The organism is Arthrobacter sp. 05T410 (assembly GCF_056396505.1).
Genome location: NZ_JBFTLP010000008.1, coordinates 1 through 113,369, shown reverse-complemented (window position 1 = coordinate 113,369; position 113,369 = coordinate 1). Strand labels below are relative to the sequence as shown.

The following is a 113,369-nucleotide window of genomic DNA, read 5'->3' as shown; positions in this document are numbered from 1 at the left end:
CTCCACCACCCACTCCTGGGACGTTTCGTCGAAGCGGGCGTTGGTGCACTCGGTCTTGGACCAGTAGTTCAGTTCCATGATCCGTGTGTAGTTTTCCAGCCAGTCGCCGATCTTGTCCTTGGCCGCGAAAACCGGCCAGTCGTCGGGGAACTTCATGTAGGGCAGGTGGTCGTACCAGACCGGATCGTGCAGGTGGAGGGACTTGTAGCGGTTACGCCAGGAGTCACCCGCGCGCTCATTCTTTTCGATGATGATGGTGGGCACTCCGAGCCTCCGCAGCCGCGCGCCCAGCCCGATCCCGCCCTGGCCGCCGCCGATGATGACGGTGTAGGGCTGGTCTTCGTAGCCGAGTCTCGCCTCCTGCTCCTCCTTCAGTTCCAGCCAGGATTTGCGTCCTTTGGTGATCTCGTGGGCGACCCCCTTGTCCCGGTTGGGGCCCTTCTTTTCCTCAAAGCCCTTCAGTTCCTGCATGGTGGTGAGCAGGGTCCAGCATTTGCCGTTCCGGAGGCGCAGATGGGCGTAGCCCCGGGCCTGGGCGGTCTCGAAGTTTACCCAGGCCTCGGCATTGGCGGCGTCCCCGGTGGCGTCCTCGGCGAGGGTCCAGTTGCTGGGCTGCACGTCGCCCAGGGTCGCCTCGAGCATGCGCCGGATGTCCTCTTTGCCCTCCAGCGTCTTGAGGTTCCAGGTGAAGGAGACGAAATCGCGCCAGTACGAGTCGTCGTCAAAAAGTTCCAGTGCGGCGTCCGTGTTGTGGCTGCGCAGTGCCTCATCGAACTGCGCCAGCCACGCCCCGACGACGCCGTTTGGTGTCTCAGGCATGTTTCCTCTTTCCATTGCTGACAGGGGGCCGCTCCCGTTGCGTGGCGCATAGACCACGCAGTGACCCGCATCACAAGTAAAAGTCGTAGGGGGTTACAATCGGGTTACACGGAGCTCTCAAGCTGCCGGCGGGCGCGCAGGCTGGCCGACGGCGGCAGGGACCCAGCCGGGTGCGACGATTCGAGGGCGAGTTGAGGGAATGAGCATGCGGCAGGGCAACGGCCCCATCACGCATCCCTCGGACCTCAGGTTTTCTGCACCGGCGGAGTACGCCCGAATTCTCCGGGCGGCGCACGAGACCACGATTTCTGGCACTCCGGATCCGCACCTCTCGCCGTCGCTTATCAAGTCCTGGCAGCGCTCCCTGGCTCTGGGCATCAATCCGGACCAGCACCGGCCCCTGCACCGGCATGAAGTCTCCGAGGCGCGATCCCTCAGCGCCGGCCATCGGTTGGCTGCGGTGATGCCGGCGCTGTCACAGCTTCTAGCCGATGAGACCGTGACCGGACGCCATCTGCTGATCGTCACCGACCACGAGGGCGAAGTGCTGTGGCGCGTCGGCAGCAAGCAGGCCTTGCGGCTCGCGGACTCGCTGGAGTTCGTGGAGGGCGCCGACTGGTCCGAATCAGGGGTGGGCACGAACGCCATTAGCGAGGCCTTGGTGACGGGTGCGCCGGCGCAACTTTTCTCGGCCGAGCACCTCGTGCGGACCCACCATGACTGGGCTTGCACCGCATCCCCCATTCGCGACCCTTTGACCGGCGACATCGTCGGCGTCCTGGACGTCTCTGGCCCGTTCGAATCGGTCACGCCGGACAGCCTGCGGCTGGTGCGTTGCGGAGTGCGGCTCGCAGAGGAGCTGCTGAAGTCGGCCCCGTTTCCCGACGGCGGCGTCGGGCGCTCGGGGCAGCGGTCCCCGGGTGGCGAGCGGGCAGTGCGCGACGGCGGCGCCCGACCCCAGCTCGTGCTGCGGCTCTTGGGGGACGCGCCATCCGCGGCGGTCGACGGCGGCATCAGCCGTCCGCTGACTGTGCGCCGCGCCGAGATCCTGGCCCTGCTGGCCTCGCGTGATCAGGGCTGGAGTGCCGAAGAATTGGCGTACGAGATCCATGGCGATGCGGGCACCGGTGCGGCGATCCGGACCGAGATGCACCGGATCCGCGCCATTCTGGGCGATGTCTTGGAAGCGAACCCCTACCGATTCTCTTCAACCCTCAACGTCGTGACCGACGTTTCCGTTGTGGCCGGTCATCTGCGGGACGGTCGGGTTGCCGAGGCGTTCGCGGCGTACCCTTCAAAACTGCTCACCCGTTCGGTCAATCTGGCGATCGGGTTCATGCGCGACGAGCTCAACACGGCCGTGGGAGCTTCCATCCGGTCAAGCGGTGATGCCCGGCTGATGCTGCAGTGGTGCACGAGCGACATGGGGTCCTTCGATACGGCGACTGCGGCTGCCGTGGCTGCTCTTATGGGGCCGGACGACCCGCGTTGCCAGCTCGTGAATGCCCGGATGGAACGGGTGGACCGGGAATTGCGAGCCTAGCCACGGACTAGGGCGGCGGCGGGGCGACCCCCGGGCAGCCTTGGCCTCGGGGATTCTGCAGGCACGTGTCTGCGTAGTTCCTGGTGATAGTCCGCCAGACACTGACGGTCTGTGGCGGCGAGCTGAATTGCCCTTGGCCGGGGATGGGCAGCGGCGGTCCGCCATTGACGGAGTAGGTTCCCTGGAAATGCGTCGTCAAAACCACCGGGAAGTCGCCGGTCTGGGTGTACACGTGACTCGTCAGGGTCTTCTCGCCCCAGCGATCCTGTGGAAGCGGTCCGCCGGCCACCGCTTGCGGGCCGAGCGAGGTGCCGTCGCCATAGCTCCAGGAGTACTGCACGGGCTTAGCGGTGACGTGGACGGCCTGGGCCAGGATTGTGATGTCGAACTGCTGATCTGCGGCGCTGGCGAAGAAATTGGTCTCGGCGCCCCGGAGCGTGTTGGGGCTGGGTTGGGCCGTAGACAGTCCCGCAGTTATCGGAAGCCGCTGGAACTCCCTCTGGATCATTGCGGCAATTCTGGGCAGCAAATCCGCCGGCCGGGGGTCGAAGAGGCAGGTCGGGCCCGAGTGAAATGACCATGTCGGGTTTGGTACGCCCGCCGGCGCTTTCAGCCAAATAACGGGAATGCCGGCCTTTCCGTCTGGGCCGTTCGAACAGTCCACCGCGGCGGCGAGACAGCCGGCGTCAAAGTCGCCTCCGCCCAAATGGCACTGGAGCTCGTATTTGTACTGGAAGGGGTCGGCGAATGTAGCACCCGGCTGGAGGGCCACAAATTTGCCCGTGGCTGGATCCAGTCTCCAACCGCCAACATCTACCCCTTGGTTTCCGAATCCTGAATCAATGCCTCCCTCTTCACCCATCGCAACAAGGGGTAGCGATAGGGAGCCCGCACAGACTAGTCCGCCGACGAGCAACCTAAAAATTCTATGCCTGGTTGGAAACACTGACGCGCTCACCGGAGCGGATGGAGAGCGGTAATTTGCCACGCGCCATTCTTGAACGCCGCCAGCATTACGTTGCCTGTATCTGATGGCGGCGTCGGTTTCCGGAATTCCGATCCGCCAGGGTCGAAATACGTGATCTTCGCCTGCTGAACCTGGACAGCAATCTGATACTGGCCGTCGGCCTGGGATTCAAAGGTCGTGCTAAGTGAAGGCGTCTCAATATGGCCACCGACCAGCCATCGGCCCTCCGCATAATTTGTCTTCAATGAACGCGTGATGTTTGAGCAGAACTCGCACCCAGCGGAGGTCACGGATTCCAACCCTGACGATGTGCCAGTCTCGTACGCGAAATTTAGTTCTTTGAACCAGTACCGCGCAAACGCCTCCAGCCCTTCCTTCGTCTCCACCTTCGCAGCTTCCGGCAACTCGGGTACTGGCACGTTCTGCGCCTTGCCGGTCGCGTCGGCGGGCTTGTAGCTGGCAGTAGGTGTTGGAGTTGCGCTCGGGGTGGCTGGCCCTGAGGGACTCTGCGAAGCAGCCGGTGGAGGTCCGGGAGGCGGCGTTCCGCCCCCGCTGCACGCTGTGGCCGACATCAGGGAGATCGACACCCAAGCGACCGCACAGGCTCGCCAGGGACCGGAAAGCGAAGTGCGAGATGTCATGGTCAGCTACTCCCCCGATAGAAAATCAAGACGATCGAAGCCAATTTGTGGCTTAAGGGTAACCGAGATCACATTTTGCCGGTCAAAATTATCCACAGGCAGCATGTGCCCGCACCTCGGACCGGCAAAACACTCCGGTAGTCCCTTGCCAGTCCTTTAGCCCCTAGCCAGCGACGGCCTGATTCAGAACAATGAACCCATGATGTTCGAACACGAAGACGGCAATCCGATCCTCACACTTGACGACGACCAAGCCTGGACATTGATTGAGGGCACAAAGCACGGCAGGCTCGTGGTCACCGTGGCCGGAGAACCCGACATTTTCCCGGTGAACTACGCGGCCAGCGGCCGGAAACTGTTCCTCCGCACCGCCCCGGGAAACAAACTGGCCGAGCTCACCATCAACTCGAAGGTGCTCTTCGAAACCGACGGGATCCTGTCCGACGAAGCATGGTCAGTAGTCCTGCGCGGCACTGCGCGCGTGCTCGACCAATCGGCGGATATCGCCGACGCCGAGGCCCTCGGGCTGAAACCGTGGGTTCCAACGTTGAAGGACTTCTACGTCGAAATTACGCCGACGTCGCTCAGCGGACGCCACTTCCAGTTCGGCGAACACCCGGAGCGGGAAATCTAACGCCCGACGGCGGCTGCCGCCCGACGGCTGTTGCCCGGCGCCAAGACTTGGCACCCGCCTAGACTTAAACAATGGCGGACAAGCTGACTCCGGAGCGGCGCAGCTGGAATATGTCCAGGATCCGGGGCAAGAACACCAAGCCGGAAATGCTGGTCCGCAGGCTGCTGCACGCGAAGGGATACCGCTACCGCCTGCACGGCACCGCGGGCGGCGGCAAACTTCCGGGCAACCCCGATCTCGTCTTCGCCGGCCGCCGCAAAGTCATCTTCGTCAACGGCTGTTTCTGGCATTTCCACGACTGCCGGGTGGGCCAGCACGCACCCCAGGCAAACGCCGAGTTCTGGGAAACCAAGCGCACGCGCACCCGGAACCGCGACGCCGCCCAGCGGCTTCAGCTCGAACTCGATGGCTGGGAAGTCCTCACCGTGTGGGAGTGCGAACTGAAGGACCGATCGGCGTTGGAGCTCCGCCTCGATGCCTTCCTCCAGGGCCCTCCCCTCCACAGTCCTTTCCTGCACAGCCCGGCCCGGGACGAGCCCTCCTGAGGATCTTCGCTGAGCAGCAACGCCCCGCGTGTCGCGCGGCCCACCTCCAGTGCAGGCTGAACGACCTCAGCTAATATTCGACTCCGGGGGCGATAGGCATTATTCGGTCAGTACCAACGCGTACTGCAAACACGGGAGAGCGCACGATGCCGCACTTGCTGATGTCCAACGACCAGCCCGAAACGGCTGCTGCGCCAACAGATTCCAGTCCCACAGATTCCAGCCCCACGGATTCAGACCCCACAGTTCTGCCGTTCCGTCGCCTCGGCCACACGAGGCTCCACGGCTTCCGGCCCCGCCCGCTCCGCGGAGCGAACCCGGATCTGGAGCCGCTGCGCCGGCAGGCGGCCTCGATCATTGATGAGGTTCTGGCTGGCACCAACCCGGAAGAAGCTGACGTACGGGAGAAACTCCAGTGGCACGTCGCCAACAACCCGGGCCAGCCGGAAAAGGCGCTCCTGGAACATTTGCGGACAGTGGCCGACCAGCAGGAATCCGCCTAGCCGGCGGACCTGTCGATACTGGCCTGCCGGAGCACTTCGCCCCACGACTGCTGGGCAAGATCTGCCACGGCGGCCAGGATTTCCGACGGCGGTAGCGACAGATCCAGCGGGAACTCAACAATGTCGATGTCGGTATTGAGAATTCGGCGCAGCTTGATTTCCCCGGCTCCCGGGTAAACGATCCACGCCGTCGGCACCCGCAAGGATGTGCAGTAGGCCAGCATCCGGTAATGGTCGCCCGAAAGGGACGCGCCGACGTCGGCCGCGGCCTTGTACTTGGCGTCGTACACCATCACGGGCCGGCCGCCGAGGAAGTGGACGGCACCGGGCTGCACCACAATGCGGTCCGAGTCGCGGACGGCCTCGTTCAGCAGGGCGTTGTAGCGCAACCGCATTTCTCCGGGGTAGGCGGCCATGGCTTCGCGCAGGGCTGTTCCCACGAAGTCCTCGAACACCTTTGCCATGTCCACCACGAACGACGCCGACTGCTGCTTGCCGTCGCCGGCCTCCGCCGACGCGTTCCGCAGGATCAGTTCGGCGAGCCGAAGAGCGGCGTGGTAGCGGGTGTTCATCCGGCTGGGCCGCCACTGCGGCAGCGGCGCGCCGGACTGAAGGCGCGTCACGGCGTCGAGCTTTCCCTTGAGCTGGCGCAGGCGGCTCAGGACTTCCGGCCGAACCCGCGGCACCTGGGACATCCGTTCCAGTGCGGCGCGCAGAATCCGGTTCTCCGCGATGTCCTCGGTGAACTCGTCGTAGGAGACTTCCAGCGGAACCAGCATGCCGGGCCGGCGGGAAATCTGGTCCGACATCCGGATCCGGCCCTTGACGGTCCGGAGGGATTCTTCCACCATGAGATACCCCTGCAGCACGCCGCGGCTCAGCGCCCGGTCAGCGAGCTGCGCCAGGGATTCGGCCAGGGCGCTCCAAAGGTCGGCATGCTCCACCGCGGCGACAGAGTCGTCCCGGAACCCCTGGTCCCCCGCGTAGCCGAGCAGGAACAGCAAACGGCTCAGACCGAGCCGACCTTTCGGTCGCACCTCCAGCTGAACGGCGGGAGTGCGCACCGAGCCGACGGTCCCCACCGGTTCGACCCGGTACAGGCCCATGCCCATCGGCGAGGCCTTCGCCAGGCCGCTGGCGTTGACGTAGGCGGCAGTGTCCGGATCAAGCCGCTCCACGACGCCGACGGAGAGTTCGTCGAGGACAATGTGCCGGCAGGCCTCCGCCGCGCCGCGTCCGGATGAACCGCGACCTGATGAACCGCGCCCGGCCGGACCGGCTCCGGATGAACCCCGGTGGTCCGAGGCCTCGCGGTCCGACGAACTGCGGTCCAGTGCTATGGCGTCTCCGGCCAGCCTAGGCATGCGCCAGGCGGCCCAGGAGTTGTTCCAGTCCGAACCGTTCCTCGAGCTGGGCGCGGTTGAGTTGCCCGTGATAGTGCTCCTCCAGCAGCGGCATGAGCTCGTATTTCCAAATTCTGCGCAGGCCCTTAGGCGTCTGCGCGGACTTCTTCATGAAGTACGAGGGACCGATCATGAGGTCGCGGTCCCACTCGTCGATCGCGTCGTTTAAAGCGTCAAGCAGCAGGGCCGGGGTCGTGTCCAGGTCACGGGCCTGGAGGAAGCGCAGCAGCGAGCCCTTCACCGGTTCCGTCTTCGGGTGCAGCTCGATGAAGGAGAAGCGCCGCCGGATGGCCGCGTCCATCATCGCGATGGAACGGTCCGCGGTGTTCATGGTGCCGATGATGTAAAGATTGTCCGGCAGGGTGAACGGCTCGTTGGGGCTGTACTGAAGGTAAATCCGGTCGTCACGGTATTCAAGCAGGAAGTACAGCTCGCCGAACACCTTTGCCAGGTTGGCCCGGTTCATCTCGTCGATGATCAGGAAGTACGGTTTGCTCTCGTTCCCGGGCTTGGCCGCTTCCTCGGCGAGCCGGCGCAGAGGTCCCGCCACGAGCTTGAAGGACACCTGTCCCTCGTCCGTCTTGTCCGGGCGGAAGCCCTCGAAGAAATCCTCATAGGCGTACGACGGGTGGAACTGGACCAGCTTGACCCGCTCGTCCGTGGTGTCGCCGGCGAGCTCGGCGGCGAGGTGTTTGGCGAGGTACGTCTTGCCGGTTCCCGGCGGACCGTAGAGCACCAGCTGCCGGTTCTCCTCGAGGAGTTCGGCGATTTCCTGCAGCGGCTCCAGGTCCATGTGCAAGGACGCGGCGAATTCCGGCGTCAGCGGCCGGAACCCCTCACAGGCCGGTTCGACGGCGGCATCCGGCGCGGCGCCGTCGCCGTCCTCGGCTTCCGCTTCAGCCGGCAGCAGCGCCTCGAGCGCCTGGATCACGCGGGTGATGTCCACGATGTTGCCGGAGGTGGTCAGCTGGCGCTGCACGTGGCGGGGCAGGCCGGTGGCGTCGTGTTCCTCATCGAACCAGCGGACCTTGCGGCGGAGCTGGCGGTTGTCTTTGGCATGCTCCGGTTCGCCGAGGACCACGCCGATCCGGACCTTGCCCGAGCTCTGGTAGAGCGCAAGGTCACCCGGCTTCATGACGGTCAGGAAGGCGAAGACTGCGGTCTTGGTGTCCTCACGCTCCACGTAGCCGAGGTGCTTGTAGTCCTCGTCCACGGCATTCTGGACCAGCCCCGCGGAGACGCCGGGGTCCAGCAGGCGGAGGTGTTCGACGTCGAGCGTCACCGCTTCCTCGTCCCGCCACTCCCCCAGCAGCTCGGCGTTGTCGTGGTGGGTGCGCAGGAGCCAGGCGCGGCGGCCGGGGTCGCCGACCTTCCGCCACTGGCTCACCAGCTGGCGTGAGTACCAGTCGATCCGCTGCCCGGCCTGCTGGTCCAGGTGCAGGCGGATCCGGTGGATGTCCGCCGAAATGTCCTCGTCGCTGTCCCCCTTGGCCCCACCCACGAGGGAAGCGAAAGCGTCACGGATCTCCTGCCGTTCGACATCGGCCACCACGGGTTCGAAATAGCTGGGCCAGACCAGGAACTCAATGCTGCGGCGGATGGCCGGCTGGTCATCCGGGGTGCCGGCGACCAGCCGGTGGAAGGCCAGCGGATCCTTGACCGCGGCCTGGACGACGTGGGCCGGCCGCTGTGCGACATGCTGCACGAAGCGGCAGAGCCATTTCAGGTGGTCCCAGATGGTCCAGTTGAATTCCGCGGTGCGGTCCCGGATCACGCCGTGGTCCGTCATGCCCGCGTAGAGCTCGTCGGGGAGCTCCAGGGCAGGCTCCAGCCAGGATGCCGCCTCGGCGACGCGGGCCCGCTTGACCTTCAGCGACTTGACCTCGTGGGCCAGCGGCAGGGACTGGAGGAAGAGTAGCTCCACGGCCAGTTGCTTCGCCCCGCGGGTGGCGTCTTCCAGGTTCTGGCGCAGGTTAGTCATCATCGGCGCCTTGGGATCCGGAACGCCCCGTTCGAGGCGTTCCAGCAACTCCGCGGCAGCCTGGACGGACCACGTTTTGGTGCGGCCGTCCAGGGGGGACGCCTTGCCGAGCAACCCCGGGCCCAGCACAAACCACGCCGCGTCTTCAATCTCCTTGGAGATACCGAGGGCGCGGTGCAGGGCAGGCTTCTTGGTTGGGGTCATACGTTCAATTTACAGGCTTAAACTGAACGCGCCCATTTAACGCAGCCCCTAAACTACCGGCCAGTAGATTATGGACGGGCGGGCAGCAGACCCGGTTTCGCGCCGGGCCGGCGCTTCACGCCGAAGGTGAAATACGTGGCCGGACCGATGAAATTCACCAGCGTGGCGAGCCGCCACATGGCCTTGCTGCCGCGGATCTGCGCAGCCGGGCGTCGGCTGATGTCCGTCTGGGCTGCGACCAGCAGCGAGAGTTGGACGATGCCAGCCGAGATGGTTCCGAACCGTGCCATCGGCGAGAGTTCGTTCCACTTCTTCTTGCGGGTGTGCTGCTTGTGGATGTTCTGGTGCAAGGTGTTGCCTAGGTTGTGATGCATGTTCTTGTGCATGTCTTTGCCCATGTTCACGGCGACCACGCCTCCTTATGCGTCGGGATTGTTCATTCTAGGAGCCGCGCCGGGAACCGGAACAGAGGCTATGGGACCGGGTGGGCGCGGGTGTGGGGAGCCAGCCGATCCTTCTGCTCCGGCGTCAGCCGCAACACCCGGCCGGTTGCCTCGTCCACAAAGGCAAGATGGCTCGTGGCCCGGACACAGTCCTCCCGCGTGACAGGATCCTGCACCAGGTAGTGGATGTCGAAGCTGGCGCCCTTAACCGCCCCGATCCACAACTGGACGACGGCGGGCACGTTCCGGTACTCAAGGGTCCTGACGTACCTGATCTTGTGCTCGACGACGAGCGCCAGCGTCCCTTCCGGAATTTCATTGAAGAGCGGCACCAGCGGTTCGGTTCCCGGCAGCCCGGGACCCCGGGGCGGGCCGAAAGCCGCGATCCGTGCTTCTTCGAGGATCCGGACAATCTGGACGTTGTTGATGTGCCCGTAGGCATCCATATCGCTCCAGCGCATCGGCACCTCCACCTCGAGGCGCCAGGGCTCCGTGGATGTGTTCTCCCCAGCGGCTGTACCCTTCCCGGCGGGGCCCGCGGCTGTGCCTGCGCTCTCCCTGCCGGGCCCGTTCCCGCCGGCTGCGCCCTTCCCGGCGGGGCCTGCGGCGCTCAGCTGTGCACCGCCGTCGCGTCCTCCGCGGAATCCGCCACGGCAGAGTCTGCGTCCTCACCGGCGAACTGGGACATGTACAGCCGGTAGTACGCGCCCTGCAGGGCCAGCAGTTCGGCGTGCCGGCCCTGCTCGACGATCTGCCCGTCCTCCATGACAAGGATGGTGTCCGCGTCCCGGATGGTGGAAAGGCGGTGGGCGATGACGAAACTGGTGCGCTCCGTCCGCAGCGCCGCCATGGCCTTCTGGACCAGGGCTTCGGTGCGGGTGTCCACGGAACTCGTGGCCTCGTCCAGGATCAGCAGCGACGGGTTCGCCACAAAGGCCCGGGCGATGGTGATCAGCTGCTTTTCGCCGGCACTGACGTTGTTGCCCTCTTCGTCGATCACCGTGTTGTAGCCGTCCGGCAACGCCCGGACGAAGCGGTCCACGAACGTGGCCTTGGCCGCCGCCATGATCTGTTCTTCGGTGGCGTCCAGCTTGCCGTAGCGGATGTTCTCGTAGATGGTTCCGCCGAACAGCCAGGCGTCCTGCAGCACCATACCGACCTTGGCGCGCAGCTCCGAACGGCTCAGCCGGGTGATGTCCACACCGTCCAGGGTGATGCTGCCGGAGTTGAGCTCGTAGAAGCGCATCACGAGGTTGACGAGGGTGGTCTTGCCCGCCCCGGTCGGTCCCACGATCGCCACCGTGTGGCCGGGCTCGGCAGTGAAGGACAGGTCCTCGATCAGCGGCTTGTCCGGCGTGTAGCTGAAGGTCACGTGCTTGAACTCGACGTGCCCGTCGGTCTTCGCCGGGAGGTGCTCGGTGGCGGTCTCGGCGTCCTGTTCGTCGGCGTCGAGGAATTCAAAAACCCGCTCGGCGGAGGCGACACCGGACTGCAGCATGTTGGCCATGCCGGCCATCTGGCCCAGCGGCTGGGTGAATTCGCGCGAGTACTGGATGAACGCCGTGGCGTCGCCCAGGCTCATGCTGCCCGAGGCCACGCGCAGCCCGCCGACGACGGCGATCCCGACATAGCTGAGGTAGGAGACAAACTGCATGACCGGCATGATCATGCCGGAGACGAACTGGGCTCCGAAGCTGGCCTTGTAGAGTTCCTCGTTGCGCTCGTCGAAGCGGGCCAGCATGTCGGCGTCGCGGCCGAACACGCGGACGAGGTCGTGGCCGGAGAACGATTCCTCGATCTGGCCGTTGAGCTCACCGGTGTTCTTCCACTGGGCGGCGAAGAGTTTCTGGCTGCGGGCGCCGATGATGCCGGCGGCCACGCCGGAGAGCGGCAGGGCGACGAGGGCGATCAGGGCCAGCTGCCAGGACACGATGAACATCATGATCACGATCCCGATGACCGTCAGGGCCGAGTTCACGAGCTGGGCGAAGGCCTGCTGGAGCGCCTGCTGGATGTTGTCGACGTCGTTCGTGACACGGGAAAGGATGTCGCCGCGCTGGCGGGTATCGAAGTAGTTCAGCGGCAGCTTGTTGAGTTTCTTCTCGGTGTCATCGCGCAGCGTGCGCACCACGCGCATGACCAGCACGTTGAGGACATAGCCCTGGAGCCACAGAAAGATGTTGGCGACGAAATACATCACCAGCACCACGCTGATGAGGAACGCGAGCTTCTGGAAATCGATGCCAGCGCCCGGCACGACGTCCATCTTGGCGAGCATGTCGGCGAAGTTGTCCTGGCCCTGGGAGCGCAGTCCTTCGATGAACTGTTCTTTGGTGGCCCCGGCCGGGAGCTGCTTGCCGACCACTCCGGCGAAGATCACGTCCATCGCCTGGCCCAGGATCCTCGGGGCAATGACGTTGAGGACGACGGCGACCGTCACCATGGCGAGCACGGCGGTGATGCCGGCGCGCTCGGGTTTCAGCAGTCCCATGAGCCGTTTGGCCGAGGGCCAGAAGTGCTGGGCCTTCTTGGCCGGCACGGCGCCGAACATGCCGCCGTCGGCCTCGCCGGGCGTGTACTCCTCCTCGATGAAGTCATCTTCGATCAGGTCGGTGGCGTCCGTATCGGCAGCGGCCTGGCCGGCTGCGGTGGCCGGCGTGGTGGAGACTTTCTCGTTGGTGCTCATGCCACTGCCTCCGCGCTCAGCTGGGATTCGACGATTTCCTGGTAGGTGCTGGAGCTTTCCAACAGTTCCTCATGTGTTCCGCGATCCACGATCCTGCCGTTGTCCAGCACGAGGATCTGGTCCGCATCGGCGATGGTGGACACCCGCTGGCCGACGATGATCACCGTGGCATCGGCCGTCTTGGCCTTGAGCGCCCGGCGGAGCCTGGCGTCGGTGGCGACGTCAAGGGCCGAGAACGAGTCGTCGAACAGGAAGACCTTGGGTTCGGTGACGAGCGCGCGGGCGATGCACAGCCGCTGCCGCTGGCCGCCGGAGACGTTGGTGCCGCCCTGGGCGATCCGCGCTGCGAGGCCACCCTTCTTTTCGCGCACGAACTCCGCGGCCTGGGCGACCGTCAGTGCTTCCCACAGGTCCGAGTCCGTGGCCTCGGGCTTGCCGAAGCGCAGGTTGTGCTCAACGGTGCCGGAGAACAGGTAGGGCCGTTGCGGCACCATGGCCACGCGCTGCGTGATCTCGGCGCGGGCCAGCTGGGTGACGGGGACGCCGTCGAGCAGGACCTCGCCCGACTCGGCGTCGTAGAGCCGCGGGAGCAGGGCCAGCAGGCTGGACTTGCCGGCGCCGGTGGAGCCGATGATCGCCACGGTCTGTCCGGGCTCGGCCGTAAAGCTGATGTTGCTGAGCACGGGAGCCTCGGCGCCGGGGTAGGCGAAGGTCACGTTGCGGAATTCGACGCGGCCGGCCTTTGCCGCAGGCGCCACCGGGGTGAGCGATTCGTGGATGGAGGGTTCGACGTCGAGCACTTCACCGATCCGGTCGGCGCAGACCGAGGCGCGCGGAATCATCATGGCCATGAAGGTGCCCATCATGACTGCCATGAGGATCTGCAGGAGGTACTGGAGGAAGGCCGTCAGCGAGCCGATCTGCATCTCGCCGGCATCGACGCGCTGGCCACCAAACCAGAGCACGGCGGCCGTGGAGATGTGCAGGATCATGCCGATGGCGGGGAACATCAGCACAAACAGGGAACCGATCTTCAGCGAGACGTCGGTGAGGTCCTGGTTGGCCGCGCCGAAGCGCTCGGCCTCGTGGGGTTCGCGCACGAAGGCCCGGACCACGCGGATGCCGATGATCTGCTCGCGGAGGACACCGTTGAGCCGGTCGATCTTCTCCTGCATGGAACGGAAGAGCGGCATGAGGCGGACCACGAGGTAGCCCACCACGACCACGAGCAGGGGCACGGACACCCAGACGAGCCAGGACAGGTTGAGGTCCTCGCGCAGGGCCATGAAGATCCCGCCGATGCACATGATAGGTGTGGCCACCATGAAGTTCAGCGCCATGAGCATGAGCATCTGGACCTGCTGCACATCGTTGGTGCCCCGGGTGATCAGGGTGGGGGCACCGAAGAGGTTCACGTCCCGCGCCGAGAAGCTGCTCACCTTGCGGAACACGCCGCGGCGCAGGTCCCGGCCGAACGCCATCGCCGCCTTCGAGCCGAAGTAGACGCCGGCGATCGCGGTGGCCACCTGGATCAGCGCGACGCCGAGCATGACGCCGCCGGTGCGCCAGATGTAGTCCGTGTCGCCGCGGGAGACGCCCTCGTCGATGATCTGGGCATTGAGGCTGGGGAGGTACAGAGCCGCGATGGTCGAGGCCAGCTGGAAGATGACCACAGCCGCGATGTATGGCAGATACGGCTTGGAATAGCGCCGCATGAGGGTAACGAGCATGCCCACGAGTCCTTACGAAGACTGAATTATAGGGAGACCAAATTATGGGGAGAGCAAAGTATGGGAGAGCTAAATAGTGAAGATTATTGGAAGGCTGATTGGAGACTAGCCCATGGGACCGACAGCCTTAGCCACCCAACTCTACGAAAACCCTCGCCCGGGAGGAACATCGGGAGCTCAATATCATCCAAACGGCGTACTTAAGCGGCTGCTGTGGTCTCCCCCGCAACCGTCTCGCCGCACGAAGGCCCCGCAGCCGCCGCTCGGGCGGCCGCGGAGCCTCTGCGGTCCGGTACTGTGAGCCGGCGCTACTCGGTCCGGTGCCGCCCGTGGGTGGCGATGTAGTCGGCAGCCGCGCGCTGCATCTTGCGCTGCTTGGCGAGCTGCCGGCGCAGGGCCGTGAGCTCCTCGGCAACCCGGGCCTGTTCCGCGGCGATCGCACGCTGCTCGGCGGCCTGCTCGTGCACGGCGCGCAGGGCGTCCGCCAGCAGCAGCTGCTGCTCCGCGAGGAGCCGCTGGGTCTGGAGCATCACAGGTACGACGTCGGCGGCTTCGGGCCGGTCCTCGGCCACCAAGGTCCGGGTCCGCTGGCGGGCGGCATCGGGGAAGCGGGATTCGGCGCGCTCCCGGCTGAGCACCTCGATGAATTCCCGGTCCAGGTCAACGATGCCGGTTCCGCCGGCGGGCGGAGCTGCCTCGCCGGCGTCGTTCCCTGTGTAACCCGTGTTCCCCAGAGCCGGGGCCGTGGCACCGGCCATCGCGGCCATCCCGGCATCCGGGGCGTCCCCTGCGAGTTCGGCGGGTTCCGGCCGGACGTCGACGGTGCGGCGCAGCGGGCGTTCCTTGATGAACAGGATGGCCACCAGCGCCACGAGTCCGACGACTGCGGAGATCAGGAAGACCTCGGCGATCGCGTCGCCGTAGGCGGCACGCATGATGTCGCGGATCGGTGCCGGCATGTCCTTGAGGTCCATGCTGGCCCCCGCGGATCCGGCGGGAACCTGGATGCCGGCCGATGCCAGCCCCTCCACGACGAGCTCCTTGACGCGGTTGCCCAGCACGGCGCCGAGGACCGAGACGCCGATCGCACCGCCGACGGACCGGAAGAAGGCCACAGAGGCGCTGGCCGTGCCGATGTCCTTGGCCTGGACCGTGTTCTGGACGGCGAGGACGAGGTTCTGCATCAGCAGGCCCAGGCCGACGCCGAGGATGGCGGTGTAGATACCGGTCATCCACAGGTCAGTGGTGTGGTCCATGCTGCCGGCCAGGCCCAGGCCGCCGATCAGCAAGATGGCGCCGGCCACGAGGTACCGCTTCCACTTGCCGGTGCGGCTGATCAGCATGCCGGAGGCGACCGACCCGATGAGGTTGCCGGCGATCATGGGCAGCGTGAGCAGGCCGGCCTCGGTGGGGGTGGCGCCGCGTGCCACCTGGAAGTACTGGCCAAGGAAGGTCGAGGAGCCGAACATGCCCACTCCGACGGCCACCGAGGCGAGGATTGCGAGGGCGGTGGTCCGCTCAGAGATGATCTTGAGCGGGATGATGGGCTGGGCGACCTTGGATTCCACCAGCACGAGCAGGCCAAGGAGCACGATGCCGCCGCCCACCATGGCGACCGTCTGCCACGACCACCAGTCGTAGTAGTCGGGATTGCCGGCGAAGGAGACCCAGATGAGCAGCAGGCTGACGCCGGAGGTCAACAGGATGGAGCCGAGCCAGTCGATCTTGGCGGGGCGCTTGACGTGCTGGATCTTGAGCGTGACCTGCAGCAGGATGAGCGCGACCACGGCGAGCGGGACGCAGACGAAGAAGGTCCAGCGCCACCCCAGCGGGCTGTCGACAATGAAGCCGCCGAGCAGCGGGCCGCCTGCCGTGCCCACGGCCATGACGCCGCCCATGTAGCCGGAGTACTTTCCGCGGTCGCGCGGCGGGATCATGGAGCCGATGATGGCCTGGGCCAGGGCGGTGAGGCCGCCCATGGCGATGCCCTGGATGACACGGGCGGTCAGCAGCAGCGGGATGGTCTCGGACAGGCCGGCCATAACGGAGCCCGCCACGAAGATCACGATGCTCAGCTGGACGAGGACCTTCTTGTTGAAGAGGTCCGCGAGCTTGCCCCAGATCGGGGTGGTTGCCGCGTTGGCCAGGAGCGCGGCGGTGATCACCCAGGCGAAGTCCGTCTGGGTGCCCTTGAGTTCGGACATGATGGTGGGCAGCGCGTTGGCGACGATCGTGCTGCTCAGGATGGCGGTGAAGAACGCCGCCAGCAGCCCGGTGAGGGCCTCCATGATCTGGCGGTGGGTCATCGCCACAGGTTCTGCGGCGGTCTGGGATGCGCGGGATGCCCCCTGCGGAACGTCCGACGGGGCCGGGGACGGCCCTGTGGCGGCGGCGTGGCTAGCCATATATCTACTCCTCAACAATTTCGGTCGTATTCGTGGGTCCGGCCGTCGTTGCCCGGGCTGAGGTCCTGAGGGACTCAGCAAGTTTTTCGAGGGTGCGCGCCGTCAGTTCGACGTCGTCCTGGCTCCAGTCCTGCAGCAGGTCCTGGATGGTGGCCGTCCGCTGGTCCTCGATGAGACGCAGTTTCTCCGTGCCGGCGGCAGACAGGGCGATCAGCTGCGCGCGGCCGTCTTCCGGGTCCGGCCGGCGGACCACATAGCCGTGCTCTTCGAGGTCGGCGATGTGCCGGCTGAGGACCGGGGCGCTGACGCCGAGCCGCTCCGCAAGATGCGTGGCCCGGGATTCGCCCTCCCCCACAAAGCGCAGAACGCCTTGAAGCGCCACTCCGGTGTCCTGCCCGCGCAGGCTGGCGGCGGCAACGCAACGGACCGCGCGCTGCAGATCGAAGATCTGGTAGACGAGTCTGGCTGCAGCGTTGGATTCAACTGACATGATGGACACCCCTCTTTTGTTTGCCCTAGGCAACTATATACGAAAATGGTTACTTCGGGAAACTAACTCTCTCGTGGGAGGTGCCGCGCGGCCCCGGAAGACCCTTAAATAGCAAACGCGGACCGGCCGGGCCTGCCCCTCGCGGTGAGGGGCAGACCCGGCCGGTCCGCGCTGCGCAGCGGTGCTGCTGTGGTGCTGCTGTGGTGTTGGTGCGCCTACGTGGCCAGGTGGGTGGGGCCGAACATCTGGAGCAGGGTTTCGACGACGACGACGTTGGGGCCGTCCGCGGCGAAGCCCGCCTTCAGGGCGTCCCCGACGTCCTCCGGGGCAACCCGGACGGCCGGGACGCCGAAGGACTCTGCCAGCTTGACGAAGTCGGGGCGGGCGAGCTCAGTGGCCGTGGCCTTGCCGAAGGCGCCGACCATGTATTCGCGCAGGATGCCGTAGCCGCCGTCGTCCACAATGAGCCAGGTGACCGGGACGTTGTGCTGCTTGGCGGTGGCGAGCTCGGAGATGGAGTACATCGCCGAGCCGTCGCCGGAGACGGCCAGCACTCTGGCGTGTCCGGCAGGTGCGCCGGCGGATGCGCCGGTGGTTTCGAGCCCGACGGCGCCGCCGATCGCCGCGGGGAAGCCGAAGCCCAGCCCGCCGGCGCCCTGCGCGGAGTGGAACTGGCCGTCGCGGGCATCCCAGCAGCTCCAGCCCCAGTAGGCCGAGATGGTCATGTCCCAGAACGTCTGCATGGCCGCGGGAACGGCCTCGCGGATGTCGGCCATGAACTTCAGTTCCTTGCCGAGGTCCTGGGACTCGAGCCGGGCCTTGACCTTGGCCAGGGTGTCCTTGACGAGTACCTCGGGAGCCGTGCCGTGCCAGTCGGCACGTTCGCCGTGCGGTTCAGTCAGGGCGGCGTCGAGGGCGGCCAGGGCCTGGCCGGCGTCCGCCCGGATGCCCAGTCCCGGGCGGTTGGACTCCAGGACGCGGGGCTCGGCGTCGATCTGGATGATCCGGCCGCGCGGTTCAAAGGTGAAGTAGTTGGAGGTGACCTCGCCCAGGGAGGAGCCGATGACGATCAGCACGTCGGCGTCCTCGAGCACCTCCGTCATGTACTGGTCCTCGATCCAGGACTGCAGGGAGAGCTCATGGTTCCACGGGAACGCGCCGTTGCCGCCCGGGGTGCAGATGACCGGCGCCCGCAGCTTCTCCGCAATCGAGAGCAGCGACTTTTCGGCATGGCCCCGGCGGGTGCCGCCGCCGGCGATGATGGCGGGACGTTCCGCCGTCGAGAGCCATTTCACGGCTTCGCGGACCAGCTCCACGCGGGGCGGGTTGTCGGCCGCTTCGGCGAGGGCGTCCTCCACGGGAGGCACCATGATGGGGTCCAGCAGGACGTTCTGCGGGATTTCGAGCCACACGGGGCCCTGCGGCGAGGAGATCGCCTCGGTCCAGGCATCCTGGATGGCCGAGGGGATGCCGGAGGCGTGCTGGATCAGCCGCTGGGACTTGGTGACGTTCGCGGCCGAGGCCTTCTGGTCATCGAGCTGGTGCAGCATGCCCTTGCGCCGGGCGCCAAGGCCCTCGAGCGGGATCTGGCTGGCCACGACCACCATGGGAACGCCGGTGGCGTAGGCCTCCTGCAGCCCGGCCAGGGACGTCAGCGCGCCCGGGCCGGTGGACAGGAACAGCACGCCGACTTCGCCAGTGGCGCGGGAGTAGCCGTCGGCGGCGAAGGCCGAGTTGTTCTCGACTCGGGAGGAGACGAAGTGCAGGTTCCCGCGGCCCATCGCGTCGAACAGGCCCAGGGCGTGCTGGCCCGGGATGCCGAAGACCGTCTTGGCGCCGAGTGCCTCAAGGGTTTCGACGACGAGGTCCCCGCCGTTGCGCACGCCGGTCATCGCGAAGCCACCGGCGAAGCCACAGAGGAGCTGAAGCCGGCGGGTCGGCGGGATTCCTGGCCGAGGGCCTGGGCAGCGTAGCCGTTCGGGGCGCCGAAGCGGTCCCCTTCGACGGCGCGGTCCGCCATCAGTGTTACGAGTTCGTAGGCGACGTGGCTTGCCGCCACGCCGGTGATCTCGGCGTGGTCGTAGGCCGGGGCGACCTCGACGACGTCGGCACCGACGAGGTTCATGCCGCGGAACCCGCGGATGATTTCCAGCAGCTCGCGGCTCGTGATGCCGCCGGCTTCCGGCGTGCCGGTGCCCGGGGCGTGCGCGGGGTCAAGGACGTCGATGTCCACGGAAATATAGAGCGGGCGGTTGCCGATCCGGTCCCGGACCTTGGCGACCGTCTCCAGGACGCCCTGGTAGTAGACGTCGGCGGAGGTGACGATGCCGAAGCCGAAGCGGTGGTCGTCGTCGAGGTCCTTCTTGCCGTAGAGCGGACCGCGGGTGCCGATGTGGCTGATGGCCTCGGTGTCCAGGATGCCTTCCTCGACGGCGCGGCGGAAGGGTGTGCCGTGGGTGTACTCGGCGCCGAAGTAGGTGTCCCAGGTGTCCAGGTGCGCGTCGAAGTGCAGCATGGCAATGGGGCCGCCGGCGCGCTCGGCGGCGGCGCGCAACAGCGGCAAGGCGATGGTGTGGTCGCCGCCGAGGGTGACGAGCTTGCTGCCGGACGCCGTCAGGTCCAAGGCGTTCTGCTGGATGGTTTCGATGGCGTCGTTGATGTTGAAGGGGTTGACCGCCATGTCGCCGGCGTCGGCAACCTGGATGTTCTCGAAGGGGCTGACGTCCCAGGCCGGGTTGTACGGCCGCAGCAGGCGGCTGGCCTCGCGGATGTGGTTGGCCCCGAAGCGGGCGCCGGGGCGGTAGGAGACGCCGGTGTCGAACGGCACGCCGACCACCGTGACGTCTGCCTTGGCCACCTGGTCCAGGCGCGGCAGGCGGGCATACGTGGCAGCCCCGGCGTAGCGTGGGACGCGGGATGAATCGATGGGGCCAAGGTTGCCATTGGCCTCGATGCGCAGCTCTTCCAAAAGAAGCCTCTCCTTCGAGGATTGACCGACGGTTGTGACAGCCATCATACACTCGAAGTTTCGTATTGCGCATCAGTTGTTTACCAACCTCAGGCGATGGCCGACGCGCCCCGCTCCCCCGTGCGGACGCGGACGGCGTCGCGCACCTCGATAATCCAGATCTTGCCATCGCCGAAGCGGCCCGTGCGCCCTCCCTCTTCAATGGCAGCCATGACGGCGCCGAGGGCGCCCTCGTCGACCAGGACTTCGAGCCGCACCTTGGGCAGCAGGTCCGAGCTGTATTCAGCGCCCCGGTACACCTCGGTATGGCCCCGCTGCCGGCCGTAGCCGCTGGCCTGGCTCACGGTCAGGCCGTTGACCCCGGCCCGCTCCAGGGCCGCGCTAACGGCCGCGACCCGCTCCGGCCGCACAATCGCCGTGACGAGCTTCATGACGACACCCTGCCGCGGACGGCCTCACCCTCGGCCTCGGCGTTGGTCTCGGCCTCGGCTTTGGTCCCGGCTGGGGCTTCGGCCGGGGTCCCGGCGTGGGCCGTCGCGTGGGCCTCGGCCGCATCAGTCCGGGCATGCGGGTCACCGGGGTGGAAGCTGCCGCCGACCATGAGGAGCTCATACGCCGTTTCGGCGTGCTCCGTCACGTCAATGCCGGAGAGCTCGTCGGCTTCGGAAACGCGCATGCCTATGCTCTTGTGGATCGCGAAGCCAATCAGTGTGGTCATGGCGGCGCTCCATGCCGTGACGATCAAGGCGGTGAGAATCTGTGGCCAGAACTGCGCCAGGCCGCCGCCGTAGAACAGGCCGCCGGCCGTCTTGGTGGACGGAAGCGCGAAAAATCCGAGGGCCAGGGTCCCCCACAGGCCGCCCACGAAGTGCACGGCCACGACGTCCAGGGAGTCGTCGAGTCCGATCTTGAACTTCAGCCCGACGGCGAGCGCGCAGACGGCCCCGGCGATCGCGCCGATCAGGATGGCGCCGATGGGGTCGATGAATCCGCAGGCCGGGGTGACTGCCACGAGTCCCGCGACGGCTCCCGAGGCGGCGCCGAGCGAGGTGGCATGCCCGTCGCGCAGCCGCTCGACGAGCAGCCAGCCCAGCAGGGCGGCGCTGGTGGCGAGCAGCGTGTTGGTCCAGGCCAGGGCGGCCGTGGCGTCGGCGGCGAGTTCCGAGCCGGCGTTGAAGCCGAACCAGCCGAACCAGAGCAGCCCTGCGCCGAGCATCACGAACGGCAGGTTGTGCGGGCGGATGTTGGGGTCTTTCATGAAGCCGAGCCGTTTGCCCAGAACCACGGCAAGCATCAGTCCGGCAATGCCGGCGTTCATGTGGACCACCGTGCCGCCGGCGAAGTCGAGGGCCGAGATCTTGCTGCCGATGATGCCGGTAGGTCCGAAAATGCCGCCGCCCCAGACCCAGTGCGCGATCGGCGCGTAAACGAGCGTGACCCAAAGGGCGGCAAAGAGGAGCCAGGGGCCGAACCTGACGCGCTCGGCCACCGCGCCGCTGATCAGTGCGACGGTGATGATGGCGAACGTGGCCTGGAAGCCGACGAAGATCATGTCCGGCAGGCCTGCCGCCTTGGAGCCGATGCTGGTGGTCAGCCCGCTCAGGCCGAAGTTGGTGAAGGGATCCCCGACGAAGCCGCCCAGCGCATCCGGGCCGAAGGCCAGGCCATAGCCCCACAGGGCCCAGACGACGGCCACCACGCCCATGGCGCCGAAGCTCATCATCATGATGTTGAGGACGGACTTCATTCTGACGAGCCCGCCGTAGAAGAACGCAAGCCCGGGGGTCATCAGGAGGACCAGAGCGGACGCCGTGAGCATCCACGCGGTCGATCCGGGGTCAAGGACCTGCGGATCTGTTGCCATTCCTACTGCAAGCACAGAGAACTTCATAGCGGGAGCCTTCCTCGAGTGCCGGCGCTCCGAGGGCGCCGATGCGGCGAGACCATGTGACGTTTGGGACTGACGAGCGTCCCCCCGCCGTTGACGCTACTCACGGCGTGTTTCGGGAAGGCTTTCCCATTCTTGCGGGCACGTTACGTGCCGGCTCCGGGCATTAAATTGCCGTTTCCGGCAGATTGCCAGGATGTGACGCACATCTCACCAGGGCCGATCTCACCAAGGAAAGGGACGTCAGCTGTACTTGAGGGTGAGCAGCAGGCGCTTGAGCTGGCTGTACTGCTCCGTGGTCATCCAGGCCTTGGCGGCGTCGACGGAGGCAAACGCCGGGCTGCCGAAGAGCACCTTGGCCTCCGCCCCGCCGTTGGCGAAGCTGACGTAGGCGGAGCCGGAGTCAGAGACCGCGGGCGCGAAGTCGCGTTGCTTGCGGACGCTCATGTGGAAATCGGACTGGTCGGCGAGGGAATCGAACGCGAAGCCGAAGGCCAGCTGCTCGCCGTCCACATCTTTCAGCCCCGGCACCGGGGCGGTGTCCAGCACGGTGCGGGCCACAGGGCCGGAAGCGTTGCTGGCGCTGGTGCTGCTGGTGACGGAAGCCAGTTCGTTGCCGGTGGCGTCGGCGATGACCGCCTGCACGTCCCGCAGCTTGGCCGCGTTCCCGGGCGAGCCCACCAACCGGACGGACCAGCCGCTCGGATAGGAGAAGGAGAGGTGCCCGTCCGGGAAGGTGAAGGTTTTCACGCCGGCCACCGCGCTGGCCGTGGCTGTGGGCGCGGCCGGGACGGGGGTAGCGGAGGCGCTCGGGGCAGCCGAGGGCAGGGCCGAAGCGGCGGAGGAGGCGGTCGGGGCAGCCGCACCGGATTCCTGCTGCGCCGGGGCCGCGGTTTCACTGGCGGGACCGCTTGCCGTTTCGCCGGCCCGCTGGCCCGCGGCGGCGCACGAGCTCAGGCCAAGGGCGGCCGCGAGCGCGGCGGCCACGGCCAGGGACAGAAAGACGTTGTTGCGGTTCATGGATCCCCCAGTTGATGACGCGAGCGGCTTCCGCTCGTCCTGTGTATCTCCGGCGTGCGCCGTGCGGATACTTTTGCGGTGGTTACGGATGCTTTCATGCCCTCAGCGGCTGGCGGCGGGTACGAGCACCCACAGCACCTCGACGGCGTCGTCCGTGGGATTGACCCAGGTGTGGGGTTCCCGGCCGGGGAACGTTACGGTGTCTCCGGTGCTGAGCTCGAATTCCTCATTCGTGAGGATCAGGCGGATGCTGCCCTTGACCACATGCAGGACGTCGACGTCGCAGTCCACGGCATAGAGTTCGGACTCGCCGCGCCCGCGCGGCTCGATCACGGCCTGGATGATCTGGACGCGGCGCTCGGAGCGCGCGGTCAGCAGCCGCTCGACGATCCCCTCGCCGCCGAGGGAGATTCGAGGGCCCTCATTCTGCTTCGTGAGGTGCGTTTCGGGGGCGGCGAAGAGGTCGCCGATAGAGATCGACAAAACCTGGCACAGCGTTACCAGGGAGGCAACCGAGGGCGAGGTCAGGTCCCGCTCGACCCGGCTCAGGAATCCCTTGGTGAGCCCGGTGGCGTCTGCGACCTGTTCAATGGTGAGCCGCTGGGACTGCCTGGCGGCGCGGATCCGCGAACCGATGGCAACGGGAACATTGCTCGGTTCAACTGGTAGTGCCTTCATTTAGGAACCTTTCACGGCCGGCCGCTTGGCCCCATCATTGGAGCAATCCTAGCGGGAGCGGGCCTTCGTGACGCGGAGGCGGCGGCACCACGCCCGGCGTCTTGACTGTTACCGGAGTCACAGCATACTCTTCTGGGCAACATGTGTTGCCTATAAGGCAAAACCGGAGGTTCCGACGGAAATCCTCCTCTACCCACGTCATGCAGCGGCAGCCTTGCCGACCACCCTGTTGAGGCCCGGCAGGCCCGCATCCGCTGTCAACCAGCTCCAAGGAGCCTTTATATGGACGCAACTTTCGTCAACATCGCAATCGTGGTGGTGTACCTGGCCGCCATGCTGGCGTTCGGATGGTGGGGCAAGTCCCGCACCAAGAACAATAGCGACTTCCTCGTGGCCGGCCGCCGCCTCGGTCCGTTCCTCTACACCGGCACCATGGCCGCCGTGGTCCTGGGCGGCGCCTCGACCGTCGGCGGCGTGGGCCTGGGCTACAAGTTCGGCATCTCCGGCATGTGGCTCGTCGTCGCAATCGGCGCCGGCGTCCTGCTGCTGAGCCTGCTCTTCGCCAGCACCATCCAGAAGCTGAAGATCTATACCGTCTCCCAGATGCTGACCCTGCGCTACGGCAGCAACGCCACGCAGACCTCGGGCATCGTCATGCTTGCCTACACGCTGATGCTCTGCGCCACCTCCACGGGCGCCTACGCCACCATCTTCGTGGTGCTCTTCGGCTGGGACCGCGCCCTCGCGATCGCCGTCGGCGGGGCAATCGTGCTGGTGTACTCGACCATCGGCGGCATGTGGTCCATCACGCTGGCCGACCAGGTCCAGTTCGTCATCAAGACGGTCGGCATTTTCTTCCTGATGCTGCCGTTCACGCTCAACGCCGCCGGCGGCCTCGACGGGATCCGCAGCCGGGTGGACGCCACCTTCTTCCAGATCGACGGCATCGGCGCCCAGACGATCATCACGTACTTTGTGGTCTACACCCTCGGCCTGCTGATCGGCCAGGACATCTGGCAGCGCGTGTTCACCGCCAAGACGCCTGAAGTTGCCCGCTGGGGCGGCGCCACGGCCGGCATCTACTGCATCCTCTACGGCGCAGCCGGCGCCCTGATCGGCCTCGGCGCCCGGGTGGCCCTGCCGCAGATCGACGTCAAGGCCCTGGGCAAGGACGTCGTCTACGCAGAGGTCGCCACCCACCTGCTGCCCATCGGCATCGGCGGCCTCGTGCTGGCCGCCGCCGTCGCCGCCATGATGTCCACCGCCTCCGGCGCCCTGATCGCGGCCGCCACCGTGGCCCGCGCCGATGTGCTGCCGTTCGTTGCCGGCTGGTTCGGCAAGACGGTCAACACCGATGACACAGACAACCCGGAACACGACGTCAAGGCCAACCGCATGTGGGTCCTGGGCCTGGGCATCGTGGCAATCGTGATCGCCATCGTCACCAAGGACGTTGTCGCGGCCCTGACCATTGCGTACGACATCCTGGTTGGCGGCCTGCTCGTGGCCATCCTTGGCGGCCTGGTCTGGAAGCGCGGCACCGGCGTCGCCGCCGCGGCGTCCATGGCGGTGGGCTCGGTCATCACGCTCGGCACCATGATCATCCTGGAAATCAACGCCGAGGTTCCGCTGGACGGCATCTACGCCAACGAGCCGATCTACTACGGCCTGGCGGCTTCCGCGGTCGTCTACATCGCGGTGTCGCTGCTGACCAAGCCGACGGATCCCGCGGTCATGCAGAACTGGCGCCGGCGTGTCGCCGGCAGCGCGGCCGAGGAAGAAAAGGCCCCGGCCCTCACGCACTAGGGCCCAGGCCCGGCTGGGTCTTGACCGCAAGTTAAAGGTCGACGGCGGCGCTCCCCTTTCGGGGGCGCCGCCGTCGGCCTTTAGGCAACTTAACGGGCCGCGCGAGGATCACTCATTTTCCTCCGGCGCAAGGAATTCTTCACCTTCCACGGGCACCACCGGCTTCTCGTCGCCCAGGAAGTCTTCCGCGTCCAGGGGAACGAGCCGGTCGGCCTCTTCGAGAAGCTCCTCGTCCTCGGTCTCCGCGGCATCACTGACGGGCGCGTCCTCGGCGTAGTCGTAGGCGGGATCGGACTCGAGTGACTCCCGGGCCGGCTGGATGGGATGTGATGCGGTGCTATCCATGATGCAACCTCCATGCGGCTTCGGTGGCGGCAAGGCCCCGGGGAGCCCGCCCTGGGTTTCATTCGAACACCGCGGACCCGGGCGGTCAAGGGCTCACAATTGCTGCCGGAAAGCGGCTGCGGGCGGGCCCGCCGGAGCAGGGCAGTTACGGCCTCCCTAAACTTTCCACTGAGGATTGCCAGCCGGAAAAGCGCGGAAATACGGGGTAGTCTGGAGTCGCAATGGGGCCGGACCATGCCCGACCAAACCCAGGAGTTTTTCGTGTCTCAGCACACCGAATCGGACCGCAACGATTCTTCGCAGCACCACCCGACACAGCCCTCTTCGGTCCGCGATACGGACCCGCGCCCCGCCTCGCCGCACGCCTCTGCTGGCCCCGGGGCGGCTCCCTCCACTGCCGCTCCCGTCAGCGCACCGAGCCCCTCGCCCGCAACAGACGCGAGCGCAGCGCCCAGCGCAGCGGACATCAAGCGCTGGCGACAGTATCTCGCCGATGAACGTGCCGAGGCGGCCGTCTACCGGGACCTGGCGCAGAACCGCGCCGGGGAGGAACGCGCCATCCTGCTGGCGCTGGCCGAGGCCGAGGGACGCCATGAAGCGCACTGGCTCCAGTTGCTGGGCGATCACGCCGGCAAGGACCGGCATGCCTCCCTCCGGAGCCGGTTCCTGGGATTCCTGGCCAGGCACTTCGGCTCGGTCTTCGTCCTGGCCCTGGCCCAGCGGGCGGAGAGCCGCTCCCCGTACGCCACCGAATCGTTCGCCACCCCGGCCATGGTCGCCGACGAGCAGATCCACGAAGAAGTGGTCCGCGGGCTGGCCACCCGGGGCCGCAACCGGCTGGCCGGAACGTTCCGCGCCGCCGTCTTCGGCGCCAACGACGGGCTGGTCAGCAACCTGTCCCTCGTCATGGGCATGGCGGCCTCGGGCGTGGGCAGCCAGGTGGTACTCCTCAGCGGCGTCGCCGGGCTGTTGGCCGGCGCACTGTCCATGGGGGCCGGCGAGTTCATTTCCGTGCGGTCGCAGCGGGAGCTCCTCGCCGCGACCCGACCCACCCAGATCACGTTGGCGGCGGCGCCGCTGCTCGATATCGAGCACAACGAACTCCTGCTCGTCTACCTGGCCCGCGGCATGTCCCGGGAGGCCGCCGAGCACCGCGTCGCGGAGCGGATGGGCCTGCTGGACTGCGACTGCGATCCCAGCCTGTCCCTGCGTCCGGAACTGCCCGAAAGCGAGGACCAGCACGAGGCGGTCGGCACCGCCTGGGGCGCGGCGGCGTCGAGCTTCTGCTTCTTCGCCTCCGGCGCGATCGTGCCCATCATTCCCTTCCTGCTGGGCATGACAGGACTCGCCGCACTGGTGGTTTCCGCGTCCCTCGTCGGCTTGGCGCTGCTGCTTACCGGCGGCGTCGTGGGCCTGCTCTCCGGTACCTCGCCCGCCACCCGCGGCCTGCGCCAGCTGGCCATCGGCATGGGTGCCGCGGGCGTGACGTACCTGCTGGGCATGGCCTTCGGCGCCGTGGTTGGCTAGTGGACGGCCCTGAATTTCGGGACCGCGGACCTCGGCACAGCCGGCCAGCCACCGCTCTGCGGATCATCAGGAACCTCGCCGCCGCCGCGGTGATCGCCGCCGGCGCCTTCCTCACCGCCGGACTCGTCTACGGCGATCCGAGGTTCACGGGCCTCTTCGAGGTCTCCCGAGGAACGGGGAACAACGCAGGGCACAGTGCAGAAAACAAAGCAGGCAGTGACCTGCAGGCACAGCCCCAGGCTGGCCAGAAATCCGGCCAGCCTGCCGTGCCGGCCGGCGAAGACCGGACGGACACTCCCCCGCCCGGGCTCGAGGAGCAGGACCACCCCCTCGGCGCGGCCCGGAAACCGGAGGCCGCCAGCACCTCGTACAAGTTCCTCGCAACGAATGACGACGGCACTCCGGTGGGTTACTCGCCGTGCCGCCCGCTGCACTACGTCATCAATGCCACCCTGGCCCCGCCGGGTGCCGAGCGGCTCGTGGACGACTCGATCAGGACGATCTCGGAGGCCACCGGAATCACCTTCATCAATGACGGCCCCACGTCCGAGGCCCCCTCGTCCACACGTGCGCCCTACCAAAAGAATCTCTACGGGGACCGGTGGGCGCCGCTGCTGATCGCCTGGACCACCCCGGAGCAGGCGCCGCAGCTCAAAGGCCCGGTGATCGGCACAGGCGGAAGCACACACTTCAGTTTCGGCGACGGCCCCAAGAGCTTCGTCACCGGCAGCCTGGAGCTGGATGCCCCGCAAATCGCGGAAGACCTGGACCGCTCCGAGGGAGCGGCCTATGCCACGGCCGTGATCCTGCACGAGCTCGGCCATGTGATGGGCCTGGAGCATGTCGATGACCCGGCCCAGCTGATGTACCCCGAGATCGGAGCCCCGGACGGGCTTGCCGCCGGCGACCTGAACGGACTCTACGAGCTCGGCCACGCCCAGTGCCGCAAGGATCTCTGACCCCCTAGCGCTCCAGCGCCTCAAGGGCTTCTTCGACCGTATCGACCAGGAAGATCCTTCCCTCCATCCGGCGCCCTGACGCCAGGCTCTGTAAGAGGGGCCAGGCCGGGAATCGCCGCAGCCAGTGTTCGTGCCCCACCAGGACCATGGGAGTGACGGTTTCCGGAGCGGCGTAGTAGTTCTCGCAGGCGTCCTGGAAGATCTCCTGGACCGTGCCGCCCGAACCCGGCAAAAAGACAATGCCGCCGTTGCACAGTTCAAGCAGGATGGCTTCCCGGATGGCATTCGCGAAGTATTTGGCCACATGCGTGGCGAAGAAGTTCGGTGGTTCATGGCCGTAAAACCATGTGGGAATCCCCAGCGACGGCACACCCTCCGGGTGGCGTTGGGCGACCGCCGCGGCCGTCCGCGCCCAGGCGGCCACCGAGGGGCGGAAGGACGGCACCGCCGAGAGGTCGGCCAGGGCCCGCCGGAAGTCCGGTTCGGGGGCCTCGCTGAGGAAGGCGCCAAAATTCGCGGCCTCCATGGCCCCGGGGCCGCCGCCCGTGGCTACCACCCGGCCGCTGCGGGCCAGCAGCCGGCCCAGCAGCGCGGCTCCTTCAAAGACGGCGGTGCCGCGGCGGGCAACGTGTCCGCCCATGACCCCCACCATCGTGCGGCCAGCGCGGAGATAGGTGCCGGCCAGTTCGTCGAGGGCCACGCCGATCGAGTGGTCATGCAGGGCGGCGGCCAGTGTCGCATCCAGCCGGCGTCGCTGGCCCGGCCGGATGCTCCACTGGTACACCCGAGCGTCGAGCGTGTCCTCGTAGGGTGAGGTGGCGATCCCGGAATAGAGTTCCTGCGGCGTGTACAGCTGCCCGCGGTAGGGGTTGAACGGCACGGCCGTGAGCCGGGGAAAGATGAGGGCGCCCCGGCCGCGCAGCAAGTCCTCCACACCGTCGTCGAACCTGCAGCCCAGGAAGACCGCGCCCTGGGCCTCAAGCGCCTCCAGCTGGGCCCGGCGGCCCCGCAGGTCCAGCGACTGGACATGCCAGCCGTGCATGCTGCGCGCCCCCGCCGCGACCAGCCGGTCGAAACCGGCAAGGCTCTCGACCTCCAACGTGCGGGGGCTGGGGTGAAGGCTGCGGGCGGCGTTCATGGAGCCAGCCTAGACCGTGGCCAAGCTCCCCCGTTGCGCTATCACTCTTGGTGGCCATTCCGGGATCTTAAGGCCCAAAAGTGATAGCGCAACGGGGGTGCGTGCGGATTAGGAGACCTGGAGGCCGCCGTTGATGTCATAGGTGGCCGCGGTGATGTAACCGGCGTCCGGGCCGAGCAGGAAGGCGATCAGGGCCGCCACTTCCTCGCGGCTGCCGACCCGACCCATCATGATGCCCTCCGACATCTGCGCCTTGCGTTCCTCGCTCAGGGTGCCGCCCATGATGTCGGTGTCGATGGGGCCGGGGGCGATGGCGTTGACCGTGACCCCGAACTCGCCCACCTCGCGGGCCAGTGCGCGGGTGAATCCGATGATCCCGGCCTTGGAGGCGCTGTAGGCGACCTTTGAGTAGGTGCCGCCGCCCCGCTGTGCCGAAATCGAGGAGATGCTCACGATCCGGCCGAGCTTGCGCTCGATCATGCCTTTGAGCACGCGCTGGGAAACGATGAAGGATCCGCGCATGTTGATGGCGAAGACCTTGTCCCATTCCTCGACCGTGGTGTCCATGAACGGCGTCGGGGAACTGATGCCGGCCAGGTTGGCCAGCGCGACGATCGGGGGCAGCGAGCCCTCGATCTCGGTGATGGCCCGGTCAACCGACGCGGCGTCGGAGACGTCCGCACCGACGCCGATGGCCTTGACCGCACGGTTGGAACCGATTTCGGCGGCAGCGGCGCTGGCGTCCTCGGCATTGATGTCCAGGATTGCGATGGACCAGCCCTCGCTGGCCAGGCGGTCGGCGGCGGCACGGCCGATGCCGCGGGCTGACGCGGCTCCGGTCAGGACCACGGTGCGTTCAGTGGGGAACGGGGTATTTGATGTCATGACGAAGATTCCTTCGGGGGTTTCGGATCAGGATACTTTGGCCGGGTCGACGGCGGCAGCCGCTGCGACCGCGGGGTCAAGGCTGGCGTCGCCTTCGGGGCGCCGGCGGGCGTACAGGTAGGTGGCCACGGCCGTGATGCACAGGCACAGGGACAGGAACAGGAGCCCGCTCTGGTTGCTTCCGGTGGCGTCCTTGAGGAGGCCGACCGCGTACGGGGAGATGAAGCCGCCGAGGTTTCCGAGGGAGTTCACCAGGGCCAGCCCGGAAGCGGCAGCCGCACCGGTCAGTGCCGCGGAGGGCATCGAGAGGAAGGGGGCGATCGCCCCGTAGATCCCCATGGCGGAGAGCGTCAGACCGACCATCGCGAGGAATGGGTTCACCGGCAGCAGGTAGCCGGCGGCCACGAGCCCGACGCCCGCAAGCACCATGCTGACCGAGGCGTGCCAGGCACGCTTGCCGGTCCGGTCCGCGCGCTTGCTCCAGAAGTAGACGAATACTGCGGCCACGGCATAGGGGATGAAGACGATGAAGCCGACCTCTGCCGTGGAGAACTTGCCCAGGGCCGCGACGATGGTGGGCATCCACAGGCCCAGGCCGTAAATCCCGCACACCAGGCCGAAGTACAGGGCGGAGTAGACCAGGGTGCGCTTGTCCTTGAGCCCTGCCATGAAGTTGTGCTTGCCCGACTGGGACTTGGCGGCCAGTTCGGCGTCCATGGTGGCGGTGAGCCAGTTGCGCTCGTCGGCTTCGAGCCATTTGGCGTCCCGCGGACGGTCCGTCATGAGGATGGGTGTCAGCAGGCCGAGGGCGATCGCCGGGATGCCTTCGATGATGTAGAGCCACTGCCAGCCCTGGAGGCCCATGACGCCGTCCATCTGCAGCAGGAGCCCGGACACCGGGGCGCCGAGCGCGTTGGATACGGGCTGGGCAAGGATGAAGATGCCCAGCACGGTGACGCGCTGCGCGGCAGGGAACCACAGCGTCAGGTAGAACAGGATCGCCGGGAAGAACCCGGCCTCGGCGGCACCGAGCAGGAACCGGACGATGTAATACGTGGTTTCACCGTTCACCAGGCACATGGCGGTGGCGAAGATGCCCCACGTGATCAGGATGCGGGCCAGCCATTTCCGGGCTCCGAACCGGTACATGCCGGCGTTGCTGGGAACCTCCAGGAGGGCGTAGCCAAGGAAGAAGATGCCGGCGCCCAGACCGTAGGCAGCGGAGTTCAGGCCGATGTCCTCGCTCATGGTGAGTTTGGCGAATCCGACGTTGTTGCGGTCCAGGTAGGCAACGAAGTAGAGCAGGACAATCAGGGGCATGACGCGGCGGCGGACCTTGCGGAGCGTGCGGTCGCCCAGTTCGCCGAGTCCGAAGGACTTGGGGGTTAATGAAGTCATCATCGACCTTCTTAAGTGTTTTCCTGCCCTGCTGCTGTGCCGGGTGAGGAAAGCGGTGGATTGGGGTGGTCATCCTGCCCGCCTGGAAGTGCGTGCTGCAGGATACTTGTTGAGTCAGATGTCAGACATCTGATTCAGGAACTAGCCAAAATCTTAGAATGTGATTCGGATTACGTCAAGAGTCCGGAGGCGGACGTCAGGACTTGGCGCCCCGGACGTAGCGCTCGTAGTCCGCATTGGTCTGGTCCATGTGCTCATCCATCGCCTGCCGCGAGCGCTCGGCGTCGCCGCTCAAAATGCTGTCCAGGACCCGCTGGTGGTAATCGATGGCGTGCTGCTGGATCACCTCGACGGCCGACGTTTCGCGCCGGGTCACGTACAGCAGCTGGCCCAGCTGGGCGAACAGGGCCCGGACAAAGGGGTTGCCGGACGCCTTCAGGACGGCGTCGTGGAAACCAATGTCCGCCTCCACGAAGCGGTCCAGGTCGCCGGAGTCGTGGAAGCGCTTCATGTCCGCGATGCACTCGCGCATGCGCTCGGCCTGCTCCGGGGTATAGCGTTTGGCGGCGAGCGCCGCGGCCCCGGTCTCCACCATGCGGCGCATCTCAATCAGCCCCACCGAGACCTGGTCGGCCGCATTGCCATGGGAGGCTGCCTTGAAGATCGCGTCCAGACCGGTCCAGTTGTCCGTGGGATTGACGAAGGTTCCCCGGCCGGCCTTCACATAGAGGATGTTTTGCGCCCGGAGGGCTTTGAGGGCCTCACGCACGGTGAGCCGGCTAACGCCGTAGGCCTTGGCGATGTCGGCCTCGGGCGGAATCGGGTTGTGGGGCAGGAGCTTTCCGTCAAGGATTTCGGTCAGCAGGCCGTCGACGAGATCGTCGACCAGTGTCCTGCGGCCCATCCCAGTTCCCACCTTCAGTCTCGTTTCGTGCTGCCATCCACATTACCCATGTCCGGGTGCGCAGCCATGTAGGCGTCGAGCTTGGCAAGCGTCTGTTCCAAATTGACCGGATGGCGGCGCAGGTAGCCGGCCAGCCGGAGAAAGCTCTTTCCACGGACCCGCCGCGCGTCCCATTGCTCGGTCACCAGCGTGCCGGGGGTACCGTCCGGGCCCGTGGCCGGATCCAGCAGGTAGCGCCACACGTGGCCGTAGAAGTGCCGCCACGCGATCCGGTGGCCTTCCTCGAACTCGCAGACCCTGTTCAGGATCTTGTAGTTCACCCGCATGCGCATTTGCATGCCGAACCTGGCGCCGAGGTACAGCCGTCCTGGCCCGCGCGGCTGGGCGCCCTTGACCGTGTCCGAGCCGTCGATCACGCTGTGCAGGGCAGGCGTGGCGAGCACCTCGAAGATGGCTTCGGGGGCGGCGGCGATGTACCGGCTGCGGGACACGAGATAGCGGGGATTCATCTAGTAATCCTAGTCCGCGATCGTGTTGCAGAATGAGGCATGCAGACTTCCCGCAACCCCCTTCGCGGCCGGCCGCGCATCGGCGTTCCCGTCCGCCTCAGCAGTTCCTCCGATCCCGACCGGCGCGTGGCGGAAGCCAACGCATTGTTCGAGTACATCGTGGGGCTGCTGCGCGAGGGCGGCGGCGAACCGGTGCTGCTCAACGCTTTGGGGCCCGACGACGGCGGCCTCGCCGCGGCGATGGCCTGCCTTGACGGCGTCGTCCTTCCCGGCGGCGGCGACCTCGACCCCGCCCTCTACGGCGAGCTGCGCGGTGACGTCTGCTACGACGTCAGCCCTGCCCAGGACGCGCTGGATCTCGCCGTGGCGCGTCTTGCGATCGACGCCGGGCTGCCTGTGTTCGGCATCTGCCGCGGGCATCAGCTGCTCAATGTGCTTTACGGCGGGACGCTCATCCAGGACATGGCGCCGGGGACGGTGGCGCACCGCGAGCCCGCGCCGGTGCACGGGGCCGGCCCGTGGGCCTGGCATGAGGTGGCGGTGCGGGCCGGCTCCAGGGTGGCCGCGCTCTACGGCGGCGGTTCCGGTGCCGTGAACGTGAAGATCGCCTCCGGCCACCATCAGGCCGTGGCCCGGGTGGCCGAAGGGTTGCAGGTGACGGCCGTGGCGGAGGACGGGACCGTCGAGGCGCTGGAGGATCCGGAGCGCTGGGTGGCCTCGGTCCAGTGGCACCCCGAGGCCCTGGAGCTCCCGGCCGGGGAGCGGCTCGCGCCGTTCCGGGCCTTCGTCGAGGCGTGCCGCACCCGGCCCTGAGCCGGACGCCCCGGTCCGTAATCAGCTGCCGACGCTCACCGTCACCTTGACCGGGGCACCGGTGGCCAGCGATTCCTGGGCGGCATCGGCAACCCGGGAGGCCGCGACGGCGTCTTCCGGAGTGCATGGATTCTCCCGGCGGCCAAGGATCAGTTCGACGAACGCCTCCATTTCGGAGCGGTACGCCGTCTCGAACCGCTCGGCAAACGTCAGATGTGGCTTCCCCGCGGGGAAAGCGATCCCCGCTTCGGCGGAGGCCAGTGCCGTCTTGTCGTCCAGGCCCACCATCAGCGAGCCGCGGGAGCCCTGGATTTCCAGCCGGACATCATGGCCCGCCCCGTTGTAGCGGGTCGCCGAAACCGTTCCCACGGTGCCGTCGTCGAACGTCACCAGCGCGAGGGCCGTGTCCACATCGCCGGCCGCACCGATGGCCGGATCCCCGTTGTTGGAGCCCTTGGCGTAGACCTCGACGATTTCGCGGCCTGTGAGCCAGCGCAGGATGTCGAAATCGTGGACCGAGCAGTCACGGAAGAGCCCGCCGGAGCTGGCCAGGAACTCGACCGGGGGCGGCGTCATGTCGCAGGTGACGGCACGCAGGGAATGGATCCAGCCCAGCTCGCCGGCCTGGTAAGCGCGGCGGGCTTCCAGGTAGCCGGCGTCGAACCGGCGCTGATGCCCGATCTGCACCACGCCGTTCCGGTCCCGGATGTAGTCGAGCACCGGCAGGGCGTCGGCCACGTTCAGGGCCACGGGCTTTTCGCAAAACACCGGGATCCCGGCGTCCACGCCGGCCTTGATGAGCTCGGGGTGGGTTCCGGTTCCGGTGGCGATGACCAGGCCGTCCAGCCCCGAGGCCAGCAGCGCCTGGACCGAGGGCAGGAATTCGGCACCGAGACCGCGTGCCACCGTCCGGGCGTGCTCTTCGGCGACGTCGGTGAGGCGGAGGCGGACACGGATCCCTTGTGGGTTCAGGACCTCGTTGAGGGCGGCGATGTTGTTGGCGTGCATGACCCCGATCCGCCCAACGCCGGCGAGTCCAAGGATTACGTCTTTCATACTTCTACTCTCATGTTTGGTGCGGGCACGGTGAACGCCGCACGGAAGGCCTCCAGGGCCGCATAACTGTCGCCACTGGCCCACGCTTCCATGCCCACGGTTCCTTCGTAGCCTGCGTCCGCGAGCGCCCTGGCGACGGCCGCGTAGTTGATTTCCCCGGTTCCGGGTTCGCAACGGCCGGGAACGTCTGCCACCTGGATTTCGCCGAGGTATGGCAGGGCGGTCCGGACGAGCTCGACCAGGTTCCCCTCCCCCATTTGGGCGTGATAGAGATCCAGCATGAGCCTGGCGTTCGGGTGCCCGGCAGCCTGCACGAGCGCCAGGGTGTCCTTGGCCCGTGCCAGCGGGATGCCGGGGTGGTCCCGGATGGTGTTGAGGTTCTCGAGGCAGAACGTCACCCTGTACTGCTCACCGAGCTTCCCGAGCCGTTCCAGGGTCCGGGCGCCGGTGGCCCACATGTGTCCGCTAGAGCGGTAGACAGGCCGGGCCGCGTGGCCGTCGACGAGTTCCGCCGGGTGAACCACCAGCCGGCTGACGCCAAGTTCCAGGGCGGTGGGGATCAGGGACTCGGCGGTCCGCACCACCTCGTCCGCCGTGTCCGGATCCACGAGGCTGCCGGAGCTGTATCCGGTCATGGAGGAGAACACCGCCCCGGTGGCCTTGAGCGCGCCGATGTCCTTGGGCCGCGAGTCCCAGAGTTCGACGTCGAAGCCGGCCTCGTGGAGCCGGCGCACCCGCTCCGTGAACGGCAAGTCCGTAAAGACCATCTCAGCGCACACGGCGAGCCGCATCAGAGGACCACGTTCTCGTTGACGGCCACTGTGTTGACCGTTGCCGGGGTCCCCCGCTTGACGGACTCTATGCAGGCCAGCGCCACGGCCAGTGCGCGCCGGGCGTCGCTGGCTCCCGGAGTGAGAGTGAAGGGCTTCGACTCCGGAGCGGAACCGTCACGCCGGGCGCGCACGGCGTCGGCGAAGTCCGCCAGCTCGTCTGTATAGGCCTGCCGGAAGAGCTCGACGTTCAGCCGTGGGGTGTCGGCGGACATCCCCTCGGCGGTGAACCGGCGGGCGGCGGTTTCGGTGGCGCGGCCGGCCTGGACCATGCCCTTGGAGCCGAAAACCTCGCCGCGGATGTCGTAACCGTACAGTGCGCTGAAGTTCGCCTCGGCGACGGCGATCGCGCCGTTGCTGTAGCGGATGGTCACGACGGCGGTGTCCAGGAACCCCTGGTCCCGCAGTCCCGGCTCCACAAGCGCGTCGGCAACCGCATAGACCTCCACAGGTTCGGCGCCTTCGTTGAACCAGTTCAGGGTGTCGAAGTCGTGGATCAGGGTTTCGAGGAAGATGGTCCACGCGGGGATCCTTGCGGCGTGGCCGATGCTCCCCGTGCCCGGGTCCCGGGTCAGCGAACGAAGCAGTTGCGGCTGCCCCACGATTCCGGCGGCGAGGTCCTTCTTGGCCGCTTGGAAGTCTGCGGCGTACCTGCGATTGAAGCCGATCTGGAAGTGCACCCCGGCGGCGTCGACGGCGTCAAGGGCCGCGTCGAGCTCCTCGAGCCCCTGACCGGCGGGCTTCTCGCAGAAGACGTGTTTTCCGGCCGCTGCGGCCTGGCCGATCAGGGCGGAATGGAAACGCGCGGGGCTGGCGATGACGACGGCGTCAATCGCCGGGTCGGCCAGGAGATCGGCAGCGTCGGCGGTCACCTTCGTGGTGCCCAGGGCGCCAGCCAGCGCCCCGGCGGATTCCAGGTTCGGATCCGCGATGGCGGCAAGGACGGCGCCGGGGACCCGGCGGGCAATGCTCTCGGCGTGGAAGGCGCCCATCCAGCCCGAGCCGATCAGTCCGATCCGCACGGGCAGTACGGCGTCGGAGGCGTTGCGGTTGAGGTAAGCCAAAGGCTTGTCCTTTCAGGAGTTGGGGCGGCCGTTACCCGTAGGTCTTGCCGGTGGTTTGGGACACGTCGGCGACTTCGCCCTGGACTTCCTTGACGACGTCGCTGTGGCCGCCGAGTTGTTCGAGTTCGTGGGCGAGTTCGGCGAGTTCTGCGCCGCCGGCCATCTGGGCGGTGAGCTCGTCCAAGGTGATGTCCTTCTTGTCGTAATAGCCGATCGATTTGCCCCGTTTGAGCAGCAGGAACCGGTCCCCGACAGGGAAGGCGTGGTGCGGGTTGTGGGTGATGAAGATGACCCCGAGGCCGCGGTCGCGGGCCTGCAGGATGTAGCGGAGCACCACGCCGGACTGCTTCACGCCCAGTGCCGCAGTGGGCTCGTCCAGGATCAGGACCTTCGCGCCGAAGTACACGGCCCGGGCGATCGCGACACACTGGCGTTCACCGCCGGAGAGCTGGCCGATGGGCTGCTCCACATCGCGCAGGTCGATGCCCATCGCGGCGAGTTCCTTGAGCGTGATGTCCTTCATCTTCTCGACGTCCATGCTCTTGAACGGACCAAACCCGCTGGTCAGTTCCGAGCCGAGGAAGAAGTTCCGCCAGATCGGCATCAGCGGCACCACGGCGAGGTCCTGGTAGACCGTGGCGATGCCGACATCGAGGGCGTCCCGGGGAGAGCTGAACTTCCGCTCCTCCCCCATGATCTTCAGGACCCCGGCGTCGTGCTGGTGCAGGCCGGCGATGATCTTGATCAGCGTGGACTTGCCCGCACCGTTGTCGCCCAGCACGCAGGTGACGCGGCCGTTGTCCACCGCCATGGTCACCCCGGAGAGGGCGATGATGTTCCCGTAGTGCTTCCCGACCCCGTCGAGGGAGAGCAGGTGCACCGGGGTGTGGGTGAGGGGATCGTTTTCGTTCTGCAGCAGGGTCTGCTGGTCGATCTCTTTGGCATTCATGGTTCCGGGGCCCTTCTACTTCAGTTCCGCGCGGCGCTTGACGATGAGGTTGACGATGGTGGCCAGCAGCAGCATCAGGCCAAGGAAGAACTTGAACCAGTCCGGGTTCCACTGCGCGTAGACGATGCCCTTGTTGGCCATGCCGAAGATGAACGCGCCGATCGCGCCGCCGATCGCCGAGCCGTACCCGCCGGTGAGCAGGCAGCCGCCGATCACCGCGGCGATGATGTAGAGGAACTCGTTGCCCACGCCCTCACCGGACTGCACGGTGTCGAAGGCGAAGAGGTTGTGCATGCCCAGAATCCAGGCGCAGAACCCCACGGCCATGAACAAACCGATCTTGGTGGCCTTGACCGGCACGCCCACGGCGCGGGCCGCGTTCGCGTCCCCGCCCACGGCGAAGATCCAGTTCCCCACCCGGGTCCGCATCAGCACCCAGGTCGCGACCGCGACGAGCGCGAACCAGTAGAACACGGTGATCTTGATGTCGACGCCGCCGACGCTCACCGAGGAGGCGAACACCGCCCGGGCCGATGCGAAACCGTCCATGGTCGAGATCGAGGGCGAAGACACCGAGCCGCCGATCAGCCGGGTCAGGCCCAGGTTCAGGCCGGTCAGCATCAGGAACGTCGCCAGGGTGACGATGAAGGACGGCAGCTTGGTCTTGATCAGAATCCAGCCGTTGATGAACCCGACGGACAGGGAGACCACCAGGGCCAGCCCGACGCCGACCCAGACGTTCGTGGTGAAGTACCAGCTGAACAGCGACGCCGTCAGCGCCGAGGTGATCACGGCGACGCCGGTGGAGAGGTCGAACTCCCCGCCGATCATCAGCAAGGACACCCCCACCGCCATGATCCCGATCGTGGAGGACCCGTACAGGATGGTCGCCAGGGCACCGGGCTGGGTAAAGGTCGGGGACACCAACGCGAAGAAGATGAAGAGGACGATCGCGCCCACCAGAGCACCGACCTCGGGACGTCCGAGCAGTTTCTGGAACGGACTGCGCTTGGCGACGCGCTCATCGGGCGCCGGCGACTTTGTCTTGGTCTGGGTGATGGTCATGATAAGTCTCCTTGCCGCCGGGCCGGCGCGAACCGGCCCGGCCAGCGGGCTGTTAGCGGACGCCCTGCTGGGCGAAGGTCAGGACATCGGCCGCATTGGATTTGTCGATGACCGCCGGGCCTGTCAGCACAGGCTGGCCGCCGCCGATCTTGAAGCCGCCCCGCTTGTTCTGCCAGATGGCGTCAACGGCTCCGTAGCCCTGCAGCCACGGCTGCTGGTCCACGGTGAACAGAACTGCACCATCCACGATCTTCTGGGCGAGCTCCGCGTTGAGGTCGAAACTGGCAACCTTGGCAGAGCTGCCGGCGTCAGTGACCGACTTGAGGAGGGTCAGGGTGATGGGGGCGCCGAGGCCGATGATGACGTCGGCGTCCTTGGAAGCCTGAAGCTTGGCAGTCGCGGTGGACTGAACGGAGGTCATATCCTTGCCGTCGACGTAAAGGATCTCCGTTCCGGGAACCTTCGCCTTGACGCCCGCGCACCGTGCTTCAAGTCCCACGTGGCCCTGTTCCTGAATCACGCAGACCGGGTGCTTGTAGCCGTCCGCGGCCAGCTTGGTGCCCACGGCTTGACCGGCGAGCTGCTCGTTGGAACCGAAGTGGGTGAATGCTCCGAGCTGGGAGGAGACCGATTCACCGGCGTTGAGGCTCACAATCGGGATGCCGGCGTCGGAGGCCTTCTTCAGGACGTCTTTGAGGGCTTCGGGCTTGGCGAGCGTGACCGCGATGCCGTCGACCTTCTGGTCAATGGCCTGCTGAATGAGCTGGGCCTGGCGCCCGGCTTCGGGATCAGACGTATAGAGGAGCTCAACATTGTCCTTCGCCGATGCCTCCTCGGCGCCCTTGCGAACAATATCCCAGAACGTGTCACCGGCTGCGGCGTGCGTGATAAGGGCGACCTTGATGCGGGAGGTGCTGGCTGCCTGGCCTCCGCCAGCCGCATTGCCTGAGTCTGCGGGCTTGCCGCCGGTGCTCGAACACGCGCTCAGGGCCAGCATGGGTACAACGGCCGCCACGAGGGTCGCCTTCCGCCACGAGAACTTGGTCACGATCAATCTCCTTTGATTCCGGGCCACGCCGGCCGCTTCATCGCGTCGGTCCATGAGCCATCTACAACCGATCATGGTGACTCCAATCACAGTTGTCAATAGTTTGTCCTGACATTAGGATGTTTGGACGTAACGAAGTGTGATCGGAATGTCCCATTCACGGGGCTTGACGGGCCAGCGCCGACAGCCCGACCCCCGCAAACAAGGCCCGTCACAGCAGCCCTTGGCACCTCTTGGCAGCCCTGCTACTATCAGAAAAAGGCAGTATGTCCTATCAAGCGAACATACACTGACATACGCGGGCAGGCCGGCACGACGACCGCCGCGGAGCACAAGGGAGCATGCCCAGTGGCGAATCAACTGAATCTGCGGATCGACCGCTCTTCCCCGGTGCCGCTGTACCACCAAGTGGTCCAGGGCATCGAGGCAGCGATCCACACCGGGCTGCTGGAACCCGGCAGCAGGCTGGAAAACGAGATCGACCTGGCCGCCCAGCTGAACCTGTCCCGGCCCACGATGAGAAAAGCCATGGACGAGCTGGTCCGCTCGGGCCTCCTGGTCCGCAAGCGCGGCGTCGGCACCCAGGTGGTGTCCAGCCAGGTCCGCCGCCCACTGGAACTCTCCAGCCTCTACGACGACCTGAGCAACAACGGCAGCAAGCCCACCACCGACGTGCTCAGCTTCTCGCATGAGGAGGCGGACGGCGCGATCCGGACGGCACTGCAGCTTCCGGCCGGCGCCAAGGTCTACCACTTCACCAGGCTCCGGAAAGTGGGCGGCAAGCCGCTGGCCCTGATGGAGAACTGGGTGCGGGACGACATCACCGCTATCGACGAGGCAAGCCTGGGCTCGCAGGGCCTCTACGCCATCCTCCGCAACGGCGGCGTGAACTTCCGGCTTGCCTCACAGCGGATCGGCGCCATGATCGCCAACGACTACCAGGCGCCGCTGCTCGAGACCACCCCCGGCTCCGCCCTGGTGACCATGGAGCGGACCGCGGTGGACGACACCGGACGCATGGTGGAAACCGGCCACCACGTCTACCGGGCGGATTCCTACAGCTTCGAAATGACACTGGTCCAGAGGTAAGCGTCCAGAGTTAGGCGCCAGCGACGGGCGCAACCGGCTCCAACCCGCACACACACGCGCCTGCCTCCGGCGCGACAACGAAAGGGCAGCTTCCATGGCCAACTGGGTCTATCCGCTCGGCACCGCAGCCGAAGGCAAGTGGGACATTTCCATCGGGACGTCCGATTCCGGACTGGAGGTGGACGGCTGGGCGCATACCGGGCTGAAGGTTGCCACGCTCGCTGCCGGCGGCGCCGTCAGCCTGGACGCGGCGGCGGAGGAACGCATCGTGATCCCGCTCAACGGCTCTTTCGTAGCGACCGTCGACGGGCAGGACTATCCCCTGTCCGGCCGGGACAGCGTCTTCAGCGGCCCCAGCGATGTGCTCTACACCGGAGCCGGCAAGGCAGTAACCATCACATCGGCCGACGGCGGACGGGTGGCCGTGGCCACCGCGCCGGCCAAAGCCTCCTACCCGACCCGCCTCATCACGGCCGCCGAGACGCCGGTGGAACTGCGCGGGGCGGGCAACTGCTCCCGCCAGGTCCACAACTTCGGCACCCCCGCCGCGCTGGAGGCGGACCGCTTCATTGTCTGCGAGGTCCTCACCCCCGCCGGAAACTGGTCCTCCTATCCCCCGCACAAGCACGACGAGGAAAAAGACGGCGAGACCAGCCTCGAGGAGATCTACTACTTCGAAACCCGCGTCACGCCAGGGGCGCCGCAGCGGCCCGGCGCCGACGACGCCATCGGCTACCAGCGCGTCTACGCCTCCGACGAGCGGCCCATCGACGTTGCGGCCGAGGTCCGGACCGGCGACGTCGTTCTGGTGCCCTACGGCTGGCACGGACCCGCCATGGCCGCCCCCGGCTACGACATGTATTACCTCAACGTCATGGCCGGCCCTGGCCCGGTCCGCGACTGGCTCATCAGCGATGACCCGCACCACGGCTGGATCCGCCAGACCTGGGAGGGCCAGGACCTGGACCCGCGGCTGCCATTCGGCCGCTAGGCCGTTCGGCTGCTCAGGCGCTGACAGCTAGCCATTGAACGTGGCCGGGTGCGGTCCGGTGCGCCCGTTCCGCTCAAGGGCATTCACGGCCGCCAGTTCGCCCGCGGAAAGCTCAAAGCCGAACACCTCCAGGTTTTCCCGGATCCGGGCCGGCGTCACTGACTTCGGGATGACGATCCTCCCCTGCTGCAGGTGCCAGCGCAGAATGACCTGCGCCGGGGTTCTGCCGTGCCGCGCGGCGATCTCCGTGATGGCCGGATCCGCCAGCAGTGCACCCTGGGCCAACGGACTCCAGGCCTCCGTCGCAATGCCCTGCGCCGCGTTGAACACCGTCACTGCGTGCTGCTGAAGGGCCGGGTGCAGTTCCACCTGGTTGACGGCCGGCACCGTTCCGCCCAGGTCGATGAGCCGCTGCAGGTGTCCCGGCTCGAAATTGGAGACGCCGATGGCCCTGACCCGGCCGTCGGCAAGGAGTTTCTCAAGGGCCAACCAGGAGTCGGCGTACCGGTCCGATGCCGGCGCGGGCCAGTGGATCAGGTAAAGATCCAGGTAGTCGAGACCCAGCTTGTCCAGGCTCGCGTCGAAGGCGGCAAGGGCCGGTTCGTAGCCGAGGTCGTCGATCCAGAGCTTGGACGTGATGAAGAGCTCCTCCCGGGCGATCCCGGATTCCGCGATCGCGCGGCCAGTTCCGGTCTCGTTTCCGTAGATTGCGGCCGTGTCGATGCTCCGGTAACCGGCTGCGAGCGCCGCTGCTACCGCCTCGGTGGTCTCGGCGTCGGGAATCTGGAAGACGCCGAAGCCCAGCTGCGGCATCTGCACCCCGTTGTTGAGGACGATATGGGGCATTGAGTTCACGGTGTCTCCTGTTGTTGTGGTCGGGCGGTCTGTTGTGGTCGGGCGGTCAGCGGGCAACGGCTGCAGCCTCGGTGACCGGAAGGTCTGTGCTGGTTTCCGCCGCTGCAACGGCGGGCACGGTTGATCCGCCGGTTCCCGGCAGGTCGGCGTCGTGCTTCTTTGCGTGAGCCGCGGCGAACGCCATCACTGCCAGGCCCAACAGGGTGATCCCGGCGCCGGCCCAGATGGGCGAGGTGTAGCCGAGGCCGGCGGTGATGGTGACGCCGCCCAGCCAGGCGCCCAGGGCATTGCCGACGTTGAATGCGCCGATGTTGGCGCCGGAGGCCAGGGTGGGAGCGCTGCTGGCGTATTTCATGACGCGCATCTGCAGTCCCGGAACCGTGGCGAAGCCGAAGCCGCCCAGCAACACCATGGAGGCGATGGTCAACGGCTGGTTGCCGGCGGTCAGGGCGAAGACCACGAGCACCACCACCAGAATGGCGAGCACTACCAGCAGGGTGCGGTCCACATTCTTGTCGGCCGCCTTGCCGCCCACGGTGTTGCCGATGAAGAGCCCGACGCCAAAGAGGATCAGCAGCCACGGGACCGTGGTGGCGGAGAAGCCGGTGACCTCGGTGAGGGTGAAGGCGATGTAGGTGAAGGCGCCGAACATGCCGCCGTACCCAAGGATGGTGACGAGGATGGAGAGCCAGACCTGTCCGGACCGGAAGGCACGGAGCTCGCCGCGCAGACCGCCGGAGGCAGAACCAGAGGCTGAATCTCCCGAACCTGTTCTGGGCACCAGGGCGAGGATGCCGGCCAGGGCGAGGACACCGATCACGGTGATCGCCCAGAACGTGGAGCGCCAGCCCGCGGCCTGGCCCAGCATGGTGCCGAACGGGACACCGAGCACATTCGCAGCCGTCAGGCCGGTGAACATGATCGCGATCGCACCCGCCTTCTTAGTGGGCGCCACCATGCTCGCGGCCACGACGGCGCCGATGCCGAAGAACGCGCCATGTGCGAGGGCGGCAATGATGCGGCCGATCATCATTACCGAGTAATCCGGCGCGAGCGCCGAGACGAGGTTGCCGGCGATGAAGAGCACCATCAGTACCGCCAGCACGGGCTTGCGTTCGAAGCGCGTCACGGCCGCGGTGAGGCCAAGCGCCCCGACCACGACGGCGAGCGCGTAGCCGGAGATGAGCCAGCCCGCGGTCGCCTCGGTGACGTGGAAGTCTGCGGCCACTTGCGGCAGCAGGCCCATGATGACGAACTCGGTGAGTCCGATGCCGAACCCGCCGAGGGCGAGGGCTATCAGGCCAACAGGCATGGAGGTGCTCCTTACAAAGCTGTACGGGATGGGGTATGGCGCGTAAGCTAGTAGTTGCAGACGCGTTATTTATTCTTGCACAAGCAGATACAGCGCGCAAGCAACTATTATTTGATGTGCCCGTCACCACCCCGCCGGGCACGCGAGTTGAAGGGAAACACGTGATGGGCATCAAGGACGACGCCGTCGAGGTCCGGGCGCAAGGCTGGCGGACCCTGGCGGCCCTGCACGGGCTGATCGAGGCCGAGCTGGAGCGGTCCTTGCAGGCCGAGGCGCAGCTCTCGGTCGTGGAGTACACCGTGCTGGACGCGCTGAGCCGGCAGGACGGCTGGCACATGCGGATGCAGCAGCTGGCCCGTGCCACGGCGTTGAGCGCGAGTGCCACCACGCGCCTGGTCAACCGGCTCGAGGACCGCGGGCTGCTGACCCGGATCCTGTGCGCGGATGACCGCCGCGGAATTTACACCGAGCTCACCCCCAGCGGCATCGCCCTGCTCGAGCAGAGCAGGCCGGTCCACGACGCCACGCTGGAGCGGGCGCTGGCCGAGGCCCAGGAAGTCCCCGAACTGGCGCCGCTGGTCGACGCCCTCCCCCGGCTGCACGCCGCGGCCTAGCGCGGCAACCGCCTCGCGCGAGTACGCAGAAAGAACGCAGAAAGCCCCGCCGGGGACGAATCCCGGGCGGGGCTTGTGCGTGCAGGGCTTTCTTGACTGCGGCTAGACGGTGACCGGTTCCCTGGCGGCCGCCTGTTTGAAGAAGTATTCCAGGTCCTCCAGGCTCTTGCCCTTGGTCTCCGGAATGTACTTCGCGGCAAAGGCGATGGCCCCGACGCCGAGCACAGCGAAGACGAAGAAGGTGCTGGACAGTCCGATCGCGGCGAGGAGCTGCGGGAAGCCGAAGCCAACCAGGAAGTTCACGATCCACAGCACGAAGGCCGAGGCGCCCATGCCCAGGCCGCGGATCTTCAGCGGGAAGATCTCTGAGAGCATCAGCCAGGTGACCGGTGAGATTGCACCTTGCTGGAAGGCCAGGAATGTCACGGTCAGGGCCAGGATGACGAAGCCCCGGGCGGGGCCCTCGGGGAGGATGAGAGAGAAGACGCCGATCAGGAACAGCGCCGTCGTGGTGCCGAGCTGGCCAGTGATGAGCATCCTCCGCCGTCCCACTTTGCCCAGCAGCCAGATGCCCAGAAACGTGGCGAGAACGGAGATGACCCCGTTGGCGATGTTGGCCGTGAGGGCCGCTTCGCGGCCGAATCCGGACTCGGCGAGGATCTGCGTGCCGTAGTACATGATCGAGTTGACGCCCGTGATCTGCTGGATGACCGCGAGGCCGATCCCCACCACGAAGATGTGCCGGAGCCACGGAACACTGAGGTCCTTCCAGGAGCCCATCTTGGCCTTGTAGTCCTCCACGGCCATGGCCTTGACTTCTTCAAATTCAGCCCTGGCCTCGGACTGGGAGCGGATCCGCTGCAGCACACTGAGGGTTTCGCCGAAGCTGCCCATCGATGCCAGCCAGCGCGGGCTTTCGGGCATGAAGTTCATACCGACCCAGAGCGCGATCGCCGGCAGGGTTGCGATGACCAGCATCCAGCGCCAGATCCCGCCGGCCTCGCCGAAGCTGTTGCCGAGGTAGGCGTTGAACATGAAGGCCAGCAGCTGGCCCGTGACGATCATCAGCTCGTTTTGGGTGACAATTCGTCCGCGCCGGGCACTCGGTGAGACCTCGGCCAGGTACACCGGCACCGTCACCGAGGCCCCGCCCACGGCCAGGCCGAGGATCAGGCGTGCCAGGATCATCACCTCCGTGTTCGGCGCGAAGGTACACGCAAGGGTGCCGGCGAGGAACACCACGGCCAGCACCATGATCATTTTGCGCCGGCCGTGGCGGTCCGCCAGGCGCCCGCCGAAGAGGGCGCCAAAGGCCGCCCCGAACAGCAGCGAGGAGGTCACGAGCCCTTCGGTCAGTGGCGTGAGGCCCAGGTCCACCTGCATGTACGGCAAAGCGCCGTTGATCACGCCGGTGTCGTAGCCGAAGAGCAGTCCGCCGAAAGTGGAGACGATCGTCGCGGTCCGGAGGGCCCGTTTGTGGTTGACGGGCCGTGTCACCTCGGCGACGGGCGCCGTCATAGGCTCGCCTTCGCGACGCGCTGTTTCATGGTCTCCAGCTGGTACCGGGAGACGTCCGCGGCGTTGTCGTCCTCGGCGAAGACGCTGGAGACCATCACCGTATCTTCACGGTCCAGGAAGCCGATCTCCTGCAGGCCGCCGAAGAACTCGTCCCAGTTGACGTCGCCGTCGCCGATTTTCAGGTGCTGGTGCACGCGGACGGGGTTGCCGGGCGGGTTGGTGATGTAGCGCAGCCCGTGTGAGGCGTGGTGGTCCATCGTGTCGGCCACGTGGACCAGGCGCAGCTTGTCGCCCGCGGCCCGCATGATCTCCAGCGGTGCGTTCTTCATGTGGAAGCTGTGCGAGGCCACGTAGACCAGGCCAACATTCTTCGAGTTCAGCCCGCGGATCACGCGGATCGCGGCCAGGCCCTCCTCGACGAAGTCGTCCGGGTGCGGATCGATCAGCAGGTCGATCCCCTCCCGCTCGATGATGGGGAGCAGCTCCTCCATGGAGCGGTAGAAGGCCCGCTCGGATTCTTCGGCCTTCTCCGGTCGGCCGCTGAATTCGGTGTTCATGATGCCAACGCCCAGGTCCACGGTGATCTGGATGGCGCGTTTCCAGTAGCGGACGGCCGCCTCGCGTGCGTCCTCGTCCGGGCCGGACCAGCGCAGCACGGGCAGCACCGACGCGATTTCGATTCCCGCGTCCTTGCAGGCCGCCTTCAGCTTGCCCACGAGCTCGTCGTCGGCCTTCGGGTGGTTGAAGAAGGGGATGAAATCGGCGTGCGGGGTCATCTGCATGTACTTGTAGCCGAGGTCGGCCACCACGCGCGGGAACTCGAGGAGTCCGTGGCTGTGGTGGAACGGCGTGGGATCTAGGGCGATTTTCACGGTGAACACTCCATTGTGGATCTGGCGGGCGTGCGGCCGGCCGGCGCGTTCTTTGCAGTAGAAGGCGCCGGCCGGCGGGGTTTTAGCGGTACAGGGCGGGCATGGCGTTGAGCTTCACGGCGACCTTTTCGCCGTTCTTCTGCGCCTCGACGCCGGCCTCGCAGCAGGCGGCCGTGGCGTAGCCGTCCCAGGCGGTGGGGCCGCCGATCTCATCGCGCAGGGCGGCGTCCACCCAGGACTGGATTTCGACGTCGTACGCCGCCCCGAAGCGTTCCTCGAAGCCGGGGGTGACGTGGCCGCCCCAGCGGCCGTTGCTGCGGGTGTACGGGCCTTTGTCGCCGCCGATGCTGACGATGCCGTCTTCGAAGGAGGCCTGGGTGGCCACCTCGTAGCCGAACTTCGCGTTGACGTAGATCTCGACGTCGGCCAGGACACCGGACTCGGTCTCGATCAGGACGTGCTGCGGGTCGTGCTGACCGGCCGGGGCGTTCCGTGTGGCCTTGCCGAGGCGGACCTGGACCGAGGTGATTTCCTCGCCGGTGAAGTAGCGGATGGCGTCGAATTCGTGGACCACGGAGTCGTTGATCAGCATCTCGTTGGTGAAGCCCGCCGGGGTGGTGGGGTTCCGGTGCTGGTGGTGCAGCATGAGCAGCTCACCGAGTTCGGAGTCGCGGATGATTTTGCCGAGGGCGGCGTATTCGGCGTCGAAGCGGCGCATGAAGCCGACCTGGATGCGCTTGTGGCCCAGCTCCCGCTCGGCTTCGACAATCTTCCAGGAGGATTCGGCATCCGGGGTGAGCGGCTTCTCGCAGAGGATCGGGATGTCCTTGGCGATCGCCTTGAGCAGGATGTCCTCGTGCAGGAAGCCGGGGGTGGCGATCAGGACGGCGTTGACGTCGCCGTTGTTGAGGGCCTCCTCGGCGTCGGCGAGGGCGACGGCGCCGGGGATGCCTTCGATGGCGGCCTGGGCACGGGCGAGGTCGACGTCGACGACGGCGGCAACTTCGGCGCCGTGGATGCGGGTGTTGAGCCGCTGGATGTGGTCTGCGCCCATACGGCCGGCGCCGATGACAGCTACGCGGAGGGTCTTGGTCATGATCTTGTCCTCAGTTCTAGTTGACGGCGGTGCGGGAGCCGCAGGAGAGCAGGTAGTTCCGGGTGCGCTTGGCGATCGGCATCGGGACGTCGAAGGCCACGGGATACATGTCCTGTTCCACAATGCCAAAGATCGGCCGGTTGAGCGCCTCCACGGCTTCGATGACGGCGCGCAGGTCCGGCAGCCCGTTCGGCGGCTCGGTCATCACGCCGGCCAGGTTGGCGGCGGCCCACGTCATGTTTTCCTCGTTAACCTTTTTGAGGATGTCCGGGTTGATCTGCTTGAGGTGCAGGTAGCCGATCCGGTCCGGATAGTTCTTGATTAGGTCGAGGCTGGAGGCCCCGCAGTATTCGGCGTGGCCGGTATCCAGGCAGAGGTTGAGGTACTTCGGGTCTGTGGCCGCGAGCAGGGTTTCGATGTCCTCCTGCGCGCCGACGTGGGAGTCGGCGTGCGAGTGGAACTGCTGCTTCAGGCCGAAATCCTCCAAGAGGGTCTTGCCCATGCGGTTGTGGCCTGAGAACAGGTCGCTCCACGCCTTCTCGGTAAGCGTGCCGCTCTCGACGGCCTCGCCGGTGACGTCGTCGCGCCACATCGCGGGAATGACCACGATGTGTTCGCCCCCCATGGCTGCCGTGAGTTCGGCGACCTTGCGGGCCGGCTCCCAGGCTTCGTCGTACTGGTGGGCCCCGCGGTGGAATGCGGTGAACACGGTGCCGGCCGAGATCTTGAGGTCGCGCTGCTTGAGCTCTTCGGCGAGACGGGCCGGATCGTTGGGGAGGTAGCCATAGGGGCCAAGTTCGATCCACTTGTAACCGGATTCGGCGACCTCGTCGAGGAAGCGTTCCCACGGGGTCTGCTGGGGGTCATCCGGGAACCAGACGCCCCAGGAGTCCGGCGCGGTGCCGATGATCAGCTTGTTCTCTGTCATTTCCATTCCTTCTCATCGAGTGCTCCGCAGGTGCCGTTTTGGACGCTTAAAACGGCGGTTGCGGAGCAGTCGATCGTGGTTAGTCGAGGCGTCAGTTGGACGGGAAGTTGTAGGAGGCGCCGGAGGCGTGCGTCGGTTCGGGCCAGCGCGAGGTGACCACCTTGCCGCGGGTGTAGAACGAGACGCCTTCGGGGCCGTAGATGTGCTTGTCGCCGAACAGCGAGGCCTTCCAGCCGCCGAAGGAGTGGTACGCCACCGGCACGGGCAGCGGCACGTTGATGCCGATCATGCCCACGGTGACGGAGCGCTGGAACTTCCGGGCCGCGGCGCCGGAAGAGGTGAAGATCGCGGTGCCGTTGCCGTAGGGGTTGGAGTTGATCAGGGCGATGCCGGCGTCGAGGTCCTCCACCCGGACCACGACCAGGACGGGGCCGAAGATTTCCTCGGTGTAGGCGGTCATCCCGGCCGTGACGTGGTCCAGGACGGTCGGGCCGACCCAGAACCCGTCTTCGTGGCCGGGGACCACGAGGTCGCGGCCGTCCACCACCATCGCGGCGCCGGCGGTTTCGGCTTCGGTGACGATCTTCACGATGCGTTCCTTGGACGCCGGCGTGATGACCGGGCCCATTTCGGCGTCGGGCACGGTGCCGTTGTTGACCTTGACGGCCAGGGCGCGCTCCTCGACCTTCTTGACCAGCAGGTCGGCGGCTTCGCCGACGGCGACGGCGACCGAGATGGCCATGCAGCGTTCCCCGGCGGAGCCGAAGGCGGCGGCGGCCAGGTGGTCGGCAGCGTTGTCGAGGTCGGCGTCGGGCAGGATGATCGCGTGGTTCTTCGCCCCGCCCAGGGCCTGGACGCGCTTGCCGTGGGCGGTGGCGGTCTCGTGGACGTACTTCGCGATCGGGGTGGAACCGACGAAGGAGATGCCGTCCACGTCCGGGTGGGTCAGGAGGCCGTCGACCGTTTCCTTGTCGCCGTGCAGGACCTGGAAGACGCCGTCGGGCAGCCCGGCCTGCTTCCACAGCTTGGCGAGCAGCATCGAGGCGGAGGGGTCGCGCTCGGAGGGCTTGAGGATGAAGGCGTTGCCGGTGGCGATCGCCATCGGGGCCATCCACAGCGGGACCATGACCGGGAAGTTGAACGGGGTGATGCCGGCGACGACGCCGAGCGGTTCGCGGAAGGAGAAGACGTCGATGCCGGTGGAGACCTGGTCCGAGTAGTCGCCCTTGAGCAGCTGCGGGATGCCGCAGGCGAACTCGATGACCTCGAGTCCGCGGCCGATCTCGCCCTTGGCGTCGGAGAGGACCTTGCCGTGTTCGGCAGTGATCAGTTCGGCGAGCTCGTCCACGTGGGAGGCGACGAGTTCGCGGAACTTGAACAGCACCGCGGTGCGCTTGGCCAGGGAGATGTCGCCCCAGGAATCGGCGGCAGCGCGGGCGGCGGCGACGGTGGTGTCCAGGTCTTCCCGGTTGGCCAGCCGCAGCTCCGCGGAGACGGCGCCGGTGGCCGGGTTGTAGACGGGCTGGGTGCGGGTGCCCTCACCGGCGGTTTCGGCGCCGTTGATGAAGTGGCTGATGGTGGTGACGGTCGTCGTTGACATAGTGGTGGACTTCCTTGGTCTGTGGCTGTTCGTGGTGATGAGGGGGGGTCAGCCGAGCAGCTTGCGCTGGCGGGCCTTGTGGTCGGTGTAGGTCTGGAAGGCCTGCTTCGTGGAGTCGAGCTCGGAGACCTGGGAGACCGGAACGTCCCACCATGACTCGGAGCTGGGGGCATCGAGCAGCGGGTCGGATTCAACGTGGATGACGATCGGGCCGCCGCGTTCGGGGGCTGCTTTGGCGTCCCGGATGGCCTGCTCGAGCTCGGCGATGACCTTCTCCCCCGGTTCGATCCGGATCACCTTCACGCCGAGGCTTTCGGCGTTCAGGGCCAGGTCGACCGGGAGCCGGTCGCCGTCGTCGAAGCTGTGGTGTTCCTCATCCAGCGCCCGGTACTGGGTGCCGAAGCGCTGGGAACCGAGGGACTCGGAAAGCGAACCGATCGAGGCGTAGCCGTGGTTCTGGATCAGAACCACGATCAGCTTGATCCGCTCGGCGACGGCGGTGACGAGTTCGGTGTGCATCATCAGATAGGAGCCGTCCCCCACCATGACGACGACGTCGCGCTGCGTGCCGCCCTTGGCGGCTTCGGCCAGGGCGGCGCGCTTGACCCCGAGGCCGCCCGGGATCTCGTAGCCCATGCAGGAGTAGGCGTATTCGACGTGGTAGCCGAACGGGTCCCGGACGCGCCACATCTTGTGCAGGTCACCGGGGAGTGAGCCGGCGGCGCAGATGACGACGTCCTGGGCGTCCATGGCGCGGTTCGTGGCGCCGATGATCTCGTTCTGCGCCGGCAGCGGCGTGAACCGCGTGTCGAATGCCTCGTCCACGGTGGCGTCCCAGCGTTTCTTCTCGGCCGCGATCCGCTGCTCGAGGTCCGCGCCGATGCGGTAGCCGCCGAGGGCCTGGTTCAGCTTGACCAAGGTCTTGCGGGCATCGGCCACGATCGGCAGTGAGGTGCCGTGCTTGTAGGCGTCGAGAGCGGTGACGTTGATGTTGAGGAATTTCACGTCCGGGTTCTGGAACGCGGTCCGGGAGGCGGTGGTGAAGTCCTCGTAGCGGGTACCGATCCCAATGATGAGGTCGGCCTCGGCGGCGATGGCGTTGGCCGCCGTGGTGCCGGTGGAGCCGATGGCCCCGAGGGAGAACTTGTGGTCCCAGGGCAGCACGCCGACGCCGGCCTGGGTGTTGCCGACCGGGATGCCGGTCAGCTCGGCGAACTTCGCGAGTTCCTCGTTGGCGTAGGCGTAGAGCACGCCGCCGCCGGCGATGATCAGCGGGCGCTTGGCGGCGCGGATCGCCTCGGCGGCGCGGCGGATGTCCTCGTCGTCGGCGTCCGGGCGGCGGATCCGCCATTCGCGCTCGGCCAGGAATTCCTCGGGCACGTCGAAGGCCTCGGCCTGGACGTCCTGGGGCAGCGAGATGGTGACGGCGCCGGTCTCGGCCGGGTCGGTGAGGACACGGAGTCCGTGGTGGAACGCGGAAAACAGCTGCTCTGGCCGGGAGACGCGGTCAAAAAACTTCGACAGCGGCCGGAATGCGTCATTGACGGTGATGTCGTAGGCGTAGGGCTGTTCGAGCTGTTGCAGCACGGGGTCGGCGGCGCGGGTCGCGAACGTGTCACTCGGCAGCAGCAGGACCGGCAGCCGGTTGGTGGTGGCCAGCGCCGCGCCGGTGAGCAGGTTCGAGGAGCCCGGACCGATCGAGGTGCTGATCGCGAAGGTCTGGCGGCGGCGGGTGTGGCGGGCGAAGCCGACCGCCTGGTGGGACTGGGCCTGTTCGTTGCGGCCCTGGTAGTACGGCATGATCGTCGGATCGAGCTGCTGGTACTGCTTGAGGGCCTGGCCGACGCCGGCGACATTGCCGTGGCCGAAGATGCCGAACGTGCCCGGAATCAGGCGTTCCCGGAAGTCCTGGCCGCCGACCGAATCGACGGTGTACTGCTTGGACAGGTATTCGACGACGGCCTGCGCGACCGTCATTCTGCGTGTTCCTGATGCCGTGCTCATTCCCATGGGAAGCTACTCCGATACTTCTTTGGTGCGGGTGGATTCGGTGTGGTGCAGCAGCGAGGCCGCGGTTGCCACGGCGCCGGCGACGTCGCCGTCCTGCGGGTAGAGCAGGGTCCGGCCGACGGTGAGGCCCTGAACGCCGGGCAATGCGAGGGCAGTCTGCCAGCTGGCGAACACCTCGTCCTGGCCAGCGTCCGGGTCTCCGCCAAGGAGCACGGTGGGCATCGTGGTGGACGCCATGACGCGGTCCATCTCGGCCACCACGGGGAGCTTCATCCAGGTGTAGGCGCTGCTCGCGCCAAGGCCTTCGGCGATGGCGACTGACTTGATGACGGCGTTGGTGGAGAGGTCGTTGCGGACCTTCCCGTTTTCGCGGACGGAGAGGAACGGTTCCACCATGGCAATCAGCCTGCGTTCGGCGAGGGAGTCGATGGCCCTCGCGGTCGCTTCGAGGGTGGCGACGGTGTCCGGGTCGCCGAGGCAGATGCGGGTCAGCATCTTGCCACCGTCGGCGCCCAGGGCCTCGAGCGCGGCCGCGGTGTGGCCGGTAAAGCGGTCATCGAATTCGTTCACCAGGCCGGAGAGTCCGCCACGGTTCATCGAGCCGAAGAGCAGCTTGCCCTCGAGCGCGCCGAGCAGGAGCAGATCGTCCATGATGTCCGGCGAGGCGAGGACACCGTCCACGTCCGGGTTGGCCAGGGCTATCTGCAGGCGGTCCAAGAGCTGGCGGCGGTCGGCCATGGCCACCGGATCGTTTCCGACGGCGAGCGCGCCGCGGGCCGGGTGGTCGGCGGCGACAATGAAGTTCTGCCGGTGGGCCCTGACACCGGGGTGGCGGCGCCGTGCCTTGGCGGCGCGGGCAATCGCTTCCGGGTCTTCGAGCCGGATAATGCTCAGGTGCTCGTAGCGGCGGGGATCATCGTTCACCCCACGGGTGGCGACGGCTGGGTTTGCACTCACAGTGCTGCTCCTTCGGTGGCGTAGGTACCCGGCAGCAGGCGGCCGCGTTCGGCGAGCAGGCCGGTGACTTCGTCCGGCGTCGGCATCGCGTCGGCGCAGGACAGGCGGGAGGCGACGAGGGCGCCGGCGGCGTTGGCGAAATCGAGGACCTGGGCCAGGGGCCAGCCGGAGAGCAGGCCGTGGCAGAAGGCCCCGCCGAAGGAGTCGCCGGCACCGAGGCCGTTGACAGTTTCCACGGGCACCGGGGCGGAGACCACACGCTCGGTGCGGGTCTTGGCCATGACCCCTTCAGGGCCCAGCTTCACGACGGCGATTTCGACGCCGGCCGCGAGCAGCCGGTCCGCCTGTTCGTCCGGGGTGCCCTCCCCGACGGCGACGGCGCATTCCTTGTCGTTGCCGATCGCGACGGTGACGTGCGGCAGGATCCTGGCGACCTGTTCCCGGGCTTCCTCCTCGGAGGCCCAGAACATCGGCCGGTAGTCGAGGTCCAGGATGGTGAACTGGCCTTCCTTGAGCCCGGTGCGGGGCCGTGCCTCGTGGGCCGTGAGCTGGGCGGTGCGGCTGGGCTCCTGGCAGAGTCCGGTGACGGTGGACCAGAAGATCCCGGCGTCCCTGATGGCGTCCAGGTCCAGTTCCTCGGCCTTGATCTGCAGGTCTGGTGCCGTGGGGAAGCGTCCATAGAAGTAGAGCGGGAAGTCCTCCGGCGGCTTGATGGCGCAGAACGTGACGGCGGTGGGCCATTCCTTGACCGCCGTGACGAAGGAGTCGTCCACGTTGAATTTGCGCAGTTCGCGGTGCAGGTACTTGCCGAAGGCGTCGTCGCCGGTGCGGGTGATGACGGCGGTGCGGCGGCCATGGCGGGCAGCGGCGACCGCTACGTTGGATGGGGATCCGCCAAGGTACTTTCCGAAGGACGTGACATCCTCCAGATCCACCCCGATGTCGTTCGGGTAGATATCAACACTGATGCGCCCGATCGTGAGCAGTTCGTGGGTCACGGTGATCGTGGACCTTTCTGGTGTGGACTCGATACCTTTGCGCAGCCTGAGCTTCGGCGTTTCTGCGGTGCTTATTCAGTGCTTTGGGGCCTGGCGTGAGCCGGGCCACAACCACTACTTTGCCTTAGAATCCATGTACTGTCAAAGGTTTGTACTGACATATTTACAACATGACACGGGGACTTCAAATGATGCCCCGCGCGGCGCCGCGGCGGCGGGGCAGGCGCCGGAAATACCCGGGTGTTTACCTGGCGGGAACGCCGAGTTCGCCGGTGACGTACTGGGCCTGCCCGAAACCGAACGACCAGTCCCCCGCGGTGTTCTCGACATATCCGATGAAAACGTCCTCGCCGGCGACCCCCGCGGCGGCCAGCCTGTCCGCAATGGCGGCAAACAGGGACTGCTTGGCGGACTGGCTTCGGCCGGCCTGGGTGAAGATCTGGATCATCACCACGCCCGGCGTCCGCTCGAAGCCGAGCCCGGCATCCTGGGCGACAATTTGCCCCTCGGGATGCTCGGTCAGCACGTGGAAGTAGTCCCGCTCCGGAATGCCAAATTCGGCCACGATCGCGTTGTGGATGCCCTGGCTGAGCCCGCGGAGCTGCTCCGCGCCGCGGCCCTGGTTGACGTCAATTCGTACGAGAGGCACTCGCATCTCCTTCACTAGTTTGTCCTGACATACTAACAAAGTAATTTGAAGCTGCGCAAGGATTCCGTGACAGCACACAGCAACGCGGGGTCACTTAGCGCCCATCCTCGGGTGCGGAATGGGCGCTAAGTGACCCCGCGTTGGGGTATTGCGCAGGCCGGAGCCCAGGGATAGCGTTAACAACCTAGAGATTGATCAACAAGGCGGTTGATTATCCATGGTCGGGACGGGAGGTGGGGACACCAAGTGGATTCCAGCGACGACAGCGAGCTCGACGCGGCCTTCCTGGCCCTCGCCGATCCGGTCCGCCGCCGCATCATTGCCCGGCTCAGCCGGGGCCCGGCCACCGTCAATGAACTGGCGGAGCCCTTCGCGATCACCAAGCAGGCGATCTCGAAACACATCCAGGTCCTCGAGCAGGCGCAACTTGTCACGCGCACCCGTGACGCCCAGCGCCGGCCCGTGCACCTGAACCCTGCACGGCTGGAAGCGCTCACCGCCTGGATCGACCAGTACCGGCTGGTCCGCGAGGGGCAGTTCCGCAGCCTTGACGCCGTGCTTGAAATCCGCGCCGCCCAGAGCGGCACACAGGCAAAGGATGCATCATGAGCAACGCACTGAAATTGACGGTCCCTGAGGGTCTGCCGTTCATCGATTTCGAGCGTGAATTCGATTTTCCGGTGTCCGAGGTGTTCCGGGCGCACAAGGATCCCGAGCTCGTCGCCCAATGGCTTGGCCCGCGGCGGCTGACTATGGCTGTTGACCACTACGACTTCAGGACCGGCGGCAGCTACCGCTACACCCACACCGCGCCGGACGGCAGCGCCTATGGTTTCACCGGTGTCTTCCACACTGTCCGCGAGAATGATTTCGCCATCCAGACCTTCGAATTCGATGGCTACCCGGACGTGGTGAGCATTGAGTCCCTGACCTTCGAGGACCTGGGCGGCGGCCGTTCGCGGCTCCGCGGCCACGCGGTCTACCCCAGCATGGAGGCCCGCGACGGCATGGCGCAGTCCGGAATGGAGGGCGGCATGACCGAAGCCTACGAACAGCTCGAGGAAGTCCTCAGCGGGGCCAAGGTCTAGGACCTCCGGGTCTTAAAGAGTACGACGGCGGCAGGTCACCTCCCGGGGAAGGTGGCCTGCCGCCGTCGTACTTAAAGAAACAACGCGGGGTCACTCCGCGCCCATCCCACCGAGTGGAATGGGCCGTAAGTGACCCCGCGTTGCTGTATTGCAGTGGCGCTTATTTGCCGTGGTGCTTCGGACCTAGAGGGTCGCGAAGACCTCGCGCAGGAGCTTGGCGGTCTCGGACGGCGTCTTGCCGACCTTGACGCCGGCAGCCTCGAGGGCTTCCTTCTTGGCCTGGGCGGTGCCCGCGGAGCCCGAGACGATGGCGCCGGCGTGGCCCATGGTCTTGCCTTCCGGAGCGGTGAAGCCGGCCACGTAGCCAACAACCGGCTTCGTGACGTGGGCCTTGATGTAGTCGGCGGCACGCTCTTCGGCGTCGCCACCGATTTCGCCGATCATGACGATCGCCTTGGTCTCCGGGTCAGCCTCGAAGGCTTCGAGGGCATCGATGTGGGTGGTGCCGATGACCGGGTCGCCGCCGATGCCGATGGCGGTGGAGAAGCCGAGGTCGCGCAGCTCGTACATCATCTGGTAAGTCAGGGTGCCCGACTTGGAGACGAGGCCGATGGGGCCCTTGCCCGTGATGTTGGCCGGGGTGATGCCGACGAGGGCCTCACCCGGGGTGATGATGCCGGGGCAGTTCGGTCCGATGATGCGGGTGACCTGCTTGCCGTTGGCGTCCACCTTGGACTGGGCCAGTGCCCAGAACTCGGCGGAGTCCTGGACCGGCACGCCTTCGGTGATGACGACGACGAGGCCGATGCCGGCCTCGATGGCTTCAACGACGGCGTCCTTGGTGAAGGCCGGCGGCACGAAGACGATGGAAACGTCAGCGCCGGTCTCGGCCATGGCTTCCTTGACGGTGCCGAAGACGGTGATCTCGGCGTCGCCGTGCAGGACCGTGGTGCCGGCCTTGCGGGCGTTGACGCCGCCCACAACGTTGGTGCCGGCCTTGAGCATCAGGGCGGTGTGCTTGGTGCCTTCGCCGCCGGTGATGCCCTGGACGATGACCTTGGAGTCCTTGTTCAAATAAATAGACATAGTCGAGTCCCTCTACTTCGCTGCGTTGGCGAGCTCGGCAGCCTTGTCGGCGCCCTCGTCCATGGTGGCGGCCAGGGTAACCAGCGGGTGGTTGGCCTCGGCCAGGATGCGGCGGCCTTCCTCAACGTTGTTGCCGTCGAGGCGGACTACCAGCGGCTTGTTCGCGGAGTGGCCCAGCTCGGCCAGTGCACCGACGATGCCCTTGGCGACGGCGTCACAGGCGGTGATGCCGCCGAAGACGTTGACGAAGACGGACTTGACCTGCGGGTCGCCCAGGATGACGTCGAGGCCTGCTGCCATGACCTCGGCGGAAGCTCCACCGCCGATGTCCAGGAAGTTCGCGGGCTTGACGTTGCCGTGGTTCTCGCCGGCGTAAGCAACGACGTCGAGGGTGGACATGACCAGGCCGGCACCGTTACCGATGATGCCGACTTCGCCGTCCAGCTTGACGTAGTTGAGGTCCTGCGCCTTGGCCTTGGCCTCGAGCGGGTCAGCAGCGTCCTTGTCTTCAAGGTGGGCGTGCTTGGGGTGGCGGAAGTCGGCGTTCTCGTCGAGGGAGACCTTGCCGTCAAGTGCAACGATGTCGCCGGCGCCGGTCAGGACCAGCGGGTTGACCTCCACAAGAGTGGCGTCTTCCTTCTTGAAAACGTCCCAGAGCTTCAGGATTACGCTGGCGACCTTGCCACGCAGTTCCTCGGCGAAGCCTGCCGCGGCGACGATTTCGTCGGCCTTGGCCTGGTCGATGCCCACGGCCGGGTCGATCGAGATCTTGGCCAGGGCCTCGGGGCGCTCAACGGCGAGCTGCTCGATTTCCATGCCGCCTTCAACCGAGCACATGGCCAGGTAGTTGCGGTTGGCCCGGTCCAGAAGGACGGAGAAGTAGTATTCCTCGGCGATGTCTGCACCCTGGGCGATCATCACCCGGTGCACGGTGTGGCCCTTGATGTCCATCCCGAGGATGTTGGTGGAGTGTTCAAACGCTTCGTCAGCGGTCTTCGCGACCTTGACGCCGCCGGCCTTGCCGCGGCCTCCGGCCTTGACCTGCGCCTTTACGACAGTTACGCCGCCGATTTTTTCGGCAGCTGCCTTTGCTTCTTCAGGGGTGTGCGCCACGATGCCAGCAAGCACGGGTACACCGTGCGCCTCGAACATATCGCGCGCCTGATATTCAAACAGGTCCACGGTTTAGTGTCCTTCTACGTCGAAGTAGTTTCTGTACAGCCGGACCCCACGTTCTCGCGGTTACCGGGCTGCGGAATAAACGCACCCTGCGACAAGCTTGGAAACGAGCCACACGGCGCAATGCTCCTTTGGGAACTCTAGTCCTTCGATCGGACCAGCCTGTTCCAGAGTACCGGTTATGTGAGTAAGGACACTATTCTATGGAGCGTAGAAAAACCGCTAGATTACGGGGTTTTTGGGGTGTCCGACGGCGCTCCGAAGGCCGGCGCGGGCGTGCCAGACCCGCGTTCGTAATGTACGGCGAACGCCCGTGCATCCGGCTGCACGGGGTGCTGGCGGACCGGTCTCCGGACTCCCGTTGGGTCTTCAGCCAAACGTCCAGCTACGCGGTCAGTTAGGCGTCCAGCTTGGTCAGCGGCGCGTAGCGCAGCAGCAGCCGCTTCTCGCCGATGTCGAACTTGACCTTGGCGACCGTCTTGTCCCCGGCGCCCTCCACCGCCAGGACGGTGCCGTTGCCGAAGCTGGTGTGGTTGACCTTGTCCCCCACGCTGACGGCGACGACTTCCTTCTGCGGCTGGACCCTGTTCTTGGCCACCGCGGCGGGAACGTCGGCGTTGAAGCCGGCGGACGGGCTGGCCGCGGCGCCGCGGGCTGTCCCGGCACCCCAGAACGATCCGCCGTAGCGGCTGGACCCGATCCCGGCACCGCTCCCCCAGCCTCCGCTCTGGCGGCTGGCGCCTTCGCGCTTCCATTCGACGAGCTCGGCGGGGATCTCCTCGATGAACTGGCTCGCAGGGTTGTACTGGCTCTGGCCCCACATGCTGCGGACCTCGGACCTGGTCAGGTAGAGACGCTTGCGGGCACGGGTCAGCCCCACGTAGGCCAGCCGGCGTTCCTCGGCCAGTTCCTTGGGATCGGTGGCGGAGCGCTGGTGCGGGAACAGCCCGTGCTCCATGCCGGTAAGGAACACCACCGGGAATTCCAGGCCCTTCGCGGTGTGCAGCGTCATCAGGGTCACGACGCCGAGCCGCTTGGCTTCGGCGACGGCGGCCGCCAGGTTTTCGGCGTCACCGCCGGGGGCGTCCGGGATCTGGTCGGCGTCGGCCACGAGGGAGACCTGCTCCAGGAAGGCTCCGAGCGAGCCTTCGGGGTTGTCGCGTTCGTATTCCCGGACGACGGCGACCAGTTCGGCGAGGTTCTCCACCCTGGACTCGTCCTGCGGATCGGTGCTGGAACGCAGCCCGGCAAGGTAGCCCGTTTGTTCGAGCACGGCTTCGAGAGCCGCGGCCGCGCCGGAGCCGGAAGCGACCTCGGAGAGGTCGTCGAGGAGTTTCACGAAGCCCAGCACGGCGTTGACCGAACGCGTCGCCATGCCCGGGGCTTCATCTGCGCGCCGCGCGGCGGCCATGAAGGAGGTGCGCTCACGCTCTGCCAGGGCGGCGACGGCACCCTCGGCTCGGTCACCGATCCCGCGCTTGGGTTCGTTGAGGATGCGGCGGAGGTTGACGTCGTCGTCCGGGTTGACCAGGACGCGCAGGTAGGCGAGGGCGTCCTTGATCTCCTTGCGCTCGTAGAAGCGGGTGCCGCCGACCACCTTGTAGGGCAGGCCCACGCGGACCAGGACGTCCTCGATCGAGCGGGACTGGGCGTTGGTGCGGTAGAAAATGGCGACGTCGCCGGGGCGCAGGTTGCCCTCGTCCTGGAGCCGGTCAATTTCCTTGGCGATGAACTGGGCCTCGTCGTGTTCGTTCTCGCCAACGTAGCCGACGATCTTCTCGCCGTCGCCCTCGGCCGTCCAGAGCCGTTTCTCCGGCCGGTTGGGGTTGCGGGAGATCACCGAGTTGGCGGCGCTGAGGATGGTCTGGGTGGAGCGGTAGTTCTGCTCGAGCTTGATGGTGCGGGCGTCCGGGTAGTCCTTTTCGAACTCCACGATGTTGCGGATGTCCGCGCCGCGGAAGGCGTAGATGGACTGGTCTGAATCGCCGACGACGGTGAGCTCGGCGGCGTCGGGACCCTCGCCGACGATCTCGCGCACCAGGGCGTACTGGGCATGGTTGGTGTCCTGGTATTCGTCCACGAGGACGTGCCGGAAGCGGCGCCGGTAGGAGTCGGCGAGCGCCGGGAAGGCCCGGAACATGTAGACGGTCTCGGCGATCAGGTCATCGAAGTCCATGGCGTTGGCCTGGCGCAGGCGCTGGGTGTAGCCCTTGAAGACCTCGGCGACGGCCTGCTCGAAGGGATCGTTGTAGTTTGCGCTGGAGGAGTAGCTGTCGGCGTCGATCAGCTCGTTCTTGAGCGCGGAGATCTTGTGCTGGATGGCCTTGGGCGCGAAGCGCTTGGGGTCAAGGTCCAGGTTCTTGGCGACCAGGGTGATCAGGCGCAGCGAGTCGGCGGAGTCGTAGATCGAGAAGTTGGAGTTGAGCCCGACGTTCTTGGCCTCGCGGCGCAGGATCCGGACGCAGGAGGAGTGGAAGGTGGAGATCCACATGGTCTTGGCCCGGCCGCCGACCAGCGCCTCGATCCGTTCCCGCATTTCGGCCGCGGCCTTGTTGGTGAAGGTGATGGCCAGGATCTCGCCGTGGTGCGCCCGCCTCGTGGCGATCAGGTAGGCGATCCGGTTGCTAAGCACGCGGGTCTTGCCCGACCCGGCGCCGGCGACAATCAGCAGGGCGCTGCCGGCGTGCTTGACCGCTTCTTCCTGCTCGGGGTTGAGCCCCTCCAGGAGTTCGCCGGCGTTCGGAAGCTGCGGGCGGTCCCAGCCGCCGTCAGGGCCGTCGCCGTGCGGGGCGGCGCCGTGCGGGGCGGCGCCGTGCAGGTTTCCGCCGTGCGGGGCGGAATCCGGTCCGGAATCCAGGCCCGCCAGGCCGGACCCGGAGCGCGATTTAGTGCCTGCCGCCGCCTTGGAGGCAGCTTGGAAGGGTCCGTCGGCGTAAGGGTCAAACAACATATCCATGGTGTATCTAAGTCTAGGCGGTGGCGCTGACAGCCGTGTCCGCCCGTCGGGACATGCCCTCCCTACCCGCGCCCAGTGGACATAATCCCCCTGCGCCCAGTCCTGACCTAGAAGAATGAGCATGCCCCGCGGAAGCTGTCATGGAGAAGACCCGGGTTGTTCTGAAGACCGCCGAGGTTGTTCTGAACAATGAGCATGCGCTACGGACACAGCTCTGCCCAACGGACATGTCCTCCGCCACCCGTGACCACTGGACATACTCCCTTGGTGCCCGCTCCTGACAGCGAAAAATGAGCATGCCCCCTGGAGCCCGCCGCGAACAATGAGCATGTCCCGCGGGGAGGTCCGGCAGGCGGGAAGCTAGCCGACGCCCCCGGAGCTGAGCGCGGCGCGCAGCTGCTGGACCGCCGTCGTGCCTCCCGCGATGAACCAGTCGAGTCCGTTGACGCGCACGACGTCGGTCGCGCCGCCGGCCGCCTCCACGATCGCCTTCCCGGGCAGCCAGTCCCACTCGGGGCAGCTGTGCTGGAACCAGCAGCCGAGCTCTCCGTCCGCGACCCGGCCGAGGTCGCAGGAGCCGGACCCGAACATGCGCAGCGCGGCCGCCGACGTCGCTGCCGCGTGCCAGGGCATGGCACACATCGGATCGGCAAGCCACGTCGGGTGGATGTAGGTTGCCGCGCCGAGATCAGCCAGCGGCGTGTCGGAGCGTCCGGTGCCACCGGACGCGCCGGGCAGGAAGGTGACCAGTTTTTCGCCATTGAGCGTCGCCGCACGGGACGTCCCGCCCAGCCAGAGTTTGTCCTCCTCCGGCTGGAAGATGGCGCCGAGCCCTGCACCGGAGGAATCCTTCAGGGCAATGGCCGAGCACCAGTACGTGGATCCATGCAGGAAGTTGAAGGTCCCATCGACGGGGTCAATGACCCAGGTCCGGCCGCTGCTGCCCGCCACAGAGGCGCCTTCCTCGCCCAGGACGGCGTCATCGGGGCGGCAGCGCCGAAGCTGTTCCAGCACGTAGGATTCGGCGGCGTGGTCGGCGGCCGTGACCACGTCCGAGACCGACGTCTTCTGCCTGCCTTCAAGCCCGGCCTGCCGCATCAACAGCGCCAGGGTGCCGGCCTCGCGGACCAGGGCCTCGGCCAGTTGGTAGTCATCCAGTGAGGGGTCGAGATCTGCGGTGCTGTGCCGGCCGAGCCGGTGTTTTCCTAGTTCGGTCACGCGTCCCAGACTATCGGCGCCCGATGGCAGTGAACAGCCGGCGCGGGCACCAGGGCAGACGGCGGCGCGGAGGGGTGTGCAGGACGGGCGATAATGGAGCCATGGCCAAGACACCCGCGCAGCGGATCAAAAAGCACGGCGCCAACGCGGCGGTCCCCCAGCACCATCTCCCTCCGGTGATCAATCCGACCACCAGCCGGACACCGCAGAAGGCACAGAGCAACAGCAATCTGATTGTCATCGCCGGGGTCGTGGCCAGCCTGTTCCTGTTCTGGTATCTGCACCTGCTCACCCTCAACCAGCTCACCCAGTTGTCGGGCGGCCAGGCAATGCCCGACTCGTTGGTGGGCGGCTTTGACCTGGGGTTCGTGGAGCATTTGCGCGCGGCCATGGACGCCGATGCCCGGGGCCAGCTGAACTATGTCCACAAGACGGCCGGGATGCTCTTCCCGCTGATCTTTGGCTTCACCTGGCTGCTGCTGATCGGAACCAACGTGGCCCGGAAATCCCTGCGCTGGGCGCTGTGGTCGCTGCCGCTGCTCTTTGCTGCGGTCCGGCTGTGGGGCAACACGGTGATCGATGAAATGATGTCCGCCGACACTCTCGACGGCGCTCAGGTCGCCCTGGCCTCCGGGCTCACTGTGGCCGGCTGGGTCCTTCTGGCGCTGAGCGTCGTGGCCGGCGTCGCCGCCGTGTTACTCGGACGCAAGGCTGCCGCGGCTTCGGCCACCCCGGGACATGTCCAGTCCTGATTCGCGCGGCAGGGCTAGTTCTCTATTCCCGGCTTAGGACACCGGACATGTCCATTCTTGGTTGCGGTGGCTGGAGTCGTCCCTCGCACCCGGCCCCGAGCACGGGACATGTCCAGCGTTCGGCCCGGCCGGTGGACATCTTGCCATTATGTCCATCCCTCAAGTCCAGCGGAGGGCATGTCCACTCAGAGCTGGCTCAGGGCGCGGCCGTGAGGAATTCCCGGGCCTGTTCGGCACGTTGCGGGGCGCCAGCCTTCTCAAAGTGGTCGGCTGCTTCCAGCAGGTGCGTCTGCGCCTCGGAAGCGTTCCCCACGGCAGCATGGGACCGGCCCAGCAACAGAGAGGCCTCGCCCAGAATCTGCGGTGACGTCTTTTCCGCGACGGTGCTGATCTCGGTCAGGATGGCGATGGCCGCCTGCGGGTCACCCGCCAGGAAATTCCAGTGACCGCGGTTCAGTTTCAGCAAAATGTGGTCCTCATCGGATCCGCCAATGACGTCCGTGGCCAGTTCAGCGCGTTCGATGCAGCGGAGTGTGTCCGCATCGGCGACCTCGGCGGCCAGGCGCATTGCCGCGGATGCTTTGTTGAATTTGGCCCAAATATCAAGATTTCGAGCCGGCGAAAAAGTTTCCGCCGCGAGCTCGTGATATTCAAGCCCCTCTGCCACTTTATTGCAGAGAAACGCAACATTGCCGATAACCCAGTAGGCCTTGCCGACCAGCTGGTCGTCGACCTCGTTGGATATGTCGTCGGCCAGCATCAGGCTCTCGCTCCAGGCCTCCTCCAACCTGCCGCTTTCGGCGAGAGCAGCGATGAGGGCCTGCCGGGCTTTGACGTTATTTTCCACGTCACCCGCCCCCGAAGATAAACGCGCGGCCATCCGCGCTGCGTCGGCCGCCTGCCCCAACATCCCGGCGCCCTGCCTGGCTTTTGCGAGCAGGATATTTGCCTTGCCGCGGGCATCTTCAGCCGGAGCTCCGAAGGCGCCATCCACCAGTTCGGCGGCAAGCGCGGCGCAGGCCTCAAAATCGCCGGCGTCAAGCAGATTCTCCGCCTGAAAGAGCCGCATGCCCCAGGCAGCCGTCAGGTCACCGTCGTTCGTCGCGATTTCCGAGGCCACCTGGGCGCTGCTGGCCGCACGGCCGAAGTCGTGGCTGCTTCGATGTTCCCGAGCCTGCAACTCTGCAGCGGCGTAGGACGGTGAAACTGAGTTTCGTTGCATGCCTCAATTATCCGTTGCCGCGAGAGCGGAATCGAACCAGCCACGCAAGAAGGACCTGCGCAGGGTTCACGCAAGATTCACACACGAGTGTGAATATCACATCCGGCGACAATTCTTTATAAATTGTTACCTTGTGGCGTGTCGATCTCCCCTATACTAAACCTGCATCACATGAGTCACATCAGCCTCTTACGTATCAGGAGTCCAAATGAAGAAAATCCTTGCAACGCTCCTCGTCGCCGGCGCGCTGGCCGGCGCCGGCCTGTCCGCCTCAGCAGCAGTGTCTGCCTCCAGCGGTTCGAGCCAGGGCTCCGTTGTAGCGGTCGGCTGGTGGCCGAACTCCACTCCGAAGAACTAATCGGAAACGGAACGGCTGCGGCGGGCATCGGACATCAAGTCCGGGCCCGCCGCTTTTCATTTAAGGGACACCATCTAGACCGCATCACGGCGACATGGAGACGAAAGCACAGCACCAACCAGCCCCGCCCCAACAACCATCAACCCGGAGCTACAAGAGCTTTCCACCCCCCGCAAACAACGCCACAATCTCGCCCGCCGGCGCGGGCCGGCCAAAGTAGTAGCCCTGCCCGCTGCCGCAGCCCATCTCGCGCAGGACTTCCGCCTGTTCCGCCGTCTCGATCCCCTCGGCCAGCGCCTTCAGGCCGCAGGCGTGGATGAGGTGCAGCACGGCGGCTACGAAGTCCCGCTGTTGCTCGTCGTCGCCGAGGCCGTTGATCAGGCTCCGGTCGATCTTGACCACGTTCACCGGAAGCTTGCGCAGGTAGCTGATGGAGGAATAGCCGGTCCCGAAGTCATCGATCTCGAGTTGGACGCCGAGCCGGCGAAGGCCGTTGAGCGAATACTGGTCGACGTCGCCGCCGTTGACCGCCATGGACTCGGTCAGTTCCACGATCAGGTTTGATGCATCCACGCCGGTCTCCCTGAGGATGTCCCGCACATGTTCGATCAGCTCGAGGTTTTGCAGTTCGGTGGTGGAAATGTTGACCCGGACGTTAAAGGTGCTGTCCACCTGCAAGTCCTGCTGCCATTTGCGCAATTGGCGCACGGCATTGCGCAGCACCCAGTGGCCCAGGTCCACGATCATGCCGGTTTCCTCGGCCAGGGGAATGAACTGGTCCGGCATGAGCAGACCGCGCTCCGGGTGGTTCCACCGGACCAGCGCCTCCACACCCTCGATCCTGCCGGTCGCGAGGTCTACCACCGGCTGGTAGTGCAGGGTCAGCTGGTCCTGCCGGATGGCTTCGCGCATTTCCGTAATCATGACGCTCTGCAGCCGGCGCGCGTACAGCAGGGCCGGCTCGAAGACTTTGATGCTGCTGTGCTGCTGCGCCTTGGCCGCGTACATGGCCGTGTCGGCCTCCATGACCAGGTCATCGACGGACTGGCCGGGTTCCGCGATCCGCAGGCCGATGCTCGTTCCGCAGGTGACTTTCAGGTCCCCGACGTCGAGGCTCTCGCTGAGTGCCTTGAGGATCCTGTTCGCTACCCTGCGTGCCCGGACCAGATTGGACTTCGGCAGCATGACGGCGAATTCGTCGCCGCCAAGGCGCGCCACGGTGTCAGTCTCGCGGACGGCGTCCTGGAGCCGGCGTGCGATGGCCCGCAGGACGTCGTCGCCGGCGCTGTGCCCCAGGGTGTCGTTAATGCCCTTGAAGGAATCGAGATCCAGAATCAGGAGGGCCGGCGGCATTTCGCCGCGCGAGGACTCCGCCAGCGCATGGCTCAGGACCGAGTTCAGTGCCGTCCGGTTGGCGAGTTGGGTCAGTGGGTCGGTCAGCGCCATGCGTTCGAGCTCCACCTGCGCCTCGCGCAGCATTGCCGTGCGGCTTTCGACCCGCTCTTCCAGCTCCTGGTAGATGGTCTGCAGGTCATCGGCCATCAGGTTGATGCCGGCGATGACGGCGGCGACGTCGTCGCGGGCTCCCGAATGCGGGATCCGGGTGCTCAGATCGCCGCCGGCGATCCGCACGATGCCTTCCACGAGGGCGTGCAGCCTGGGGTCCGGTGCTTCATTCTTCACGGGTGTACTGCCTTAGCCACTCAACGGCCGCGGATTCGGAGGTGAAGAACTGGGCCGGGATCGTCTCGCTTCGGGACCGCAGGAGGTAGTGGGCAATGACCCGGTCCACCGGGCTCTCGCCCACCAGGGCGAACGCTGTCGCCGCTATGGAACCGCTGTAGACCCGGCGGGCCTCCATGCTGACACCGACGACGCCGGTGATCACCAGGAGCACCGGCATCCGCCGTCCCGCGGCGAGCGTGCGGACGATGTCGCCGGCGATGCGCGCCTCCGGACCCTCGATCTCCTGGTTGGCGGGCAACAGGACCTCGATGATTCCGCCGTCGATCATCCGCACCCCGATGCTACGGGTGGCACCGCCGTCGGCGAGCGCACCGTCGGTCGCCCGGGCCGCGGTGACCGCCGCCGCCCCCAGAACGACGCCGGCCGCGGCCGCCGTGTCCGGCAGGCCCTCCGGCAGCCGCCCCTCGGGCCCGGCCAGGGCCTCGAGCGTCATCGGACCGCAATTCGACGGCGGCGGTCCGCGGAGCCCCGGAGGTCACGGTTCAGCCGTCGGTCGCCGTGATAGAGAATCGTTTCCCAGTCGACTTCCTCGGCTGTCTTGGCAATCACGGGACTCTCCTTCGCTTTCTTGGGCCTGGGACTGACATACAGCCAGTTAACCACCCCGAGGAAGACATCCACCGCGGAGTTGAAGACTCCGATGTAGGCGCGGATCGCGCCGGCAGCGAGGATGGCGTTGACGGAGGCGAAGGCCACATTGCCCCAGTTCCCCACTTGCGCGTCCCGCCATACGGTCAGCAGCGAGAAGGCGACGATCGCGTACGGGGTCAGGACGTAGATCGCCGGGGCGGCGGTGCGGTCCTTGACTTTGGGCGTGCGGGCGAAGGGAATCTTGTCGCCTGTGACGGCCTGCTGCAGCGATTTCAGCACGCCCGCCAGGTTGACCGGCAGCAGCACGAGGTTGAAGCCGTAGATCCGGAGGATGTCGCTGAAGCGGTGGCCGCAGTCGCGCAGGTCGCTGCCCATGGCCAGGAAGTACGGCAGGGCGGCGATGAATACGATCGGGCTCAGCAGCCGGCTGTCATAGGGGTACGCCAGGAGGAAGACGAGACCAAAGCTGGCCCACGCGATGGAGGCCATGTAATTCACCCGCAGCAGCACCTCCCGGAACAGGATCGCGCGGCGCTCGGACCGGTGTTGGCGGAGCTGGACCCACAGCTTGGGCAGGATCAGCAGGCCGCCGTTCGCCCAGCGCCGGCGCTGGACTACGAGGGAGCCGAAGTCCGGGGGCGTGGCGCTGTAGCTGAGCCGTTCCGGATAGTTCACCAGGGTCCAGCCGTGCTGGCCGAGATCGATGCTGGATTCGGTATCTTCGATGACGGTTCGGTCCTGGATGTAGGTCCGGATCTCGAAGGCCCCGTTGGTTTCCACCTCGACGATGTCCTCCAGGGCGCGTTTGCGGATGACGGCGTTGGCGCCCACCCAGAACGTCGCACCGTAGTAGGTCATGCCCTGGTGGAGGATGTGCTGGAGGTCGGTGGTGGCTCCGGCGACCCGTTCGATGCGGGTGGGGGCACCACGGAAGGAGGAATACGGCGTCTGGGTGACCGCGACGCGCTCGTTGCCGGCCGATTCCAGGAAGTAGACCAGCCGGAGGCAGTAGTCGCGCAGAAGCAGCGAGTCGGCGTCGAGCGTCAACAGGTAAGTCGTGTCCCGGACGTCCATGATCTCGCAGTCCAGTTCCGGGGCGACGCCGGCGCCCACCTTGCGCAGGATCACGCCGTCGGCGGTGGTTTCCTTCTGCCAGGTGTGGCCCATCAGGGAAATGTAGGCATTGAGGTTCATGGCCTTGTTCGCCTCGTGGGAAAGGCTCTCGTATTTTTTGCGTTCGAACGTTTCGGTGGAGACGTTGAAGATCCAGGTCAGCCGGAGGTACAGCTCTTCGATCCGGGTGCGCGGCGGCGAGGTCTGCTGGGCCAGCGCAGCGTTCAGTCCCAGGAGTACGAGCCTCAGCTCGCGGGCCAGGCCCATCAGGACGAGGTCGACGAAGAACTCGTCGACGTGGTCCTCCACCGTTTCGGCAGCAGCCATCGATTCAAGCCATTCGGCGGCTGCCTCATATTCGGCGATCAGCAGGGCCACCTCGGCGGCAGTGCCGCGCCCGTGCGCCTTTTCCCGGTTGCGGAAATCGGCCAGGGCAGCATTGAAGCGCGACGCCGGGACGCTGAGTTCTGCGGCGATCTCCGCAGTCAGTGCGCGGGTCTTGTCCAGCCGGACCCGGTCACCAAGGTCTGAGGGATGCGGCGGGTCATCGAGCAGCAACACCACTTTGAGGTCCGGGAACTCCTGCAGCGCCGCGGACCACAGCGTCGCCCGCACCACCTGGGGTTCTTCGGCGTAGGAGGGCACCAGCACGGTGATGCCCTCGGCGTACTCGGCGAAGTGCCGGTCAAGCTCGCCGCGCGGCACCCTGGCATGGTCCCGGAACCGGTACAGGGCGCCCTGCCGGGCCATCAGGTACATGAGGGCGGAAAACGTCAGGAATGTTACGACGATTAGGTAGGAGACCGTCTCAAACTGAAACCGGAAACCCGCATTGGGGTTGTCCGCGAGCTCTTTCAGAATGGTGGAAATAACGTATGTTACCCAGGCCGCCAGCGTCGTGAGAATTCCCAGGCGGCCAAGGATTATTTTGCGCCGGGACGGTCTCGGATGAACAATTGACAGCGGCTCGGAACGCCGCTCTGCTCCCCATTGACGGCGCCGGACCGCACCTTTTTGTTCGGTGGTCGCGCTTTCCGAATCCAAGCGCGGCAAGACAAGCTGATCTGGCATTAGTCCCCATAAGACTGCAAAGTCGGCATATTGGCGCGCGCCTACGGCAAAACCCGCACGCCGCACCGGAATGTTCCGGTGAGTGCCCTTATGATAATGCAAGGTCAGAGGCTTGCCGGACATCAGACACCCCGGAAATTTCACGAGCTGATGCCGGCTGCCGGCGCGTGCCCGGCTGCCCAACGAAAGACGCACAAGGGGGGGCCCCGTGTCCGAACGATTCCCAGGCCGCAAACTATCTGTGGTCCGGCTGGGTGTACTCATCGGCGCCGTGGTGGCGGCCGCCGGCGGCGGCGTTGTCGCATGGGGCAACTTCCAGGACGTCCGGGCGGCCGAGGCCATCCCGTCCGTTTTCTCGGGATATGTCGATGTCACGGCCACGCCCCGGTACGCATTCGAGGACCCGGCGTCCAAGGAAGCCGAAAAGGTCGTGCTGTCCTTCGTGGTGGCTGATCCCAAGGAGCCGTGCTCACCTTCCTGGGGGGCGGCCTACTCCCTCTCCGACGCCGCGGCCTCACTGGACCTGGACCGGCGGGTGGCCCGGCTTCAGCAGCTCGGCGGCAGCGTGGCGGTGTCCTTCGGCGGGCTGGCCAACCAGGAGTTGGCCGTCACGTGCACCGATCCTGCCCAGCTCAAGTCGGCGTACCGGACAGTCGTCGACCGCTACCAGGTCAGCAGCATCGATCTGGACGTGGAAGGCGAGGCCCTGTCCGACCCCGCGGCCCTTCAGCGGCGCTCAGTGGCCATCGCAGCGCTCCAGCAGGAGCGCCAGCGCGAGGGCAAGTCCCTGAGCGTCTGGCTGACGCTGCCGGCGGATCCCAACGGCCTCACGGCGACCGGCAGCGACGCTGTCCAGAAGGTGATCGCTGCGGGGGTCGACCTCACCGGCGTGAACGCCATGACCATGGACTACGGCGGAAGCATGCTGCCGGGCCGGTCGATGTACGAGAACGCGGTATCCGCCGCGGAAGCCACCCATCAGCAACTGACCGGCCTGTACCGGGCCGCCGGCACCGAACTCGGCAGCGGAACGGTGTGGCGCAAAGTCGGGTTGACGCCGATGATCGGCCAGAACGACGTCGCCGGCGAAATTTTCACCCTCAAGGACGCCCAGGAACTCAGCGCCTACGCCAGTGCCCGCGGCATCGGCCGGCTTTCCATGTGGTCCCTGAACCGTGACCGCACCTGCAGCCAGAACTTCCCGGACGTCACGAAGGTTTCCGATGGCTGCAGCGGCGTGGACCAGGGAAGCTCGTCCTTCGCCACGATCCTCGGCGCGGGTGTCATGGCCAGCCCGTCGTCTGCGCCTGCCGCCGCGGCTGCGCCGACGCCGGTCCCGGCCGTCAGCGACAATCCCTCCACCAGCCCGTACCCGGTGTGGTCCGAGAACACCGCCTACACCGCCGGGGAGCGGATCGTATGGCATTCGAACGTCTACGAGGCCAAATGGTGGACCCGCGCCGACACCCCGGATGATCCCGTCCTCCAGGGCACCGCGACCCCCTGGCGCATTATCGGTCCGGTCCTGGCCGCTGACCGGCCTACCCCGCAGCTGACGGCACCGGCCGGGACCGCCCCGGCGTGGCAGCCCGCCACGGTCTACCGCAAGGGCGCACGGGTGCTCTTCGAAGGTCGGGTCTTCGAAGCAAAATGGTGGACCCAGACCGACAGCCCCGAAGCTGCGCTGCAGGGATCGCCGGAGTCGCCGTGGTCAAAGCTGCGGGACGAGGAACTGATGAAGCTCATGGCCCCGGCGACGGCGACTGCCACCCCGCTTCCCAGCGCGACGGCGTCCGCGCCGGCGCCCTAAGGGCCCGCTTCACCGGGCCCGGGCCCTCCAGCCCGGGCCTTGTGGCCTGCACGGGCCCGCCTCAACGTGCCTGCCTCAGCGGGCCTGGGCCCGGGCGAGCTTGCGCGCCGTGCGTTCGTGCTGGACCCGCTGGGCGATGACAAGGCCGGCCGCGGCGACGCCGACGGTGATGGGATAGCCCATGAGCCGTTCCAGGGCACCGGGTTCCGGCACGTGCATGCCCGTCAGCCCGCCCGCAATGAGCGCCGCCAAGGACACGGCCCCGCAGCCCAGGATGAACCACCCGAGCGGCGTCTGCCGGAGCCAAAGCCAACCGAGAATCAGGAGCGCCAGGGCGCCGGCGGCGAAGTACATCAGGGCGCCGGCCAGGTGCCAGGCCGATCCCGTGTCCTCGGGCACCAGCCCCACGATGACCGTTCCTGCCCCGGCGGCGCCGGTCAGCAGCCGGGCGGCGGCCGCTGCCACCACCCCTGCGCCCCAGCGCGCGCGGCCGTGCGCCTGCCCCGATACCCGGCCGCGCCGGAGGGGCACTCCGGTCCGCGCGGCACAGCACAGGAGCGCCGAGCCGAGCAGCAGCGCGCCGACCACCATGCCAAGGCCTTGGACCACAAATGACGCGTTCATCAGCAGGTGCGCCGGCGAGCAGACGTCCCGGCCGGAGAACTCTCCGCACGCCACGGCGCCGAGGTCGCTGATGTAGCCCGTGCGGCGGCTGTATGGCTCCGCTCCCGCCCAGGCACCGATCACAGCCGACTCGGCCACGAAATACTGCAGTACGCTCAGCTTCGCCAGGGCCCCGACGTAAAACCTGGTCTCGGCCACATCGGGGTAGTAGAGGGCTCCGGCGGAAAGCTCGGTGGTTCCTGCAGTCATGCCAAGAGCGTAGTACGCGCGCTCACCTTGTATGCTTATATCCGTGTCCGACCGGACCGGCCCCGGCCGCCCGCGGATACCCGCCCTCGTAGCTCAGTGGATAGAGCACGGCTCTCCTAAAGCCGGTGTCGTTGGTTCGATTCCAATCGAGGGCACTTGAACATTCCTGCCCCGGACGAAACCCCGGACACGGGTCCGGGCTTTGACCTCCGCGCCTACCTGCGCGGCTCCTGGTCCGTCGACCGCACCCTGCTGGACCGCAGCACCGGCACCAGCGGAACCTTCACCGGCGTCGTACGCTTCACTGCCGACGACGACGGCGGCCTGTGGTGGCGTGAAGAAGGCACCGTGCGCTGGGCACCCTCGGGCGGCGCGCCGTTCTCCGGCCCGGCGAGCCGGGAATATCTGTTGCGGCCGGCGGACACCCCCGATGTCCTGGGCGTGTACTTCCCGGATGGCCGCCCCTTCCACCGCATGGGCTTCGCCGGGCAAACCAATCAGGACGAGCACTGGTGCGACCCGGACACGTACCGCGTGACATACACCTTCCGCGGTCCGGACCAATGCGGCTACCGCTGGGACGTCACCGGGCCGGCCAAGGACCAGCTGCTGGAGTCCGTCCTGCGACGGCTGAAAGCAAAACCAGACGCAAAACCAGAGGCAAAACTAGGAGCAAGACCAAGTGCAGGAACAGACCCGGATCCGGAGACAAAGCCACGCGTGACGCCGGATGCAACCCCGGATGCCGCGCCGGATGCCGCGCCGGATTCAGGGCGCGCCGGGTGAACCCGCGCATCGTCGTCTCCGCCGTCTGCGTTTTCGATCGCTCCGGACGCCTCCTGACCGTCCGCAAACGCGGCACGGACAAGTTCATGCACCCCGGCGGCAAACCCGAGGCCGGCGAAACAGCGGCCCAGGCAGCGGCGCGCGAGCTCCAGGAGGAAGTGGGGATCGTGCTGGCCCCGGACCGCCTGGACCTGCTGGGTTGCTGGCTGGCGGATGCCGCCAACGAGGCGGCCACCCAGATCGAGGCCACGGTCTTCACGGCGCCCGGGGTGTGGAGCGCCCGGCCGTCGGCGGAAATCGCCGAGATCCGCTGGCTGGACCTGTCCGCCGAGCTGCCCGGCGACCTCGCCCCGCTGCTGACGGACCATGTGCTGCCGGCCCTGTCCGCCAAGCCGTCCTGCTAGGACCTCCACCGGCCAGGACCTCCAACGCCGGCTTCCAAACGGCGGCTCAGTAGCCGGGCACGGATTCCTGTGCCACCGCGCTGGCCTCGGAGAACTGCGTCCGGTACAGCTCCGCATAGCGGCCCTCGGCGGCGAGAAGCTCCCGGTGGGTGCCGCGCTCCACGATCGAGCCGTCCTCCACCACCAGGATCGCGTCCGCCGCACGGATCGTCGAGAGACGGTGCGCGATCACGACGGCGGTACGGCCTTCCAGCGCGGCGCCCAGCGCCTCCTGGACGGCGGCCTCGTTGGTCGAATCCAGCGCGGCGGTGGCTTCGTCGAGGATGACCACCCGCGGCTGGGCGATCAGCAGGCGGGCGATCGTCAGGCGTTGCCGCTCGCCGCCGGAGAGCCGGTAGCCGCGCTCCCCCACCACAGTGTCCAGCCCATCGGGCAGGGACCGGATCATGTCTTCGAGCCGGGCACGGCGCAGCGCATCCCACATCTGCTCTTCGGTGGCCTCCGGCCGGGCCAGGCGCAGGTTGGAGGCGATGCTCTCGTGGAACAGGTGACCGTCCTGCGTCACCATGCCGAGGGTCGCGCGCATCGAGTCGAACGTGAGGTCACGGACGTCCACGCCCGCGCCGGGCGTCGTGCCGCCGAAGCGGATGGCGCCTGAGTCGACGTCGTACAGGCGCGACAGGAGCTGCGCAATGGTGGACTTGCCCGCCCCGGAGGAGCCGACGAGGGCCACCGTCTGGCCCGGCTCCACCCGGAAGCTGATGCCGTGCAGCACTTCCTCGCCGCCGCGGGTGTCCAGGGTCAGCACGTCCTCCAGGGAGGCCAGCGAGACTTTGTCCGCCGAGGGGTAGGCGAAGCGGACGTTGTCGAACTCCACCGAGAGCGGACCTGACGGGGAGGCCACCGCGTCCGGCTTCTGCTGGATGAGCGGCTTGAGGTCCAGGATCTCGAAGACGCGTTCGAAGCTGACCAGGGCGCTCATGATCTCGACCCGTGCGTTTGAAAGTGCCGTGAGCGGCGCGTACAGGCGGGTGAGCAGCAGTGCCAGCACGACGACGTCGCCCGCGTTCAACTGCCCGGCGAGCGCGAGCCAGCCGCCCAGGCCGTAGACCAGTGCCAGTGCCAAGGCCGAGACCAGTGTCAGCGCCGTGACGAAGGTGAACTGCAGCATGGCGGTGCGGACGCCGATGTCCCGGACGCGGCCGGCCCGGAGGGCGAACTCGCGGGATTCCTCGTCGGGGCGGCCGAAGAGCTTGACCAGCGTGGCGCCGGGCGCGGAGAAGCGCTCGGTCATCTGGGTGCCCATGGTGGCGTTGTGTTCGGCGGCTTCGCGCCGCAGATCGGCCAGCTTGGAGCCCATCCGGCGGGCCGGGATCAGGAAGATAGGCAGCAGGATCATGGCGAGCACGGTCACAAGCCACGATTTGTTCAGCATCACCGCGAGGGTCAACGCCAGGGCCACGACGTTGCTGACCACGCCGGAGAGCGTGCCGGCGAAGGCTGACTGCGCGCCAATGACATCGTTGTTCAGCCGGCTGACGAGGGCCCCGGTCCGGGTCCGGGTGAAGAACGCGATCGGCATCTTTTGGACGTGGTCGAAGACCTTCGTGCGCAGGTCCACGATCACGCCTTCGCCGATCGTGGAGGACATCCAGCGCGTCACCAAGCCGATTCCGGCCTCGGCGATCGCGACGACGGCGATCAGGACGGCCAACCAGATCACCGTTGAGGCCTCCGCGTGGGCGATGATCGCGTCGACCACCTGCCCGGCGAGGACCGGGGTGGCGACGGCCAGGAAGGCCATCACGATGGACAGCAGGACGAAGGCGATCAGTTTGCTGCGGTGGGGGCGGGCAAAACTGAAGACGCGCTTCAGGGTCTCCTTCGAGAACGGCTTGGACCCGCTGGAGGCGCGGGTGATGTTGTAGAGGGAGCTCCAGGCGACCCGGTCCATGCTCATTTGGTGTTGCCTTTCGGGGCATCGGCGTGCAGTTCGGTGACGACGCCGTTTTCGACGTTCCAGCGCACGTCCAGGCGGACGTTTTCCAGCAGCCGGCGGTCGTGGGTGACCAGCAGCAGCGCGCCGTCATAGCTGTCGAGGGCTTCCTCGAGCTGTTCGATGGCGGGCAGGTCAAGGTGGTTGGTGGGTTCGTCCAGAACGAGCAGGTTCACGCCGCGGGCCTGCAGCAGCGCCAGGGCTGCCCGGGTCCGTTCCCCCGGGGAGAGGGAGTCCACGGCCCGGTTGGTGTGATCGGCTTTGAGGCCGAATTTGGCCAACAGGGTGCGCACCTCGGCCGGGGTCTGCTCTGTCAGGACGGCCTCAACGGCGTCTGCGAGCAACAGTCTGCCGGCCAACAGCCCGCGCGCCTGGTCGATCTCGCCGACGGCCACGGACGCGCCCATGGACGCGTCACCGGAGTCGGGCTGCTGGACGCCGAGCAGGAGCCGGAGCAGGGTGGATTTGCCGGCGCCGTTGGGACCCGTGATCCCGATCCGCTCCCCCGCATTCAGCTGCAGGTTCACCGGGCCGAGAGTGAAGTCGCCCTGCACCGCGACGGCGTCGCGCAAGGTGGCCACGACGGCGCTGGAGCGGGGTGCCGCCCCGATGCTGAACTGCAGCTGCCATTCCTTGCGCGGCTCTTCCACTTCTTCGAGCCGGGCGATGCGGGACTCCATCTGCCGGACCTTCTGGCCCTGCTTCTCGGAGGACTCGGTGCTGGCCGCCCGGCGGATCTTGTCGTTGTCCGGGTTCTTCTTCATGGCGTTGCGGACGCCCTGGGAGCTCCATTCGCGCTGGGTGCGGGCCCGGGAGACGAGGTCCGCCTTGGTGTTCGCGTACTCCTCGAAACGTTCCCGGGCGTGCCGGCGGGCGACGGCGCGTTCCTCCAGGTAGGCCTCGTAGCCGCCGTCGTATACCGCCACCGAGTTCTGGGCCAGATCCAGTTCCACGATCGTGGTGACGCAGCGCGCCAGGAACTCGCGGTCATGCGAGACCAGGACGGCGCCGCCGCGCAGGCCCTGCACGAAGGCCTCGAGCTTGGCCAGGCCGTTGAGGTCCAGGTCGTTGGTGGGTTCGTCCAGGAGCACGATGTCGAACCGGCTCAGCAGCAGGGCGGCGAGCGCCACGCGGGCCGCCTGGCCACCGGACAGGCCAGTCATTCCGGCGTCGGGGCCCACATCGAGGCCAAGGTCCGCCAGGACGGACGGGATGCGGTCCTCCAGGTCAGCGGCGCCGGAGGCCATCCAGCGGTCGAAGGCCAGGGAGTAGGCGTCGTCGGAGCCCGGAGCGCCGGAGCCCAGCGCCTCCGCGGTGGATTCCATCTCCAGGGTCGCTTGGGCACAGCCGGTGCGCCGGGCGATGTAGCCCGCGACCGTTTCGCCGGCAATCCGTTCGTGTTCCTGCGGCAGCCAGCCGACAAAGGCGTCGGCGGGGGCCAGGCTCACGGTGCCTTCCTGCGGACCGTCGACGCCGGCCAGCAGCCGCAGCAGGGTTGATTTGCCGGCACCATTGGCGCCGACGACGCCGACGACGTCGCCGGGGGCTACGGTCAGGGACAGCTTCGAGAAGAGTGTGCGGTGATCGTGTCCACCGGAAAGATCCTTGGCAACAAGGGTTGCAGTCATTACTTCATCCTCTCACTGCGGCCCAAAACGGGCCTCCCGTCTGGGAGAAACTGCGGGTCCGGACGGGACAGAAAACCGGCCGGGCATAGAAGAACCCGCCGGTCCGGACTTGGGGGGTGTACGGACCAGCGGGTTCGACCATTTAGCATAGTTGAATTAGGACCTCACGCAAAATCCCAGCCCGCACCGCCACACCGCCGCCACCCCCCGCCTCAATCGCTGCTGCCCCACCGCATGCCAGTAGCCATACTGCCCGTCGACTCCGCAGGAAGCCCTAGATGCCACTACCCGCAAAGGCGTTCCAACTCTGGCTTCATCGGGTTGCCCCGTCCGCGAGCACAGCCGATCTCTGCCGGATCTCCGGGATCAAGCGCACCACCTTCGCCCAGCAGTTGGTCCGCGGAAAGGTGGCCGAAACCACCCTGGTCAGCATCAGCCGGGCCCTGGATTTGAGTCCGCTGGCGGAACTCGCTTCCTTCGAGCATTATGCGGAGCTGGCCGCCCCGCCGCAGCCGCCGACCCCGGCCGAACTCGTCAGCCAGGTCGCCACGATGGACCTGTTGCGCGCCGTCATTTCGCGTTCTTCCCCGGCCTACGGCGGCTACGGTGACCAGGGCAGCTCAATGACCCCGGCTCTGAGCCCCGCACCGCACGCCACGTCGGTCCGGAACTGGGTGGATGCGATTGACGATGGTGAATTGCGCCACCGGGTTTCGGCCGCCACCGGGGTGGCACCGCAAAATTACTCCGCGCAGCTCACGGCAAACCGGCTGTCCCCCGAGCTTGCGGTCGCGACGGCCCGCGCGGCGGGCGTAGGCTTCACGGGCGGGCTCGTCGCCACGGGCCTGATAACTGAGGCTGAGGCCGGCTGGACGGCCGGGGCGAAGCAAGCCGCGTTGGACGCTCTTTCCGACGGCGACCTTAGCGCCCTGGCCGGGGAACGTCTTCAGGCGCTCGGAAAATCGCTGCGGCGCCATGAGCAGGAGCAGGCACAAACACAAAAGATTTGGGAGAACCTCGGATGATCGCGATCCTGCAGTGGACCACACTGGCGATATGCTGCGTCGCCACGCTCGTCCGCGTGCCCAGTGTCCTGCGGGGTGAGAACCGGTCCCTGTTCTGGATCCTTGCGCTGATGACCCTGGCGATCCTGCTCAGCATCGATGCCCCGTATCTGGCCGTGGACCAAGCCCTGGGAGGCATGAACGTCGCCAACCTGCTGCTGCGCTTCGTCATTTTCGCCGTCATCTTCTTCCTTGGTCTCCGGATGGCCCGGGGCTTCAGCGCGTGCGACGCCCTGCGGCTCATCACCGGCCCCATCGGCATCGCAGTAGCCGCTGCCGCCTCGGCTGTGGTGGTGGTGGTCTTCCTCATGATGGATACCGCCGGCTCCTCGGCGGGTTTGGTCGCCGTGTTCGCCAAGGACGGCCGCAATGCCGCCCTGGTGGAGTATTACGGGGCCGCCGGGCGCCTGTACCCCGCGTTCATCACCGCGGCCCTGTTTCCGGCGATGCTGCGGACCCTGCGCAGCGGACTTCCGGCCCTTGTCCGGTCCAGCGCCGGGTTGCTGGCCGTGGGCACCGTGGCCATCTGCCTCAGCCTGCTCTCCCCGGTCATCCCTCCGCCCCTCGGGTTCATGCGGTTCGTCATCAACTACTCGGCGGTCCTGTGCCTTGTCCTGGGACTGTGCATGATCTGGCTGGCTAAGACGCTTGCGAAGCGTGCGCCGAAGAAGCATGCTGGCATGATCTGACCACTTTGGGGCTGAGCAGGCAAGCGATGTGGGAGAACCGGGAATGATTGCAACCCTCCAGTGGGGCACGCTGATCATCTGCACCGTGGTGCTCCTCCTCCGCGTTCCGGATGCGATCCAGGGGCGGAACAGGACCGTCTTCTGGATCCTGGTGCTCGCGACCCTGTGCAGCCTGCTCTCGGTGCCCGGCCCCTATGAGGCGATCGATGGGGCGCTGGGGGGATGGAACCTCGCCCACCTGATCTTGCGCTTCCTCGTATTCGCCGCGGTCCTGCTGGTCGGTCTGCGCGTGGCGCGGGGCCTGGCAGACGAGCCCGGCTACCGCCTCATCGCGGGGCCGGCCGGGCGCTGGGCCCTGGCCCTCAGCGCCGTCGTCGTGGCGGTGACCTTCTTCTTCATGGACACCCGCGGGTCGTCGGCCGGCATGCTGGACATCGCGGACAACGGTGGACGCAATGCCGCCCTGGCGCCGTTCTACGCCGCGGCCGGCCGCACCTATCCTGCTTTTGTCTCCCTCGCCCTGCTGCCGGCATTGGTGGCCACCACAAGGAGCCAGCTGCCGCGGCTGGTGCGTGCCGCGGCCCTCCTGACATGCCTCGGCGCCCTCGCCACCGCCTGCAGCGTACCCGCCTCCTTCGCCCCGAAAGCGTGGACCCTCGCTCAGCAGACGGTCAACTATTTGGCCGTCCTGGGCTATGTCCTGGGCCTGGGACTGTTCTGGGCTTCCGGGCTCGCCGCCAAGGAATCTCATAACGCTCGCGCAACATTTCGCAAGAACCAAAAGTAGGCATTCACAAAATCATTAGACCGTGAGAGAATCATGAATGTGTGAAAGCGGCAATCGCTTCGTGTACGGAAGTCAGCCGTGCGAAGCAGAGGCAGCCGTCCAAGCGCCATTGGGGGGATGAGTGGTAGCGGTCCGGTAGGACCGCTCCCACTCAGCCTGTTTAAGGGGTTTTCCGGTTGTTCCCGACAGTATTCGGATTCCCCGACACCGTCGGCCGCATTCCCCTGCGGGAAAGGCGGCGTCAGGCGGCCCTGTCTTTCAGCGCACAAACCTCAGCGTGACCAGCTGGAATGGCCGCAAAGTAAGCTCGGCGGAATCGCGGCCCGCCGTCACTCCCGGGGCATCGACGGGCCGTTCCAACAGATCCACGGCGTGCAGCCCGCGGACCGGGAAATTGGCCTTCACCACGCCCGTGGACCGCTCCCCCAGTGCTTCGTAGAGCCGGACAATCACATCCCCGGAACCGTCTTCAGCGAGTTTGACCGCTTCAATGACAAGGGCCTGATTGAACACGCTGACCAGCGGTTCCACCCCGTGCTCCCCGTGCACCATCCGCGGCGCCAGGTTGGTGCGGTAGCCCTCTTCGACGGCGTCGGCGATCGTGGCGCCCGGACGGACCGTGACGTGCAGCTCGTGCCTGCCCTGGTCCGCGCCGGGATCCGGAAACTTCGGTGCCCGCAGGAGCGAGAGCCGCACTGTGGTGGTGGTGCCGCCGTCGTCCTCCCGGACATTGCGGGTGACGTCGTGGCCGTAGCTGGAAGCGTTGGAGATCGCCACCCCATAGCCCGGCTCGGCGACGTGGATCCAGCGGTGGGCGCAGATTTCGAATTTCGCGGCCTCCCAGGACGTGTTGACATGGGTCGGGCGGAACACGTGCCCGAACTGCGTCTCCGCCGCCGACCGGTCGGCCCTGACATCCAATGCAAAGCCCAGCTTGAGCAGCTTTTCGCTCTCCTGCCAGTCCACGGCCGTAGTGATCGCGAGCGAGTCTGCACCCGGCGCTAGTCTAATCCGTTGGGTCACCGCGGAGGACCCGGCCATCCGCTCCACCACCACGACGGCGTCCGGGTTTTCGCCCCGGGGGTCGCGCTCCAGTGCCACCGAAAGCGCCTGTTCCAGACGGACGACGTTCCTGCGGTAGAAGGCGTCGATGTCCCACGCGTCCCATTCATTGGGCGTGTCCCGGTGCAGCTCCAGGAGGTTTCCCACCTCGCCGGGAGCAATCGCCTCGCGTCCGGTGGCCCGGTCCGTGAGGGAGACCAGCAGTCCGCGGGCATCCACCACGGCACGGATGATGCCATTGTCCAGGATGTAGCCGCCGCCGTCCTCAGTGACCTCTACCGGCTGCCCGGGCCGGACCGGTTCAGCAGCCGCCAGGGCCGGCACGCCCAGGCGCTCGTGCGGGGCGGCGTTGAGCAGGAATTTCCGGCTGCCGGTGCCGAGGGCCGCCGCCGCGGCGTTCGTGATGATCGCTTCCAGTCCCCGTTCGACGGCGGCGTAGTTCCGTTCGGCGTCCTGGTGGACCCAGGCGATGGAACTTCCCGGCAGGATGTCGTGAAACTGCTGCAGCAGGACCAGCCGCCAGAGTCGCTTGAGCTCCGCAGCCGGGTAGCGGTGCCCGGTCCGCACAGCCGCGGTGGCACTCCAGAGCTCGGCTTCCCGGAGGAGGTGCTCGCTGCGCCTGTTCCCCAGCTTGGTCTTGGCCTGGCTGGTGTAGGTGCCGCGGTGCAGTTCCAGGTACATCTCCCCCACCCAGACCGGAAGGGGCTCATACTCGGCCTGGGCCTGGCTGAAGAAGCTGGCCGCCGAGCCGACCCGCACCTTCGGGGATCCTTCCAGATCCGCCGTTCGCTGCGCTGCGGCCAGCATCTCGCGGGTTGGGCCCCCGCCGCCGTCGCCGTACCCGAACGGAACCAGCGACGTGCCTCCGCGTCCGTGGTCCCGGTAGTTCCGTTCTGCGTGCGCCAGGTCCCGGGCACTGAGGTCGGAGTTGTAGCTGTCCACCGGTGGGAAATGGGTGAAGATGCGGGTGCCGTCGATTCCTTCCCAGTTGAAGGTGTGGTGAGGCATCCTGTTGACCTGGTTCCAGGAGATCTTCTGGGTCAGGAACCAGCGGCTGCCTGCGGCCTTGATGATCTGCGGCAGGGCGGCGGAATACCCGAAGGTGTCCGGCAGCCACGCCTCCTGGCAATCGACCCCGAATTCGGCCAGGAAGAAGCTTTTACCCTCGAGGAACTGCCGTACCATGGCCTCGCCGCCGGGCATGTTGGAGTCGGATTCGACCCACATCCCACCGACGGGAACGAACTGGCCGGCGCGGACCTTGTCCCGGATGCGCCCGAAGAGCTCCGGATAGTACTCCTTCATCCACGCGAGCTGCTGGGCGGAGGAGCACGAAAAGATGAAATCGGGATTCTCGTCCATCAGGGCGACGACGTTGGAGAACGTCCGGGCGCACTTGCGGATGGTTTCCCGGACCGGCCACAACCAGGCCGAATCGATGTGGGCGTGGCCCGTGGCCACGAGCTGGTGCGCCGAGGCATAGGCCGGCCGGGACAGGGCTCCGGCCAAGGCGGCCCGTCCGGCCTCCGCGGTCCCGGCAACGTCGTCGGGGTCCATGATGTCCAGCATGCGTTCGAGCGACCGCAGGATGTCGTGGCGGCGGGGCAGGTCCATGGGCAGTTCGTGCATCAGCCCGCTGAGCGTGAGGATGTCCTGCTGCAGTTCCCAGACGGTCTGGTTGCGTTCGGCGATGGCGATCCTGCCGAGGCGGTACTTCGGCTCGCTGCCCGACGTCGCCTTGTCGCCGTAGGGGGTGGCGGCGAAAGTCCAGTTCTGGGACAAGTCGGGATTGGCCGCGGCTTCGACGTAGAAGTCAACGGCCATGCCACTGCCCAGGAGCTTGAGCGGGATGTACTGGTTCCGCGGCGAGATCGCCTTGATGATGGTCCCGTCGGACCGCCAGGCAATGCCTTCGCACTGGAATCCCGGGAGGTCGCCGCTGAAGCCGAGGTCCACGAGGACTTCCACGGAGGTTCCGGCCGCGGTTCCCCAGGCGTCCGGCACCTCACCCCGGAGCCGGAGCCACTTGGTGCTCCAGGGCCGGCCCCAGGCCACGCCGTGTTCCTGGGGCGTGAACTCCTGCCGCAGGGCCTCGAGCACTGGCACGGGTTCGTCCGGCGCGTCCCAGTTGCTTAGCGTCAGCGGCACGCTGCGCGGGTAGACGGCCGGGCCGATCCGGTCACGCAGAAAGCGGTCCAGCCGGACTTCCGTAAGACGGCGGTCGTCGTGCAATGTGATCCTCTTCAGCGCTGGGGGGTCCGATCGACTCCAATCGATGGATAAAACTTACGCCGCGGAGAACCCGTTGGCCAACTGTTGCCCCTAGCCGGCCGCGGGCGCCGGAACGGCTACGCGTTGCTGGCCCGCGTACACGTTCAGGCTGGTCCCGCGGCTGAACCCGGCCAGTGTCATCCCGCTGGCCTCGGCGAGCTCGACGGCCAGGCTGGAGGGGGCACTGACAGCGGCGAGGACCGGGATGCCGGCGAGGGCAGCCTTTTGGACGAGCTCGAACGATGCACGGCCGGACACCTGCAGTACGGTGCCCCGGAGCGGGAGCAGGCCTTCGCGGAGCGCCCAGCCCACCACCTTGTCCACCGCGTTGTGCCGGCCCACGTCTTCGCGCAGGCACAGCAATTCGGCCGAGCCGTCGTCGGAGATCCTGAAGAGCCCGGCGGCGTGCACGCCGCCGGTGACTTCGAAGACCTCCTGGGCGGACCGCAGGGCGTCCGGGAGGGCCGCGAGCGTTTCGACGGGGACGGTCAGCGGATCGTGTGCCGGGCTGTAGTGCGAGGACTTCCGTACGGCATCGATCGAGTCAGTGCCGCAGATGCCGCAGGAACTGGAGGTGAAGACGTTGCGTCCGGTATCGGGTCGTACGACGTCGGGCCTGAGCTGCGCCTCCACCACGTTGAACGTCTGCATGCCGTCGGCGTCTTCGCCGGCGCAGAACCTGAGCGAGACCAGCTGTTCGGGAGCCCAGATGATCCCCTCCGAGACGAGGAAGCCTGCGACGAGGTCGAAGTCATTGCCCGGCGTTCGCATGGTGACGGAGAATGACATGTTGCCGAGCCGGATTTCCAGCGGTTCCTCGACGGCAAGGACGTCCTCTCGGTGCCGGACCGGGAATTCGAGGGCCTGCGGGGACCCGTCCAGGACGATCTTGTGCACCTTGCGGCGCTGTGTCACACGGCCCATCCGGTGCTCCTAAGCAACATAGTGTGCCGCTGTTTGAAGCTAGCGGCTGTTTGAATCTTTGGCTGGTTCCATCATTGTAAGTGCCTGATCCTGGCGGCGTGCCTTGTCTCCGCGCCGGCGCAGCGGGCCAGGACTCAGCCCAAAAGGGCACTCCAGTCCACCGGCCCGTCACTGGCCGAGGTTTTCCTGGCGGTCCGCTTCGCCGCCGGCTTCTGTTCGGCGGCCGCTGCCGACGCGTCAGGCAACGGCGCACCCCACGGGAGGGCGAAGGCGGGGACCAGTTCCCCCAGCTGCACGCCATGGGGCGGGACCACCAGCACACCGTCGGCGGCGGCCAGCCCCCGCATCATTCCCGGGCCGGTGTGCTGCGCCGGCGATGCCATGCCATAGAGCAGCCGGAAGGGCATGAGCCGGGTCCGGCCCGGGTCGGCGTCAATTGTCGAGCCGCAGGGCACCTCGCTGAGCGGGGGGATCGCGCTGTGCCCGAGTGCCGCCAGGAGTGGGGCACCGATCGTGGACAGCGCCATCATGGCCGCTAGCGGGTTTCCTGGCAGGCCGAGGATGTAACGGCCGTCCGGCAGCTCGGCCAGCACGGCGGGGTGGCCCGGGCGCATGGCGATTCCGTCGATCAGCAGGCGGCCGCCGAGCTCGGCGACCGAGCGCCTGAGGTGGTCTGTCCCGGAGCGCCCCGTGCCGCCGGTGGTGACCACGACGTCGGCAGGCAGGTTTTCACCGGCAGGATCGGTGTCCTCGAGGGCGGCGAGCCACTCGGCGTAGGTGTCGCCGACTTTCACTTCTTCGGTACAGATCCCGCCGAGCATTCCCACCACGGCGGCCAGTTGGGGTCCGAAGGTGTCGCGGACCTGCCCGGGTGCCGGCATCCCGCTCGTCACGACCTCGGAGCCAGTGAAAACGAGGCGGACCACGGCCTTGCCGAGCACGGGAAGGGTGTCACTTCCGGCCAGCGCGGCGAGGGCCAGATGGGCCGGGTTCAGGACCGTGCCGCGCTTGATCAGTACGTCCCCGGCGGCGGCTTCCTCCCCGGCCTTCCTGATGTGGTCGCCGTTGCGCGGGTCTCCCGGCTTCGCGGTGCCGCCCAGCTTCAGGACGGGCAGGCCGTCCTCGTCGACGTCGATGATGCCGCTTTCGCTGCGCAACACGGCCTTGGCCCCGGGCGGGATGAGGCCGCCGGTGGCAATCGGGCTGGCCTGATGTGGTGCCAGACGCTGGCCGGGTTCGGCCAGGATCCAGGGGCCGCTGCCGTTGACGGCCCAGCCGTCCATGGCAGAGGAAGCGTAATGGGGCATGTCCTGCCGGGCAACGACGTCCGCCGCGAGCGTCCGGCCGAGCGCCTGCCGCAGCGGAACAGGGGCGGCCGGGATGGGAACGGCGCACTCGAACGCGAGTTGCCGGGCCTCCTGCCACGTGTGGGCCAGGTGCCTGTGCGGCTCCGCGGCAGTGTCCTCGTCCGCTGCGTCCTGGTCCGCGGCGTCCTGGTCCGCGGCGCCCTGGTCCCCTGCCTCCTCGTCCGCTCCATCCTGGTCCGCAGTGTCTTCGCCCGCTGCATCCTGGTGCGCCGCGATGTGAGGGCCACCAGGGCCGTCTACGGGAGCCTCTCCACCGCCATTTCCGACGCCATTTCCGCCGGTATCGTTGACGCCATCTTCACCGCCATCTCTGACGCCATCTCCACCTGCGGCGGTGGTGGGGCCGTTGCCGTCCGGGGCCGCAGCCGTCATGCCCCGGAAGTTTCGGCGGCTGCGTAGTCCTTGGCGAGCTGGCGGGCCACGGCCATCGCGGACTCCATGGACACGGAGTCCGTGGCCTGCCCGGAGCCTGAGGCCAGGCCGGCCGCAAAGCCGGCAATGAATGTGGTCAGCGGTGCCGCCGGGCGCACCACGGAATGGGCGGCCACGCCGGCCAGGGCGAGGACCTCATTCACGTCAATCTCAACTTCGTCCAGCTCCAGGGCCTGGAGCAGGGCACGGCACCAGTCTTCCAGTGTTTCGTCCTGGCTTTTCACCGTTTGCCTCCATGGTCGAGTTCAGCTGTGCAGAGCCGGGCCGGAGCCCGGACCGCCGTCGGGAATCCTGCCGGATACCCCCAGTGCGAACGCGTCATCCCAGGTGTCGACGTCATCCGTGGAACCCGGGGGAACGCGAACTTCCCGCACGTCCAGCCTAGCAAGAAGGGCGAACACCGACGCGTTTTCCAGCCGGTCCCGGGACGCGGCGTCCGCGACAGAACGTTGTAGCACGGCCGTGCCATAAAAGCCCACGAGCGGCTGTTTCCGGCCGTCGGCCGAGACGGCCATGACGCCGTCGGCCGCGTCCCTTTCCGGCGTGCCTGCACCGGACGTGGCCAGCGCCTCGGCCAGGGCACGGACCGCGCCGGCCGACCGGGGCATGTCACACGCCAGGACGAGGGTATAGGGCGCGGCTGCTGCGTGCCGGCTCGCGTGATCGGCGGCCAGGGCGGCCAGCCCCGCCGCGATGGCTGCGGCCGGACCCGCGAAGGGCGGCTCTTCCCGGCAGGTCAGGACGCCGCCGGGCAGGCCCCCGGGGTCGGGGCCGACGACGACGGTGCGCCCCGCCGCGCCGGCGGCCCGCAGTGACCGCTCCAGGAGGGTGGCGCCGTCGTAGACCAGCCCGGATTTGGGCACGCCGCCGAGGCGTGAGGACCGGCCCCCGGCGAGAATGATGGCATCGAACTCCATCGTTTCAGCCTAGCGCGGCGCCAGCGGCCACCGAACAAGCCGTCACGTGCGCCGGCAGCGTCTTCACCGGCTGATCAATCAGCAAGGGGGCAGATCAGGCAGCCGATTCAGGCAGCAGGAACGGATCCCAGGCCGGCGTCGGCTTCTCGAGTTCCTTGATCTGCCAGATGGCACCCTTTGGCGGGCCCGGAACAAAACCGATCTTCCAGCCCATCTCCGCCGGCGTATGGTCGCTCTTGGCGTTGTTGCACCGCAGGCACGCCGCCACCAGATTCTCCCAGGAGTCGGCCCCGCCCCGCGATTTGGGCTGGATGTGGTCGATGGTGTGGGCAGCCTTGCCGCAGTACGCGCAGCGGTGGGCATCCCGGCGCAGCACGCCGCGGCGGCTCACCGCAGTCATCGTGTTGTACCTGGGCCGGATGTAGCGGTTCAGCAGGATCACGGACGGGCGGCCCAAAATGTCCTGGGGGCCGACCACGGGGTCGTCCCCTTCGGCCACCACGCTGGCCTTTCCGGTCAGGACAAGGACGAGCGCCCGGCGGAAGGTGATGACCGCCAGCGGTTCATATCCAGCATTCAGAACGAGAGTGCGCATCCGCATACCTCTTCACGGCCGCACCCGCCAGCGGCACGAGGGCCGGCTGCCCTCTGCATGGTCGGGCTATGGATCGACAACACAAGAGTAAACACTCAAGTGCCGGATCACCGAATGTTTTTTCACCGGCGCGGTCCCCGGCGCGGAAAGTTCACTGCACAGCAACGCAAAAGACCCCCGCCGGGAGGCGGGGGTCTTTTGGAATGCTGGGGTTCGTGCTTAGGCGCCGACGCGGATGAAGACCGGGCCGGAGCCGACGTTGACGCTGTACAGCGCGGTGGTGCCGCCGTTCCAGCCGCCGTGCACTGCCATGCCGTTGCCGACGTAGACCGCGATGTGAGCCATGCCCACGCCGCCGTTCTGGTAGTAGGCGAGGTCGCCCGGGCGTGCCTCGGCGGCGCTCACGGTGCGGCCCAGGGACAGGTAACCTGCCGGCCAGCCGTGGTAGTGGATGCCTGCCGCGGCCAGGGCGTTGGTGGCGAGGGCGGTGCAGTCCTGCGCCACGCCGATCTGTGCGTAGGCAGCGGCGGCGATGGTCGCGCCTGCGCCGCTTCCGATGCCGGCGGGGGCCTGGGCAGCGACGCCGCCGCTGACGCCAAGCTCGGTGCCGCCGGCGCGGGTGGCCGTGGCGTCCTGGACCTTGACAACGGGCTTGGGAGCCTCGACAACGGGAGCCGGCGTGGTGGTCACGGCGGGCTTCTCGTAGGAGATCGCGATGGTGGAAGCGGCCGAGATGGTGGCCGGAGCTGCGGACTGGACTTCCAGGGCCGAAGCGGAGGTGGATTCGCGCTGAACATTGGTTTCAGCAGCGTTGGCTGCGATTCCGCTGGTCAGGACCAGACCGGAAGCTGCGGCGATGACCGCGGCCTGACGGCCCACGCCGCCGGCGTTGTCGCCGACAGCTTTAGCAATAACAGCCAGCGAGTTGGTCTTGGTGACCTCGGCGCGGTGCCGTGCAACGTTTGCACGAGTAGTCATTAAGTTCTCTCTTTCGTGATCCTTGGACCGCGCGCTTTCGGGCACGGACTGAGGACGCTCCGGCATCTTGGGGGTACGCCGGATCGCCCCGAAATGGGTTACTTAGCGAAGGGTGTACTGCGAAGACGCGCCAAAAGCGGAAACTGCATGCTGTCCGGGCTCGCTAGAGATTGAGCCTGCGGAACGTGATCCAATCCGGGCGCCGGCAAGGGCGGCACGTGATGTGGATTCCAGCGGGCTCGACAGAGCCTCGCCGGTGCGCATGCGCGCATAATTGTGGCGTGAAGACACGAAAGTAGCCTCTCCCAATGCCTACGAGGTGAGCTGTCGGATTCGGATGGGAGTCACCCGGCCGCGCTGCTTCCTGGGAAGCTTTACGACTTAACCCCAAGGCCTTCTTTCGAAGGCCAAAATTGGTTCCCCCGCCCCTGCCAGACGATGTAATGCGAACGGACCTTGAGCGGTGGCAGAGCTAGGCAATCCACTCAAGAGCGCCAACTTCGGAAAAGTTGGCGTGCTTCAAACCCTACAGCAGTCCGGATCCAATGTCACATTCAGATCACGGCGTGTCACAGGAAGTTGAGAGCAGCCCATCGTCTTTTCAGAGCCAGCCGAGCGGGTCAACGACATCGCCGTTGACCATCACTTCAAAGTGGAGGTGGCAGCCCGTGGAGGCGCCGGTGGTTCCGCTCATGGCGACGACGTCACCGCGGGAAACCTTCTGGCCGACCTTGACCGAGGCCGAGGACAGGTGGTTGTACGTGGTCTCCAGGCCGTTGCCGTGATCGATGACCACGCGGTTCCCCCCGCCGAAGGGATGCCAGCCGTTGAAGGTCACGGTGCCGCTGGCGGCCGCGTGGACCGCCGTGCCGCACTGGGCGGCGAAATCCTGACCGCGGTGGAACTCCCCCGCGCCCCCGGTAATGGGGCTGACACGGTAGCCGAAGGGCGAGGCCGTGACCAGCTGGTCGAGCGGCGCACCCAGGGTGCCGGCCGATGCCGCGCGGGTGATGGTGCCCACAGACTGGGCGCTCAGCAGCTGCTTGAGTTTCCCGTCCGGATCGCCCTTCGTGGTGACGGCCGTGCGGTTGAAGTCGACTTTGGCGGCGGCGGCAGCGGTGACATCCGGCTGCACGGCAGCGGAGAGCGCGCCGGACCCGCCCGGATTCGAAGCCATCACCGGGCTCGTGACGGGGACCGTCACGGTCAGAACCAGACCAGTTGCGGCCAGGGCGATCCCGGCCTTCTGCCCGACCCCGCTGGCCGCGGCAAAGTCCGTGACCTGGCGGAACGGACTGCGACGGCGACGGCGTTCATCCCGGTGCACGTCCCGCGGGCGTTCGGCCGTGTGTGCGACGACGGGACGCGGCTCCGGAGCGGGACCGGTCGCGCGGCGACGGCCCCTGGAGGTCTGGGTGGTCAAGAACGGTTCCTCTCTGGATGGCCTGCGAAGTTAGCTGTCGGATTCGGGTCAGAGAGATCAAAGACCCGGTCCGCCGTTGCAAGCAGCCACGCACAGATGCATCCCCAGGGGATCCTTCGGTGGAAGCTGCTTGCCGCTGACGGACTTCACCCCAAGGCTGCCGAAGTAGCAGCCGAAAGTGGTTCCCCCGCCCCTGCCAGGAGGTAGTTCTGCGACTGATCCGCTGGCAGGGCTCGGCTTCGGATCAGGTAACGCTTTGGTATCGGTACTGGGCACTAACTATAGGCGATTAAGCCGCCCGGTAATAAATCCGTAACCGCAATTGTGGACAACTCATGGGTCGTCCCATGACCGGCGCGTAGTGGCTGGTCAGGCGACTGTTACAAAGACGTGCGCGGCAACCTCCGGCGGCAGCTCCAGGGCACCTTCGATATCGGGGACGCGGACCGAGATGTACTCCCCCACCCGCTCCAGCGAGACAAGCGCGCCAGGCCTGATTCCGCCCTCGTCGAGCTGGGCCAGAAGCTCCGGCTCCACCTGGATCGGCTCCGCGAGCCGGTTGACCGTAACCCGGGAAGTTACCCCGTAGCCGGCCATGGCCTCCAGCAGGTTCACAGGCCTGTCCACGGGGGCGCCATTGGGCACGCCGCCAAGATCCGCAAGCCCCGGAATAGGGTTTCCGTAGGGCGAGACCGTCGGGTGGTTGAGCATCTCGAAGATTCTTCGCTCGACGCGTTCGCTCATGACATGTTCCCAGCGGCACGCTTCCTCGTGGACGTAGGCCCAGTCGAGCCCGATCACGTCCGCGAGGAGGCGTTCGGCCAGACGGTGCTTGCGCATGACACCGATTGCACGTTTCCGTCCGGTTTCCGTCAGTTCAAGGTGCCGGTCGCCGGAAACGACCACCAGCCCGTCGCGCTCCATCCGGCCGATCGTCTGGGACACAGTGGGGCCGGAGTGGCGGAGCCGTTCGGCGATGCGGGCGCGGAGGGCAACGATGTTTTCTTCTTCAAGTTCCAGAATGGTCCGAAGATACATCTCCGTGGTATCGATCAGATCCGTCATTCAGCTCAGCTCCTCGAGCGCAGTCCTAGCGTCATTCCCACCGTACCGCGTGCGGGCTGCATGCAGGATGCGCCCAGGCGGGAACCGCCGTACGTTCGCATGCCAGCCTAGCCTATTTTGAATTACTCCGGATAATCTTTCGATCGACCTGGAGCTATTGTCCCAGCCCCAGCCGGCCGGCCGTCCCCGGCGTCTCAATGACCGGACTATGACAGGCCTCTTTCCGTATCGCCGGGAGCTGTCAGGCAAAATAAGACCGGCAGAATAAAACAGGCAGAATGAAAAGGGGTGTCCGTGGTATTCATCCCTGCCCGCCACCTCCCAGCCACGCTACGAACCAGCCGAAAATTGGAGCCACTGTGAGCGACACCAGCATCACGATCCCCGCCAACCTCCTGCCCAAGGACGGACGGTTCGGCGCCGGCCCGTCCAAAGTCCGGCCTGAACAGATGGACGCCCTGGCCGCGGCATCGTCGACGCTGCTGGGGACCTCGCACCGCCAGGCACCCGTGAAGAACCTGGTCGGCTCGGTGCGCAGCGGCCTCAGCGAATTCTTCCGGGCACCGGAAGGCTATGAAGTCGTGCTGGGCGTCGGCGGATCTACCGCGTTCTGGGACATTGCCACCTTCGGGCTCGTGGAGAACAAAGCGCAGCACCTGTCCTTCGGCGAGTTCGGCTCGAAGTTCGCCTCCGCCACCAACAAGGCGCCGTTCCTTGCCGAGTCCTCCATCATCAAGGCCGAACCCGGCACCCGCCCCACCGCCCGCGCGGAGGCCGGCGTCGACGTCTATGCGTGGCCGCAGAACGAGACCTCAACCGGCGTAGCCGCCCCCGTCCAGCGGGTGGCCGGCGCCGACGAGGGGTCGCTGGTGCTCGTGGACGCGACCTCGGCCGCGGGCGGGCTGGACGTGGACGTGGCGGAGTCGGACGTGTACTACTTCGCGCCGCAGAAGAACTTCGCGTCCGACGGCGGCCTGTGGCTGGGCCTGTTCTCCCCGGCCGCGCTGGAACGGGCGGCACGGATCAAGGCCGGCAACCGCTGGATTCCCGACTTCCTTGACCTCCAGACGGCGATCGACAATTCCCGGCTGAACCAGACCTACAACACCCCCGCACTGGCCACGCTGGTGACCCTGGACGCCCAGGTGCAGTGGCTCAACGCCAACGGCGGCCTGGACTTCGCCGCCGGCCGGACCGCGGATTCTGCCGGCCGCATCTACCGCTGGGCCGAAGCGTCCGAATACGCCACGCCGTTCGTGGCCAAGGCCGAGGACCGCTCGAACGTGATCGCCACGATCGACTTCGATGACTCGATCGACGCCGCGGCCATCGCCAAGGTGCTCCGCGCCAACGGCGTCGTCGACACCGAGCCGTACCGCAAGCTGGGCCGCAACCAGCTGCGCATCGCCACCTTCGTGGCGATCGAGCCCGACGATGTCTCGGCACTGCTCGAGTGCATCGATTTCGTCGTGGCGGAACTGAAGAAGTAGCCCCGCGTCCGGCGTCGTCACGGCCCTGAGAACCTAAGCCGTGACGGCGCCCTCGTCGTTTCAGGTCCGTCCGCCCTGCTGTGCCTCCGGCAGCGCGTCCCTGCCGGCACCGGCCGCCCCGGTCCGGCTTTCGACGCGGAAGTACCGCAGCCCGTGGGCGCGGCGGTTGAAGTGGAGCCGCAGGTGCTTCGCGCGGATGATCCACACCAGCCCGATCAGGGCCGCCAGCAGGCCGGCGCCCGCCGCGACCGCCATGGACCAGCGGGGGCCGGCGGTGTTTGCCACCCAGCCGACGAGCGGCGCACCAAGGGGGGTTCCGCCCATGAAGATCGCCATGTAGAGGGCCATCACCCGGCCCCGCATTACGGGCTCTGTGGTGGTCTGGACGTACCCGTTGGCGCTCGTCATCATGGTGATCGCGAACAGCCCCACGGGCACAAGTGCGACGCCGTACCAGAAGTAGTTCGGGGCCATCGCTGCGATGCCCGAGGTCACGCCGAAGGCGGCGGCCGCCCCGAAGATGACCCGCAGCCGTGGCTTGCCGCGCCCGGCGGACAGCAGGGCCCCGGCTACGGATCCGATGGCCATGATCGAATTCATCAGGCCGAAGGCCCCCGCGTCCAGGCCGAATTCGGTCCCCACCATGGCCGCGATGAACAGGGCGAAATTCAGCCCCAGGGTTCCCACGATGAAGATCGCCACCAGCACCACGACCAAATCCGGACGGTACCTCACATAGCGCAGCCCCTCCCGGATCCTGCCCTTGCCCGCCGGTGCCCGCGGCAGCCGGCGCAGCGACGACGACGGGATTTTCGCCAGGCTCAGCAACAGGGGCACAAAGGTGAGCGTATTAATGAGGAAGACCCAGCCGGGCCCGACGACGGCCGTGAGCACGCCGGCGACGGCCGGACCGATCATCCGGGCAACATTGAAAGACGCGCTGTTTAGGGCCACGGCGTTGGGCAGGTAGTCGTCCTGGACGAGTTCCGAGACGAAGGTCTGCCGGACGGGGGCGTCCAGGGCGGAGACCACCCCGAGCATCAGGGCAAAGGCGTAGACGTGCCAGAGCTGCGCCGCGCCCGTGACCACCAGGATGCCCAGCCCCGCGCTCAGCAGCGCCATGGCGGACTGCGTCAGCACTAGGAGCCGCTTGCGGTTGAACCGGTCGGCGACCAGTCCGGCCACGGGTGCCAGGAAGAGTTGCGGGCCCAGCTGCAGGGCCATCGTGATTCCCACCGCCCCGGCATCGTGCGCCGTCAGGTGGGCGAACACCAGCCAGTCCTGGGCGGTGCGCTGCATCCAGGTGCCAACGTTGGAAATGAGGGCGCCGACGAACCAGATCCGGTAGTTCAGGATGTGCAGGGATTTGAACGTGGACATCAGCCCCAGCCCTCCCCAGACACGCTCCCGGACGCTTCCAACCGCTAGTCGGCCTCGCCCGTTGAGCGTTCGCGCTCGTCGTCGTCGGCGTCAGTGTCGGCGTCAGTGTCGGCGTCGGTGTCAGCGGCGTCGTCGGCGTCGGCGTCAGCGGCGTCGTCGGCGTCGGCGTCATCCTGCTGGTCGGCGTCGGACGCCTGTGACGGCGCTTCGGAACCGGACGGCGCCTCGGCAGCCTCGGCAGCCTCGTCAGCCTGCGCGTCTTCCGGGCGGACCCGTTCGGCCCACGGAACCCAGGCCGGTGCCAGGATGGAGTCCTCGGAGGGCAGGAGTCCAAGTTCGTCCACCGTGACCACCTTGGAGCGCGAGTTGCGTGTCAGCACGGCGTACCACTGCCAGCCCAGGTATCCGGGGAGCCTGGATTCGAACAGGTGGGTCACCAGGCGGTCGCCCTCGCTCCGGGCACCGATGTGCTCGCCGATCTGCTCGGCGGGGGCAATGCCCTCCACCGCGGTGCGGGCGACGTCGACGGCGGCGGCCAGGAAGGCGTCAGGCTTGCCGGTGCGCCAGACGGGCACGCCGGCGCGCGGGCGGATTCCCTGCTTGGAGCCGGTTGCTTTGGCCCCGGCGGGCGCTGCGGTTCCGGCGTCCGGCGCCGGCAACTGATCAGGTTCCTGAGTCATCAAAAGCCTTATACGTCCAGCTCGTCGGCAACCTTACGGAGGGCCGCTGCGATCGCCTTGCCCTTGTTGCCTTCCGGGTACTTGCCCGCGGACAGGGTCCCGGACAGGTTATCCAGCACGCTGACGAGGTCCTGGACCAGCGGGGCAAGGTCCCTGGCGCTGGGCCGCTTTGCCTTGGCGATGGACGGCGTCTTGTCCAGCACGCGCAGGCCCAGGGCCTGGGCACCCTTGCGTCCGTCGGCTACACCAAATTCAACACGCGTGCCGGCCTTGAGCTCCGTGATGCCTTCGGGCAGCGCGGACTTGGGCAGGAAGACTTCCTGGCCGTCCTCGCCCGCGAGGAATCCGAAGCCTTTTTCCTTGTCATACCACTTGACCTTGCCGGTAGGCACGTAATCAACCTTCTTCGTTCTGCGGGGACACGGCCGGCGGTCACCGCATCCGCATGGATACGCGGGTTCAGGGTATGACTGCCCGGACCGTGTTGGTCTGTATCTCCAAGGTTATCCTGCCTGGTTCACTTTAACGGCTTGAGGCGCGGGCGATGCCGGACTGTTAGCGTTGCCCCCATGACACTGACGCGTTACCGGCGGCCTTTGATGATCGTAGCGGCCACCCTTGCTGTGCTGTCCCTCGTTGCCGTCGGCGCTGTCATGGCGATGGCCTTCAACAATGCCGTGGCGCCCGCCTGGATTACCTCGACGGCCCTCTACGGCCTCCCAGTGGCATTCCTGCTCATGCTGGCCCTCGTTGTCGACGCGGTGGCAGCCCGGCGCCGCCCGCGCGGGCCCGGCGAAAGGTAACGTTGGAGCGATGTCCCTCATCCGCGCGCTCAGCAAGGAACTTCAGGCACGAAGCGACGAATCGTTGCGGGCCCTGTTCTCCGCGCGGCCGGACCTGATTTCTCCCGGCGTCCCGGACTTCGCCGCCCTCGCCGCCCGCGCCAGCGGACGCGTCAGCGTCCAGCGGGCACTCGAACGGCTCAACCGCCCGCAGATGCAGGTCCTGGAAACCCTGCACCTGTGCACCAACGCCGATACCGGGCACAGCGCGTCGGCGGCGATGCTGAAGAAACTGATCAACGGCTCCTCGGTTGCCGCCGTCGACCGGCTCCTCCATTCCCTGCAGGAACTGGCCCTCGTCCACCGCGCCGATCCGCCGCACGGCGCGACCCCCGCCGCCGCCAAGCAGCGCCACTACCTTCCGGTCGGCAGCCTCAAGGACGTGATTGGCATCTACCCTGCGGGGCTGGGGCGCAGCTACACCGAACTGGTGCGGCTCCAGCCTGCTTTTGCGCAGCGCGTGGTGCAGCTGGTGGGGGAACTTCACCGCGCCGGGGCGTCCGTCTCCCCCGCCACGACGCCGATGGAAGCCGCCCTGTCCCTGCAGCACTGGACGGCAACACCGGAATCGCTCCAGCAAATTCTGGCCACCGCACCGGACCGGACCGCCGCCCTTCTGGCCCGGTTCGGGAACTGGGCCATGGGCGCCGTCCCGCAGGCGCAGCGCCGGGCGTCCGTGCTCCACGAAGGCGCCGACGTCGGCCCCGTGGACTGGCTGCTGGCGCGCGGGCTGCTGGTACCGCTGGACGCCGCGCACGTCGAACTGCCGCACAGCGTCGGAGTGTCGCTGCGCGGCGGGTTTGTCATCGAGAACTTTTCGCTCACGCCGCCCGTCCCCCGGCTGGGCAACACGAGCGCGGGGCTGCGCCGAAACGCCGCGCTGGGCGCCATCGCCGAGACGCTGCGGCTCGTCGGCGAAGTGCTCTACACCGTGCGCGAACAGCCGCTGGCGACGCTGCGCAGCGGGGGCGTCGGGGTCCGGGAGATGAAGCGGCTGGCGGATTCCCTGCGGATGGACGTGCACGAGGCCGGCGTCCTCGCGGAGCTCTGCGGAATGGCCGGTCTGCTGCGGCTGGACGTCGACAGTTCTGCGTGGGTGCAGCCGCCGCAGCTGGAGTGGCTGTCGCTGCCGCGGCAGGAGCAGTGGCTGTGGCTGGTCAACGCCTGGCTGGCCAGCGAGCGCGCACCGTCCCTCGTGGGCCAGCCGGTGAATGCTGCCGCCCCGGGCCCGGCAGGGCACCGAGGGCCGGCCGGGACCACCATCAATGCGCTCTCCGCCGAGGCGCAGCGGCCGGACGCCCCGGTGGTCCGCAAACGGGTCCTGGAAATCCTGCACGAACTCACCCTTGAGGCCGTGGCGCCCGACGGGCAGGCCCCCGTCCTCGATGCCGCCGCCGTGCTGGAGCGTGCCGAGTGGACGCAGCCCCGGATGGCCAGGCGCTTCAGCTCGCTGATCCGCGGCATCCTCGCGGAGGCCGAGATGCTTGGCCTGATCGGCTCCGGGGCGCTGAGCCAGCTGGGCGCCGCGATCGCCGCCGAGCAGCCGGACGACGCCCTGGGGATCCTGGGCGAACACCTGCCGGCGGCCCTGCAGCACGTGTTGCTGCAGGCGGACCTGACGGCGGTGGCGCCGGGCTACCTCGACCCCGAACTGAGCGAACGGCTCCTGACCATGGCCACGGCCGAAGGGCAGGGACCGGCCACCATTTACCGGTTCTCCGTCTCCTCCGTGCGCCGGGCCCTCGACACCGGCCAGGACGCCGCGGCGATGCTGGACTTCCTGCGCCAGCATTCGGCCACCGCCATCCCGCAGCCCCTCCAGTACCTCATCGAAGACACCGCCGCGCGCCATTCCCGGCTCCGGGTGGGGGCCGCGGCCAGTTTTATCCAAAGCGAGGACGAGGCTGCCCTGCTGGAACTGCTCAACGCCCCGGCCATGGCTGGCCTCGGGCTGGTGCGCATCGCGCCCACCGTGGTCGTCTCCCACGCCGCGCCCCGGGAAACCGCCCAGGCCCTCCGGGGTCTGGGGCTGGCCCCGGTCCTGGAGGAAGCTGCCTCCGCCATCGTCCGGCTGCGCCGCAGCACCCCTGCGCCCGGCAGCGGCCGGCCGGTCTACACCGCCCCTCGGACCGCTCCGCCGGAGGCCGACATCGAGGCCCAGCTGGCCGTGCTGCGCGCCAACGGGTCCCGGGCGCCGGGCTCCGGCGCCCACCCGCCGGCGGCACCGGGCAGCGAGGAAGCGACCCAGCTGGGCCTCGAGACCCTGCTGAAGGCGATCCGCCTCAGGCAGCGGGTCATCATGAATGTCGTGGACAGTATGGGGAATGCCACCCGCGAGACGGTTGTTCCGGTAGCAGTGAATGGCGGGCGGGTGCGGGTGTTCGATCCGGACAAGGAAATCGAGCGGGTCCTGTCCATCCACCGCATTATCGACGTAGAAGCTACAGAGGAATTGTTCCAGTGAATGACGGGCCCCTGATCGTCCAGAGTGACAAGACCATCCTGCTGGAGGTCGACCACGAACTCGCAACGGAGGCCCGGCACGCCATCGCGGCGTTCGCCGAGCTGGAACGGGCCCCGGAGCATGTGCACAGCTACCGGCTGACGCCGCTGGGGCTCTGGAACGCCCGGGCGGCCGGGCTGGACGCCGAAAAAGTGCTGGACACCCTGCTCACGTACTCCCGTTTCCCCGTGCCCCATTCCCTGCTGATCGACGTCGAAGAGACCATGTCCCGGTACGGCCGGCTCCGCCTGGAGAAGGACCCGCAGCACGGCCTGGTCATGCGCACCTCCGACTACCCGGTGCTCGAGGAAATCAGCCGCGCCAAGAAGATCGCCCCGCTGCTCGGGCCACGGATCGACGGCGAGACGGTGGTGGTGCATTCCTCCCAGCGCGGCCAGCTCAAGCAGCTGCTGCTCAAGCTTGGCTGGCCGGCCGAGGACCTGGCCGGCTACGTGGACGGCACCCCGCACCCCATCATGCTCAACGAATCGGGCTGGAAGCTGCGGCCCTACCAGCAACTGGCCGCGGAGAACTTCTGGGCCGGCGGCAGCGGCGTCGTCGTCCTTCCCTGCGGCGCCGGCAAGACGCTGGTCGGCGCGGCCGCCATGGCCACCAGCTCCACCACCACACTGATCCTGGTGACCAACACCGTCGCCGCGCGGCAGTGGAAGGACGAGCTCCTCAAACGCACGTCGCTGACCGAGGAGGAGATCGGCGAGTACTCCGGCTCCGTCAAGGAAGTCCGGCCGGTCACGATCGCCACCTACCAGGTCCTGACCACGAAGCGCGGCGGGCTGTACCCGCACCTGGAGCTCGTGGACGGCAACGACTGGGGCCTGATCATCTACGACGAGGTCCACCTGCTGCCCGCGCCGATTTTCCGGATGACGGCGGACCTGCAGGCCCGCCGGCGGCTCGGGCTGACCGCCACGTTGGTGCGGGAGGACGGCCGGGAGGGCGAGGTCTTCAGCCTGATCGGGCCGAAACGCTACGACGCGCCGTGGAAGGACATCGAGGCCCAGGGCTACATCGCCCCGGCCGATTGCGTGGAAGTCCGGGTGGACCTGCCCCGCGACGAACGGGTGGCCTATGCCATGGCCGAGGACGCCGACAAATACCGGCTGTGTGCCACCTCCGAGACGAAGACCCGGGTGGTCGAAGAACTCGTCGCCGAACACGCCGGGGAACAGCTCCTGGTGATCGGGCAGTACATCGACCAGCTCGACGAGATCGGCGAGCGCCTGGGCGCGCCGGTGATCAAGGGCGACACGTCGGTGAAGGAGCGCCAGCGGCTGTTCGACGCGTTCCGCGCCGGCGAGGTGCAGACCCTGGTGGTGTCCAAAGTCGCCAATTTCTCCATCGACCTGCCCGAGGCGTCGGTCGCGATCCAGGTCTCCGGTTCATTCGGGTCCCGCCAGGAGGAGGCCCAGCGCCTGGGCCGGCTGCTGCGCCCGAAGAAGGACGGCCGCTCCGCCCGGTTCTATTCGCTCGTGGCCAGGGACACCCTGGACCAGGATTTCGCCGCGAAGCGGCAGCGGTTCCTCGCCGAGCAGGGGTACGCCTACCGGATCATGGACGCCAAGGACGTCGGCACCGCGGGCTAGGCGGGTGCCGGGGATGCGGCCATGCAACACACAACCTCCATTCAGAAAACTCCCAGAGTCTGGGAGCATCATGGGAACATGAAGAAGAACGGTCCCGAAGCCAAGCTCCTCGTCGTCGATGACGAACCGAACATCCGCGAGCTGCTCTCCACGTCCCTGCGCTTCGCTGGTTTTGAAGTCGTCTCGGCCGGCAGCGGACGCGAGGCGCTGGCTGCTGCTGAGTTGCACTCCCCCGATCTGGCGGTGCTGGACGTCATGCTGCCGGACATGGACGGCTTCACCGTTACCCGCCGCCTGCGCGCCGCCGGCAAGCACTTCCCGGTCCTGTTCCTCACGGCCAAGGACGACACCGAGGACAAAGTCACCGGTTTGACCGTGGGCGGGGACGATTACGTCACCAAACCGTTCAGCCTCGACGAGGTGGTGGCCCGCATCCGCGCCGTACTCCGGCGCACGCAACCCCAGGTCGACGACGACGCCGTGATCCGGGTCGATGACCTCCAGCTCGACGACGACGCCCACGAGGTCCGCCGCGGCGGGACCGTGATCGAGCTCTCGCCCACGGAATTCAAGCTCCTGCGCTACCTCATGCTCAATCCGAACCGGGTCCTGTCCAAGGCCCAGATCCTCGACCATGTATGGGAGTACGACTTCAACGGCGACGCCTCGATCGTGGAGTCCTACATCTCCTACCTGCGCCGCAAAGTGGATATCGATCCCGATGCCCCGGCACTGATCCAGACCAAGCGCGGCGTCGGCTACGTCCTGCGGACTGCCGAGAAGCGCTGACCTTGCTGTACCGCTGGAAATCGGCGTCGCTGCGCTCTCAGCTCGTGGCCATCATGATGGCGCTCATGCTGGTGGCCCTCACGGCTACCGGGGCGGGCACGCTGACGCTGCTGCACAGCTTCCTGCAGGGCCAGGTGGATGACAAGCTCCGGGCCGCCGTCGAATCCGCGCGGCAGCAGCAGTCCTTCAGCCAGTTGCAGGAGACCAACTCCACCGTTCCCACCGACTACTCGCTGATGCTCTTCAGCCCCGGTCTTCCGCCCTACACGTTCGGCGGCGACAAGGAATCCCACCCCGCGCTCAGCACCTTTTCCTCGGTCGAGGCCCGGGAACGCCAGCAGATGCCCTTCCAGGTCCGCGGATCCGAGGGCGGCAGCTGGCGGGTCGTGGCCGTCAGCGTGGTGGACAACAACAACCGTGGCGCCGTCGTCGTGATCGGGCTGCCGCTGGACCCCGTGGATTCGGTGATGGAACACGCTGCCCTGGTGGTGGTGGGTGTGGGCCTGCTGACGCTCGTGCTGGCATTCTTCATTGCCACCTGGACTGTTTCGCGGTCCTTCCGGCCGCTGGCCCGGGTGGAGAAGACGGCCGCCGCGATCGCCGCGGGAGACTTGTCCCAGCGTGTGGAGGTGGAGAACCCGGGCACGGAGGTGGGCCGGCTCGGGAGCTCGCTCAATGCCATGCTCGCGCACATTGAGACGGCCTTCGCCGCCAGGATGGCGTCCGAGGCGCGGATGCGGCGCTTCGCCGCCGACGCCTCGCACGAACTGAGAACCCCGCTGGTGACCATCCGCGGCTTCTCCGAGCTGTACCGGCACGGGGCGTTGTCCACCCCGGAAGACGTGGCCACGGCGATGGGGCGGATCGAAAGCGAAGCCAAACGCATGGGAGCCATGGTCGAAGACCTGCTGCTGCTGGCCAGGATCGACGAACAGCGGCCGTTGCAGCAGAAGCCCGCGGACCTGCTGCTGCTGGCCAACGACGCCGTGGTGGACACCCAGGCGAGCGACCGCAGCCGCACCATCACCCTCACCGGGATTGACGGCGCGGCCCCGGCCGCCGCCCCGGTGCTGGGCGACGAAGCCAAACTGCGCCAAGTGGTCAGCAACCTGGTCGGCAATGCCCTGCGCTACACGCCGGAGGGCACCCCAGTCGAAATTGGCGTCGGGGTCCGGACCGCACCGGACGGAACACGGCAGTCCGTGATCGAGGTCCGGGACCACGGACCGGGGGTTCCGGATGAGGAGGCGGCCCGTATTTTCGAGCGCTTCTACCGGGCCGACACCTCCCGGACCAGGGAGACCGGCGGCAGCGGACTTGGCCTGGCGATCGTGGCCGCCATCGTCGGCTCGCATTCCGGGTCCGTGCGGGTCGGGAAGACCGACGGCGGCGGTGCCACGCTGGTGGTCAGCATCCCGCTCCTGGACGAAGAGGCCACGGAACGGTCCACAGCGGACTTATCCACATAGGGGCCGACGGCGGTGTCCGGCCGGCGCGCCGCCCGCCTACGCTCGAGGTGTCCGGAAGATCCGGATGAGGCAGCCGCTCCCCGCCAGCTCTCACCGAAAATGTCACCGCAATACCTCACCGCAGACCCGCTGACGTTCACCGTGCTCCGCCGGGCCGCGGCCGCCTCCCGAGCATTCGAGAGGCATTTCCATGAGCATCATCTCCGTCGATACCGAACTCCTCCAGCTAAAGTCCGCCAACGTGCAGGCCACAGTGGAGAGGATCAGCGCGGACGTCCACGCCATGAAACGGGGGCTGGACGAGCTCCAGGGCAGCTGGCGGGGCTCCGCGGCGACTAATTTCCAAACCCTCGTGGCCGAGTGGACGCTGACCCAGGGCAGGGTCGAGGCGTCCCTGGCGTCCATCAACCTCGCGCTGAACTCCGCTGCCGCCACCTATGCGCAGGCGGAACTGGGCAATGCGCAGCGCTTCACGTGAGCCGCACGCGCCCTCAGGCCTCGGGTGTGCCCTGGTGGAAGCGCAGGCGCCATTGGGCGCCTTCAAGGACCCACAGGGAGCTGCGCAGGGCTGATCCCTCACGGGTGTGGCTGCGGTAGGTCAGCAGGATGGTCTTCTCACCCAGCCGGTCCGCGCCCAACAGTTCCAGCTCCACGGCTCCGCCCGGGTTGTCCTCGAGTGACATCATCATGGCGTCGCGGGTCCAGATCCGGCCGGAGCTGCCGATTTCGGTGAAGTCCGGGTGGAGCAGCACGCCCGTGCGGCCCAGGTCTGCCCGGGTTTCGGGGCGGAGCAGTTCGCGTTCGAGGGACTCGACGACGGCTTCGGCGCTGGCCTCCGCCCGGTCTACGGCAGGTTCTTCTTCGAGTTCGCTGAAGAGGTCCGGTTCGTCGTAGGTCCCCGGCGCGCCAAAGAGTTCCTGCTGGCCGGCTGGCGCCGGGGCTGCCTGCGGCCGGGTCGCGGCCGCAGGGGCGGCTGCGGGTGGGGCGGCGGACTGGGCGGCGGGCTGCATCTTGTCCTGCTGTGTCTTGTCCTGCTGTGTTTTGCCCGCTGGGGGTTCGCCCGCTGGCGGTTCGCCCTCCGGGGTGCCGAACCCGGGACCCTGCCGGACGGCCACGCCCTGCTGGTACGCCGTGGCCGCTGCCCGGGCGCGGACGTCCGCCGCCTCGTTGAGCTCGTGCCCCGCGTGGCCCCGCACCCATTCGAAGGTGTACTTGCGGCCCACGAGCGCCTGGTCGATGTCCTTGAGGAGGTCCACGTTCAGCACCGGCTTGCCGTCGGCTTTGCGCCAGCCCTTGCGTTTCCACCCGGGCATCCACTTGGTCACGGCGTTGATGACGTACTGGCTGTCGCAGAGGATCAGCAGGTCTTCCCCGGGCATGTGCGCCGTTGCCCGGAACAGGTCCAGCACCGCCATCAGTTCGCCCTGGTTGTTCGTGCCGTGGGGCCACCCCCCGGCCCGCCAGCAGTCGTCATTCACGTACCAGGCCCAGCCGGCCGGGCCAGGATTTCCTAAGGCCGAACCGTCGGCCGCTGCTGTAATCGTCACTGACCTATCCTGCCAGAACCCGCCGACGCCCACCGACGCTCCCTTGGACAGGGGCAGCGCTTAACCGGCGACGGCGGCCCCACCCGAAGGTGGGACCGCCGTCGTCGAACAGCCGGTGATGGCTGGCGCGGGTGGTTAGAAACCGCCCATGCCGCCCATGCCGCCCATGTCGTCGCCGCCGCCCATCGGGGCGCCACCCTTCTCGGGCTTGTCGGCTACAACGGCCTCGGTGGTGAGGAAGAGGCCGGCGATGGAAGCCGCGTTCTGCAGGGCAGAGCGGGTTACCTTGACCGGGTCGTTGATGCCGGCGGCCAGCAGGTCGACGTACTCGCCGGTGGCGGCGTTGAGGCCGTGGCCTGCGGGCAGGCCGCGGACCTTGTCCACGACGACGCCGGGCTCGAGGCCGGCGTTGAAGGCGATCTGCTTCAGCGGGGCGTCGATGGCAACGCGGACGATGTTCGCGCCGGTTGCTTCGTCACCGGAGAGCTGCAGGTTCGCGAATGCCTTGGCGCCGGCCTGGATCAGGGCAACGCCACCGCCGGCGACGATGCCCTCTTCGACAGCAGCCTTGGCGTTGCGGACGGCGTCCTCAATGCGGTGCTTGCGTTCCTTGAGCTCGACCTCGGTTGCGGCGCCGGCCTTGATGACTGCAACGCCGCCGGCCAGCTTGGCCAGGCGCTCCTGCAGCTTCTCGCGGTCGTAGTCGGAATCGGAGTTCTCGATCTCGGCGCGGATCTGGGACACGCGGCCGGCGATCTGGTCGGCGTCGCCTGCACCCTCGACGATCGTGGTCTCGTCCTTGGTGACAACAACCTTACGGGCCTTGCCAAGGAGTTCGAGTCCGGCGGTCTCAAGCTTGAGGCCGACTTCCTCGGAGATGACCTGGCCACCGGTGAGGATGGCGATGTCGGCCAGCTGCGCCTTGCGGCGGTCGCCGAAGCCCGGAGCCTTGACGGCGACGGACTTGAAGGTGCCGCGGATCTTGTTGACGATCAGGGTGGCCAGGGCCTCGCCCTCGATGTCTTCGGCAATGATCAGCAGCGGCTTGTTGGACTGCATGACCTTTTCCAGGACAGCAACCAGTTCCTTGACGTTGGAGATCTTGGAGTTGACGATCAGGATGTACGGATCCTCAAGGACCGTTTCCTGGCGCTCAGCGTCGGTGACGAAGTAGGCGGAGATGTAGCCCTTGTCGAAGCGCATGCCTTCGGTCAGCTCCAGCTCGAGGCCGAACGTGTTCGACTCCTCGACGGTGATGACGCCTTCCTTGCCGACCTTGTCGAGGGCTTCGGCGATCAGGGCGCCGATCTCGTTGTCGCCGGCGGAGATGGACGCGGTGGCGGCGATCTCTTCCTTGGTCTCGATTTCCTTGGCGGAGGCCAGGAGCTCGACGGTGACCGCGTCAACAGCCTTCTCGATGCCGCGCTTGAGGGACAGCGGGTCAGCGCCGGCCGCTACGTTGCGCAGGCCTTCCTTGACCAGGGCCTGTGCCAGCACGGTTGCCGTGGTGGTGCCGTCGCCTGCGACGTCATCCGTCTTCTTGGCAACTTCCTTGACCAGCTCGGCGCCGATCTTTTCGTAGGGATCGTCCAGCTCGATCTCCTTGGCGATGGAAACACCATCGTTGGTGATCGTGGGGGCGCCCCACTTCTTTTCGAGGACGACGTTGCGTCCCCGCGGGCCGAGGGTGACCTTGACGGCGTCGGCGAGGATGTTCAGGCCCCGCTCAAGACCGCGGCGTGCCTCTTCATCAAATGCAATGATCTTGGCCATAACGGCAGTAGTCCTTTCGGGACAGTCGTTAAGAATGAACCTTCGCTGTGGTGCCCGCGACGGACGATCCCAACCCCGCGGCCTCTGTATGCCGCCGGGTCCGGGATCTCACCCCAGCAAGGTGTTTCTTTAGCTCCTGGACCGGCTGCCCCACTTCGCGGCCGGGCGGACCGGGCGTCGTGTTAGCAGTCAGTGCGCTGGAGTGCTAAATCAATAATTAGCACTCCCCCGGGGAGAGTGCAAGCAGTGGCAGGCCGGAACCGGCCACCACGCGGGCACAATACGCTACGAGCGATCAGCCGCCGCTGCTGCTCGCGGCTTCTGTGCCGTCCACCGTGGGCAGGTTGTCCTCGCCGTAGGTCGAAACCATGTAGTTCGCTTCGGTGATGTCGCCGTGGGCATCAAAGTTGATCCGTCCGGACTGGCCGTCGTAGTCCGGCCGCTGGCCTGCCCGGAGGACGCCGACGCAGTCTTTGTAGCTCGTGCATGACTCGCTGGGCGGCTGGCTGCCGCCGGCCCCGGTTCCGCCTGCTGCCGGGGTTCCGCCGGAGACCGCGACGAGGGACGCCGCGATGGAAGTGCCGGCGTCGTCCTCTGCGGCGGCGGCGGCGACGGCGGCCAGGACGACGGCGTCGTACGTCTCGGCGGCGAACACCATGTCCTTCAGCCCGGGATCAACGGCCACGAGGTCCGCCTGAAAGGCGGCGGAGGGAAACACGCCGGGCAGGATCCCGCGTGCACCCTCGAGCGCCCGGGCGCCCAGGCCAGAGCCGTACTTGCTGACTGCTCCGTCACTGAGGACCAGCTTCTTGCCGGCGAGGCCGGCGTTGTTCAGCTCGGCGATGGCGCCCTGTGCGCCGTCGCGCGAGACCAGGATGACGGCGTCGGGGTTGGCGGCCTTAGCGGCGGCGACAGCCTGCTGAGCCTGGCCGGGGGTGAACTCCGAGTCCGCCACGACCTCCAGTCCGGACTGTTTCGCCGCGCCGCCGACGGCGGCGGCGACGTCTTTGCCGTAGTCGCCTTCCTCATGCAGGACCGCCAGGGTCCTGGCGCCGCCGTCTTTGACCAGTTTGGCGAGGACGGATGCCTGGGCGATGTCGGCGGCCGAGGTGCGGAAATAGTAGCCGCCGCTCTTGTAGTTGCTGAGCGCGGCGGCGGTGTTGGCCGGGGAGATCACGGCTACCTTGGCGTTGGCGAGCACGTCGATGGCGGCCGGGGCACGGCTGGAATCGGTCGGGCCGATCACGACGTCGGCCTTGGCGGCAACCAGCGCTTTCGCCTGGGCGGCGGTGTCCGTGCTGATGGTTTCCGGCAGCAGCTCCACCGGTTTGCCTTTGTGCCCGCCGGCAGCGTTGATCTCCTTGACGGCAAGTTTGGCCGCCGCGAGCTCGGAGGCGTTGAGGAAGTTCTGCTTGCCCGTGTTGTCCAGGATCAGGCCGATGCGCAGGATGCCGTCACCGCTGGCGTCGGCGCTGGCCACGCGGGCACTGCCCGCGGGGCCCAGGCAGCCCGTCAGGGCCAGGGCCGCTACTGTGCCCGCCGCCAGGGCGCGGCCCAGCGGCAAATGTCCTCCGCGGCGCCCGGCCGCGTTCCTTGGGGCGTTCGTGACGGCAGCCAGTACCACTAGGCGGGCCGGACGCTTTCGGCCTGCGGGCCCTTTTCGCCCTCGCCGACTTCCAGTTCCACCCGCTGGCCCTCGTCCAGGGCGCGGTAGCCTTCCCCGACGATCGCTGACCAGTGCACGAAGACGTCGTTCTCGGAACCGTCCACGGCGATGAAGCCGTAGCCCTTTTCGGCGTTGAACCATTTGACGGTTCCCAGTGCCATGGTGTCCACACTTTCAGCTAGCTTGCGTGCGGCCCACCTCGATGTGCGCCGCGGACTGCGAAGAGAAATCCGCAGATACTGTACCCACAGCGTCCCCCAGGAACGCCGGCGGCGGGCAGGGCCGCCGCCTAATAGTTATTGAGGCGTAACCGGATTGGCTACTGGTAGCCGGGGCCGAGAACGACGACAAGGGGCATGTTGAACTCGGCAGAGTCCACGAGGGTGTCGACGCCGAGGAGGGCTCCGAGTGCCTCCGCATTGTCCTTCTGCTCGACGCCGCTGTAGAAGATCACCGACGTCTGTTGCGGGACACCGCCCCAGTTGCCTGTCTCGCCCAGGACCCAGCCGTCGGAGGTGACGGTGCCGCCGACGCGGGTGGCGAGGCCGGCGGTGGTGGTCGCGTTGTAGATCGTCACCGGCTGCGTCTTGTCGACGGCGGCGGCTGTGGCGCTCGGCGTAGCTGACGGCGAAGCCGCCGGCGCGGCGGCGGCGTCCGTGCCGGCCGGCTCCGGGCTCGTCGGCGTGGGACTGGGGCTCATGGTGCTCGTGGCGGACGGGCTGCTGCTGGCAGATGCGGACGCGCTGCCACCGGCCGTCACGGCCGCGGCCTGGCCTGCGGAGAAGCCGAGCTTCGGCAGGATCAGGAAGGCCACCAGGCCGATGGCCAGGGCTACGCAGCCAGCCGCCAGGATCGGCGCCAGGCTCCGCCGCCGCGATGCCGCGACGGCCCGGTGGACTCCCTGCCGGGTAGAGGTCTCCGGGACCCGATCAAATTCATCCCGAGCGTATTTGGTCATGGTAAAACGACGTCCTTGCTGATTTCATACGGGGTGCCCGAGGCCGGAACGGACGCAACAGGACGTGCGCATCCGGCTGCTCGTGACGCGACTTTACGAATCTGTTCCCAGACGACGGGCAGTGCGGGCACGTTGGCGTGATGTACGTAGTCTACGCAATCTCTTGACCAGCATGGGATCGTGGGCCAGCGCATCCTCGGTATCGATGAGGGCATTGAGGATCTGGTAGTAGTGCGTGGCGGACAGATCGAACAGCTCGCGGATGGCCTGTTCCTTGGCCCCGGCGTACTTCCACCATTGCCGCTCCAAGGCCAGCATCTGCTGGTCGCGGGCGCTCAGCGCAGACTCCGCGGACACCCCGTCCGGGCCCGCGCCGGCGGTTGGGAATCCGGCAGAATCCCCCGCGAGCACGTGCTCTTGCGCTGTTTCGGCCACGACACACTCCTGGTTGATTCCGAAAAACCTGGCTGGTATCCGTTAAAAAGTCAGTCCCAATGCTACGGCCGAATGACAGGGTTGTCATTCGGGCGGGCGCAGAAACGGGCCTTAGCTGGGGAAGAATGGGTGCTGTGTTTGATGCCGAGTTTGACCCCGCCAGTGAATCCGACGCGCTGTTCGAGCTGGAGCCCGCAGCCGCGGACACCCTTAGCTTCGCGGACCTGGCACGCAGGCCGCTGGACGCGCTGGTTGCTCCGGACTGGGCGGGACCGCTGGCGACGGTGGAGGCGCAGTTGCGCGAAGCCCTCGCCTTTGTCGCGGGCGAAGTGGCCGCCGGGCACGGCGTACTGCCCTCGCCGGCAAACCTGCTGCGGGCTTTCCGGCAGCCCCTGGCCGGCGTCCGCGTGCTGGTGGTGGGCCAGGACCCGTATCCGACGCCGGGGCACGCCGTGGGGTTGTCCTTCGCCGTGGACGGCGCCACCCGGCCGATCCCCCGCAGCCTGGCAAACATCTACAAGGAACTTCAAGCCGATCTCGGCTTCCCCCCGCGCGTCCACGGGGACCTCAGCCACTGGGCGGACCAAGGCGTACTGCTGCTCAACAGGGTGCTCAGCGTCCGTGCCGGCGCGGCGGGCTCGCACCGGAACAAGGGCTGGGAGGCCGTGACGGCGGCGGCCATCCGGGCAGTCGCCGGCCGCTCGTCCGTATCCGGTGCGGGCCATGCCCCTCTGGTGGCGATCCTGTGGGGCAAGGATGCCGAGTCCGTGCGGCCGCTGATGGGGTCCGCCGCCGTGATCGCCAGCGCCCACCCCAGCCCGCTCTCGGCCTCGCGCGGCTTCTTCGGGTCCCGGCCGTTCAGCCGGGCCAACGCCCTGCTGCTGGAACAAGGCAGCGGGACGGTCGACTGGGAGCTTCCGCCGTTGCCGTAACAGGCCTCCGCGCAAAGCCCCCGCCGGGGGTTCTTGGTTAGGCTTAGCTGCATGACATCCGTCCCCGCAGCCACCACCGCCACCCGGAATTCGCGCCCCCAGACCGATCTGACGGTCCTGCGCAGGGAGCAGCTCTCCCCGCACATGGTCCGGATCATCGCCGGGGGCCCTGGCTTCGCCGGGTTCGTCAACAACGACTATGTGGACCGGTACGTCAAGATCGTCTTTCCGCAACCCGGCGTCGAATACCCGGATCCGCTGGATTTGTGGGCCATCCGGGAAACCATGCCGCGCAGTCAGTGGCCGCATACCCGGACCTACACGGTCCGCTGGGTGGACCCGGCGGCGCAGGAACTGGCCATTGACTTTGTGATCCACGGCGACGAGGGGCTCGCCGGCCCTTGGGCGGCCTCGGCCCAGCCCGGCGATCGCCTGACTTTCACCGGCCCCGGCGGCGGGTACAACCCGGACCCGGCCGCGGACTGGTACCTGTTTGCCGGCGATGAATCAGCGTTGCCGGCCATCGGCGCGGCGATCGAATCCCTGCCGGAAGATGCCCGCGGCCTCGCCCTGCTCGAAGTGGACAGCGACGCCGACGTCCAGGCCATCGCCGGGCCGGCCGGCGTCGAATTGCGCTGGCTGCTGCGCGGCGGCGCACCCGCCGGTGAGAGCGAACTGCTGGTCACCGCGGTGCGCGACGCCGAGTGGCCCGAGGGCCGGGTGCAGGTCTTTGCCCACGGCGAGCGGGGCTACATGAAGGGCCTCCGGGACGTGTTCTACGTGCAGCGCGGGCTGGAGCGGGCCCAGGTGTCCCTCTCGGGCTACTGGGCCAAGGGCCGGGTGGAGGACGACTTCCAGGCGGAGAAGAAGCTGCCGATAGGCAAGATCTAGCGGGGCAAGATCTAACGGCGCAAGATCTGGCGGCGCGAGATTAGGCGGCGCGAGATTTTGCGCTGCGGAGTTTCCCCACCTTTGCCACCACGACGCCGGGACACGCCGGCGCGGCGGGCTGACATGCCGTCGCGTCCCGGCAAAAGTGGGGAAACCCGGCGCCTTAGGGGAGCCGGACGGGCATTCCTCGCAAGATCTAGCGGCGGCGGGCCCTGCGCCGTTCGTTGCTCGCCAGGCTCCGCGTCAGGGGCCGCGCCAGGGTGTCGCCGAGCACGATGCCGGCAGCGACACCGAGCACGATGGCTCCGGCGTTGAGCATGCCGCCGGCGCCCATGAGAATCTCCGATTCCTCGATGGTCAATACATACATCGACCGGAATATAGTGAGTCCGGGGAGCAGAATCAGCGCGGCGGGAACGGCCACCACCAGCTGCGGGGCGCCCATCCGGAGGGCCACGACGCGGGCCAGCAGGCCGATCACCACGGCAGCGAGGGCCGGGGCGAAGCGGGATCCGATGCCCAGGGCGTCGCCGCCGATGAGGACCAGGTAGCCCACCACCCCCACGGCCGCCGTCGGCAGCAGCAGCTTCCAGCTGGTCTGTTCGGTGATGCCGATCATCAGCACCGCGATGGCGATCAGGATGACCACGGCCCACCACGGATACGCCGGAGGGAATGTTTCGGTGACATTGATCGCCTCCATGCCGGTCATATCCCCGACTACGAAGCCGACGGCAATGCCGGCAACGAGCGCGCCGAAGGTCAGCATGGTGGAGAGGAAACGGCCGGCCGCCGTGACGGGGAAGCCGTTGATCGCGTCCTGCACCGAGGAGACGAGCCGGCCGGTCGGCAGTAGCAGCAGGATTCCGCCGACCACCACGATGGCCGGCGGTATCTGGATTCCTACCATGCCGCCGAAACGCCATAACAGCAGGGCGATGAAGGTGACCAGGAAGGAACACGAGGCGGTGACGAAGAAGTCAGGTGTGCGCCACCGCCCTAGCTGCCTGGCCAGCAGGCTCACCAGCAGGTTGGAGACGAAAGCGACCGCAGAGGCTCCGAGGTCGCCGCCGAGAACACCGACGAAGACGGCCGAGAACACGCCGAATGCCACGGTGACCATCCAGCGCGGGAATGGCTTGGAACTGTGGGTGATGTCCTCAAGCCGTCGCACAGCCTCCTCACGTCCCACGCCGCCGGAGACGATGTCCGTGACGAGCTGGTGCACCTTGGCCAAGCCCGCGTAGTTGTTGGTCCAGGACCGCACGACACGAAGCAACGTGATGGGCGTCTGGTCCTTCGGGGCATAGTTGATGGCCACCGACTGGTTGGTGATGTCCACTTCGATGTTCTTCAGTCCCAGGGCGGCCGTGATGGCGATGATGCTGGTCTCAACTTCCAGGGCTCCGGCGCCGTAACGGAACATCGATTCCGCCAGATGCAAGGCAAAGTCGATCGTCTTGCGGGCCGAGGCGTCGACGCCGCCGACCTGGATCATCGGGTTCGCATAGGGGCTGCCGGCGAGCCGGTCAACGATGCTCATGGGCGCCGTCGGCGGGTTCTCGCCCTGTACCAACCTGCGCAACATGCGCTTCGCGGCGGCGTTCTGGCGCACCTCCACCGGCGACATCGGCTGCGTTCGGGGCAGGCCGTCCGTGGGCGGCCTGCGGTGGCCGCTGTATCCGTTATTCATTCCGGCCTCCTCACTGTCCTCGTCGGCTGTTTAGTAAAACTGCTGGCCCGTGCGCCGGGTGTAGACCTGGCGGGCCACGCGCTCCCCCGCCATCATCCAGGCCTTGTACTTCAGCGGGCTCAGGACCTGGTCATAGCAGCCGACAAAGTCGGTCACGGTTTTGCTGAAGCTGGTCTTGAACAGGCCCAGGCCATGGAACGGGTTTGAGGTGTCCTTGAGCTTGTCGCTCGGCGGCGTGCCGCAGAAGTCGTATTCGGTGCAGCCAAGGTCCTTGACCTGGTTGATTGCGGTCCACTGCACCAGGTGCGAGTCGCCGTACTGGCCACGCTTCTGCAGGGAGCCGCCGTCCTTGTACGTTCCCTTGCGGCCGTAGTTGATCACGAATGCGCCCACCGAGGGCACCCCGTTTTCGTACACGAAGAGCAGCCTGCCCTGATCCCGCTTCAGAAAGTTGGTCCAGAACTGGCGGTAGTACTCGTACTCGCGCACCCGGACCTGGGACTTGGCTTCCACCGTGGTGGTCATCAGGGCATACATGGCCCGGAAGTTCTCTTCCGTGGGCTCGACGTTGTGGACTTCCACGCCCTCGCGGATGGCGCGGCGCACGGCGTTGCGGCCCCGGGAGTGCAGGTTGCGCAGCAGCTGGTTTTCCTCGGGCGCAATATCGAGCAGCGCCGTGGAGTCGTTCGGCTGCAGGTTGTGGGTCTTGACCAGTCCGGCGGCCTCAAGGATCCGCGCGGCGTCGTCGGACAAGACAACATCCGGTTCGATCTTGATCGCGAAGACGCCCAGCTTGGCCCTTTTGACGAAGTCCGCGTTCGCCGCGACGATCCCGGGGATGTCCTCGACCGACGCCACGTCGGGTCCCTTGATCAGGTACCAGAGCTTGCCGAGGACCGGAAAGGACTTCTCCAGGATCAGGTTGTAGCTCGTGTAATCGGCCGACTCGTACACCAGGTGCAAGGGCTTCCAGCCAAAGTGCTGTTTGACCTCGGCGAAGGCTTCCGATTGCAGGAGATTGCCGCCGTTGGGGTTCGCCGTGACGTGGGCATCCCAGTTGGCAATCTCTTCGGCAGAGGCAAAACGGGCAGTGAATTCTCGCAAGGGTGCGGTATCCAATCATTGCGGTACGAGCTTCGGCGGCATGCGGACATGCAGCCCCAAGTCTATCGGTCCGCACCCTGCCGCCGGTCCGGGTCAGGCGGTTAGGCTGGTCTCATGCAGGCTCAGCAACAACCGCTGGAAGGCCGTCCCGGGGCGCCCGGCGGCCACTCTAAGGGCGTCGGAAGCGGCGCGGGCAGCGGCTTCTCCCAGGTGGTCGCGCTGCTTCTGTTCCTCGGCGCGTCGGCGCTCGTTGCGGCCTTGGGCGGCCTGGCCACGGCCAACCACGTCAACGGCTGGTACGCCACCGCGGACAAGGCCCCGTGGTCCCCGCCGAACTGGGTTTTCGGGCCCGTCTGGACGGTCCTGTACGCCGCCATGGCCGTCGCGGCGTGGCTGGTCTGGCGCAGCCGCGCCCCGGGGTCCAAAGCGGCCCTGACAGCCTACGGCGTGCAGTTGGGGCTGAACCTGCTCTGGACGCCGGTCTTCTTCGCCTTGTACCCGGCGCTCGGGACGCCGGCGCTGTGGATCGCGTTCGGGATCATCGTGGCTTTGGCCGTGGCCGTGGCCGCGACGGTGGTGCTCTTCGGACCGATCAGCCGGGCGGCAGGACTGCTGATGCTGCCCTACCTGTCGTGGATCGTGTACGCATCCTCGCTGAACCTGTGGGCGGCACTGCACAACTGATATGTAGGAGTTCTTTGTCAAGAGGGCAAGGGTGAGCGGTCCAAGGCTGGTTTGTCTTGGACCGCTCTTTGTGTCCGTTCCCTGTCTGGCCCGGGCGGCCGGCGCGTCGTGATCGACGGCGCTGTCAGACTGATATGCGCGGGTT

Annotated in this window: 102 protein-coding genes, 1 tRNA gene and 2 riboswitches (1 of these 105 running past the window's edge); of the genes, 32 read left to right on the top strand and 71 right to left on the bottom strand. The window is 67.0% G+C overall.

Annotation, left to right across the window (positions count from 1 at the left end; translation table 11 throughout):
* Positions 1 to 819: the 5' portion of an NAD(P)-binding domain-containing protein gene (locus AC1DFR_RS12925; RefSeq protein WP_476873522.1), read on the bottom strand. It extends 972 nt beyond the left edge of the window; only the first 819 of its 1,791 coding nucleotides appear in the window; its start codon is at positions 817 to 819; the stop codon falls past the left edge of the window.
* A 205-nt stretch (positions 820 to 1,024) separates the two neighbouring features.
* Between AC1DFR_RS12925 and AC1DFR_RS12920 the strand changes: the two genes are divergently transcribed.
* Positions 1,025 to 2,362 carry a helix-turn-helix domain-containing protein gene (locus tag AC1DFR_RS12920; protein ID WP_476873521.1) on the top strand — a complete coding sequence of 446 codons (1,338 nt, stop codon included), beginning with the start codon at positions 1,025 to 1,027 and terminating at the stop codon, positions 2,360 to 2,362.
* 7 nt (positions 2,363 to 2,369) lie between these two features.
* Here AC1DFR_RS12920 and AC1DFR_RS12915 read toward each other — a convergent pair whose 3' ends face one another.
* Entirely contained in the window at positions 2,370 to 2,870 is a 501-nt protein-coding gene (locus AC1DFR_RS12915) for a PKD domain-containing protein (protein WP_476873520.1), read from the bottom strand.
* 446 nt (positions 2,871 to 3,316) lie between these two features.
* Positions 3,317 to 3,901, bottom strand: coding sequence for a DUF6318 family protein (locus AC1DFR_RS12910; protein WP_476873539.1), 585 nt, complete (start codon positions 3,899 to 3,901; stop codon positions 3,317 to 3,319).
* 268 nt (positions 3,902 to 4,169) lie between these two features.
* On the opposite strand from AC1DFR_RS12910, the gene AC1DFR_RS12905 reads away from it, so the two are divergent.
* The 3 genes from AC1DFR_RS12905 (at position 4,170) to AC1DFR_RS12895 (ending at position 5,652) form a co-directional block, all read left to right on the top strand.
* Positions 4,170 to 4,604, top strand: a complete 435-nt coding sequence (locus AC1DFR_RS12905) for a pyridoxamine 5'-phosphate oxidase family protein (RefSeq protein ID WP_223915503.1) — start codon at positions 4,170 to 4,172, stop codon at positions 4,602 to 4,604.
* Positions 4,605 to 4,675: 71 nt separating this feature from the next.
* Positions 4,676 to 5,149, top strand: a complete 474-nt coding sequence (locus AC1DFR_RS12900; protein WP_079550431.1) for a very short patch repair endonuclease — start codon at positions 4,676 to 4,678, stop codon at positions 5,147 to 5,149.
* Positions 5,150 to 5,310: 161 nt separating this feature from the next.
* Positions 5,311 to 5,652 carry a hypothetical protein gene (locus tag AC1DFR_RS12895; protein ID WP_476873519.1) on the top strand — a complete coding sequence of 114 codons (342 nt, stop codon included), beginning with the start codon at positions 5,311 to 5,313 and terminating at the stop codon, positions 5,650 to 5,652.
* Here the strand turns inward: AC1DFR_RS12895 and AC1DFR_RS12890 are convergent.
* From AC1DFR_RS12890 to AC1DFR_RS12825, 14 genes are all read right to left on the bottom strand, one after another.
* The gene (locus AC1DFR_RS12890) at positions 5,649 to 7,016 is read right to left on the bottom strand and encodes an McrC family protein (protein ID WP_476873518.1); all 1,368 of its coding nucleotides are present in this window, start codon (positions 7,014 to 7,016) and stop codon (positions 5,649 to 5,651) included. The two genes, AC1DFR_RS12895 and AC1DFR_RS12890, sit on opposite strands and share 4 nt — an antisense overlap.
* Positions 7,009 to 9,240: an McrB family protein gene (locus AC1DFR_RS12885; RefSeq protein ID WP_476873517.1), complete on the bottom strand. Its 2,232-nt coding sequence runs from the start codon at positions 9,238 to 9,240 to the stop codon at positions 7,009 to 7,011. Before AC1DFR_RS12885 ends, AC1DFR_RS12890 begins: the two co-directional genes overlap by 8 nt.
* Before the next feature lie 68 nt (positions 9,241 to 9,308).
* Positions 9,309 to 9,653 carry a hypothetical protein gene (locus AC1DFR_RS12880; RefSeq protein ID WP_476857119.1) on the bottom strand — a complete coding sequence of 115 codons (345 nt, stop codon included), beginning with the start codon at positions 9,651 to 9,653 and terminating at the stop codon, positions 9,309 to 9,311.
* Between the two features lie 59 nt (positions 9,654 to 9,712).
* A complete protein-coding gene (locus tag AC1DFR_RS12875; protein ID WP_230007937.1) occupies positions 9,713 to 10,144 on the bottom strand; it encodes an acyl-CoA thioesterase in 432 nt (143 codons plus the stop codon).
* 149 nt (positions 10,145 to 10,293) lie between these two features.
* Positions 10,294 to 12,369 (bottom strand): ABC transporter ATP-binding protein, encoded by a 2,076-nt coding sequence (locus AC1DFR_RS12870; protein WP_476872085.1) that lies wholly within the window; start codon positions 12,367 to 12,369, stop codon positions 10,294 to 10,296.
* The gene (locus AC1DFR_RS12865) at positions 12,366 to 14,099 is read right to left on the bottom strand and encodes an ABC transporter ATP-binding protein (protein ID WP_476873516.1); all 1,734 of its coding nucleotides are present in this window, start codon (positions 14,097 to 14,099) and stop codon (positions 12,366 to 12,368) included. The genes AC1DFR_RS12870 and AC1DFR_RS12865 overlap by 4 nt, the downstream gene beginning before the upstream one ends.
* Before the next feature lie 308 nt (positions 14,100 to 14,407).
* Positions 14,408 to 16,405 (bottom strand): MDR family MFS transporter, encoded by a 1,998-nt coding sequence (locus tag AC1DFR_RS12860; protein ID WP_476873538.1) that lies wholly within the window; start codon positions 16,403 to 16,405, stop codon positions 14,408 to 14,410.
* A gap of 103 nt (positions 16,406 to 16,508) precedes the next feature.
* The gene (locus tag AC1DFR_RS12855; protein ID WP_476859696.1) at positions 16,509 to 16,994 is read right to left on the bottom strand and encodes a MarR family winged helix-turn-helix transcriptional regulator; all 486 of its coding nucleotides are present in this window, start codon (positions 16,992 to 16,994) and stop codon (positions 16,509 to 16,511) included.
* A 215-nt stretch (positions 16,995 to 17,209) separates the two neighbouring features.
* On the bottom strand, positions 17,210 to 18,886 hold the full coding sequence (locus tag AC1DFR_RS12850; RefSeq protein WP_476851379.1) for a thiamine pyrophosphate-binding protein: 1,677 nt from the start codon (positions 18,884 to 18,886) through the stop codon (positions 17,210 to 17,212).
* On the bottom strand, positions 18,883 to 19,962 hold the full coding sequence (gene speB, locus AC1DFR_RS12845; protein ID WP_476851378.1) for an agmatinase: 1,080 nt from the start codon (positions 19,960 to 19,962) through the stop codon (positions 18,883 to 18,885). Before speB ends, AC1DFR_RS12850 begins: the two co-directional genes overlap by 4 nt.
* Positions 19,963 to 20,051: 89 nt before the next feature.
* Positions 20,052 to 20,393: a P-II family nitrogen regulator gene (locus tag AC1DFR_RS12840; RefSeq protein WP_230007931.1), complete on the bottom strand. Its 342-nt coding sequence runs from the start codon at positions 20,391 to 20,393 to the stop codon at positions 20,052 to 20,054.
* A complete protein-coding gene (locus AC1DFR_RS12835) occupies positions 20,390 to 21,853 on the bottom strand; it encodes an ammonium transporter (protein ID WP_476873515.1) in 1,464 nt (487 codons plus the stop codon). Before AC1DFR_RS12835 ends, AC1DFR_RS12840 begins: the two co-directional genes overlap by 4 nt.
* 240 nt (positions 21,854 to 22,093) lie before the next feature.
* Positions 22,094 to 22,870 (bottom strand): hypothetical protein, encoded by a 777-nt coding sequence (locus AC1DFR_RS12830; protein WP_476873514.1) that lies wholly within the window; start codon positions 22,868 to 22,870, stop codon positions 22,094 to 22,096.
* Between the two features lie 102 nt (positions 22,871 to 22,972).
* The gene (locus tag AC1DFR_RS12825; RefSeq protein ID WP_018775913.1) at positions 22,973 to 23,548 is read right to left on the bottom strand and encodes a helix-turn-helix domain-containing protein; all 576 of its coding nucleotides are present in this window, start codon (positions 23,546 to 23,548) and stop codon (positions 22,973 to 22,975) included.
* Positions 23,549 to 23,830: 282 nt separating this feature from the next.
* Between AC1DFR_RS12825 and AC1DFR_RS12820 the strand changes: the two genes are divergently transcribed.
* Positions 23,831 to 25,354, top strand: a complete 1,524-nt coding sequence (locus AC1DFR_RS12820; protein WP_476873513.1) for a sodium:solute symporter family protein — start codon at positions 23,831 to 23,833, stop codon at positions 25,352 to 25,354.
* A 108-nt stretch (positions 25,355 to 25,462) separates the two neighbouring features.
* On the opposite strand, the gene AC1DFR_RS12815 is transcribed toward AC1DFR_RS12820, so the two are convergent.
* Positions 25,463 to 25,699, bottom strand: coding sequence for a hypothetical protein (locus tag AC1DFR_RS12815; protein WP_079550403.1), 237 nt, complete (start codon positions 25,697 to 25,699; stop codon positions 25,463 to 25,465).
* 234 nt (positions 25,700 to 25,933) lie between these two features.
* On the opposite strand from AC1DFR_RS12815, the gene AC1DFR_RS12810 reads away from it, so the two are divergent.
* Positions 25,934 to 27,226 (top strand): VIT1/CCC1 transporter family protein, encoded by a 1,293-nt coding sequence (locus AC1DFR_RS12810; RefSeq protein WP_476873512.1) that lies wholly within the window; start codon positions 25,934 to 25,936, stop codon positions 27,224 to 27,226.
* Positions 27,226 to 28,185 (top strand): matrixin family metalloprotease, encoded by a 960-nt coding sequence (locus AC1DFR_RS12805; protein ID WP_230009159.1) that lies wholly within the window; start codon positions 27,226 to 27,228, stop codon positions 28,183 to 28,185. The genes AC1DFR_RS12810 and AC1DFR_RS12805 overlap by 1 nt, the downstream gene beginning before the upstream one ends.
* A 4-nt stretch (positions 28,186 to 28,189) precedes the next feature.
* Here the strand turns inward: AC1DFR_RS12805 and AC1DFR_RS12800 are convergent, their stop codons facing one another.
* From AC1DFR_RS12800 to AC1DFR_RS12780, 5 genes are all read right to left on the bottom strand, one after another.
* Positions 28,190 to 29,323 carry an LOG family protein gene (locus AC1DFR_RS12800; RefSeq protein ID WP_476859692.1) on the bottom strand — a complete coding sequence of 378 codons (1,134 nt, stop codon included), beginning with the start codon at positions 29,321 to 29,323 and terminating at the stop codon, positions 28,190 to 28,192.
* Positions 29,324 to 29,431: 108 nt separating this feature from the next.
* On the bottom strand, positions 29,432 to 30,208 hold the full coding sequence (locus AC1DFR_RS12795; protein ID WP_476873511.1) for an SDR family NAD(P)-dependent oxidoreductase: 777 nt from the start codon (positions 30,206 to 30,208) through the stop codon (positions 29,432 to 29,434).
* A 27-nt stretch (positions 30,209 to 30,235) separates the two neighbouring features.
* Entirely contained in the window at positions 30,236 to 31,609 is a 1,374-nt protein-coding gene (locus AC1DFR_RS12790) for an MFS transporter (RefSeq protein ID WP_476851305.1), read from the bottom strand.
* A 193-nt stretch (positions 31,610 to 31,802) separates the two neighbouring features.
* Complete coding sequence (locus tag AC1DFR_RS12785; RefSeq protein ID WP_079550394.1) at positions 31,803 to 32,510, bottom strand: FadR/GntR family transcriptional regulator; 708 nt, start codon at positions 32,508 to 32,510, stop codon at positions 31,803 to 31,805.
* 14 nt (positions 32,511 to 32,524) lie between these two features.
* Positions 32,525 to 33,019: an SRPBCC family protein gene (locus AC1DFR_RS12780; RefSeq protein ID WP_223914246.1), complete on the bottom strand. Its 495-nt coding sequence runs from the start codon at positions 33,017 to 33,019 to the stop codon at positions 32,525 to 32,527.
* A gap of 39 nt (positions 33,020 to 33,058) precedes the next feature.
* On the opposite strand from AC1DFR_RS12780, the gene AC1DFR_RS12775 reads away from it, so the two are divergent.
* A complete protein-coding gene (locus AC1DFR_RS12775; protein WP_476873510.1) occupies positions 33,059 to 33,832 on the top strand; it encodes a gamma-glutamyl-gamma-aminobutyrate hydrolase family protein in 774 nt (257 codons plus the stop codon).
* A 21-nt stretch (positions 33,833 to 33,853) separates the two neighbouring features.
* Here AC1DFR_RS12775 and AC1DFR_RS12770 read toward each other — a convergent pair whose 3' ends face one another.
* The 6 genes from AC1DFR_RS12770 to AC1DFR_RS12745 are packed head-to-tail and all read right to left on the bottom strand — an operon-like array spanning position 33,854 to position 39,844.
* A complete protein-coding gene (locus AC1DFR_RS12770; RefSeq protein ID WP_476860169.1) occupies positions 33,854 to 34,888 on the bottom strand; it encodes a Gfo/Idh/MocA family oxidoreductase in 1,035 nt (344 codons plus the stop codon).
* Entirely contained in the window at positions 34,885 to 35,679 is a 795-nt protein-coding gene (locus tag AC1DFR_RS12765; protein WP_476873509.1) for a TIM barrel protein, read from the bottom strand. The genes AC1DFR_RS12770 and AC1DFR_RS12765 overlap by 4 nt, the downstream gene beginning before the upstream one ends.
* Positions 35,679 to 36,782, bottom strand: a complete 1,104-nt coding sequence (locus tag AC1DFR_RS12760; protein WP_476873508.1) for a Gfo/Idh/MocA family oxidoreductase — start codon at positions 36,780 to 36,782, stop codon at positions 35,679 to 35,681. Before AC1DFR_RS12760 ends, AC1DFR_RS12765 begins: the two co-directional genes overlap by 1 nt.
* A gap of 31 nt (positions 36,783 to 36,813) precedes the next feature.
* Entirely contained in the window at positions 36,814 to 37,731 is a 918-nt protein-coding gene (locus AC1DFR_RS12755; RefSeq protein WP_476873507.1) for an ATP-binding cassette domain-containing protein, read from the bottom strand.
* 15 nt (positions 37,732 to 37,746) lie between these two features.
* Positions 37,747 to 38,796, bottom strand: coding sequence for an ABC transporter permease (locus AC1DFR_RS12750; protein ID WP_028275613.1), 1,050 nt, complete (start codon positions 38,794 to 38,796; stop codon positions 37,747 to 37,749).
* Between the two features lie 52 nt (positions 38,797 to 38,848).
* Positions 38,849 to 39,844: a substrate-binding domain-containing protein gene (locus tag AC1DFR_RS12745; protein WP_028275612.1), complete on the bottom strand. Its 996-nt coding sequence runs from the start codon at positions 39,842 to 39,844 to the stop codon at positions 38,849 to 38,851.
* A gap of 348 nt (positions 39,845 to 40,192) precedes the next feature.
* On the opposite strand from AC1DFR_RS12745, the gene AC1DFR_RS12740 reads away from it, so the two are divergent.
* Both AC1DFR_RS12740 and iolB read left to right on the top strand, forming a co-directional pair.
* Entirely contained in the window at positions 40,193 to 40,933 is a 741-nt protein-coding gene (locus tag AC1DFR_RS12740) for a GntR family transcriptional regulator (RefSeq protein ID WP_223914252.1), read from the top strand.
* A 94-nt stretch (positions 40,934 to 41,027) separates the two neighbouring features.
* Complete coding sequence (gene iolB / locus AC1DFR_RS12735; RefSeq protein WP_476873506.1) at positions 41,028 to 41,924, top strand: 5-deoxy-glucuronate isomerase; 897 nt, start codon at positions 41,028 to 41,030, stop codon at positions 41,922 to 41,924.
* A gap of 27 nt (positions 41,925 to 41,951) precedes the next feature.
* Here the strand turns inward: iolB and AC1DFR_RS12730 are convergent, their stop codons facing one another.
* Both AC1DFR_RS12730 and AC1DFR_RS12725 read right to left on the bottom strand, forming a co-directional pair.
* Complete coding sequence (locus tag AC1DFR_RS12730) at positions 41,952 to 42,770, bottom strand: aldo/keto reductase (RefSeq protein ID WP_230007656.1); 819 nt, start codon at positions 42,768 to 42,770, stop codon at positions 41,952 to 41,954.
* 55 nt (positions 42,771 to 42,825) lie between these two features.
* Positions 42,826 to 44,091: an MFS transporter gene (locus AC1DFR_RS12725; RefSeq protein WP_230007655.1), complete on the bottom strand. Its 1,266-nt coding sequence runs from the start codon at positions 44,089 to 44,091 to the stop codon at positions 42,826 to 42,828.
* Positions 44,092 to 44,255: 164 nt separating this feature from the next.
* Between AC1DFR_RS12725 and AC1DFR_RS12720 the strand changes: the two genes are divergently transcribed.
* The gene (locus tag AC1DFR_RS12720) at positions 44,256 to 44,705 is read left to right on the top strand and encodes a MarR family winged helix-turn-helix transcriptional regulator (RefSeq protein WP_223915289.1); all 450 of its coding nucleotides are present in this window, start codon (positions 44,256 to 44,258) and stop codon (positions 44,703 to 44,705) included.
* A gap of 102 nt (positions 44,706 to 44,807) precedes the next feature.
* Here the strand turns inward: AC1DFR_RS12720 and AC1DFR_RS12715 are convergent, their stop codons facing one another.
* The 9 genes from AC1DFR_RS12715 to AC1DFR_RS12675 form a co-directional block, all read right to left on the bottom strand.
* Positions 44,808 to 46,223 (bottom strand): sugar porter family MFS transporter, encoded by a 1,416-nt coding sequence (locus tag AC1DFR_RS12715; RefSeq protein WP_476873505.1) that lies wholly within the window; start codon positions 46,221 to 46,223, stop codon positions 44,808 to 44,810.
* A complete protein-coding gene (locus tag AC1DFR_RS12710) occupies positions 46,220 to 47,095 on the bottom strand; it encodes a sugar phosphate isomerase/epimerase family protein (RefSeq protein ID WP_476873504.1) in 876 nt (291 codons plus the stop codon). The genes AC1DFR_RS12715 and AC1DFR_RS12710 overlap by 4 nt, the downstream gene beginning before the upstream one ends.
* A gap of 82 nt (positions 47,096 to 47,177) precedes the next feature.
* A complete protein-coding gene (locus AC1DFR_RS12705) occupies positions 47,178 to 48,191 on the bottom strand; it encodes a Gfo/Idh/MocA family protein (protein ID WP_476873503.1) in 1,014 nt (337 codons plus the stop codon).
* A 16-nt stretch (positions 48,192 to 48,207) separates the two neighbouring features.
* The gene (locus tag AC1DFR_RS12700) at positions 48,208 to 49,119 is read right to left on the bottom strand and encodes a sugar phosphate isomerase/epimerase family protein (RefSeq protein WP_476873502.1); all 912 of its coding nucleotides are present in this window, start codon (positions 49,117 to 49,119) and stop codon (positions 48,208 to 48,210) included.
* A gap of 91 nt (positions 49,120 to 49,210) precedes the next feature.
* Positions 49,211 to 50,719, bottom strand: a complete 1,509-nt coding sequence (locus AC1DFR_RS12695) for a CoA-acylating methylmalonate-semialdehyde dehydrogenase (protein ID WP_476851294.1) — start codon at positions 50,717 to 50,719, stop codon at positions 49,211 to 49,213.
* A gap of 48 nt (positions 50,720 to 50,767) precedes the next feature.
* Positions 50,768 to 52,696, bottom strand: a complete 1,929-nt coding sequence (iolD, locus tag AC1DFR_RS12690) for a 3D-(3,5/4)-trihydroxycyclohexane-1,2-dione acylhydrolase (decyclizing) (protein WP_476873501.1) — start codon at positions 52,694 to 52,696, stop codon at positions 50,768 to 50,770.
* Positions 52,697 to 52,735: 39 nt separating this feature from the next.
* The gene (locus tag AC1DFR_RS12685) at positions 52,736 to 53,686 is read right to left on the bottom strand and encodes a Cgl0159 family (beta/alpha)8-fold protein (RefSeq protein ID WP_476872063.1); all 951 of its coding nucleotides are present in this window, start codon (positions 53,684 to 53,686) and stop codon (positions 52,736 to 52,738) included.
* A complete protein-coding gene (gene iolC / locus AC1DFR_RS12680; protein ID WP_223914263.1) occupies positions 53,683 to 54,684 on the bottom strand; it encodes a 5-dehydro-2-deoxygluconokinase in 1,002 nt (333 codons plus the stop codon). The genes AC1DFR_RS12685 and iolC overlap by 4 nt, the downstream gene beginning before the upstream one ends.
* Positions 54,685 to 54,928: 244 nt before the next feature.
* Positions 54,929 to 55,333, bottom strand: coding sequence for a tautomerase family protein (locus tag AC1DFR_RS12675; protein WP_476873500.1), 405 nt, complete (start codon positions 55,331 to 55,333; stop codon positions 54,929 to 54,931).
* Between the two features lie 246 nt (positions 55,334 to 55,579).
* Between AC1DFR_RS12675 and AC1DFR_RS12670 the strand changes: the two genes are divergently transcribed.
* Together AC1DFR_RS12670 and AC1DFR_RS12665 are read left to right on the top strand one after the other, a co-directional pair.
* Positions 55,580 to 55,942, top strand: a complete 363-nt coding sequence (locus AC1DFR_RS12670) for an ArsR/SmtB family transcription factor (RefSeq protein ID WP_476857099.1) — start codon at positions 55,580 to 55,582, stop codon at positions 55,940 to 55,942.
* Positions 55,939 to 56,421 carry an SRPBCC family protein gene (locus AC1DFR_RS12665; protein WP_476873499.1) on the top strand — a complete coding sequence of 161 codons (483 nt, stop codon included), beginning with the start codon at positions 55,939 to 55,941 and terminating at the stop codon, positions 56,419 to 56,421. Before AC1DFR_RS12670 ends, AC1DFR_RS12665 begins: the two co-directional genes overlap by 4 nt.
* Positions 56,422 to 56,604: 183 nt before the next feature.
* Here the strand turns inward: AC1DFR_RS12665 and sucD are convergent, their stop codons facing one another.
* From sucD to AC1DFR_RS12645, 4 genes are all read right to left on the bottom strand, one after another.
* A complete protein-coding gene (gene sucD / locus AC1DFR_RS12660) occupies positions 56,605 to 57,507 on the bottom strand; it encodes a succinate--CoA ligase subunit alpha (RefSeq protein WP_028275595.1) in 903 nt (300 codons plus the stop codon).
* Between the two features lie 12 nt (positions 57,508 to 57,519).
* The gene (gene sucC / locus AC1DFR_RS12655; protein ID WP_018776032.1) at positions 57,520 to 58,689 is read right to left on the bottom strand and encodes an ADP-forming succinate--CoA ligase subunit beta; all 1,170 of its coding nucleotides are present in this window, start codon (positions 58,687 to 58,689) and stop codon (positions 57,520 to 57,522) included.
* A gap of 394 nt (positions 58,690 to 59,083) precedes the next feature.
* Positions 59,084 to 61,642: a DNA helicase PcrA gene (pcrA, locus tag AC1DFR_RS12650; RefSeq protein ID WP_476873498.1), complete on the bottom strand. Its 2,559-nt coding sequence runs from the start codon at positions 61,640 to 61,642 to the stop codon at positions 59,084 to 59,086.
* A gap of 360 nt (positions 61,643 to 62,002) precedes the next feature.
* The gene (locus tag AC1DFR_RS12645; protein ID WP_476857096.1) at positions 62,003 to 62,860 is read right to left on the bottom strand and encodes an inositol monophosphatase family protein; all 858 of its coding nucleotides are present in this window, start codon (positions 62,858 to 62,860) and stop codon (positions 62,003 to 62,005) included.
* 101 nt (positions 62,861 to 62,961) lie between these two features.
* Between AC1DFR_RS12645 and AC1DFR_RS12640 the strand changes: the two genes are divergently transcribed.
* Positions 62,962 to 63,612: a hypothetical protein gene (locus tag AC1DFR_RS12640; protein ID WP_476857095.1), complete on the top strand. Its 651-nt coding sequence runs from the start codon at positions 62,962 to 62,964 to the stop codon at positions 63,610 to 63,612.
* Between the two features lie 196 nt (positions 63,613 to 63,808).
* Here AC1DFR_RS12640 and AC1DFR_RS12635 read toward each other — a convergent pair whose 3' ends face one another.
* Positions 63,809 to 64,732, bottom strand: a complete 924-nt coding sequence (locus tag AC1DFR_RS12635; RefSeq protein WP_476873497.1) for a hypothetical protein — start codon at positions 64,730 to 64,732, stop codon at positions 63,809 to 63,811.
* 310 nt (positions 64,733 to 65,042) lie between these two features.
* On the opposite strand from AC1DFR_RS12635, the gene AC1DFR_RS12630 reads away from it, so the two are divergent.
* Positions 65,043 to 65,192, top strand: coding sequence for a hypothetical protein (locus AC1DFR_RS12630; protein WP_164468567.1), 150 nt, complete (start codon positions 65,043 to 65,045; stop codon positions 65,190 to 65,192).
* 150 nt (positions 65,193 to 65,342) lie between these two features.
* Here AC1DFR_RS12630 and AC1DFR_RS12625 read toward each other — a convergent pair whose 3' ends face one another.
* From AC1DFR_RS12625 to AC1DFR_RS12615, 3 genes are read right to left on the bottom strand one after another with little or no spacing between them, the layout of a single operon-like run.
* Entirely contained in the window at positions 65,343 to 66,875 is a 1,533-nt protein-coding gene (locus AC1DFR_RS12625) for a putative bifunctional diguanylate cyclase/phosphodiesterase (protein ID WP_476873496.1), read from the bottom strand.
* Entirely contained in the window at positions 66,865 to 67,371 is a 507-nt protein-coding gene (locus AC1DFR_RS12620; RefSeq protein ID WP_476873495.1) for a DUF7793 family protein, read from the bottom strand. Before AC1DFR_RS12620 ends, AC1DFR_RS12625 begins: the two co-directional genes overlap by 11 nt.
* Positions 67,368 to 69,401, bottom strand: coding sequence for a glycosyltransferase family 2 protein (locus AC1DFR_RS12615; protein ID WP_476873494.1), 2,034 nt, complete (start codon positions 69,399 to 69,401; stop codon positions 67,368 to 67,370). Before AC1DFR_RS12615 ends, AC1DFR_RS12620 begins: the two co-directional genes overlap by 4 nt.
* A gap of 520 nt (positions 69,402 to 69,921) precedes the next feature.
* Between AC1DFR_RS12615 and AC1DFR_RS12610 the strand changes: the two genes are divergently transcribed.
* Positions 69,922 to 71,523: a chitinase gene (locus tag AC1DFR_RS12610; RefSeq protein WP_476873493.1), complete on the top strand. Its 1,602-nt coding sequence runs from the start codon at positions 69,922 to 69,924 to the stop codon at positions 71,521 to 71,523.
* 75 nt (positions 71,524 to 71,598) lie between these two features.
* Here AC1DFR_RS12610 and AC1DFR_RS12605 read toward each other — a convergent pair whose 3' ends face one another.
* Positions 71,599 to 72,396: a DUF998 domain-containing protein gene (locus tag AC1DFR_RS12605; protein ID WP_476873492.1), complete on the bottom strand. Its 798-nt coding sequence runs from the start codon at positions 72,394 to 72,396 to the stop codon at positions 71,599 to 71,601.
* 82 nt (positions 72,397 to 72,478) lie between these two features.
* Between AC1DFR_RS12605 and AC1DFR_RS12600 the strand changes: the two genes are divergently transcribed.
* The 3 genes from AC1DFR_RS12600 to AC1DFR_RS12590 all read left to right on the top strand — a co-directional run bounded on the left by AC1DFR_RS12600 (position 72,479) and on the right by AC1DFR_RS12590 (position 73,586).
* Positions 72,479 to 72,551: transfer RNA gene (locus tag AC1DFR_RS12600), tRNA-Arg, on the top strand.
* A gap of 1 nt (position 72,552) precedes the next feature.
* On the top strand, positions 72,553 to 73,182 hold the full coding sequence (locus AC1DFR_RS12595; RefSeq protein WP_476873491.1) for a DUF6314 family protein: 630 nt from the start codon (positions 72,553 to 72,555) through the stop codon (positions 73,180 to 73,182).
* A complete protein-coding gene (locus AC1DFR_RS12590; protein WP_223914278.1) occupies positions 73,179 to 73,586 on the top strand; it encodes an NUDIX hydrolase in 408 nt (135 codons plus the stop codon). The genes AC1DFR_RS12595 and AC1DFR_RS12590 overlap by 4 nt, the downstream gene beginning before the upstream one ends.
* 46 nt (positions 73,587 to 73,632) lie before the next feature.
* Here the strand turns inward: AC1DFR_RS12590 and AC1DFR_RS12585 are convergent, their stop codons facing one another.
* The gene (locus AC1DFR_RS12585; protein WP_476873490.1) at positions 73,633 to 75,546 is read right to left on the bottom strand and encodes an ABC transporter ATP-binding protein; all 1,914 of its coding nucleotides are present in this window, start codon (positions 75,544 to 75,546) and stop codon (positions 73,633 to 73,635) included.
* Positions 75,543 to 77,210, bottom strand: a complete 1,668-nt coding sequence (locus AC1DFR_RS12580; RefSeq protein WP_476873489.1) for an ABC-F family ATP-binding cassette domain-containing protein — start codon at positions 77,208 to 77,210, stop codon at positions 75,543 to 75,545. Before AC1DFR_RS12580 ends, AC1DFR_RS12585 begins: the two co-directional genes overlap by 4 nt.
* Before the next feature lie 278 nt (positions 77,211 to 77,488).
* Here AC1DFR_RS12580 and AC1DFR_RS12575 point away from each other — a divergent pair, with 278 nt between their 5' ends.
* From AC1DFR_RS12575 to AC1DFR_RS12565, 3 genes are read left to right on the top strand one after another with little or no spacing between them, the layout of a single operon-like run.
* A complete protein-coding gene (locus AC1DFR_RS12575) occupies positions 77,489 to 78,235 on the top strand; it encodes a hypothetical protein (protein ID WP_230012263.1) in 747 nt (248 codons plus the stop codon).
* Positions 78,232 to 78,963 (top strand): hypothetical protein, encoded by a 732-nt coding sequence (locus AC1DFR_RS12570; RefSeq protein WP_476873488.1) that lies wholly within the window; start codon positions 78,232 to 78,234, stop codon positions 78,961 to 78,963. Before AC1DFR_RS12575 ends, AC1DFR_RS12570 begins: the two co-directional genes overlap by 4 nt.
* A 43-nt stretch (positions 78,964 to 79,006) precedes the next feature.
* Complete coding sequence (locus tag AC1DFR_RS12565) at positions 79,007 to 79,750, top strand: hypothetical protein (protein ID WP_476873487.1); 744 nt, start codon at positions 79,007 to 79,009, stop codon at positions 79,748 to 79,750.
* Positions 79,751 to 80,008: 258 nt separating this feature from the next.
* Here the strand turns inward: AC1DFR_RS12565 and AC1DFR_RS12560 are convergent, their stop codons facing one another.
* The 9 genes from AC1DFR_RS12560 to AC1DFR_RS12520 all read right to left on the bottom strand — a co-directional run bounded on the left by AC1DFR_RS12560 (position 80,009) and on the right by AC1DFR_RS12520 (position 90,784).
* The gene (locus tag AC1DFR_RS12560) at positions 80,009 to 83,044 is read right to left on the bottom strand and encodes an alpha-mannosidase (protein ID WP_476873486.1); all 3,036 of its coding nucleotides are present in this window, start codon (positions 83,042 to 83,044) and stop codon (positions 80,009 to 80,011) included.
* 90 nt (positions 83,045 to 83,134) lie between these two features.
* The gene (gene fdhD / locus AC1DFR_RS12555; protein ID WP_223914284.1) at positions 83,135 to 84,007 is read right to left on the bottom strand and encodes a formate dehydrogenase accessory sulfurtransferase FdhD; all 873 of its coding nucleotides are present in this window, start codon (positions 84,005 to 84,007) and stop codon (positions 83,135 to 83,137) included.
* Positions 84,008 to 84,141: 134 nt separating this feature from the next.
* A complete protein-coding gene (locus AC1DFR_RS12550) occupies positions 84,142 to 85,746 on the bottom strand; it encodes a molybdopterin molybdotransferase MoeA (RefSeq protein WP_476873485.1) in 1,605 nt (534 codons plus the stop codon).
* The gene (locus AC1DFR_RS12545; protein ID WP_476873484.1) at positions 85,743 to 86,030 is read right to left on the bottom strand and encodes a DUF6457 domain-containing protein; all 288 of its coding nucleotides are present in this window, start codon (positions 86,028 to 86,030) and stop codon (positions 85,743 to 85,745) included. The genes AC1DFR_RS12550 and AC1DFR_RS12545 overlap by 4 nt, the downstream gene beginning before the upstream one ends.
* Positions 86,031 to 86,051: 21 nt before the next feature.
* On the bottom strand, positions 86,052 to 86,723 hold the full coding sequence (gene mobA / locus AC1DFR_RS12540; protein WP_476873483.1) for a molybdenum cofactor guanylyltransferase: 672 nt from the start codon (positions 86,721 to 86,723) through the stop codon (positions 86,052 to 86,054).
* A 94-nt stretch (positions 86,724 to 86,817) separates the two neighbouring features.
* Entirely contained in the window at positions 86,818 to 87,318 is a 501-nt protein-coding gene (locus tag AC1DFR_RS12535) for an HNH endonuclease (RefSeq protein WP_026266867.1), read from the bottom strand.
* Between the two features lie 219 nt (positions 87,319 to 87,537).
* Positions 87,538 to 88,296, bottom strand: coding sequence for an NlpC/P60 family protein (locus AC1DFR_RS12530; protein ID WP_230009730.1), 759 nt, complete (start codon positions 88,294 to 88,296; stop codon positions 87,538 to 87,540).
* A gap of 295 nt (positions 88,297 to 88,591) precedes the next feature.
* A riboswitch (cyclic di-AMP (ydaO/yuaA leader) is annotated at positions 88,592 to 88,761 on the bottom strand.
* Between the two features lie 136 nt (positions 88,762 to 88,897).
* Positions 88,898 to 89,719 carry a M23 family metallopeptidase gene (locus AC1DFR_RS12525; protein ID WP_476851273.1) on the bottom strand — a complete coding sequence of 274 codons (822 nt, stop codon included), beginning with the start codon at positions 89,717 to 89,719 and terminating at the stop codon, positions 88,898 to 88,900.
* A 4-nt stretch (positions 89,720 to 89,723) separates the two neighbouring features.
* Positions 89,724 to 89,938, bottom strand: a riboswitch (cyclic di-AMP (ydaO/yuaA leader).
* A gap of 150 nt (positions 89,939 to 90,088) precedes the next feature.
* On the bottom strand, positions 90,089 to 90,784 hold the full coding sequence (locus AC1DFR_RS12520) for an iron-dependent transcriptional repressor DtxR (protein ID WP_079555358.1): 696 nt from the start codon (positions 90,782 to 90,784) through the stop codon (positions 90,089 to 90,091).
* 359 nt (positions 90,785 to 91,143) lie between these two features.
* Here AC1DFR_RS12520 and serC point away from each other — a divergent pair, with 359 nt between their 5' ends.
* Complete coding sequence (serC, locus tag AC1DFR_RS12515) at positions 91,144 to 92,274, top strand: phosphoserine transaminase (protein WP_476873482.1); 1,131 nt, start codon at positions 91,144 to 91,146, stop codon at positions 92,272 to 92,274.
* A 60-nt stretch (positions 92,275 to 92,334) separates the two neighbouring features.
* Here serC and AC1DFR_RS12510 read toward each other — a convergent pair whose 3' ends face one another.
* From AC1DFR_RS12510 to AC1DFR_RS12500, 3 genes are read right to left on the bottom strand one after another with little or no spacing between them, the layout of a single operon-like run.
* Positions 92,335 to 93,654, bottom strand: coding sequence for an MFS transporter (locus tag AC1DFR_RS12510; protein ID WP_223914288.1), 1,320 nt, complete (start codon positions 93,652 to 93,654; stop codon positions 92,335 to 92,337).
* A gap of 44 nt (positions 93,655 to 93,698) precedes the next feature.
* The gene (locus tag AC1DFR_RS12505) at positions 93,699 to 94,334 is read right to left on the bottom strand and encodes a DUF3027 domain-containing protein (protein ID WP_476873481.1); all 636 of its coding nucleotides are present in this window, start codon (positions 94,332 to 94,334) and stop codon (positions 93,699 to 93,701) included.
* 8 nt (positions 94,335 to 94,342) lie between these two features.
* Positions 94,343 to 94,726 (bottom strand): cold-shock protein, encoded by a 384-nt coding sequence (locus AC1DFR_RS12500; RefSeq protein ID WP_018776003.1) that lies wholly within the window; start codon positions 94,724 to 94,726, stop codon positions 94,343 to 94,345.
* A gap of 177 nt (positions 94,727 to 94,903) precedes the next feature.
* Between AC1DFR_RS12500 and AC1DFR_RS12495 the strand changes: the two genes are divergently transcribed.
* The 6 genes from AC1DFR_RS12495 (at position 94,904) to AC1DFR_RS12470 (ending at position 102,019) form a co-directional block, all read left to right on the top strand.
* On the top strand, positions 94,904 to 95,137 hold the full coding sequence (locus AC1DFR_RS12495; protein WP_079555362.1) for a hypothetical protein: 234 nt from the start codon (positions 94,904 to 94,906) through the stop codon (positions 95,135 to 95,137).
* A gap of 10 nt (positions 95,138 to 95,147) precedes the next feature.
* Positions 95,148 to 97,640, top strand: a complete 2,493-nt coding sequence (locus tag AC1DFR_RS12490; protein WP_476873480.1) for a helicase-associated domain-containing protein — start codon at positions 95,148 to 95,150, stop codon at positions 97,638 to 97,640.
* On the top strand, positions 97,637 to 99,283 hold the full coding sequence (locus AC1DFR_RS12485; protein ID WP_476858019.1) for a DNA repair helicase XPB: 1,647 nt from the start codon (positions 97,637 to 97,639) through the stop codon (positions 99,281 to 99,283). Before AC1DFR_RS12490 ends, AC1DFR_RS12485 begins: the two co-directional genes overlap by 4 nt.
* 78 nt (positions 99,284 to 99,361) lie before the next feature.
* A complete protein-coding gene (locus AC1DFR_RS12480; RefSeq protein WP_018775770.1) occupies positions 99,362 to 100,072 on the top strand; it encodes a response regulator transcription factor in 711 nt (236 codons plus the stop codon).
* Positions 100,073 to 100,074: 2 nt separating this feature from the next.
* Entirely contained in the window at positions 100,075 to 101,541 is a 1,467-nt protein-coding gene (locus AC1DFR_RS12475; protein WP_476851307.1) for a sensor histidine kinase, read from the top strand.
* Between the two features lie 190 nt (positions 101,542 to 101,731).
* Positions 101,732 to 102,019 (top strand): WXG100 family type VII secretion target, encoded by a 288-nt coding sequence (locus tag AC1DFR_RS12470; protein WP_026538909.1) that lies wholly within the window; start codon positions 101,732 to 101,734, stop codon positions 102,017 to 102,019.
* Positions 102,020 to 102,032: 13 nt separating this feature from the next.
* Here AC1DFR_RS12470 and AC1DFR_RS12465 read toward each other — a convergent pair whose 3' ends face one another.
* The 6 genes from AC1DFR_RS12465 to AC1DFR_RS12440 form a co-directional block, all read right to left on the bottom strand.
* On the bottom strand, positions 102,033 to 103,088 hold the full coding sequence (locus tag AC1DFR_RS12465; RefSeq protein ID WP_476873479.1) for an RNase H family protein: 1,056 nt from the start codon (positions 103,086 to 103,088) through the stop codon (positions 102,033 to 102,035).
* A gap of 135 nt (positions 103,089 to 103,223) precedes the next feature.
* On the bottom strand, positions 103,224 to 104,861 hold the full coding sequence (groL, locus tag AC1DFR_RS12460) for a chaperonin GroEL (RefSeq protein ID WP_079555368.1): 1,638 nt from the start codon (positions 104,859 to 104,861) through the stop codon (positions 103,224 to 103,226).
* Between the two features lie 295 nt (positions 104,862 to 105,156).
* Positions 105,157 to 106,425 (bottom strand): ABC transporter substrate-binding protein, encoded by a 1,269-nt coding sequence (locus AC1DFR_RS12455; protein ID WP_476873478.1) that lies wholly within the window; start codon positions 106,423 to 106,425, stop codon positions 105,157 to 105,159.
* A gap of 59 nt (positions 106,426 to 106,484) precedes the next feature.
* The gene (locus AC1DFR_RS12450; protein ID WP_230008017.1) at positions 106,485 to 106,688 is read right to left on the bottom strand and encodes a cold-shock protein; all 204 of its coding nucleotides are present in this window, start codon (positions 106,686 to 106,688) and stop codon (positions 106,485 to 106,487) included.
* Positions 106,689 to 106,846: 158 nt separating this feature from the next.
* Positions 106,847 to 107,485 (bottom strand): LytR C-terminal domain-containing protein, encoded by a 639-nt coding sequence (locus tag AC1DFR_RS12445; RefSeq protein ID WP_476873477.1) that lies wholly within the window; start codon positions 107,483 to 107,485, stop codon positions 106,847 to 106,849.
* A gap of 93 nt (positions 107,486 to 107,578) precedes the next feature.
* Complete coding sequence (locus AC1DFR_RS12440; RefSeq protein WP_223915291.1) at positions 107,579 to 107,842, bottom strand: DUF3263 domain-containing protein; 264 nt, start codon at positions 107,840 to 107,842, stop codon at positions 107,579 to 107,581.
* A gap of 203 nt (positions 107,843 to 108,045) precedes the next feature.
* On the opposite strand from AC1DFR_RS12440, the gene AC1DFR_RS12435 reads away from it, so the two are divergent.
* Entirely contained in the window at positions 108,046 to 108,852 is an 807-nt protein-coding gene (locus AC1DFR_RS12435; protein ID WP_476873476.1) for a uracil-DNA glycosylase, read from the top strand.
* A gap of 51 nt (positions 108,853 to 108,903) precedes the next feature.
* A complete protein-coding gene (locus AC1DFR_RS12430; protein WP_028276959.1) occupies positions 108,904 to 109,743 on the top strand; it encodes a siderophore-interacting protein in 840 nt (279 codons plus the stop codon).
* Between the two features lie 196 nt (positions 109,744 to 109,939).
* Here the strand turns inward: AC1DFR_RS12430 and AC1DFR_RS12425 are convergent, their stop codons facing one another.
* Positions 109,940 to 111,436: a threonine/serine exporter family protein gene (locus AC1DFR_RS12425; protein WP_476873475.1), complete on the bottom strand. Its 1,497-nt coding sequence runs from the start codon at positions 111,434 to 111,436 to the stop codon at positions 109,940 to 109,942.
* Positions 111,437 to 111,466: 30 nt separating this feature from the next.
* Positions 111,467 to 112,540, bottom strand: coding sequence for a lipid II:glycine glycyltransferase FemX (locus AC1DFR_RS12420; RefSeq protein WP_476858012.1), 1,074 nt, complete (start codon positions 112,538 to 112,540; stop codon positions 111,467 to 111,469).
* A 114-nt stretch (positions 112,541 to 112,654) separates the two neighbouring features.
* Here AC1DFR_RS12420 and AC1DFR_RS12415 point away from each other — a divergent pair, with 114 nt between their 5' ends.
* Positions 112,655 to 113,224 carry a TspO/MBR family protein gene (locus tag AC1DFR_RS12415; RefSeq protein ID WP_476873474.1) on the top strand — a complete coding sequence of 190 codons (570 nt, stop codon included), beginning with the start codon at positions 112,655 to 112,657 and terminating at the stop codon, positions 113,222 to 113,224.
* Positions 113,225 to 113,369: the final 145 nt, after the last annotated feature.

Bases quoted from the DNA above. Each gene is read 5' to 3' on its own strand.
- AC1DFR_RS12615 (WP_476873494.1), bottom strand. From the start codon at position 69,401: ATGTACCTGATGGCCCGGCAGGGCGCCCTGTACCGGTTCCGGGACCAT.
- AC1DFR_RS12840 (WP_230007931.1), bottom strand. From the start codon at position 20,393: ATGAAGCTCGTCACGGCGATTGTGCGGCCGGAGCGGGTCGCGGCCGTT.
- AC1DFR_RS12770 (WP_476860169.1), bottom strand. From the start codon at position 34,888: ATGAAAGACGTAATCCTTGGACTCGCCGGCGTTGGGCGGATCGGGGTC.
- AC1DFR_RS12505 (WP_476873481.1), bottom strand. From the start codon at position 94,334: ATGACTCAGGAACCTGATCAGTTGCCGGCGCCGGACGCCGGAACCGCA.
- AC1DFR_RS12445 (WP_476873477.1), bottom strand. From the start codon at position 107,485: ATGACCAAATACGCTCGGGATGAATTTGATCGGGTCCCGGAGACCTCT.
- AC1DFR_RS12415 (WP_476873474.1), top strand. From the start codon at position 112,655: ATGCAGGCTCAGCAACAACCGCTGGAAGGCCGTCCCGGGGCGCCCGGC.
- AC1DFR_RS12510 (WP_223914288.1), bottom strand. From the start codon at position 93,654: ATGTCCACGTTCAAATCCCTGCACATCCTGAACTACCGGATCTGGTTC.
- AC1DFR_RS12720 (WP_223915289.1), top strand. From the start codon at position 44,256: ATGGGCATCAAGGACGACGCCGTCGAGGTCCGGGCGCAAGGCTGGCGG.
- AC1DFR_RS12695 (WP_476851294.1), bottom strand. From the start codon at position 50,719: ATGTCAACGACGACCGTCACCACCATCAGCCACTTCATCAACGGCGCC.
- AC1DFR_RS12755 (WP_476873507.1), bottom strand. From the start codon at position 37,731: ATGAATGCCAAAGAGATCGACCAGCAGACCCTGCTGCAGAACGAAAAC.
- AC1DFR_RS12450 (WP_230008017.1), bottom strand. From the start codon at position 106,688: ATGGCACTGGGAACCGTCAAATGGTTCAACGCCGAAAAGGGCTACGGC.
- mobA (WP_476873483.1), bottom strand. From the start codon at position 86,723: ATGGAGTTCGATGCCATCATTCTCGCCGGGGGCCGGTCCTCACGCCTC.
- AC1DFR_RS12910 (WP_476873539.1), bottom strand. From the start codon at position 3,901: ATGTCGGCCACAGCGTGCAGCGGGGGCGGAACGCCGCCTCCCGGACCT.
- sucD (WP_028275595.1), bottom strand. From the start codon at position 57,507: ATGTCTATTTATTTGAACAAGGACTCCAAGGTCATCGTCCAGGGCATC.
- AC1DFR_RS12530 (WP_230009730.1), bottom strand. From the start codon at position 88,296: ATGACTACTCGTGCAAACGTTGCACGGCACCGCGCCGAGGTCACCAAG.
- AC1DFR_RS12630 (WP_164468567.1), top strand. From the start codon at position 65,043: ATGAAGAAAATCCTTGCAACGCTCCTCGTCGCCGGCGCGCTGGCCGGC.
- AC1DFR_RS12730 (WP_230007656.1), bottom strand. From the start codon at position 42,770: ATGCCCCATATCGTCCTCAACAACGGGGTGCAGATGCCGCAGCTGGGC.
- AC1DFR_RS12715 (WP_476873505.1), bottom strand. From the start codon at position 46,223: ATGACGGCGCCCGTCGCCGAGGTGACACGGCCCGTCAACCACAAACGG.
- AC1DFR_RS12435 (WP_476873476.1), top strand. From the start codon at position 108,046: ATGGGTGCTGTGTTTGATGCCGAGTTTGACCCCGCCAGTGAATCCGAC.
- AC1DFR_RS12905 (WP_223915503.1), top strand. From the start codon at position 4,170: ATGATGTTCGAACACGAAGACGGCAATCCGATCCTCACACTTGACGAC.
- AC1DFR_RS12585 (WP_476873490.1), bottom strand. From the start codon at position 75,546: ATGAGCATGGACCGGGTCGCCTGGAGCTCCCTCTACAACATCACCCGC.
- AC1DFR_RS12830 (WP_476873514.1), bottom strand. From the start codon at position 22,870: ATGAACCGCAACAACGTCTTTCTGTCCCTGGCCGTGGCCGCCGCGCTC.
- AC1DFR_RS12825 (WP_018775913.1), bottom strand. From the start codon at position 23,548: ATGAAGGCACTACCAGTTGAACCGAGCAATGTTCCCGTTGCCATCGGT.
- AC1DFR_RS12490 (WP_476873480.1), top strand. From the start codon at position 95,148: ATGTCCCTCATCCGCGCGCTCAGCAAGGAACTTCAGGCACGAAGCGAC.
- AC1DFR_RS12700 (WP_476873502.1), bottom strand. From the start codon at position 49,119: ATGACAGAGAACAAGCTGATCATCGGCACCGCGCCGGACTCCTGGGGC.
- fdhD (WP_223914284.1), bottom strand. From the start codon at position 84,007: ATGGGCCGTGTGACACAGCGCCGCAAGGTGCACAAGATCGTCCTGGAC.
- AC1DFR_RS12790 (WP_476851305.1), bottom strand. From the start codon at position 31,609: ATGATGACTTCATTAACCCCCAAGTCCTTCGGACTCGGCGAACTGGGC.
- AC1DFR_RS12780 (WP_223914246.1), bottom strand. From the start codon at position 33,019: ATGAATCCCCGCTATCTCGTGTCCCGCAGCCGGTACATCGCCGCCGCC.
- AC1DFR_RS12820 (WP_476873513.1), top strand. From the start codon at position 23,831: ATGGACGCAACTTTCGTCAACATCGCAATCGTGGTGGTGTACCTGGCC.
- AC1DFR_RS12665 (WP_476873499.1), top strand. From the start codon at position 55,939: ATGAGCAACGCACTGAAATTGACGGTCCCTGAGGGTCTGCCGTTCATC.
- groL (WP_079555368.1), bottom strand. From the start codon at position 104,861: ATGGCCAAGATCATTGCATTTGATGAAGAGGCACGCCGCGGTCTTGAG.
- AC1DFR_RS12865 (WP_476873516.1), bottom strand. From the start codon at position 14,099: ATGCTCGTTACCCTCATGCGGCGCTATTCCAAGCCGTATCTGCCATAC.
- AC1DFR_RS12900 (WP_079550431.1), top strand. From the start codon at position 4,676: ATGGCGGACAAGCTGACTCCGGAGCGGCGCAGCTGGAATATGTCCAGG.
- AC1DFR_RS12835 (WP_476873515.1), bottom strand. From the start codon at position 21,853: ATGAAGTTCTCTGTGCTTGCAGTAGGAATGGCAACAGATCCGCAGGTC.
- AC1DFR_RS12870 (WP_476872085.1), bottom strand. From the start codon at position 12,369: ATGAGCACCAACGAGAAAGTCTCCACCACGCCGGCCACCGCAGCCGGC.
- AC1DFR_RS12810 (WP_476873512.1), top strand. From the start codon at position 25,934: ATGCCCGACCAAACCCAGGAGTTTTTCGTGTCTCAGCACACCGAATCG.
- AC1DFR_RS12565 (WP_476873487.1), top strand. From the start codon at position 79,007: ATGATTGCAACCCTCCAGTGGGGCACGCTGATCATCTGCACCGTGGTG.
- AC1DFR_RS12570 (WP_476873488.1), top strand. From the start codon at position 78,232: ATGATCGCGATCCTGCAGTGGACCACACTGGCGATATGCTGCGTCGCC.
- AC1DFR_RS12765 (WP_476873509.1), bottom strand. From the start codon at position 35,679: ATGCGGCTCGCCGTGTGCGCTGAGATGGTCTTTACGGACTTGCCGTTC.
- AC1DFR_RS12915 (WP_476873520.1), bottom strand. From the start codon at position 2,870: ATGATCCAGAGGGAGTTCCAGCGGCTTCCGATAACTGCGGGACTGTCT.
- AC1DFR_RS12470 (WP_026538909.1), top strand. From the start codon at position 101,732: ATGAGCATCATCTCCGTCGATACCGAACTCCTCCAGCTAAAGTCCGCC.
- AC1DFR_RS12860 (WP_476873538.1), bottom strand. From the start codon at position 16,405: ATGACCCACCGCCAGATCATGGAGGCCCTCACCGGGCTGCTGGCGGCG.
- AC1DFR_RS12425 (WP_476873475.1), bottom strand. From the start codon at position 111,436: ATGAATAACGGATACAGCGGCCACCGCAGGCCGCCCACGGACGGCCTG.
- AC1DFR_RS12580 (WP_476873489.1), bottom strand. From the start codon at position 77,210: ATGACTGCAACCCTTGTTGCCAAGGATCTTTCCGGTGGACACGATCAC.
- pcrA (WP_476873498.1), bottom strand. From the start codon at position 61,642: ATGGATATGTTGTTTGACCCTTACGCCGACGGACCCTTCCAAGCTGCC.
- AC1DFR_RS12605 (WP_476873492.1), bottom strand. From the start codon at position 72,396: ATGACTGCAGGAACCACCGAGCTTTCCGCCGGAGCCCTCTACTACCCC.
- AC1DFR_RS12535 (WP_026266867.1), bottom strand. From the start codon at position 87,318: ATGCGCACTCTCGTTCTGAATGCTGGATATGAACCGCTGGCGGTCATC.
- AC1DFR_RS12800 (WP_476859692.1), bottom strand. From the start codon at position 29,323: ATGAACGCCGCCCGCAGCCTTCACCCCAGCCCCCGCACGTTGGAGGTC.
- iolD (WP_476873501.1), bottom strand. From the start codon at position 52,696: ATGACGGTCGCGCAGGCCGTCGTCGAATACCTGTCCAAGCAGTACACC.
- AC1DFR_RS12815 (WP_079550403.1), bottom strand. From the start codon at position 25,699: ATGGATAGCACCGCATCACATCCCATCCAGCCGGCCCGGGAGTCACTC.
- AC1DFR_RS12520 (WP_079555358.1), bottom strand. From the start codon at position 90,784: ATGACGGATCTGATCGATACCACGGAGATGTATCTTCGGACCATTCTG.
- AC1DFR_RS12850 (WP_476851379.1), bottom strand. From the start codon at position 18,886: ATGACCGGCGTGCGCAACGGCGGGGACCTCGTCGTCGAAACCCTTGAG.
- AC1DFR_RS12920 (WP_476873521.1), top strand. From the start codon at position 1,025: ATGCGGCAGGGCAACGGCCCCATCACGCATCCCTCGGACCTCAGGTTT.
- AC1DFR_RS12885 (WP_476873517.1), bottom strand. From the start codon at position 9,240: ATGACCCCAACCAAGAAGCCTGCCCTGCACCGCGCCCTCGGTATCTCC.
- AC1DFR_RS12550 (WP_476873485.1), bottom strand. From the start codon at position 85,746: ATGACGGCTGCGGCCCCGGACGGCAACGGCCCCACCACCGCCGCAGGT.
- AC1DFR_RS12855 (WP_476859696.1), bottom strand. From the start codon at position 16,994: ATGTCAGTTGAATCCAACGCTGCAGCCAGACTCGTCTACCAGATCTTC.
- iolB (WP_476873506.1), top strand. From the start codon at position 41,028: ATGGCCAACTGGGTCTATCCGCTCGGCACCGCAGCCGAAGGCAAGTGG.
- AC1DFR_RS12725 (WP_230007655.1), bottom strand. From the start codon at position 44,091: ATGCCTGTTGGCCTGATAGCCCTCGCCCTCGGCGGGTTCGGCATCGGA.
- AC1DFR_RS12795 (WP_476873511.1), bottom strand. From the start codon at position 30,208: ATGACATCAAATACCCCGTTCCCCACTGAACGCACCGTGGTCCTGACC.
- AC1DFR_RS12575 (WP_230012263.1), top strand. From the start codon at position 77,489: ATGCCACTACCCGCAAAGGCGTTCCAACTCTGGCTTCATCGGGTTGCC.
- AC1DFR_RS12620 (WP_476873495.1), bottom strand. From the start codon at position 67,371: ATGACGCTCGAGGCCCTGGCCGGGCCCGAGGGGCGGCTGCCGGAGGGC.
- AC1DFR_RS12705 (WP_476873503.1), bottom strand. From the start codon at position 48,191: ATGACCAAGACCCTCCGCGTAGCTGTCATCGGCGCCGGCCGTATGGGC.
- AC1DFR_RS12495 (WP_079555362.1), top strand. From the start codon at position 94,904: ATGACACTGACGCGTTACCGGCGGCCTTTGATGATCGTAGCGGCCACC.
- AC1DFR_RS12895 (WP_476873519.1), top strand. From the start codon at position 5,311: ATGTCCAACGACCAGCCCGAAACGGCTGCTGCGCCAACAGATTCCAGT.
- AC1DFR_RS12750 (WP_028275613.1), bottom strand. From the start codon at position 38,796: ATGACCATCACCCAGACCAAGACAAAGTCGCCGGCGCCCGATGAGCGC.
- AC1DFR_RS12480 (WP_018775770.1), top strand. From the start codon at position 99,362: ATGAAGAAGAACGGTCCCGAAGCCAAGCTCCTCGTCGTCGATGACGAA.
- AC1DFR_RS12775 (WP_476873510.1), top strand. From the start codon at position 33,059: ATGCAGACTTCCCGCAACCCCCTTCGCGGCCGGCCGCGCATCGGCGTT.
- AC1DFR_RS12785 (WP_079550394.1), bottom strand. From the start codon at position 32,510: ATGGGCCGCAGGACACTGGTCGACGATCTCGTCGACGGCCTGCTGACC.
- AC1DFR_RS12875 (WP_230007937.1), bottom strand. From the start codon at position 10,144: ATGCGCTGGAGCGATATGGATGCCTACGGGCACATCAACAACGTCCAG.
- AC1DFR_RS12430 (WP_028276959.1), top strand. From the start codon at position 108,904: ATGACATCCGTCCCCGCAGCCACCACCGCCACCCGGAATTCGCGCCCC.
- AC1DFR_RS12890 (WP_476873518.1), bottom strand. From the start codon at position 7,016: ATGCCTAGGCTGGCCGGAGACGCCATAGCACTGGACCGCAGTTCGTCG.
- AC1DFR_RS12640 (WP_476857095.1), top strand. From the start codon at position 62,962: ATGGCCAAGACACCCGCGCAGCGGATCAAAAAGCACGGCGCCAACGCG.